Annotated in this window: 82 protein-coding genes (1 of these 82 only partly in view); 49 read left to right on the top strand and 33 right to left on the bottom strand. The window is 72.8% G+C overall.

Annotated elements, in window-relative coordinates; all coding sequences use genetic code 11:
- The 9 genes from LDL48_RS06750 to LDL48_RS06710 form a co-directional block, all read left to right on the top strand.
- On the top strand, window positions 1–359 hold a 359-nt coding region (locus LDL48_RS06750), incomplete at its 5' end, for a replication initiator (protein ID WP_372472056.1).
- 82 nt (window positions 360–441) lie between these two features.
- The gene (locus LDL48_RS06745; RefSeq protein ID WP_225254113.1) at window positions 442–642 is read left to right on the top strand and encodes a hypothetical protein; all 201 of its coding nucleotides are present in this window, start codon (window positions 442–444) and stop codon (window positions 640–642) included.
- Window positions 639–836 (top strand): helix-turn-helix domain-containing protein, encoded by a 198-nt coding sequence (locus LDL48_RS06740; RefSeq protein WP_225254112.1) that lies wholly within the window; start codon window positions 639–641, stop codon window positions 834–836. Before LDL48_RS06745 ends, LDL48_RS06740 begins: the two co-directional genes overlap by 4 nt.
- The gene (locus tag LDL48_RS06735) at window positions 837–2,039 is read left to right on the top strand and encodes a tyrosine-type recombinase/integrase (RefSeq protein WP_225254111.1); all 1,203 of its coding nucleotides are present in this window, start codon (window positions 837–839) and stop codon (window positions 2,037–2,039) included. It begins immediately after the preceding gene.
- A 187-nt stretch (window positions 2,040–2,226) separates the two neighbouring features.
- The gene (locus LDL48_RS06730; RefSeq protein WP_225254110.1) at window positions 2,227–2,622 is read left to right on the top strand and encodes a GntR family transcriptional regulator; all 396 of its coding nucleotides are present in this window, start codon (window positions 2,227–2,229) and stop codon (window positions 2,620–2,622) included.
- A complete protein-coding gene (locus LDL48_RS06725; protein ID WP_225254109.1) occupies window positions 2,619–3,518 on the top strand; it encodes an ABC transporter ATP-binding protein in 900 nt (299 codons plus the stop codon). Before LDL48_RS06730 ends, LDL48_RS06725 begins: the two co-directional genes overlap by 4 nt.
- Window positions 3,515–4,471, top strand: a complete 957-nt coding sequence (locus LDL48_RS06720; RefSeq protein WP_225254108.1) for an ABC-2 membrane transporter-related protein — start codon at window positions 3,515–3,517, stop codon at window positions 4,469–4,471. The genes LDL48_RS06725 and LDL48_RS06720 overlap by 4 nt, the downstream gene beginning before the upstream one ends.
- A gap of 104 nt (window positions 4,472–4,575) precedes the next feature.
- Window positions 4,576–5,574 carry an RNA polymerase subunit sigma-70 gene (locus tag LDL48_RS06715; protein ID WP_225254107.1) on the top strand — a complete coding sequence of 333 codons (999 nt, stop codon included), beginning with the start codon at window positions 4,576–4,578 and terminating at the stop codon, window positions 5,572–5,574.
- An 8-nt stretch (window positions 5,575–5,582) separates the two neighbouring features.
- Complete coding sequence (locus LDL48_RS06710) at window positions 5,583–5,870, top strand: hypothetical protein (RefSeq protein WP_225254106.1); 288 nt, start codon at window positions 5,583–5,585, stop codon at window positions 5,868–5,870.
- Window positions 5,871–5,916: 46 nt separating this feature from the next.
- On the opposite strand, the gene LDL48_RS06705 is transcribed toward LDL48_RS06710, so the two are convergent.
- Window positions 5,917–6,900, bottom strand: coding sequence for a zinc-binding alcohol dehydrogenase family protein (locus LDL48_RS06705; protein ID WP_225254105.1), 984 nt, complete (start codon window positions 6,898–6,900; stop codon window positions 5,917–5,919).
- Between the two features lie 15 nt (window positions 6,901–6,915).
- Window positions 6,916–7,446, bottom strand: a complete 531-nt coding sequence (locus LDL48_RS06700) for a PadR family transcriptional regulator (protein ID WP_225254104.1) — start codon at window positions 7,444–7,446, stop codon at window positions 6,916–6,918.
- Between the two features lie 391 nt (window positions 7,447–7,837).
- Here LDL48_RS06700 and LDL48_RS06695 point away from each other — a divergent pair, with 391 nt between their 5' ends.
- From LDL48_RS06695 to LDL48_RS06685, 3 genes are all read left to right on the top strand, one after another.
- A complete protein-coding gene (locus tag LDL48_RS06695) occupies window positions 7,838–8,908 on the top strand; it encodes a type I glyceraldehyde-3-phosphate dehydrogenase (RefSeq protein ID WP_225254103.1) in 1,071 nt (356 codons plus the stop codon).
- 23 nt (window positions 8,909–8,931) lie between these two features.
- Complete coding sequence (locus LDL48_RS06690) at window positions 8,932–9,843, top strand: threonine/serine dehydratase (protein WP_225254102.1); 912 nt, start codon at window positions 8,932–8,934, stop codon at window positions 9,841–9,843.
- A 79-nt stretch (window positions 9,844–9,922) separates the two neighbouring features.
- Window positions 9,923–10,525 (top strand): M15 family metallopeptidase, encoded by a 603-nt coding sequence (locus LDL48_RS06685; protein WP_225254101.1) that lies wholly within the window; start codon window positions 9,923–9,925, stop codon window positions 10,523–10,525.
- Here the strand turns inward: LDL48_RS06685 and LDL48_RS06680 are convergent.
- Entirely contained in the window at window positions 10,522–11,319 is a 798-nt protein-coding gene (locus tag LDL48_RS06680) for a class I SAM-dependent methyltransferase (RefSeq protein WP_225254100.1), read from the bottom strand. The two genes, LDL48_RS06685 and LDL48_RS06680, sit on opposite strands and share 4 nt — an antisense overlap.
- 112 nt (window positions 11,320–11,431) lie before the next feature.
- On the opposite strand from LDL48_RS06680, the gene LDL48_RS06675 reads away from it, so the two are divergent.
- The 4 genes from LDL48_RS06675 to LDL48_RS06660 all read left to right on the top strand — a co-directional run bounded on the left by LDL48_RS06675 (window position 11,432) and on the right by LDL48_RS06660 (window position 16,639).
- Window positions 11,432–12,457 carry an aspartate-semialdehyde dehydrogenase gene (locus LDL48_RS06675; protein ID WP_225254099.1) on the top strand — a complete coding sequence of 342 codons (1,026 nt, stop codon included), beginning with the start codon at window positions 11,432–11,434 and terminating at the stop codon, window positions 12,455–12,457.
- Window positions 12,458–12,626: 169 nt separating this feature from the next.
- Complete coding sequence (locus LDL48_RS06670) at window positions 12,627–12,833, top strand: hypothetical protein (protein ID WP_225254098.1); 207 nt, start codon at window positions 12,627–12,629, stop codon at window positions 12,831–12,833.
- A 92-nt stretch (window positions 12,834–12,925) separates the two neighbouring features.
- The gene (locus LDL48_RS06665; RefSeq protein ID WP_225254097.1) at window positions 12,926–15,157 is read left to right on the top strand and encodes a hypothetical protein; all 2,232 of its coding nucleotides are present in this window, start codon (window positions 12,926–12,928) and stop codon (window positions 15,155–15,157) included.
- Between the two features lie 72 nt (window positions 15,158–15,229).
- Window positions 15,230–16,639 (top strand): RNB domain-containing ribonuclease, encoded by a 1,410-nt coding sequence (locus LDL48_RS06660; protein ID WP_225254096.1) that lies wholly within the window; start codon window positions 15,230–15,232, stop codon window positions 16,637–16,639.
- Between the two features lie 32 nt (window positions 16,640–16,671).
- Here LDL48_RS06660 and LDL48_RS06655 read toward each other — a convergent pair whose 3' ends face one another.
- The 4 genes from LDL48_RS06655 to LDL48_RS06640 all read right to left on the bottom strand — a co-directional run bounded on the left by LDL48_RS06655 (window position 16,672) and on the right by LDL48_RS06640 (window position 21,343).
- Window positions 16,672–18,075 carry an FAD-dependent oxidoreductase gene (locus LDL48_RS06655; RefSeq protein ID WP_225254095.1) on the bottom strand — a complete coding sequence of 468 codons (1,404 nt, stop codon included), beginning with the start codon at window positions 18,073–18,075 and terminating at the stop codon, window positions 16,672–16,674.
- A 70-nt stretch (window positions 18,076–18,145) separates the two neighbouring features.
- Entirely contained in the window at window positions 18,146–18,577 is a 432-nt protein-coding gene (locus LDL48_RS06650; protein ID WP_225254094.1) for a VOC family protein, read from the bottom strand.
- A gap of 57 nt (window positions 18,578–18,634) precedes the next feature.
- On the bottom strand, window positions 18,635–19,468 hold the full coding sequence (panB, locus tag LDL48_RS06645) for a 3-methyl-2-oxobutanoate hydroxymethyltransferase (RefSeq protein ID WP_225254093.1): 834 nt from the start codon (window positions 19,466–19,468) through the stop codon (window positions 18,635–18,637).
- A 99-nt stretch (window positions 19,469–19,567) separates the two neighbouring features.
- Entirely contained in the window at window positions 19,568–21,343 is a 1,776-nt protein-coding gene (locus tag LDL48_RS06640) for an NAD+ synthase (RefSeq protein ID WP_225254092.1), read from the bottom strand.
- Window positions 21,344–21,514: 171 nt separating this feature from the next.
- Between LDL48_RS06640 and LDL48_RS06635 the strand changes: the two genes are divergently transcribed.
- From LDL48_RS06635 to LDL48_RS06615, 5 genes are all read left to right on the top strand, one after another.
- Window positions 21,515–22,867, top strand: coding sequence for a glutamine synthetase family protein (locus LDL48_RS06635; protein WP_225254091.1), 1,353 nt, complete (start codon window positions 21,515–21,517; stop codon window positions 22,865–22,867).
- A 77-nt stretch (window positions 22,868–22,944) separates the two neighbouring features.
- Window positions 22,945–23,370, top strand: coding sequence for a DUF350 domain-containing protein (locus LDL48_RS06630; RefSeq protein WP_225254090.1), 426 nt, complete (start codon window positions 22,945–22,947; stop codon window positions 23,368–23,370).
- 28 nt (window positions 23,371–23,398) lie between these two features.
- A complete protein-coding gene (locus tag LDL48_RS06625; RefSeq protein WP_225254089.1) occupies window positions 23,399–24,280 on the top strand; it encodes an alpha/beta fold hydrolase in 882 nt (293 codons plus the stop codon).
- 9 nt (window positions 24,281–24,289) lie between these two features.
- Complete coding sequence (locus LDL48_RS06620) at window positions 24,290–25,075, top strand: type 1 glutamine amidotransferase (protein WP_225254088.1); 786 nt, start codon at window positions 24,290–24,292, stop codon at window positions 25,073–25,075.
- 40 nt (window positions 25,076–25,115) lie between these two features.
- On the top strand, window positions 25,116–28,151 hold the full coding sequence (locus LDL48_RS06615; RefSeq protein ID WP_225254087.1) for a bifunctional [glutamine synthetase] adenylyltransferase/[glutamine synthetase]-adenylyl-L-tyrosine phosphorylase: 3,036 nt from the start codon (window positions 25,116–25,118) through the stop codon (window positions 28,149–28,151).
- A gap of 4 nt (window positions 28,152–28,155) precedes the next feature.
- Here LDL48_RS06615 and LDL48_RS06610 read toward each other — a convergent pair whose 3' ends face one another.
- Both LDL48_RS06610 and LDL48_RS06605 read right to left on the bottom strand, forming a co-directional pair.
- Window positions 28,156–28,968: a class I SAM-dependent methyltransferase gene (locus LDL48_RS06610; protein WP_225254086.1), complete on the bottom strand. Its 813-nt coding sequence runs from the start codon at window positions 28,966–28,968 to the stop codon at window positions 28,156–28,158.
- A 9-nt stretch (window positions 28,969–28,977) separates the two neighbouring features.
- Window positions 28,978–30,567, bottom strand: coding sequence for a hypothetical protein (locus LDL48_RS06605; RefSeq protein ID WP_372472054.1), 1,590 nt, complete (start codon window positions 30,565–30,567; stop codon window positions 28,978–28,980).
- Window positions 30,568–30,613: 46 nt separating this feature from the next.
- On the opposite strand from LDL48_RS06605, the gene mptB reads away from it, so the two are divergent.
- From mptB to LDL48_RS06585, 4 genes are read left to right on the top strand one after another with little or no spacing between them, the layout of a single operon-like run.
- Entirely contained in the window at window positions 30,614–32,065 is a 1,452-nt protein-coding gene (gene mptB, locus LDL48_RS06600; RefSeq protein WP_255627468.1) for a polyprenol phosphomannose-dependent alpha 1,6 mannosyltransferase MptB, read from the top strand.
- Window positions 32,062–33,231: a glycosyltransferase 87 family protein gene (locus LDL48_RS06595; RefSeq protein WP_225254084.1), complete on the top strand. Its 1,170-nt coding sequence runs from the start codon at window positions 32,062–32,064 to the stop codon at window positions 33,229–33,231. Before mptB ends, LDL48_RS06595 begins: the two co-directional genes overlap by 4 nt.
- A 23-nt stretch (window positions 33,232–33,254) precedes the next feature.
- Complete coding sequence (locus LDL48_RS06590; RefSeq protein ID WP_225254083.1) at window positions 33,255–34,202, top strand: ATP-binding cassette domain-containing protein; 948 nt, start codon at window positions 33,255–33,257, stop codon at window positions 34,200–34,202.
- Complete coding sequence (locus LDL48_RS06585) at window positions 34,199–34,990, top strand: ABC transporter permease (RefSeq protein WP_225254082.1); 792 nt, start codon at window positions 34,199–34,201, stop codon at window positions 34,988–34,990. Before LDL48_RS06590 ends, LDL48_RS06585 begins: the two co-directional genes overlap by 4 nt.
- Here LDL48_RS06585 and LDL48_RS06580 read toward each other — a convergent pair.
- The 4 genes from LDL48_RS06580 to glnA all read right to left on the bottom strand — a co-directional run bounded on the left by LDL48_RS06580 (window position 34,919) and on the right by glnA (window position 41,561).
- Entirely contained in the window at window positions 34,919–38,038 is a 3,120-nt protein-coding gene (locus tag LDL48_RS06580) for an AfsR/SARP family transcriptional regulator (protein WP_225254081.1), read from the bottom strand. The two genes, LDL48_RS06585 and LDL48_RS06580, sit on opposite strands and share 72 nt — an antisense overlap.
- Before the next feature lie 58 nt (window positions 38,039–38,096).
- Entirely contained in the window at window positions 38,097–38,795 is a 699-nt protein-coding gene (locus LDL48_RS06575) for an AAA family ATPase (RefSeq protein WP_225254080.1), read from the bottom strand.
- A 110-nt stretch (window positions 38,796–38,905) separates the two neighbouring features.
- Window positions 38,906–39,991, bottom strand: coding sequence for a WD40 repeat domain-containing protein (locus LDL48_RS06570; protein ID WP_225254079.1), 1,086 nt, complete (start codon window positions 39,989–39,991; stop codon window positions 38,906–38,908).
- A 145-nt stretch (window positions 39,992–40,136) separates the two neighbouring features.
- Window positions 40,137–41,561, bottom strand: coding sequence for a type I glutamate--ammonia ligase (gene glnA / locus LDL48_RS06565; RefSeq protein ID WP_225254078.1), 1,425 nt, complete (start codon window positions 41,559–41,561; stop codon window positions 40,137–40,139).
- Between the two features lie 177 nt (window positions 41,562–41,738).
- Between glnA and LDL48_RS06560 the strand changes: the two genes are divergently transcribed.
- Entirely contained in the window at window positions 41,739–42,131 is a 393-nt protein-coding gene (locus LDL48_RS06560) for an RDD family protein (protein WP_225254077.1), read from the top strand.
- A gap of 36 nt (window positions 42,132–42,167) precedes the next feature.
- On the opposite strand, the gene LDL48_RS06555 is transcribed toward LDL48_RS06560, so the two are convergent.
- Window positions 42,168–42,860, bottom strand: a complete 693-nt coding sequence (locus LDL48_RS06555; protein ID WP_225254076.1) for a DUF4191 domain-containing protein — start codon at window positions 42,858–42,860, stop codon at window positions 42,168–42,170.
- Between the two features lie 171 nt (window positions 42,861–43,031).
- Between LDL48_RS06555 and LDL48_RS06550 the strand changes: the two genes are divergently transcribed.
- The 4 genes from LDL48_RS06550 to LDL48_RS06535 all read left to right on the top strand — a co-directional run bounded on the left by LDL48_RS06550 (window position 43,032) and on the right by LDL48_RS06535 (window position 47,517).
- Entirely contained in the window at window positions 43,032–43,211 is a 180-nt protein-coding gene (locus LDL48_RS06550) for a hypothetical protein (RefSeq protein ID WP_225254075.1), read from the top strand.
- A 77-nt stretch (window positions 43,212–43,288) separates the two neighbouring features.
- Entirely contained in the window at window positions 43,289–46,153 is a 2,865-nt protein-coding gene (locus tag LDL48_RS44405; protein ID WP_225254074.1) for a helix-turn-helix transcriptional regulator, read from the top strand.
- Between the two features lie 210 nt (window positions 46,154–46,363).
- Window positions 46,364–47,065: a hypothetical protein gene (locus LDL48_RS06540; protein WP_225254073.1), complete on the top strand. Its 702-nt coding sequence runs from the start codon at window positions 46,364–46,366 to the stop codon at window positions 47,063–47,065.
- A gap of 47 nt (window positions 47,066–47,112) precedes the next feature.
- A complete protein-coding gene (locus tag LDL48_RS06535; protein ID WP_372472058.1) occupies window positions 47,113–47,517 on the top strand; it encodes a transcriptional regulator in 405 nt (134 codons plus the stop codon).
- Window positions 47,518–47,623: 106 nt separating this feature from the next.
- On the opposite strand, the gene lipA is transcribed toward LDL48_RS06535, so the two are convergent.
- Window positions 47,624–48,520: a lipoyl synthase gene (gene lipA / locus LDL48_RS06530; RefSeq protein ID WP_225254142.1), complete on the bottom strand. Its 897-nt coding sequence runs from the start codon at window positions 48,518–48,520 to the stop codon at window positions 47,624–47,626.
- Between the two features lie 389 nt (window positions 48,521–48,909).
- Here lipA and aspS point away from each other — a divergent pair, with 389 nt between their 5' ends.
- Both aspS and LDL48_RS06520 read left to right on the top strand, forming a co-directional pair.
- Window positions 48,910–50,154 carry an aspartate--tRNA(Asn) ligase gene (gene aspS, locus LDL48_RS06525; protein WP_225254072.1) on the top strand — a complete coding sequence of 415 codons (1,245 nt, stop codon included), beginning with the start codon at window positions 48,910–48,912 and terminating at the stop codon, window positions 50,152–50,154.
- 213 nt (window positions 50,155–50,367) lie between these two features.
- Complete coding sequence (locus tag LDL48_RS06520) at window positions 50,368–51,945, top strand: methyl-accepting chemotaxis protein (protein WP_225254071.1); 1,578 nt, start codon at window positions 50,368–50,370, stop codon at window positions 51,943–51,945.
- 19 nt (window positions 51,946–51,964) lie between these two features.
- On the opposite strand, the gene lipB is transcribed toward LDL48_RS06520, so the two are convergent.
- The 5 genes from lipB to lpdA all read right to left on the bottom strand — a co-directional run bounded on the left by lipB (window position 51,965) and on the right by lpdA (window position 58,870).
- A complete protein-coding gene (lipB, locus tag LDL48_RS06515; protein ID WP_225254070.1) occupies window positions 51,965–52,603 on the bottom strand; it encodes a lipoyl(octanoyl) transferase LipB in 639 nt (212 codons plus the stop codon).
- A gap of 22 nt (window positions 52,604–52,625) precedes the next feature.
- Window positions 52,626–54,500 (bottom strand): DUF6311 domain-containing protein, encoded by a 1,875-nt coding sequence (locus LDL48_RS06510; RefSeq protein WP_225254069.1) that lies wholly within the window; start codon window positions 54,498–54,500, stop codon window positions 52,626–52,628.
- 32 nt (window positions 54,501–54,532) lie between these two features.
- Window positions 54,533–55,450, bottom strand: coding sequence for a TIGR01777 family oxidoreductase (locus LDL48_RS06505; protein WP_225254068.1), 918 nt, complete (start codon window positions 55,448–55,450; stop codon window positions 54,533–54,535).
- 87 nt (window positions 55,451–55,537) lie between these two features.
- Entirely contained in the window at window positions 55,538–57,442 is a 1,905-nt protein-coding gene (gene sucB / locus LDL48_RS06500) for a 2-oxoglutarate dehydrogenase, E2 component, dihydrolipoamide succinyltransferase (RefSeq protein ID WP_225254067.1), read from the bottom strand.
- Window positions 57,443–57,481: 39 nt separating this feature from the next.
- Window positions 57,482–58,870: a dihydrolipoyl dehydrogenase gene (gene lpdA, locus LDL48_RS06495; RefSeq protein WP_225254066.1), complete on the bottom strand. Its 1,389-nt coding sequence runs from the start codon at window positions 58,868–58,870 to the stop codon at window positions 57,482–57,484.
- Window positions 58,871–58,972: 102 nt separating this feature from the next.
- On the opposite strand from lpdA, the gene LDL48_RS06490 reads away from it, so the two are divergent.
- The gene (locus tag LDL48_RS06490) at window positions 58,973–59,356 is read left to right on the top strand and encodes a hypothetical protein (RefSeq protein ID WP_372472053.1); all 384 of its coding nucleotides are present in this window, start codon (window positions 58,973–58,975) and stop codon (window positions 59,354–59,356) included.
- Here the strand turns inward: LDL48_RS06490 and LDL48_RS06485 are convergent, their stop codons facing one another.
- On the bottom strand, window positions 59,357–60,901 hold the full coding sequence (locus LDL48_RS06485) for a leucyl aminopeptidase (RefSeq protein ID WP_225254064.1): 1,545 nt from the start codon (window positions 60,899–60,901) through the stop codon (window positions 59,357–59,359).
- A gap of 113 nt (window positions 60,902–61,014) precedes the next feature.
- Between LDL48_RS06485 and gcvT the strand changes: the two genes are divergently transcribed.
- Window positions 61,015–62,088, top strand: a complete 1,074-nt coding sequence (gene gcvT, locus LDL48_RS06480) for a glycine cleavage system aminomethyltransferase GcvT (protein WP_225254063.1) — start codon at window positions 61,015–61,017, stop codon at window positions 62,086–62,088.
- Window positions 62,089–62,092: 4 nt separating this feature from the next.
- Complete coding sequence (locus LDL48_RS06475; RefSeq protein ID WP_225254062.1) at window positions 62,093–62,446, top strand: MmcQ/YjbR family DNA-binding protein; 354 nt, start codon at window positions 62,093–62,095, stop codon at window positions 62,444–62,446.
- Here the strand turns inward: LDL48_RS06475 and LDL48_RS06470 are convergent.
- Window positions 62,432–63,196 (bottom strand): adenosylcobinamide-GDP ribazoletransferase, encoded by a 765-nt coding sequence (locus LDL48_RS06470; RefSeq protein ID WP_225254061.1) that lies wholly within the window; start codon window positions 63,194–63,196, stop codon window positions 62,432–62,434. The two genes, LDL48_RS06475 and LDL48_RS06470, sit on opposite strands and share 15 nt — an antisense overlap.
- An 11-nt stretch (window positions 63,197–63,207) precedes the next feature.
- Window positions 63,208–65,253, bottom strand: coding sequence for a bifunctional adenosylcobinamide kinase/adenosylcobinamide-phosphate guanylyltransferase (locus LDL48_RS06465; protein WP_225254060.1), 2,046 nt, complete (start codon window positions 65,251–65,253; stop codon window positions 63,208–63,210).
- Window positions 65,254–65,335: 82 nt separating this feature from the next.
- Here LDL48_RS06465 and LDL48_RS06460 point away from each other — a divergent pair, with 82 nt between their 5' ends.
- The gene (locus LDL48_RS06460; RefSeq protein ID WP_225254059.1) at window positions 65,336–65,533 is read left to right on the top strand and encodes a hypothetical protein; all 198 of its coding nucleotides are present in this window, start codon (window positions 65,336–65,338) and stop codon (window positions 65,531–65,533) included.
- Window positions 65,530–66,357, top strand: a complete 828-nt coding sequence (locus LDL48_RS06455) for a site-2 protease family protein (protein ID WP_225254058.1) — start codon at window positions 65,530–65,532, stop codon at window positions 66,355–66,357. The genes LDL48_RS06460 and LDL48_RS06455 overlap by 4 nt, the downstream gene beginning before the upstream one ends.
- Before the next feature lie 3 nt (window positions 66,358–66,360).
- On the opposite strand, the gene LDL48_RS06450 is transcribed toward LDL48_RS06455, so the two are convergent.
- A complete protein-coding gene (locus LDL48_RS06450) occupies window positions 66,361–67,359 on the bottom strand; it encodes an aldo/keto reductase family protein (protein WP_225254057.1) in 999 nt (332 codons plus the stop codon).
- A gap of 19 nt (window positions 67,360–67,378) precedes the next feature.
- Window positions 67,379–69,916, bottom strand: coding sequence for a WG repeat-containing protein (locus LDL48_RS06445; protein WP_225254141.1), 2,538 nt, complete (start codon window positions 69,914–69,916; stop codon window positions 67,379–67,381).
- 1,968 nt (window positions 69,917–71,884) lie between these two features.
- Between LDL48_RS06445 and LDL48_RS06440 the strand changes: the two genes are divergently transcribed.
- The 4 genes from LDL48_RS06440 to LDL48_RS06425 all read left to right on the top strand — a co-directional run bounded on the left by LDL48_RS06440 (window position 71,885) and on the right by LDL48_RS06425 (window position 75,670).
- A complete protein-coding gene (locus LDL48_RS06440) occupies window positions 71,885–72,226 on the top strand; it encodes a hypothetical protein (RefSeq protein ID WP_225254146.1) in 342 nt (113 codons plus the stop codon).
- Window positions 72,227–73,078: 852 nt separating this feature from the next.
- On the top strand, window positions 73,079–73,879 hold the full coding sequence (locus tag LDL48_RS06435) for an ABC transporter permease (protein WP_225254056.1): 801 nt from the start codon (window positions 73,079–73,081) through the stop codon (window positions 73,877–73,879).
- Window positions 73,872–74,672 carry an ABC transporter permease gene (locus tag LDL48_RS06430; protein ID WP_225254055.1) on the top strand — a complete coding sequence of 267 codons (801 nt, stop codon included), beginning with the start codon at window positions 73,872–73,874 and terminating at the stop codon, window positions 74,670–74,672. The genes LDL48_RS06435 and LDL48_RS06430 overlap by 8 nt, the downstream gene beginning before the upstream one ends.
- A gap of 29 nt (window positions 74,673–74,701) precedes the next feature.
- Window positions 74,702–75,670 (top strand): ABC transporter ATP-binding protein, encoded by a 969-nt coding sequence (locus LDL48_RS06425; RefSeq protein ID WP_225254054.1) that lies wholly within the window; start codon window positions 74,702–74,704, stop codon window positions 75,668–75,670.
- On the opposite strand, the gene LDL48_RS06420 is transcribed toward LDL48_RS06425, so the two are convergent.
- The gene (locus LDL48_RS06420) at window positions 75,654–76,223 is read right to left on the bottom strand and encodes a helix-turn-helix domain-containing protein (protein ID WP_225254053.1); all 570 of its coding nucleotides are present in this window, start codon (window positions 76,221–76,223) and stop codon (window positions 75,654–75,656) included. The two genes, LDL48_RS06425 and LDL48_RS06420, sit on opposite strands and share 17 nt — an antisense overlap.
- A 54-nt stretch (window positions 76,224–76,277) precedes the next feature.
- Between LDL48_RS06420 and LDL48_RS06415 the strand changes: the two genes are divergently transcribed.
- Window positions 76,278–77,024, top strand: coding sequence for an AzlC family ABC transporter permease (locus tag LDL48_RS06415; RefSeq protein WP_225254052.1), 747 nt, complete (start codon window positions 76,278–76,280; stop codon window positions 77,022–77,024).
- Entirely contained in the window at window positions 77,018–77,326 is a 309-nt protein-coding gene (locus LDL48_RS06410) for an AzlD domain-containing protein (RefSeq protein WP_225254051.1), read from the top strand. Before LDL48_RS06415 ends, LDL48_RS06410 begins: the two co-directional genes overlap by 7 nt.
- Window positions 77,327–77,362: 36 nt before the next feature.
- Here the strand turns inward: LDL48_RS06410 and LDL48_RS06405 are convergent, their stop codons facing one another.
- From LDL48_RS06405 to LDL48_RS06390, 4 genes are all read right to left on the bottom strand, one after another.
- A complete protein-coding gene (locus LDL48_RS06405) occupies window positions 77,363–77,989 on the bottom strand; it encodes a DUF3043 domain-containing protein (protein ID WP_225254050.1) in 627 nt (208 codons plus the stop codon).
- Window positions 77,990–78,046: 57 nt separating this feature from the next.
- On the bottom strand, window positions 78,047–79,402 hold the full coding sequence (gene murA, locus LDL48_RS06400; RefSeq protein ID WP_308016434.1) for a UDP-N-acetylglucosamine 1-carboxyvinyltransferase: 1,356 nt from the start codon (window positions 79,400–79,402) through the stop codon (window positions 78,047–78,049).
- A 215-nt stretch (window positions 79,403–79,617) separates the two neighbouring features.
- Entirely contained in the window at window positions 79,618–80,787 is a 1,170-nt protein-coding gene (nadA, locus tag LDL48_RS06395) for a quinolinate synthase NadA (RefSeq protein WP_225254049.1), read from the bottom strand.
- 61 nt (window positions 80,788–80,848) lie between these two features.
- Window positions 80,849–80,998, bottom strand: a complete 150-nt coding sequence (locus LDL48_RS06390) for a hypothetical protein (RefSeq protein ID WP_225254048.1) — start codon at window positions 80,996–80,998, stop codon at window positions 80,849–80,851.
- An 82-nt stretch (window positions 80,999–81,080) separates the two neighbouring features.
- Here LDL48_RS06390 and LDL48_RS06385 point away from each other — a divergent pair, with 82 nt between their 5' ends.
- The 4 genes from LDL48_RS06385 to LDL48_RS06370 all read left to right on the top strand — a co-directional run bounded on the left by LDL48_RS06385 (window position 81,081) and on the right by LDL48_RS06370 (window position 84,266).
- On the top strand, window positions 81,081–82,193 hold the full coding sequence (locus LDL48_RS06385) for a glycerate kinase family protein (RefSeq protein WP_372472052.1): 1,113 nt from the start codon (window positions 81,081–81,083) through the stop codon (window positions 82,191–82,193).
- Between the two features lie 96 nt (window positions 82,194–82,289).
- Window positions 82,290–82,664, top strand: coding sequence for an iron-sulfur cluster insertion protein ErpA (gene erpA / locus LDL48_RS06380; RefSeq protein WP_225254047.1), 375 nt, complete (start codon window positions 82,290–82,292; stop codon window positions 82,662–82,664).
- Between the two features lie 127 nt (window positions 82,665–82,791).
- On the top strand, window positions 82,792–83,766 hold the full coding sequence (locus LDL48_RS06375; protein WP_225254046.1) for a carbohydrate kinase family protein: 975 nt from the start codon (window positions 82,792–82,794) through the stop codon (window positions 83,764–83,766).
- Window positions 83,766–84,266 (top strand): P-loop nucleotide/nucleoside kinase family protein, encoded by a 501-nt coding sequence (locus tag LDL48_RS06370; RefSeq protein ID WP_225254045.1) that lies wholly within the window; start codon window positions 83,766–83,768, stop codon window positions 84,264–84,266. The genes LDL48_RS06375 and LDL48_RS06370 overlap by 1 nt, the downstream gene beginning before the upstream one ends.
- Here the strand turns inward: LDL48_RS06370 and LDL48_RS06365 are convergent.
- Together LDL48_RS06365 and LDL48_RS06360 are read right to left on the bottom strand one after the other, a co-directional pair.
- The gene (locus LDL48_RS06365; protein ID WP_225254044.1) at window positions 84,259–84,468 is read right to left on the bottom strand and encodes a sulfurtransferase TusA family protein; all 210 of its coding nucleotides are present in this window, start codon (window positions 84,466–84,468) and stop codon (window positions 84,259–84,261) included. The genes LDL48_RS06370 and LDL48_RS06365 overlap by 8 nt on opposite strands.
- Window positions 84,465–85,712: a cysteine desulfurase family protein gene (locus LDL48_RS06360; protein ID WP_225254043.1), complete on the bottom strand. Its 1,248-nt coding sequence runs from the start codon at window positions 85,710–85,712 to the stop codon at window positions 84,465–84,467. The genes LDL48_RS06365 and LDL48_RS06360 overlap by 4 nt, the downstream gene beginning before the upstream one ends.
- Before the next feature lie 167 nt (window positions 85,713–85,879).
- Here LDL48_RS06360 and ctaC point away from each other — a divergent pair, with 167 nt between their 5' ends.
- Window positions 85,880–86,812, top strand: a complete 933-nt coding sequence (gene ctaC, locus LDL48_RS06355; protein WP_225254042.1) for an aa3-type cytochrome oxidase subunit II — start codon at window positions 85,880–85,882, stop codon at window positions 86,810–86,812.
- An 8-nt stretch (window positions 86,813–86,820) separates the two neighbouring features.
- A complete protein-coding gene (locus LDL48_RS06350; protein ID WP_225254041.1) occupies window positions 86,821–87,246 on the top strand; it encodes a cytochrome c oxidase subunit 4 in 426 nt (141 codons plus the stop codon).
- An 826-nt stretch (window positions 87,247–88,072) separates the two neighbouring features.
- Here the strand turns inward: LDL48_RS06350 and LDL48_RS06345 are convergent.
- Window positions 88,073–88,240 carry the 3' portion of a hypothetical protein gene (locus LDL48_RS06345; RefSeq protein ID WP_225254040.1) on the bottom strand. The gene runs 39 nt beyond the window's last position, so 168 of the gene's 207 nt are visible here — the last part of the coding sequence; its start codon lies beyond the right edge, outside the window; it ends in the stop codon at window positions 88,073–88,075.

Genomic DNA, 88,240 nt, shown 5'->3' with positions numbered 1-88,240 from the left:
TCCAAGCCTGCTGGGACCTCGGCACCGCCGACGGCTGGCACCGGCTACGCCGCTACGCCCACCAATACGGCTACGGCGGCTACATCAGCACCAAGAGCCGGGGCTTCTCCGTCACCTACACCTTCAAACGCCTCGAGCGCACCATCTGGCGCCGCACCCAAGGCTTCCCGCACCTGTGGGACGAACAACAAGCCGAACTGGTCGTGTACCGCCTCGGCTACCACGCCACCGGCTGGATCACCACCGGCGACGCCCTACTCGCCAACTCCGCCGCCGACGCCGCCCGCCGACGCGCCCACGCCGCCCGCGACCTGGCCGACGACGACCACGCCGACTCGGCCCTCCCACTCGCCGCCTGACACGTACGTGTCAACCGTTCCTTGACAACTCCACAGCGACACGAGCAAACCACCTGCCCCACCCTCCGAGGGAGTACAACCCATGCCAACTCGACCCCGGCCCATCCTCGCCGTCCGGCTCATCGGCCTGGCCGACGTCGTCACCGCCCAACGGGCCGCGCTCGTCGCCCAGCTCACCACCGTCTACGGCGACCGCGTGACCTGCCGCAGCAGCACCCACCACGCCAGCCACACCGGCGAAATCCGCGTCTACATCACCGTCACCGCCAAGGGAGACACATGACCACACCGACAGCGCTCGAAGCGCTCTGGGACATCGACCAGGTCGCCGACTACCTCGGCGTCCCCGTCCAAACGCTCTACGCCTGGCGCAAACGCCACTACGGCCCGCCCGCCGGAAGGGTCGGCCGGCACCTGCGATACGACCCCACCGCCGTCCGGGAATGGTTCGCCGCGCTGACTCGGGAGGCCGCATAGATGGGCCACATCGAGGACCGCTGGTACAAGACCATCGCTCAGCCGGACGGCACGACGGTGAAGGTCAGGACCGATCTGTACGGGAAGTGGATGCGGTACCGCGTCCGCTATCTCGATCCGGATGGTCGGGAGCGGAAGAAGTCGTTCCCCGACCGCGCCAAGAAGAAGGCGGAAGACTTCCTCGTCACGGTGGAGGCTGACAAGTTGCGCGGGACTTACCTCGACCCGGCCGCCGGCCGGATCACCTTCAAGGAGTACGCCGAAGGGTGGCTGCGCACTCGAGTGCTGGACGAATCCTCGCGGGAGGGGGTCGAGATCCGCGTCCGGCGCCACCTGTACCCGTACTTCGCCTCCCGCCACCTGGCCTCGATCAAACCCGGCCACATCCGCGAATGGGATGCCAGCATGGTGGGTGTCATCGCACCGTCGACGCGGGCGGTGACCTTCACTCACCTCCGCACCATCCTCGGCGCGGCTGTCGATGACGAGCGCATCGCCAAGAATCCCTGCTCGGCCCGTTCGGTGACGCCGCCGCGTCCGATCGAACGCAAGGTCATCCCTTGGACGCTGGAGCAGATCACCGCCATTCGAGCGGGACTGCCGCCGCGTTACCGGCCGCTTCTCGACTTGGGGAGCGGGTGCGGCATGCGCCAGGGCGAGATTCTCGGGTTCTCCGTCGATGACCTCAACTTCGACACGGGATGGATTCATATCCGGCGGCAGGTGAAACGCGTACGCTCGCGGCTCGTATTCGGGCTGCCGAAGAACGACAAGGACCGCCGCGTACCTTTACCTGATTCCGTTGCGGAACGGCTCCACGCTCATATCGAGCACCATCCGCCCGTGGAGGTGACTCTTCCGTGGGAGAGCCCCAGCAATGCTGAGCGGGTGACAGCCCGGTTGATGTTCACGACCACTCGCCGGAACGCCATCGACCGGAGTTGGCTCAACGAGCACTGCTGGGTCCCGGCGCTTCTCTCGGCCGGCATCGAGCAGAGCCGGGCAACCGGGATGCATGCGCTGCGGCACTTCTACGCCTCGGCCCTCCTGGACGCGGGGGAGAGCATCAAGGCGTTGGCCGCCTACCTGGGCCACTCCGACCCCGGCTTCACGCTCCGGGTCTACACCCACCTTATGCCCGCCAGCGAGGACCGGACCCGCAAGGCGATCGACCACCTGTTCCGACTCCCGGATGACGAGTGACGCCCTGGCCACGCCCGCAGCGGTCCGACAGCCGGTGTTTCTGCAGCTCAGGGGCGGGTTACGGCCCTCAATCCGGCGTACAGGCCGACTCGTCCGTCGCCCTCCTGCCGAACGGCGTGACGCCGCGCTCCCGTGACCACCGTCTTACTGCTTTACTATGACACTAGTAAAGCAGTAAGGGGCTACCGTGTTCGTCTTCCGGCTCGACACCCACTCCGGCGTGCCGCCGTACCTGCAGCTCGTCCAGCAGGTCCGCCAGGCGGTGCTGCTCGGCTTTCTCCAACCCGGCGACCGCCTCCCGCTCATCCGCGAGGTGGTCGAGGATCTGGCGATCAATCCGAACACCGTCGCCAAGGCGTACCGGCAGATGGAGCAGGAGAACCTGGTCACCGGCCGGCCCGGCCAGGGCACGTTCGTCAACGAACAGCAGTCGGCGGCGATGCCGGCTTCGACGTACACGTCGCTGGGTCGCGGCCTGGCGACCTGGCTGCGCCGCGCCTACGCGGCCGGCCTCGACGAGCAGGCGGTCAACGCGCTCTTCGCGTCCGTCCACCAGCAGACGAGGAATGAGGACGTGGCGTGACGGCACCTGAGTTCGCGCTGCGCACCGACGGTGTGGGCAAGCGGTACCGGAAGGGCTGGGCGCTGCGTGACTGCACCCTGGACCTGCCGGCGGGCGGCGTGATCGCCCTGGTCGGGCCGAACGGCGCGGGTAAGACCACGCTGCTGCGCCTGGTTGTCGGGTTGCTGGCACCGAGCACCGGCACGGTGGAGGTCCTCGGCCATGATGTCACCGTCAGCACCCCGCAGACGCTGGCCCGGGTCGGGTTCCTGGCCCAGGACCACCCGCTGTACAAGCGCTTCACGGTCGCCGAGATGCTCCGCTTCGGCCGGGCCTGCAACCTGCGGTTCGACCAGGGGCTGGCCGAGCGCCGGCTGGCGAAGCTGGGCATCCCGCTGGACCGGCGGGCCGGCACGCTCTCCGGCGGGCAGCAGGCCCAGGTCGCGCTGGCTCTGGCTCTGGCGAAGCGGCCGGACCTGCTTGTTCTCGACGAGCCGGTGGCCAGCCTCGACCCGCTGGCCCGGCACGAGTTCCTGCAGGTTCTGATGGGCGCGGTGGCCGAGGGCGGAGTGACCGTCCTGTTCTCCTCGCACGTCGTGCACGAGCTGGAGCGCGTCTGCGACCACCTGATCGTGCTCAACGACGGCCGGGTCACGCTCACCGGTGACATCGACACCCTCCTGGCCGAGCACCGGCTGCTCGTCGGCCCGCGCACGGCCGCCGACCTGGGCCGGGCCGGCACCGTCGTGGAGGCCGTGCACAGCGACCGGCACACGACCCTGCTGGTACGCGACGGCGGGCTCCCGGCCGCGCCCGGGTGGCAGGCGCGGCCGGTCGCGCTGGAGGACCTGGTGCTGGCGTACCTGCGCCGGCCGTCCGAGCCGAGCGCCGCGGTCACGTCGGGGGTGGCGGAGTGACGTGGTTGATCTGGCGTCAGCACCGGACCGAGGTCTGCGTCCTGGGCCTGCTCGTCGGCTTGTTCGGCATCGCCCTGCTGGTGCTCGGGACGCAGGCCCAGGACCTGTTCCCCGGCGGTCCCGCCCGGTGTGCGGGGGAGGCCGGTCTCGACGAGGGCTGCGTGGCCTCCTTCCGCCGGCTCGACGAGGAGTACGGGTACGTCGAGAACCTCCTGGCGGCCTTCTATCTGGTCCCCGTCCTGGTCGGTGCGTTCCTCGGTGCGCCGCTGCTCGCGCGCGAACTGGAGGACGGCACCTGGCAGCTCGCCTGGACCCAGGCCGTGCCGCGGATGCGCTGGCTGGCGGCCAAGCTCGCGGCACTGGCCGGCGTCACCGTCACGCTGACCGGGATGTTCACCGCGGTGCTCACCTGGTTCCGTCAGCCGTTCGACGCGTGGGAAGGGCGGTTCCAGTACGACGCCTTCGACCTGGAGGGCCTTGTTCCGGTGGCGTACGCGCTGTTCGCGTTCGGCGCCGCCACCGCCGCCGGGGCGATCCTGCGGCGCAGTCTGCCCGCGTTCGGCGTCGCGTTCGGGGCGTTCCTCGCCGCCCGGATGTCGGTGGGGCTGCTGGCCCGTCCGGCGTACGCCACGCCGCTCACCACCATGGAGCCGGTCGGAGCCGGCGGCGCGAAGGACGGGGTGGGGGCTGACTGGACTATCGAACACGGCTACGCGGACGCCACCGGGCGCAGGCTGAGCTCGGCCGAGTACTACGAGCTGGAGGACGCCGCCGACCGGGCCGGCGCCAACCTCAACCAGTTCCTGCACGCGCGCGGCGTCCAGGAGTTCGGGGTCTACCACCCGGCCGACCGGTTCTGGACGTTCCAGCTCATCGAGGCGTCCCTGTTCGTCGCCGTCGCGGCGGTCCTGGTCGGTGTGGTGGTGTGGCGGGTACGGCGCCGCATGATCTAGTGCCCGGACCACCAGCACCCTGGTCGGGCACGCGAGTGATGAGTTGTCGCGTCCGTACCCGTCATATCTGCGAACGGGACACGACGCGACGGGAGTATGACGTGATGAGTGGGGACACGCGGGTGGAGGAGCTGGGCGTGCACGGTCTGGGCGAGGTCGACGAGCCGGCGTTCACCGGGCTGGCGGAGCGGCACCGGCGGGAGCTGCACGTGCACTGCTACCGGATGCTCGGGTCGTTCGAGGACGCCGAGGACACCGTGCAGGAGACGTTCCTGCGGGCCTGGCGGCGGCGGGAGACCTTCGAGGGACGGTCGACGTTCCGGGCCTGGCTGTACCGCATCGCCACCAATGCCTGCCTGGACCTGCTCGCCAAGTGCCGCCCGGAGCCGGCGACCGGCGGTGAGGTGCGCTGGCTGCAGCCGTACCCGGACCGGTTGCTCGACGAGCTGCCCGCGGGCGACGCGGACGCGCCGGAGGCGGTCGCGGTGGCGCGGGAGACGATCGAGCTGGCGTACCTGGTCGCCGTGCAGCATCTGGCGCCGCGCCCGCGGGCCGTGCTGATCCTGCGGGACGTGCTCGGCTGGCCGGCGAAGGACGTCGCGGAGCTGCTGGGCGACTCCGTCAACTCGGTGAACAGCGCGCTGCAGCGGGCCCGCTCCGGGATGCGGGAGCACCTGCCCGCCGAGCGGCAGGACTGGACCGGCGGCGAGCAGGACGCCGGGACGCGCGAGCTGGTGCGCCGTTTCACCGAGGCCAGCGTGGCCACGGACATCGGCGTGCTCGCGGCGATGCTGCGGGACGATGTCCGGGCGTCGATGCCGCCGACGCCGGGCGTCTACTTCGGCCGCGACGCGGTGGTGCACAACTGGGACGAGGACGGCTTCGAGGGCATGGCGGGCCTGCGGGCCGTACCCACCGCGGTGAACCGGCAGCCCGCCGTCGCGTTCTATCTCTGGCGGGAGGAGGAACGTGCGTACCTGCCGTTGACGATCGACGTGCTGCGGATCAGCGGCGGGGCGATCACCGAGGTCACCACGTTCCACGACGACCAGTTCCCGCGGCTCGGGCTGCCGGAGCGTCTGCCGGCCGACGGCACCGAGTAGTCCTCCCGGTGCCGACTCTCACGCTGCGCGGCGGGGAGCGGGTCGCGGTGGTTCCGGCGCAGTGGTGCCGCGCGTTCGCCATCGTCACCTCCGGGCGGGTGCAGCTGGAGCTGCGCGACGGCGCACCGGGACCGGTCCTCGGACGCGGTGCCGGCTTCTGGCTGCGCGGCACCGGCGTCCGCGCCCTGCGGAACCCCGGCCGTCGCACGGCCCGGATGCGCATCGTCACCCCGAACGAGGACGAAACGCCATGCCCGGAAAGCGCCGGTTCCGCGGACTCGCCGGCCCCGGCCTGATCGCCACGCTCGCCGCGACGGCGGCCGTCAGGCGGTTCGACGACGGTCACGGGAGCACGACCAGCTTGCCGCTGGCCTGGCCGGACTCCATCAGCGTGTGGGCCTCGCGAATCTGGTCGAGGCCGAAAACCCGGTCGACGGGTACGCGGGCCCGCCCCGCCGCGACGTCGTCGAGGAACGACTGCAGCACGCCGGCGGGCAGGTTCCCGGCCTCCCCGGAGTACGCGGTCAGGCGTACCCCGTTCGGCAGGTAGTCGATGGGGTAGAAGTCCTTGACGGTCCATTCGTTGGCGAGCATGCCGGTGAAGCAGACCGTGCCGTGCGTTCGGGTGGCGCGCAGGGTGTCGCGCAGCGTGGTGGTGCCGACGAGTTCGATCGCGCCGTGTGCGCCGTCACCGAGCACGCTGCGTACCCGGTCGGCGATCGGGCCGTCGTCGATGAGGACGTGGTCGACGCCGAGCGCGGTGAGCGCGCCGACCTTGCCGGGGGTGCGGGTGGTGGACACCACGGTCATGTTCCGGCTCTTGGCCAGCACGGCGGCGGCCATGCCGACCGACGAGGTGCCGCCGCGGATGAGCAGGCTCTCGCCGGGCCGGGCGTCGACCCCGACGGTCAGCGAGCCGTAGGCGGTCTGCAGCATCTCCGGGATCGCGCCGAGCACGTCCCAGGGCAGCTCGGACCGGAACGGGATGACCTGGTCGGCGGGTACGCAGGTGTACTGGGCGTAGCCGCCGTCGAACCGCCGCCCCATGCCGCCCATCATCGTGGCGACCTGCTGGCCGGGCGCGAACTCGCCGCCGGGTGCCCGGGCGACGAGGCCGGTGGCCTCGATGCCGAGGACGCGCGGGAAGGTGACGTCGGCGCCGGAGAAGCCGAGGCGGGTGTACAGCTCGGAGCGGTTCAGGCCGAACGCCCGGACCTCGATCAGCACCCAGCCGGGGCGGGGCTCGGGCACCGGCACGTCGCGTACCCGCAGGTGGGCGACGGGGCCGGGCTGGTCGAGGACGGCGGCACGCATGGTGCGGTTCATGACGGTCTCCCAGGGTCAGTCGGTGTCGGTGTCGGTGCCGAGGAGTTCGCGCAGCCAGGCGCGTTCGGCGCGGCTGGTCGCGCGGGCGGAGAGCAGAATCCCGCGGCGGTACGGGTCGGCGATGTCGGCGGCGCGCAGCGGGCGGTCGCCGTCGTAGAAGAAGCTCGCGGGTTGTGACAGGAACTCCAGCCGCCGGCGCAGCACCGCGTCGCGGTCCGCCGGACCGGGCAGCTTCGACAGGAACGCCAGTACCACGAAGAACCGGTGTCCGTCGGTGATGTCGTGCCCGGCGGCGTCGCGCAACCGCTGCGTCAGGCGGGCGCGGCCGGCGTCGGTGAGGTGCAGCGTGTGCCGCTGGGCGCCGGCCCGGCCCGGTCCGGTCTCCCGGGTGATCGAGCCGTCGGCGACCAGGCGGGTGATCGCGGGGTAGAGCGTGCCGTCGCTGATCGTGCGGGCGTACCCGTGCAACTGCTCCATGCGGCGGCGCAGCTCGTACCCGTGCAGGGGTCCGTCGGCGAGGAAACCCAGGATCATCAGCTCGATCACGAACTCACGTTATACCTCGATTCGAGGTATAGCACTGAGTGCTCGGTCACCCGCGCCCCTGTGCGGTCGTCATTGCCCTCCGTAATCCCGAGCGCACGTTAAACCGCAAATGGCTCAACAAATCCCCACCATCGAAACGACAAATTCACCATTGTCACTGTGCCGAGCGCGTCACACTCCGGTGGGGTAGTGGCAGCTCAGCGTGGTCACCGGCGCTAACGTGGCCCGGCACTGGCAACTCCCCGGCCAGTCGTGCCGTCCTGTGTGGTGTGTCGTTGACGTGCAAGTTGCACACTCATAGTGTCGGTAAAGTAACTCCGAGTATAAATTGGGCGGTCCCTCGGGGTCGTGCCGCAGGGACACCAGTCAACCGGCCTTTTGAGGAGCCCTGGTGAGCGTCAGGATCGGCATCAACGGCTTCGGCCGGATCGGTCGGAGCATCACCCGCATCGTCGCCACGACGCCGGACTGCGGGGTCACCATTCGCGCCGTCAACGATCTGGCCTCGGTCGACAAGCTCGGGTACGGCCTCCGCCGGGACAGCATCCGCGGATCGTTCCCGGGGACCGTCACCACCCGCCCGGACCACCTGGTCGTGAACGGCCGTCCGATCCGGGCGTTCTGCCAGTCCAACCCGGAGCGCATCCCGTGGGCCGACGCCGGCGTGGACGTGGTCATCGATGCCACCGGCAAGTTCCGGTCCGGCGAGGCGGCCCGGGGGCACATCACCGGCGGCGGCGCCCGCAAGGTGGTGGTCAGCGCGTCGGCTGACGAACCGGACGCGTTCCTGGTGTACGGCGTGAACCACCACACCTACGACCCGGACCGGCACCACGTGGTGTCGCCCGCCTCGTGCGGGGTGAACGCGCTGACCATGATGGCCAAGGTCCTGCTCGACCGCTTCGGGCTGCACTCGGTCACCACGTCGGTGGTGCTGGCCGTGCAGGGGTGGCAGCGGTCGCACGACGCGATGATCGGCACGTCCCGCAACGACCCGCGGCTCGGCCGGGCCGCGAACGAGAGCATCATCCCGCACAACTACGTGGTCGGTGACCTGGTCCGGCGGGCCCTGCCGGGACTCGGCGAGATCATGTTCAGCTACTACTGCGTACCCACGCCGATCGGCTCGCTGGCCGAACTCACCGGCCGGACCGACCGCCCGGTCGGCGTCGAGGAGGTGAACCGGGCGATGGCCGAGGCGGCGGCCGGTCCGCTGCGCGGGCTGCTGGCGTACGACCCGGACCCGACGGTCTCCATCGACGTGAAGAACAGCCCCGCCTCCTGCCTGCTTGACCCGTCCGGGACCCAGACCACCGAGTCCGGCGGCATCCGGGTCCGCGGCTGGTTCGACAACGAGTGGGGCTTCTCGCACCGGCTGCTCGACCTCGCCCGGCTGGTCGGCGCGCGCTCCGACCCGAGCATGGTGCCGTCCACGCCGCTGGCCAGCTGGAGCATCGTCTGACGCCCGGACCTAGAATCGGTTCGATGATCAACCAGGACGAGGTACGCGCGGCGGCCACCCGGATCGCCGGCCGGGTCCGGCGCACCCCGGTGCTGGACGCGGGCGGGTCGTGGTGGTTCAAGCTGGAGTACCTCCAGCACGCCGGCTCGTTCAAGACCCGGGGCATGGTCAACAAGATGCTCGCCGCGGGCCCGCTGCCGCCGGCCGGCGTGGTGGCCGCGTCCGGCGGCAACGCCGGGCTGGCCGCCGCGTACGCGGCCCGCGAGCTGGGTGTGCCGGCCGAGGTGTACGTGCCGGAGACCGCTCCGCCGGTCAAGGTCGCCAAGCTGGCCAAGCTGGGCGCCCGGGTCACCCAGGTCGGCGCGGAGTACGCCGAGGCGTACGCCGCCGCGGTGGTGCACGCCGAGCGGACCGGGGCGCTGTTCTGCCACGCGTACGACGATCCGGACATGGTGGCCGGCAACGGCACGCTCGGGCTGGAACTGCGCGAACAACTGGCCGGTGCCTTCGACACGGTGCTGGTGGCGGTCGGCGGCGGCGGCCTGATCGCCGGGGTGGCCGCCGCGCTGCACGATTCCGCCCGGATCGTCGCGGTGGAACCGGAGACCTGCGCGGCGCTGCATGCCGCGCTCGCCGCCGGTGCGCCGGTCGACGTGCCGGTCTCCGGGGTGGCCGCCGACTCGCTCGGTGCGCGCCGGGTCGGCGAGATCGCGTACCGGACCGCGGTGGCCACCGGGCTCACCTCGGTGCTCGTCGACGACCAGGCGATCGTGGACGCGCGACGGCGGCTGTGGGAGGACTACCGGATCGCGGTGGAGCACGGCACCGCGGCCGGGTACGCGGCCGTACTGTCCGGCGGTTACACCCCCGCGCCGGGCGAGCGGGTCGTGGTGCTGCTCTGCGGCGCCAACACCGACCCGGCCGGCCTCGCCTGATTCCACCCGCTCGCGCTCAGCGGATCGCCGACCCCGCCGATGGGGAGGTGGTCGAGGCGTCGAGCAACCGGGAGGCCCCGTGGGAATCGAGCAGGTCAACAGCCGCATCGCGAGCATCCAGAGCCGCATCATCGCGCTGCAGACACAGCAGGCCGGGCAGGTCACCAAGACCGCGTCCGGCACGTCGACCTCGGGCACCTCGTTCGCCACACACCTCTCCGACGCGGTGGCGAACTCGTCGCAGACCACCGCGGCGTCGGACAAGACCTACAAGCTGAACAGCAAGGGTGTGCCGGTCGAGCTGGCCGCGTACGGCAACGGGAAGGTCCCGCCGAACGCGCTGGGACAGGTCGGCAACACCGGGCACCGGCTCTGGGCGCCGGCCGCCGAGCAGCTGAACTCGATGATCGCCGACGCCAAGCGGGACGGCGTGAAGATCGGCATCACCGACTCGTACCGCTCGTACGACGAGCAGGTCGACGTGGCCCGCCGCAAGGGCCTGTACTCGCAGGGCGGGCTCGCGGCCAAGCCCGGCACCAGCGAACACGGCTGGGGCATGGCCGCCGACCTGGACCTGAACGGCAAGGCGCTGGCGTGGATGCGGGAGAACGCCGGCAAGTACGACTTCGTGGAGAACACGCCCCGGGAGACCTGGCACTGGGCGTACAAGCCGAAGAGCTAGACCCGGCAGAGCAGCTCGCCGTGCAGGATGGAGAACCAGCCGTCCGGGTCGGCGGCCCAGCGCCGCCAGGCGTCCGAGATCCGGTGCAGGTCCGCCTCCGTGGCGGCGCCGGTCCGGACCGCCGTCCGGGCCAGGTCGGACTGCACGATCCGGTCCGCCCACATGCCACCCCACCAGGCACGGTCCTCGTCGTCGGCGAAGCACCAGGTGCTCGACGACACGGTCGCGCCGGTGAGCCCGGCCGCCCGGGCCCAGGACTGCAGCCGCCGCCCGGCGTCCGGCTCGCCACCGTTGCCGCGTGCCACCGTCCGGTACAGGTTCAGCCACTCGTCCAACTCGGGCAGCAGCGGGAACCAGGCGAAGCCGGTGTAGTCGCTGTCGCGTACCGCGATCAGGCCGCCGGGCCGCGTCACCCGCCGCATCTCGCGCAACGCGGCGACCGGGTCGGCGACGTGCTGCAGCACCTGATGGGCGTGCGCCACGTCGAACGTCGCGTCCGGGAAGTCCAGCGCGTGCACGTCGCCGACCGCGAAGTCGACGGTGGTCAGCCCGCGCCGGCCGATCTCGGCGCGGGCCAGGTCGAGGGCCGCGTCGGTGAGTTCCAGCGCGGTGACGCGGCCGGGCGCGACGCGCGTCGCGAGGTCGGCCGTGATGGTGCCCGGGCCGCATCCGATGTCCAGCACCGAAAGTCCGGAAGAAAGGTGGGGGAGCAGGTGGCCGGCCGAATTCTCTGCGGTACGCCACCGGTGCGAGCGCAGGACCGATTCGTGGTGCCCGTGGGTGTACGTCGTCATGTCTCCGACGCTAGCCCCGCAGTCCTGAAATATGGAACGGTACTCTCACTATATGGAAGCAGTGGCGAATCCTGATTTCTTCGGCGGGAGGTCAGGCCGTACTTTTAACGGCATGAGGATCGGCATCGTAGGCGCGACGGGACAGGTCGGCGGCGTCATGCGCCGCATCCTGGCCGAGCGCGACTTCCCCGTGGACCAGCTCCGGCTCTTCGCCTCCGCCCGCTCCGCCGGGCGCACCCTGCCGTGGGGCGACGGCGAGGTGACCGTCGAGGACGCCGAGACGGCCGACTACCGCGGCCTCGACATCGTGCTGTTCTCGGCGGGCAAGGGCAGTTCCAAGGAGTACGCCCCCCGCGTCGCGGACGCCGGTGCCGTGGTCATCGACAACTCGTCGGCGTACCGGATGGACCCCGACGTCCCGCTCGTCGTGGCCGAGGTCAACCCGGACGCCGCCCGGCAACGGCCCAAAGGCATCATCGCCAACCCGAACTGCACCACGATGGCCGCGATGCCGGTGCTGCGCCCGCTGCACGACGAGGCCGAACTGGTCGCGCTGGTCGCCACCACGTACCAGGCGGTCTCCGGTGCCGGCCTGGCCGGCGTCGCCGAGCTGGACGAGCAGATCAAGAAGGTCGCCGACCGGGCCACCGAGCTGGCCCACGACGGCGCCGCGGTGGAGTTCCCGGCGCCCCGGTCGTTCGCCCGGCCGATCGCGTTCAACGTGCTGCCGCTGGCCGGCTCGATCGTCGAGGACGGCAGCGACGAGACCGACGAGGAACAGAAGCTGCGCAACGAGAGCCGCAAGATTCTCGGCATTCCCGGGCTCAAGGTCTCCGGCACCTGCGTACGGGTGCCGGTCTTCACCGGCCACTCGCTGCAGGTGAACGCGCGCTTCGCCCGGCCGGTCACGCCGGCCCGCGCCCGGGAACTGCTCGCCGCCGCGCCCGGCGTCGAGCTGTCCGACGTCCCGACGCCGCTGCAGGCGGCCGGCCGGGACCCGACCTTCGTCGGCCGGATCCGCGTCGACGAGACCGTCGAGAACGGCCTCGCGCTCTTCCTGTCGAACGACAACCTGCGCAAGGGCGCCGCCCTCAACGCCGTGCAGATCGCCGAGCTGGTGGCGGCCGAGCTGCGCTGAATCCCGCCGATCCGACGCCCGCTCCACCAACGAGGTGGGGCGGGCGTCGCCGTTCCACCGGCCGTCCGGGATCGGCTAGCACACCCCATTCCGGCGTTCTACATTGGAAAATGGGGACTTTTTACCCGAATCGGTAGCGCATGGTGGGTTTGAGGTGCACAGTGATGGCATGAACGACAGTGGGCCCGGCACAGGCGCCTATTTCTGGTGCCTGCGCCACAGCCGGGTCGAGTCGGGCGACGACGTCTGTCCCGCCCAGTACCGGCTCGGTCCCTACGCCACGGCTGACGACGCCACGCGGGCACTCGAGACGGTCGAGAAGCGCAATGCGGAGTGGGATGCCGAGGACGCCCGCTGGACCGGGGAGGAACGCTAGCCAGACCGGCGCCGACCCCTGAGTCCACGCCGGAACGTCGCAGTCTCCAGGCGGAGACGAGCCCGCAGTCATTCGCAAGGAGGAACATCCCCATGGCCGCTGCCACAAAGGCCTCGACCAGACCGGCCGGTGCCAAGAGCACCCCGGCAAAATCCACATCCACATCCGGTACGGCGGCCCGCACCGCCAAGCCGGCCTCACCCCGTCCGACCGCGGCCCGGAGCAACGCCAAGCCGGCCGCGGGGGCGTCGTCCACCCGGAGCACGGTTGCGCGCGGGGGCGCTGCCGCGAAGCCGGGTACGACCGCCAGGACCGCTGGTGCCGCCAAGACCGCTGGTGCGGCCAAGGTTGCTGGTGCTGCCAAGACCGGTGGTGCTGCCAAGACCGGTGGTGCTGCCAAGGCTGCTGGTGCGGTCAAGGGCGCTGCTGCGGCGGTGAAGACCGCTGGTGCGGCCGTGACTGGTGGTGCCGGTCGGAAGAGTGGCGCGTCGGCCGGGCGCGCGTCGACGGTGAAGAGCGCGGCGAGTAAGGCGGTGACGGCCGCTAAGTCGGTGGCTGGTAAGGCGGCTGCTGGTAAGGCGGCTCCGGCTCGGACGGCGAGCAGGTCGGCTGCCGTTAAGCCGGCCGCCGCAAAGCCGTCTACCGCCAAGTCAGCTGCCGTTAGGTCGGCTGCTGCCAAGCCGTCCGTTGCCAAGTCGGTCACGGCCAAGTCGGGTGTCGCTAAGTCGGCTGGTGTTGCGTCGGGCACCGCCAAGTCGGCCTCGGCCAAGGCTGGTTCTTCCAGGCCGGCTGCTGCCAAGGCGGCGCCCGCTCGGTCGGCTGCTGCTAAGTCGGCCGCTTCCAAGGCGGCTACTGCCAAGGCGGCTACTGCCAAGGCGGCTACTGCCAAGGCGGCTACTGCCAAGGCGGCTACTGCCAAGGCGGCTACTGCCAAGGCGGCGAAGTCGGCCGCTTCCAAGTCCGGTTCTGCGAAGTCGGCGGTTGCCAAGACCGCGGCGGCGGCCTCCACTCGGGCGGCGGCGAAGGCGGCCGGTAGCGCCTCCGCGTCGACGCGGCCCGGTGCGGCGAAGGCCGGATCACGGACCGGGGCCAAGGCGGTTCCGCCGGCGGGCCGGGCGACGGCTTCGCGGCCCGCGGCCAAGTCGGGATCGTCGCGCACCGGAGCCAAGAAGGTCGCTGCCGCCTCGTCGAACGGCACCAAGCCCATGACGGTGAGCGCGTCTACCGGACAGACCACCGCCGCGAAGCGCACCTCGGCCGCCACCTCGAAGACCAGCGCCGCCAAGACCTCGGCGACCAGGATTGCGGCTGCCAAGTCGCCGGCCACGAAGACGGCCGTGAACCGGGGCCCGGCGACGCAGAAGGTTCCGACGGTGAAGTCGGCGGCGGCCAGGGCGGGGGTCAGCAAGTCAGCGGGCGCGAGGCCGGTGCCGAGCCGGGCGACCGGCGCCACCGCGGCCGCCACGGTCAAGAAGGCGGCGAAGAAGGCGGCGAAGAGCGTGGACACTGCGGCGTCCTCGGTCAGAGGTTCCGCAGCGAAGAATTCAGCCGGCAAGGGTTCTGCGAGCAAGGTCTCTGCCGGCAAGGTCTCTGCCGGCAAGGGGGCCGTGGCCAAGACCGCAGGCAAGGCTGCCGCGGTGGCGAAGTCGGCGGCAGCCAAGGTCACCGGCAAGGCGGCCAAGTCGGCCGCACCGAAGTCGGCCGCACCGAAGTCGGCCCCACCGAAGTCGGCTGCGGCCAAGTCGACCGGCAGCAGAGCGGCGGCCACGAAGGTGACCAGGCCGGGCAGTCCGAAGGCAACCAGCGGCAAGGCGACGGTCGCCAAGGCAACTGCCGGAAATGCAACTGCCGGAAAGGCAACGGTCGCCAAGGCCACGGCGGTCAAGGGGACCGGGACGGCTAAGGCGGTCAAGGGGACTGGGACGGCTAAGGCGGTCAAGGGGACCGGGGCGGCTAAGGCGGTCAAGGGGACCGGGGCGGCCAAGGCGGTCAAGGGGACCGGGGCGGCCAAGGCGGCCACCGGGACCAGCGGGTCGACCGGGACCACGGCGAGGAAGGTGGCCGGAAGTGCGGCGGCCACGGCGCGGAAGGCTCCGGCGAAGTCTGCCCCGGCCCGCGGCGTGACCGCTCGCAATGCCGGTAACAACGCCGCGCGTACCACCACTGCCGGGAAGGCGGGCAACGCGGCCCGGGGCGGCGGTACCGCGAAGAACTCGGCGACCAACGCCGCCCGGATGCCGGCCCCGGCATCGGCGACGGCGGTGCGGAAGGCGGCCGCGGGCAACCGGCGTACCGGAAAGAAGGCCGGCGCCACCACCCGCTGATCGATGGTGCCGACGAAGGGCCACGCCGCACGGCGTGGCCCTTCGCATGCCGCCTGCTGGTAGGAATGACCCGTGCCGATCAAACGGGTGTGGGCTCCGCGCATGGACTTTTCCGTGCTGCGGCGTGAACTGGAACTTCCGGGCGACTTCCCGGCCGACGCGCAGGCCGAGGCGGAGGCCGCCGTGCGGAACCCGATGCCGGTCACGGACCGGACGGCGGTGCCGTTCGTGACGATCGACCCGGCGTCCTCCCGGGACCTGGACCAGGCGATGCACCTCAGCCGGCGGCCGGGTGGCGGCTACCGGGTGGAGTACGCGATCGCGGACGTGGCCTCCTACGTGCGGCCGGGCGGGCCGTTGGAGGCCGAGACGTGGCGGCGCGGGCAGACCATCTACCTGCCGGACGGGCGGATTCCGCTGCACCCGCCGGTGCTCAGCGAGGACTCGGTCAGCCTGTTCCCGGACGTGGACCGGGCCGCGGTGGTGTGGACGCTCGACCTGGACGCGGACGGTGCCGTGACGGCGGTGCGTCTGGAGCGGGCCCGGGTACGCAGCCGGGCGAAGCTGGACTACGCGGGCGTGCAGGCGGCGGTGGATGCGGGGGCGGCGCCGGAGCCGGTCGCGCTGCTGCCCGAGTTGGGTGCGCTGCTGGCGTCCCGGGCGGCGGCGCGGGGCGCGGTCGACCTGCCGCTGCCGGAGCAGGAGATCGAGCCGGACGGTGACGGGTGGCGGCTGGTGCTGCGGGCGCCGCTGGCGGTGGAGGAGCACAACGCGCAGATCTCCCTGCTCACCGGGATGGCCGCGGCCACGCTCATGCTGGACGGTGGCATCGGGCTGCTGCGCACCATGCCGCCGCCGCGCCCGGCGGCGGTGCAGAAGCTGCGGGCCGCGGCGGAGTCGCTCGGTGTGGCCTGGCCCGCGGGTGCCTCGGTGGGCGCCGTGGTCGCCGGGGTGGACCCGGGCAGCCCGCGCGGGGCGGCGTTCCTCGACCAGGCGGCCGAGCTGCTGCGCGGCGCGGGATACACGGCGTTCGACGGGACGGCGCCGGCGGAGACCGGGCACGGCGGGGTGGGCGCGCCGTACGCGCACGTCACCGCGCCGCTGCGCCGGCTCGCCGACCGGTACGCCACCGAGGCGTGCCTGGCGTTGCACGACGGGCGGGCGGTGCCGGACTGGGTGCGCGACGCGCTGCCGCGCCTGCCGAAGACCATGTCCAGCACCGACCGGGTGGCGTCGGCGGCCGACCGGGGCGCGGTGGCCCTGGCCGAGGCGGTGCTGCTGGAGCACCGCGTCGGCGAGGTGTTCGACGTCGGCGTACTGGACGTCGACGACCGCCCGGACCAGCCGGGTGGCACGGTGGCGCTGGACGATCCGGCGGTGGTGGCCCGCTGCCGCGGCGACCTGCCGCTGGGGGAGCGGATCTCCGCCCGGCTCGCGGTGGCCGACCCGGCGACCCGGACCGTCCAGTTCGAGAAGGTCTAGGCGCCCGTCCCGGCGGGCCGGCGGCCGGTCGGCTAGGCGGCGATGTCCGGCAGCAGGGCCTCCGCGCCGGTCCAGATCCGGGTCGAGTTGTGCGAGTGGAACGCCGCGCCGGAGTAGTAGGTGTGCCGGCGGCCCTGCAGCGCGTTGAGCCGGCGGTAGAACCCGGCCGCGATCGCCTCGGGACGGACGTGCAGCTCGAACGGGGTGTGGCTCTTGAACACCTCGAGTTCCTCGAAGCGGAGCGGGTGGGTGCCGGCCGCCGCGACCCGTTCGATGTCGGCCCGGATGTTGCGGCGGACCCGGTCCTCGCTCAACGGGGACGGGCTGCCGTACTTGACGTTGAAGAGGCCGGGGATGCCGGTGGGGCTGGTGCCGTAGAGGCCCGGCAGCGGCGGCAGATGGTACGGCGTTCCGGCGGCCACATTATCCAGGCTGAGGTTGTCGGGCAGCCCGGACAGGCGGACCACGCCGGTGTAGTAGGCGCCGCTGATGAACTGGCCGAACACCGACCGTTCGTGGCCGTCCAGGTCGAAGCCGGTGAAGGTGCGCGGCAGCGGCGGCGCGGTGACCACCAGCTTCTTCGCCAGGATCAGGCACGGCCCGTCGGGCGTGGCGACCAGCACCCGGACCCCGGTGCCGGACCGGTCCACCCGCAGCACCCGGGAGCTCAGCAGCGCGTTCTCGCCGAGGTGGGCGGTGGCCCGTTCGTACAGCAGGCTGTTGTTGCGGGCGGCGGTGGTGAGGAACGAACCGCCGAGGATGTTGCGCACCACGCCCTGGCCGAACGTGTTGATCGGGTAGAGCGCGGGCAGGCCGAGGACGTCGCCCAGGCCCTGGCCGTAGTTGAACACCAGCGGGACGATCGAGCCGAGATCGTACTTCTCGACGAAGTCGCCGAACGGGGCCACCAGGTCGTGCGGGACCGGGTCGGGCAGGTCGAAGACCGTGTCGATCGGGCCGTACTGGCTGATCAGCTCGAGGTACCGGGGCAGGGCGACCGGCGCGGGCGGGGTGTAGTCGACCGGCCGGCCGGTGCGGAAGTCGACGTAGGAGGTGGCTCCGCCGGGGCCGCCGATCGGCGCCAGCTCCACCCCGAAGCGGTCGAAGTGCCGGCGGACCAGCGGGTTGTCCTCGAAGACGACGACGCCGATGTCGACCGTGCCGCCGGTCTCCGGGTCGTGGTAGGTCTCGGCGTGGCCGCCCAGCCGCCCGGTGGACTCCACCACCACGACGCTGCGGTCGAGGTCGCCGAGCCGGACCGCGATGTACGTGCCGGCCGACCCGCCCCCGATCACGCACACGTCCCGGCGGATCACCCGGGGGGTGCCGGCGGCGGGCGCCGCGGCACCGGCCGCGGACGGGGTGAGCGACGCGGCGACGGATCCGGCCGCCGTCGCACCCATCAGCTTGAGCATCTGCTTGCGAGTCAGTTCCACGGCCGTTCCCTCCTGGCGTGAACAGGCGGACCGCACCAGCTTACGGACGATCGTCCACAAGGGAAGGATCTCAGGGCAACCGGGGAATCTCGCGGTCGTCGAGCGGCCAGCCCGGGTTGTAGGTGATCTCCCAGAGATGGCCGTCGGGGTCGGTGAAGTAGCCCAGGTAGCCGCCCCACTCGGCGGAACCGCCGGCCTTCACCAGCGTCGCCCCGGCCCGGACCACGGCCCGCAACGCCTCGTCGACGGCGGCCGGGCTGTCCACGTTGATCGCCAGCATGGTGCCGCGGAAGCCGGCGGGGGCCGGCGGCAGGTTCGTGTCGGCGGCCAGGTGGTCCGCGGCGACCAGCGACAGCAGGCCGCCGGCGGTGTGGAAGAAGCTGACCACGCCGGGTACCGAGGCCGGAGACAGCCGCCAGCCGAGCGATTCGTAGAACTCGGTCGAGCGGGCCACGTCGGCGACCCCGAGGGTGGCGAGGCTGACTCGCGGCGGTACGGACATGGCAGGAAGTCTGCCACTGACCTGATCTTCGCGAACCGGCCCCGCCACGGCGCGGGGTTACTCGAAGGTGTGCTCGGCGGCCGGGAACTCGCCGTGGCGCACCTCGTCGGCGAACCGGCGGGTGGCGTCGCCGAGCACGCCGGCCAGGTCGGCGTACCGCTTGACGAAGCGGGGTGCCTTGCCGGTGCGCAGGCCGGCCATGTCCTGCCAGACCAGCACCTGCGCGTCGGTGTCCGGGCCGGCGCCGATGCCCACGGTCGGGATCGGCAGCTCCTTGGTGACCTGCTTGGCCACCTCGCCGGGCACCATCTCCAGGACCACCGCGAACGCGCCGGCCTCGGCCACCGCGCGGGCGTCCGCGAGCACCTCGGCGCCGTCGTTCTCCCGGCCCTGCACCCGGTAGCCGCCGATCACGTGTTCGCTCTGCGGTGTGAAGCCGATGTGCGCCATCACCGGGATGCCGGCGTTGGTGAGCGCCTCGATCTGCGCGGCGACCCGGCGGCCGCCCTCCAGCTTGACGGCGTGGCAGCCGCCCTCCTTGAGGAACCGGACGGCGGTGCGCAGGGCCTGGGTCGGGCCCTCCTCGTACGACCCGAACGGCAGGTCGCCGACGATCAGCGCGGTCTTGGTGGCGCGCACCACGGCGCGGACCAGGGGCAGCAGGTCGTCGACGGTGACCGGGACGGTCGTCTCGTACCCGAAGACGTTGTTGGCGGCCGAGTCACCGACCAGCAGGACCGGCACGCCGGCGTCGTCGAAGATCGACGCGGTGTACTGGTCGTAGGACGTGAGCATCGGCCAGCGGTCGCCGCGGGTCTTGGCGGCGAGCAGGTCGCGGGTGCGCACCCGGCGGGTCGGTGGGCCGCCGTAGAGCGTGGGCGTCTCGGACATGGTGCACTCCTTCCCTCGAGGCCGCGTGGTGCGGTCCCCGGGTCTGTCTCCGATCGTCGCACCACGATGCCCGCGCTGGTCAGGGGTCAGTGCAATTACTCACACACCTTCGCGAAACCTGTTCGTAATGGGCAGGCGGCGGTCCCGGCCGAAGGCCTTGATGGAGATCTTGGTGCCGGGCGCGGACTGCCGGCGCTTGTACTCGGCCAGGTCGACCATGCGCAGCACCTTGTCCACCAGCTCGGTGTCGTGCCCGGCCGCGATCAGCTGGTCGCGGCCCTGGTCGCCGTCGATGTAGCCGCCCAGGATCGCGTCCAGGACCGCGTAGTCGGGCAGCGAGTCCGTGTCCACCTGGCCCGGGCGCAGCTCCGCGCTGGGCGGCTTGGCGATCGAGTTCTCCGGGATCGGGGGTTCGCCGCCGCGCCGCGCCGCGTCCGCGTTCCGCCAGCGGGCCAGCTTCCACACCATGGTCTTGGGCACGTCCTTGAGCGGGTTGAAGCCGCCCACCGAGTCGCCGTAGAGCGTGGAGTAGCCGACCGCCAGTTCGCTCTTGTTGCCGGTGGTGAGGACCAGGTGGCCCTCCTGGTTCGACAGCGCCATCAGGATGACCGCGCGTACCCGGGCCTGCAGGTTCTCCACCGCCAGCCCGGACAGCGACAGGTTCGCCAGGAACGCGTCGACCATCGCCTGGATCGGCTCGACGCGGTAGTCCAGCCCGGTGCGCTTGGCCAGGTCGGCGGCGTCGTCCCGGGAGTGGCCGGAGGAGAAGCCGCTGGGCATCGAGACGCCGACCACCCGTTCCGGGCCGAGCGCGTCCACCGCGATGGCCGCCACCACCGCCGAGTCGATGCCGCCGGACAGGCCGAACACCACCGAGCGGAAGCCGTTCTTCTCGACGTAGTCGCGCAGGCCCAGGGTGAGCGCGGACCAGATCTCCGCCTCGTCGTTGATCCGGTCGGCGATGCCGCCCACCGCCGGGCCGTCGGCCAGCGGGCGCGGCGGGTGCGTCACCTCGACCCGGCGCACCGGCATGTCGTCGTCCTCGCCGGCCGGGACCTGCTCGGCGCCCGGGTTCGGGGTCGGGTCCACGGCCGGCAGTTCCAGGTCGTGCACCAGCAGGTCCTCGGTGAACTGGCCGGCCCGGGTGAGCAGGTGCCCGTCCGCGGTGACGATCATCGAGTCGCCGTCGAAGACGAGTTCGTCCTGGCCGCCGATCATGTTCACGTACGCCACCGTGGCGCCGGCCTCGGCCGCCCGGCGCTTGACCAGGGGCAGCCGGACGTCGTCCTTGTTCAGCTCGTACGGCGAGGCGTTGATGGTGACGACCAGCCCGACGCCGGCCCGGCGGGCGGCGGCGAACGGGCCGCCGGCCTGCCACAGGTCCTCACAGACGGTGAGCGCGATGTCGACGCCGCCGAACCGCACCACGGTCAGCTCGGCGCCCGGCTCGAAGTAACGGTTCTCGTCGAAGACGCCGTAGTTGGGCAGGTGGTGCTTGAAGTAGGTGGCGACCACCGCGCCGCCGAGCAGTAGCGCGGAGGCGTCCCGGCGGCCGCTGCCGGGCACCGCGTCGGCGCTGGTCGGGGCCGGCCCGTCGGCGTCCACGTAGCCGACCACTACGGCCACGTCGCCCAGGCCGTCGTCGGCCAGGTCCGCGGCGAGCTGTCGCAGCGCCCGCTGTGACGCCGCGACCAGGGAGTCCCGGAAGACCAGGTCCTCGATCGGATAGCCGGTGAGCATCATCTCCGGGAACGCGACCAGCTGGGCACCCGCGCCGGCCGCGGTCCGGGTCCACCGGCGGACGGACGCGGCGTTGCCGGCGATGTCGCCGACGGTCGAGTTCACCTGGGCGAGAGCGATGCGCAGCGTGGGCATGCCCTCATTGTTCCCCAGTGTTGGCCGACGGCATGCGCCTGGCTGCCGTACTGTCGGCTTCTGATCTCGACCACCACCCGGACCGGTTGTCCACCTGGTGGTCGGCGTAATCTCAGCGTAACGGGGCCCAGGAACACTCGGCCCGCCGGAGCGTGAACACGAGGGGTGGACGTGGACCGACAGCAGGAGTTCGTGCTTCGTACGCTCGAGGAGCGCGACATCCGTTTTGTCCGCCTTTGGTTCACCGACGTGCTGGGCACCCTGAAGAGCGTCTCGGTGGCGCCGGCCGAACTGGAGTCGGCGTTCGAGGAGGGCATCGGCATCGACGGCTCGGCGATCGAGGGCTTCGCCCGGGTCTACGAGTCCGACATGGTCGCCATGCCCGACCCCACCACGTTCCAGGTCTTCCCGTTCGAGGGCGGGGCCAGCGGCGAGAGTGCCCGGATGTTCTGCGACATCCTGCTGCCCGACGGCAGCGCCGCCTGGGCCGATCCCCGGCACGTGCTGCGCCGCATGCTGAGCCGGGCCGCGGAGAAGGGCTTCACCTTCTACACCCACCCGGAGATCGAGTTCTTCCTGGTGCAGGACGGCCCGCTGGACGGCTCGCTCCCGATCCCGGTGGACACCGGCGGCTACTTCGACCACACCACCCACTCGGTGGCGCGCGACTTCCGCCGCCAGGCCGTGCTGGCGCTGGAGCGGATCGGCATCTCCGTCGAGTTCAGCCACCACGAGGTCGCGCCCGGCCAGCAGGAGATCGACCTGCGGTACGCGGACGCGCTCACCACCGCGGACAACATCATGACGTTCCGGCACGTGGTCAAGGAGGTGGCGCTGTCCCAGCACGTGCGTGCCACGTTCATGCCGAAGCCGTACACCGACCAGCCGGGCAGCGGCATGCACACGCACCTGTCGCTGTTCGAGGGCGAGCGCAACGCGTTCCACGACGGCGACGACCCGATGAAGCTGTCCAAGACCGCCCGCGCGTTCATCGCCGGCCTGCTGGTGCACGCCCGCGAATACACGGCCGTGACGAACCAGTGGGTCAACTCCTACAAGCGGCTGTTCCCGATGCAGCTGCCGGACCGGATCACCGAGTCGCCGGCGTTCGTCAGCTGGGGCCACCTGAACCGCTCCGCGCTGGTCCGCGTGCCGGCGTTCGGCAAGCCCAACTCGGCCCGGGTGGAGATCCGCTCGATCGATTCGGCCACCAACCCCTACCTGGCCTTCGCGGTGCTGCTCGGTGCCGGCCTGAAGGGCATCGAGGAGGGGTACGAACTCCCGCCGGGCGCCGAGGACGACGTCTGGTCGCTGTCGCCCGCCGAGCGCAAGGCCGCCGGGTACGACGCGCTGCCGGAGAACCTCGCCGAGGCCATCGACGTGATGGAGCAGTCCGAGCTGGTGCCCGAGGTGCTCGGCGAGCACGTGTTCGACTTCTTCCTGCGCAACAAGCGGGCCGAATGGGAGCAGTACCGGCGCGAGGTGACCCCGTACGAGCGCGAGCGGTACCTCGGCGCGCTGTAGATTTTCGTGGCCAGGTGGATCACCTGGGTGTCCGGGTCCGATACCGTGCCCTCTGACGTCGTGACGAGGGAGAAGTCGTGCTGGAAGATCTGCTGAACGGTGCCGGGCGCAGCGTGGTGTTCGGCCTGATCGGTATCGGGCTGATGGCCGTCGGATTCGTCATGGTGGACCTGCTCACGCCGGGCAAGCTGCGCGACCTGATCTGGCGCGACCGCAACCCGAACGCCGCGCTGCTGCTGGCCGCGAACCAGATCGGCATCGCCGCGATCGTGTTCACCGCCATCTTCACCAGCTACGAGTCGTTCACCGAGGGGCTCGCCTCCACGGTGATCTTCGGCATCATCGGCATCGCCATCATGGGCTTCGCGTTCATGGTGCTGGACTGGATGACGCCCGGAAAGCTCGGCGAGGTCATCTGCACCCCGGACCGCCACCCGGGCGCCACGGTCAGCGCCGCGTCCCACTTCGGCGCCGCGCTCATCGTGTGCGCCTGCATCGCCTGAGCCGGTCCCGACCCGCCCGGCCCACGGGATGATCGTCAACGGCATCGACCTGTACGTGCGCCGGCTCGGCGACCCGGCCCTGCCGATGCTCGTGGTGATCCACGGCGGACCCACCTGGGACCACTCCTACCTGCTGCCGGCGGTCGGCGAGCTGGCCGACATCGCCCACGTGGTGCTGTTCGACCTGCGCGGCTGCGGCCGGTCCGCGCGGGTGCCGCCGCTGCCGGAGGCCGCCCTGCAGCCGGACCTGCTGGCCGACGACGTGGCGGCGCTGATCCGGCAGCTCGGCGCGGAGTCGGCGGACGTCCTGGGCTTCTCCTACGGCGGTGGTGTCGCCATGCGCGTCGCCGACCAGCACCCGGACGTGGTGCGCCGGCTGATCCTGGCGTCCACCACCGCGTACGGCGACGTCGAGGCGCGGGTGCCGGCCGAGCGGGCGGCGATGTGCGGCACGGTCGCCCGGGACGACCCGGCGCTGGCCGGCGACGGTGCGCTGAGCCGGGCCATGGCGCACGCCGCGCTCCCGGCGAGCATCTGGCGGCTGGACCGGGCCGACGAGTGGCGGGCCGTCCTCGACCGGGTCCGGTTCTCCAGCGACTGGAACGGCCCGTTCGCGGCCGGCGCGCTGCGGCCGGCCCGGCCGGACGATCCGGCGGCCGTGCTGAACGCCTGGGGCGGGCCGGTGCTGATCCTGCACGGCGAACGGGAGATGACGTTCCCGCCGGCGGTGGCGCGGCGGCTGCACGCCGAGGTACCGGGCAGTGTGCTGGCGATCGTGCCGGAAGCCGCCCACATGGCCCATTTCGACCACCCGGCGGCCTGGCTGGCCGCGATCCGGGACTTCCTGCGCGGCACCGGCCGCCCCGGAGGTGCCGGGGAGGATGGCGGAACTGACGGCCGTACCCGTTAGCCTCGAACCGTGGGGACTGCGCTTGTCATCGAGAACGACCCGTCCGACGATCTGCGCCGGCTGGGTGACTGGCTGGCCGAGGCGGAACTGCCGCTCACCGTGCTGCGGCCGCACGCCGGCGACGCACTGCCGGCCGACCTGGACGGCTACCTGGCGCTGATCGTCCTGGGCGGCGACCAGAGTGCCTACCCGGGCGGTGCCGGTGAGCCGGGTGCGCCGTGGTTCCCGGCGCTGGAAGGGCTGCTGCGCAAGGCGGTGCGCGGGCGCGTACCCACGCTCGGGGTCTGTCTCGGCGGTCAGCTGCTGGCGACCGCCCACGGCGGCCTGGTGGAGCGCAGCACGTCCGGGCCGGAGATCGGGCCGGGCCTGGTGGCGCGCCGGGACGCCGCCGACCAGGACCCACTTTTCAAGTACGTGCCGCTGCTGCCCGACGTGGTGCAGTGGCACCGCGACGAGATCACCGAGTTGCCGCTGAGCGCGGTCCTGCTCGCGGCGTCGACCCGCTACCCCAACCAGGCGTTCCGCATCGGCGACCGGGCGTGGGGGTTGCAGTTCCACATCGAGTGCGACGCCGAGATGATCGCCGGCTGGGCCCGGTCGGACGGCGCCGTCCTCGACGAGCTGGGGTACGACCTGGACACCGTGGTCGCCGCCACCGCCGCCGTGCTGGCCGACGTCGAGGAGGTGTGGCAGCCGTTCGTGGCCCGGTTCGCGGCGCTGGCCCTGGGCACCCTCCCGGACGCCGACATCCCGAACCCGGGCACCGGCCGCACCCTCCCGTTGCTGGGCCAGTGACCGCGGCCGGCGCCTCGGGCGCACCGAACGGTGGCCGGCGATGACCCGGCCGAACCGGCTCGCCCGGTACGGGTTCGCGGACAACGGCGCCAGCGCCGCGGACCTGCTCGGCCCCACCGGGCTGCGGCTGTGGGACCCGGAGACCCGGGAACCGGTGGACGGCGACGCGGCCGAACTGATCCGCTCGCTGTCCCGGGCCGCCGACCCCAACCTGGCGCTGCGGCAGCTGCACCGGCTGATCGAGTCGGCCGGCCGGGCCGCGATCCGGGGCAACGGCGGACCGGTCACCGGCCCGCGCGAGGACATCATGGCGAACCCGGCCACCGACGCGATCCTGGAGTCGCTGTACCGGGACACCGGCCTGCGGCGCCGGGTGATCGCGGTGCTCGGTGCGTCGTCCGCGCTCGGTGATCACCTGGTCGCCAACCCGGAGCAGCTGGGCGTGCTGGCCACCGGCAAGACCGGGCTGCCGCCGAACGCGGAGGGCCGGCTCGCGTCCGGCGACGAGGCCGGCGGCGGGCCGTCGACCGTGCCGGCGCTGCGGCAGGCGTACCGGATGGCTCTGCTGCGCATCGTCGCCGCGGACCTGACCGGCGGCCGCGGCCTGGAACCGACCATGGCCGCGCTGTCCCGGCTGGCCGACGAGACGCTGGCCGCGGCGTACGCGATCGCGGTGGCCGGTCTGCCGGCCGGCACGGCCGAGCCGAAGCTGGCCGTGGTGGCGATGGGCAAGTGCGGCGGCAACGAGCTGAACTACGTCTCCGACGTGGACGTCATCTTCGTCGCGGCCGGCGACGAGGACCTGTCCGCCGGCACCACCGTGGCGGCCGGGCTGATCGAGATCTGTGGGCAGGTCGCCTGGCCGGTGGACGCGGCGCTGCGCCCGGAGGGCAGCCGCGGCCCGCTGGTCCGCACGCTCGCCAGTCATCAGGCGTACTACCGGCGCTGGGCCCGCACCTGGGAGTTCCAGGCGCTGCTCAAGGCCCGTCCGGCGGCCGGTGACCTGGCGCTGGCGCAGGAGTGGATCGACGACGTGGCGCCGCTGGTCTGGCACGCCGCCGAGCGGCCCGAGGCGGTCGACGACGTCCGGGACATGCGCCGCAAGATCATCGAGAACGTGCCGGCGCGGGAACTGGACCGCGAGATCAAGCGCGGGCCGGGCGGGCTGCGGGACATCGAGTTCGCCGTCCAGCTGCTGCAACTCGTGCACGGCCGGGTCGACGAGACGCTGCGCGAACCGGGCACGCTGCCGGCGCTGCGCGCGCTGGTGGCCGGCGGGTACGTGGGCCGGCAGGACGGCGAGACGCTGCTGCGCGGGTACCGCTTCCTGCGTACCGTCGAACACCGCCTGCAGCTGCAGAACCTGCGCCGCACCCACACCGTGCCGGACGAGGAGAAGCTGCTGCGCTGGCTCGCCGCGGCGCTCGGCTACACCCCGGTGGCCGGGCGCGACGCCGTCGAGGCGTTCCGGTCCGACTGGGTGGGTCACGCCGCGCAGGTCCGGCGGCTGCACGTCAAGCTGCTCTATCAGCCGCTGCTGGAGGCGGTGGCCCGGGTGCCGGCCGAGGCGCTGCGGATGACCACCGAGTCGGCCGGCCGCCGGCTGGAGATCCTCGGCTTCTCCGACCCGGACGGCGCGCTGCGGCACCTGCAGGCCCTGACCGGCGGCGTCTCCCGTACCTCGGCCATTCAGCGCACGCTGCTGCCGATGCTGCTGCAGGACTTCGCGGACGCGCCCGAACCCGACCGCGGCCTGCTCAACTACCGGCACGTGTCGGACAAGCTGGGCAGCACGCCGTGGTACCTGCGGCTGCTGCGCGACGGCGGCCCGGTCGCCCGGCGGCTGGCCCGGGTGCTCAGCCTCTCCCGGTACGCCACCGACCTGCTGATCCGCGACCCGGAGGCGTTGCGGCTGCTGGCCAACGACGCGGAACTCCAGCCCCGCCCGCGGGACGTGCTGATCGAAGGGTTCGCCTCGGCCGCCGACCGCCACCTCTCCGGCGACCGCGTCGACCCGGTGCAGGCGATCGTCGCCGTCCGCGCCCTGCGCCGCCGCGAACTGTTCCGGCTGGCCTGCGCGGACATCCTCAGCCGGGCCGGCGACCTGGCGCCCGCGCACCCGCTCGACGTGGACGCCGTCGGGGCCGCGCTGTCCGACGTCACCGACGCCACGCTCAACGCCGCGCTGCGCGCCGCCCGGCGGGCCCATCCCGGCCCGGACGGCCTGCGGTTCGCGATCATCGGGATGGGCCGGCTCGGCGGGTACGAGATGAGCTACCCGTCCGACGCCGACGTGCTGTTCGTGTACTCCCCGCCGGCCGGCACCGCCGACTCGGAGGCCAGCGCCGCCGCCCATCACATCGCCGAGGAACTGCGCCGGCTGCTCGGCGCGCCGGCCCCCGACCCGGCCCTGGGCGTGGACGCCGACCTGCGCCCGGAGGGCCGCCAGGGACCGCTGGTCCGCAGCCTGAACGCGTACCAGCAGTACTACGCCCGCTGGTCGAAGGTGTGGGAGGCGCAGGCGCTGCTGCGGGCCCGGTTCGTCTGCGGCGACGCCGAGCTCGGTGCCCAGTTCGAGGAACTGGCCAACGGCGTGCGCTACCCGCGCGGCGGGCTGACCCGGGAACAGGTGGTGGAGATCCGCCGGCTCAAGGCCCGGGTGGAACGGGAACGGCTGCCCCGCGGCGCCGACCCGCACACCCACACGAAGCTCGGGCGCGGCGGTCTGGCGGACGTCGAGTGGGCGGTGCAGCTGGTGCAGTTGCGGCACGCGTACGCGGTCCCCGATCTGCGTCTGACCTGCACGCTGGAGGTGCTCTCGGCGGCCGGGGACGCCGGGCTGATCGCGAAGGCGGACGTGGCCGCGCTGGCCGCGGGGTGGACCATGGCGGCCCAGGTCCGTAACGCGCTGACGCTGGTCCGGGGCCGGCCGACCGACCAGTTGCCGCCGCACGGGCCGGAACTGGCCGGCACGGTGCAACTGCTCGACGGCGGCGACCCGGGCGAGTTCGTGGACCGGTACCTGCGCACGACCCGGCACTCCCGGGCGGCGATGGAGCGGGTGCTGGAGGCCTGACCCGTCAGGGGCGCCAGATCACCAGGTCGATGTCGCGCAGCCGCTCGCTGAACCGCCCGTCCGGCGCCACCTCGCCCAGCAGCCCGCGCAGATCCGCCGCGAACCGGTCCACCTCCGCGCCGAACAGATGCGGCGCCGCGTACGACAGCGAGAACACCGCGGACACCACCTCCTCGGCGGACCGGGTGACCACCTCGCTGCGGGACACCTCGATCCGTTCCGGGCCGGCGTACCCGGCCGCGCGCATCACGTCCTCCTCGCCGCCGCGGGTGCCGTCCGGCAGGGCGGACCGCCCGGCCCGGCGTACCGGCCCGAGGTGGCGGGCGACGAGCGCGTCGATGTCGTCCCACGGCGGCCGGGGATGCGGTAGCGGGTCGTCGCCGTCCACGCCGCGATGGGTGGACGCGAAGACGTGCACCCATCGGCCGCCCGGCGCGATCATGTCGCGGACCCGGTCGGCGACCAGCGGCTGATCCATCCAGTGGAACGACTGCGCGAACGTCACCACCCGGAACGTGCCCAGACCGGCCGGCAGGTCCTCGGCCCGCAGTTGTCGCCAGGTGACCCGGCCGTCCCGCCGCCGCGCCTCGCCGATCATGCCGGGGTCGGCGTCCACCCCCACGGCGTCCGCGAACAGCGGGGCGAGCAGCAGCGTCAGCGAACCCGGCCCGCAGCCGACGTCCAGCAGGCGGCCGGTGCCGTCCAGGCCGAGATGGTCGCGGAGCGCGTCGGCGAGACGCTGTGGGTACGGCACCCGCCCGACGCCGTAGTGCGGGGCGCTGCCCGCGTACAGCGTCTCGTCCCATTCCCAGCCCATGGTGGCGTCCTAACTGGTCAGCGTGTAACGGCCGGCGGCGGGCACCCGGACCACGGTCCACGTGCCGGACGCCGCGACGACCGCCCCCGGCGTCCGCAGCCACCGGTGGTACCGCACCCGGATCGCGACGTTGCCGCCGGCCGGGGCGTCGAACGTCAGGCTCGCGGCGGTGTGCGCGACCAGCGTCGCGGGCGGGGCGACGATCGGCTGCGGATCGGCGACCGCGTACAGCCGCCAGTGCCGATCCGACCAGATCGGCCGCAGGTAGGGCTGACCGCGCCCGACCAACTGCGCCTCGGCCCGGCCCACCCAGGACAGTTCGGCGTCCGGCACGGCGACGTACTGTACCGAATGGTCGGCCAGCCAGGCGCGGTAATTCTCGGCGGTCAGCGGCACCCCGGTGCCGGCGGCGCCCGGCACGGTGGCGAAGAACAGCGGGTTGCGGTCGATGTCGGCCTGCCGGAGCCAGCCGCGGGCCAGCGGCACCTCCCCGAGGTACGCCGACTCCCAGTACGCCCGGGTCGGCGGAATCTCCACCCGGCCGGCCAGCGGGAGGGCGGCGAGCCGGTCCCGCAGCGGCGCGAAGTACTCCGGTTCGGCGGTGGGGTTGCCGAGGTCGGCGACGTCGGCGACCACCACCGGCGGCTGCCACCAGCACACCGCGGCCAGCACCGGCACCAGCACCCAGACCGGCACCCGGCGATCGGTGTGGCCGGCGGGCGGCGGGTCCTCTGCCGCGGCGGCCGGGCGGCGCAGCGCCGGCACCGCGGCGTAGGCGGCCAGCACCGGCAGCGCGAACATCGTCACCAGCCGGGTCGCGTTCAGCCCGACCGGCGTGTGCACCAGCGCCGCGGCGAGCACCCCGCCCGCGGACAGCAGGCCGGCGATCCGGACCGGGCGCAGCGGCACCAGCGCGGCGACGAGCAGGCTGGTGACCACGGCGCGCAGCGCGTCGGTGCGGCCGATGTTCATCCAGCCGCCGTCGCCGAACAGCCCGGCCATCAGCGTCAGCGGCACCGCGGCCGGCACCGCGACGACCAGCCCGCGGCGGATCCGGCCGGACCCGATCAGCGCCACGCCGGCCAGGCCGAGGAACAGGCCGGCGACCGGGCTGGCCGCGGACGCCAGCAGGCTGGACACGGCGGCGGCCCAGCGCAGCCGGGGATACGTCAGCAGGAGCAGCGCGAGCACGCCGAAGAGCACACCGATCGCGTACGTCACCCGGCCGGAGACCAGGTTCCCGGCGATGCACAGCGTGCCGAGCACCGCCCCGGCGAGGGGTCGCGCCGCGCCGGTGCGGCGGAGCAGGGTGGCGAACGCCAGCGACGTCAGCACCAGGGTGAGCGCGCCGGTGACCCGGACACCGAGCGTGGCCATCACGGGCTGCGACACCAGGCTGTAGCCGAGCTGGTTGACGCCGCCGTACCACCGCAGGTCCACCGGGGTCCAGCCGTGCTCGGCGAAGAACCCGGCGCGGGCGACCTGGGCGGACAGGTCCGAGCCCATCCGGGGGAGCAGGAGGTACGCGACCGCGAGCGCCGCCGGCAGCCCGGCGACGACCCACCGCTCCCCGCGCCGGCTCCACACGCCGCCGACCATACCGGGCTGCCCGATGGTCGCTGCGCGTCACGGTAGGGTGGCCGCCATGTCCCGGCCCGCGCTCGTCCGATCCGCGGGCCTGGCGGGAAGTGTGCTGCTGGCGGTGGCGGCGTACGCGGGCGGCGCGGACCGGCCGTGGCAGCCGACCATGACCCCCGGCACCGTCCTGGCCGGACAGAGCGGCCTGCTGGCGCCGCTGACCTGGCTGCTCGGCACGGTCCTGTTGACCGGCGCGTGGTGGTACGGCCGGACCGTCGTGCCGTCGGCGCGGTGGGCGTACCTGACGGCCGCCCTCTGGGTGCTGCCGCTGCTGCCGGTGCTGCCGCTGGGTAGTTACGACGTGTATTCGTACGCCTGTCAGGGGCATGCGCTCGCGGCCGGGCTGGACCCGTACGCGGCCGGGGTCCAGGCGCTGGGGTGCCCGTGGCTGGACGCGGTGTCGCCGACCTGGCGGGACGCGCCGGCGCCGTACGGGCCGGTGTTCCTGCTGATCGCCGCGGCGGCGTCGGCGCTGGGCGGCTCGCTGGCCGGGGTGCTGGCCGCGCTGCGGGTGGTGTCCGTGCTGGGCGTGGTGCTGATCGCGGTGAGCCTGCCGGCGCTGACCCGCCGCACCGGAGTGGATCTCAAGCGGGCGGTGTGGCTGGCGCTGGCCTGCCCGCTGGTCGCCGTGCACCTGGTCTCCGGCGCGCACAACGACGCCGTGATGGTCGGCCTGCTGGTGGCGGGCCTCGCGGTGGCGGCCCGGGGGCGCGCGGCCGGGCCGCTGCTGGCCGCCGGCGCGTTGCTCGGCCTGGCGGTCGGGGTGAAGGCGACCGCCCTGGTGGTCCTCCCGTTCGCGGTCCTGGCGGCGGCCCGGGCCGGTCGCCCCGACCCGGCGGTGCGAGACCCGGCGGTGCGAGACCCGGCGGTGCGAGAGCCCGCGGTGCGAGAGCCGGCGGTAGTGCGCTGGGGGACGCTGGTGCGGCCCGCGGTGCTGGTCGGTGGCGGGGCGCTCGCCGTGCTGGCCGGGGTGTCGCTCGCCTCGGGGCTGGGCTTCGGCTGGATCCGCGGGCTCACCGGCAGCGGCGCCTCGGTGCAGTGGACGTCGCCGTCGACCGCGGTCGGCATGACGGTGAACCTGGCCGGGCAGGCGTTCGGGGCCGGCTGGGAGGCCGTACCCGTGACCCGGGTTCTGGGCATCGCCGTCCTGGTCGCGGTGCTGATCGCGCTCTGCTGGCGGGCCCGGCGCAGCGACGCGCTGCTCGGCGCGGGCCTGGCGCTGGCCGCGACGGTCGCGCTGGCCCCGGTCTTCCACCCGTGGTATCTCACCTGGCCGCTGGCCGTGCTGGCCGCGACGCAGCGCCGGGACACCCGGTGGCTGGTGCTGCCGTGCGCGGTCGCCGGTGTGCTGTGCCTGCCGGACGGGTACAACCTGGCGCTCGCGGTCAAGACGCAGGGCGCGGTGGCGATGACCGCCCTGGTCGTGGTGCTGCTGGTCCGGCGAGGGCGACGGCCATGATCAAAAAAGTGTCGATCGTCGCCGGGCTCGTGCTGCTCACCGTGGGCATCGTGTGGCTGGCCGAGACGCGCAACGGGTTCTTCGACTCCAAGGTCTACTACGGCGCGATCCGGTACTGGTACGACGACGCCGGCATGGTCTACGACTGGTTGCGCCCCGGCACGCCGTACGGGTTCACCTATCCGCCGTTCGCCGGGTTGCTGATGGCGCCGATGGCGGTGCTGCCGTTCGCGGCCGTCGTGGTGCTGGCCACCGTGGCCACCGTGGGCACCACCGGGCTGCTCGTGTGGTGGCTGGCGCCGCGCCCCGGACGGTCGGCCTGGTTCGCGTTCGCCGTCGCCCTGTGCCTCGCGGTCGCGTTCGAGCCGGTCCGCGAGACGATCACGTTCGGGCAGGTCAACACGCTGCTGCTGGCTCTGGTGGCGGCCGATGTGCTGTTCGGGGTGGGCCGCGGCCGGCGCTGGGCGGGCGTGGGCATCGGGCTGGCCACCGCGATCAAGCTGACGCCGGGCGTGTTCATCCTGTACCTGCTGGTCACCGGCCGATGGCGGGCGGCCCTGACCGCCATGGGCACGGCGGCGGGGGCCACGCTGGTCGCCGCCGCGGTGTTCCCGGACGAGTCGCGGGAGTTCTGGACGTCGGCGCTTTGGGACACGAACCGGGTCGGCGTGCTGTCGTACGTCTCCAACCAGAGCCTGCGCGGCTATCTCGCCCGGCTGCCGATCGACGCCGTCGCGCCGTACGTGTGGGTGGTCCTGGTCCTGGCGGTTCTGGCCCTGTGGGCCTGGCGGGTGCGCCGGGCCGGGGCCGACGTGGTCGGCGGCCTCGCGCTGACCGGCGTGCTGGGCTGCCTGATCAGCCCGGTCAGCTGGGTGCACCACTGCGTGTGGCTGCTGCCCGCGCTGATCCGGTGCGTGGACACCGGGCTGACGTCGCGCGACCGCCGACCGCTGTACCTGGGCGCGGTCGCCTATCTGCTGATGACGTCGCGGCTGCTGTGGGTGTGGGAGAAACGGCCGCGGCCGCCGCTGGAACTGCTCGGCGGCAACATCTACGTCTACGTCGGCCTGGCGCTGCTGATCTGGATGCCGCTGACACGCGCTGACACCGACGCCGGCGCGGACGTCAGGGAGATGTCAGGGGAGCGGCGCAGTCTTCCGTCGTAACCACCACGACGGGAGACACCACCATGACGAACGCGATCGTCGCCGAGGGGCTGGTGCAACGCTTCGGCGACACCACCGCCCTGGCCGGCGTCGACCTCGCCGTCCGCACCGGTACCGTGCTGGGCCTGCTGGGGCCGAACGGTGCGGGCAAGACCACCGCGGTGCGGGTGCTGGCCACCCTGCTCCGCCCCGACCAGGGCCACGCCACGGTGGGCGGCTACGACGTCGTCCGCGAGGCCCACCAGGTGCGCCGGCTGATCGGCCTCACCGGCCAGTACGCGTCGGTCGACGAGACGCTGACCGGCGCGGAGAACCTGATCCTCATCGGCCGGCTGCTCGGCCTGCCCCGCCGTGACGCCAAGGCGCGCGCCCGGGAACTGCTCGCCGAGTTCCGCCTGGACGACGCGGCGGACCGGGCGGCCGGCAAGTTCTCCGGCGGCATGCGCCGCCGGCTGGACCTGGCCGCCAGCCTGGTCGGCCGCCCCCGGCTGCTGTTCCTGGACGAGCCGACCACCGGCCTGGACCCGCGCAGCCGCAACGAGATGTGGGACATCGTCCGCGGCCTGGTCGCGGACGGCGTCACCGTGCTGCTCACCACGCAGTACCTGGACGAGGCGGACCAGCTGGCCGACGAGATCGTGGTGATCGACCACGGCCGGGTCGTCGCCACCGGCACGTCGGACCAGCTCAAGGCCCGGACCGGACGGCAGACCGTGACGGTACGCCCGTCCGCCGAGGCGGACCTGGACATGATCGTCGCTTTGGTACGCCTGGTCGCCGCCGGACCGGTGGACGCCACCGGCGGCGTGGTGACCGCCCCGGTCACCGACCCCGGCGCGCTCGCCCACCTGGTCCGTCGGCTCGACGACGGCGGCCTGGCCGTCGCGGAACTCGCGCTGCGCAGTCCCAGCCTGGACGAGGTCTTCCTGAGCCTCACCGGCCGGCCCGCACCGGAAGGGGTGCCCGCATGACGGTCCTTGCCGCCGAACCCCGGGTGCGCATCGCCGACGGCCTCCGGCACACCGGCACGCTGGCCTGGCGCACGCTGGTCCAGATCAAGCACAACCCGTTCGAACTGCTCGACTTCAGCGTGCAGCCGGTGATGTTCCTGCTGCTGTTCACGTACGTCTTCGGCGGTGCCATCGCCGGGTCGCCGGGCGACTACCTGGCGTTCGGCCTGTCCGGCATCATCGTGCAGAACCTGCTGTTCGCCACGCTGAACACCGGCGTCGGACTGAACACCGACCTGTCCAAGGGCGTGTTCGACCGGCTCCGCTCGCTGCCGATCGCCCGCTGGTCACCGCTGGCCGGCCGGATCGTCGCCGACATGATCAAGCAGGCGTGGGCGGTGGCGCTCCTGCTCGGCGTCGGCATGATCCTCGGCTTCCGGGTCGCCACCGGCCCGCTCGAGGTGCTCGGCACGTTCGGGCTGCTGCTGGTCTTCGGGATGGCCGCGTCCTGGATGTCGGTGCTGGTGGCGATGCTGGTCAGCGCGCCGGAGAAGGTGCAGATCTTCGGGTTCGTGCTGCTGTTCCCGCTGACCTTCGCCAGCAACGCGTTCGCGCCCACCGACTCCATGCCGGGCTGGCTGCAGGCCTGGGTGAAGGTGAACCCGGTGTCCGTCCTCGCCGACGCGATCCGCGGGCTGCTCAACGGCGGCCCGGTCGCCGGGCCGGTCACCCAGGCTCTACTGTGGGCAGCCGCGCTGCTCGCGGTGTTCGCGCCGCTCTCCGTCTGGGCGTTCCGCCGGCGGGTGTAGGCCGGTGGCCGCCATCGCGGTCGCCACCGTCACCGACTGCCCCTCGGCGTAGCAGGTGTCGAAGCCCGGGTCGCCCAGGGCGGCCCGGGCGGTCCGCTCCACCCGGTCCACGTCGGGCAGCGTACGGTCCACCGATCCGCGCACCGCCACCGCGGCGCCGAGCAGCCGGGCCGCCCGCGCCGGATCCCCGTCGCGCAGCGCCAGGTCCGCCGCGCCGGCCAGCGTCATCGCCACCACGGGGGAATCCTTCGAGGACACCGCCAGCTCCACCGCCTCGGCGTGCAGCCGCCGGGCCGTCGCCAGATCACCCGCGGCGGCCTCGATCAGGCCGAGCGTGGACTGCACCATGCCGCGCCACTGCGGCGCCATGTGCGACTCCTCGAAGAGCGCCCGGGCGGCCGTCATCCGGGCCCGCGCCTCGTCCAGGTCGCCGTCCTCCCGGGCGATGGTGGCCTGCCCGTACAGCACCGACGCGGTCACCTCGGGCACGCCGACCTCGTCCGCACCCGCCATCGCCTCGCGCAGCAGACGCCGCGCCTCGGCCCGGTCACCGGCCATCCACAGCTGGTGCGCGGCCTTCGCCTGCATCTGCGGCACGTCCTCGCGGACGCCGACCTCGCGGACCAGCGCGATCGCCTCCCGCTGCCAGGCCACCGCCTGGGCGAAGTCGCCGCGGGCCGCCGCCAGGTCGCCCAGCGCGCTCAGCGAGAACCCGATGCCCCAGCGTTCGCCGAGCCCCCGGAAACCCGCCAGCGCGGTACGCATCTCCGCCTCCGCGATCTCCGTAGGCTGCCCGAAGTTGATCCGGATCAAGGCCGTCATCAGGTACGCCGCGGCGCGCAGCCACGGGTCCGGATCCTCCCGCAGCACGGTCAGCCCGGCCGGGTTCACGCCGTCCCACCCGCCCTGCAGCATCCCGGCCGCCGGCCCGATCAGCCGCAGCGCCGGGTGCGGCCGGGTACCCTCCGCGGCGAGCCGCTCGGCCTGCCGGAACCAGCCCGTCACCACGTCCATGCCGACGTTGCCCTCGACACCGTGCAGGGCACCGAAGAGGTACGCCAGCGCCCGTTCGTCGGTGTCCGCCGGCCCGGTCATCGCCAGCACGTCCCGGGCCAGCGCGAGCGCCTCCGAGCGGTGCCCACTCAGCCACCAGTACCAGCCCAGCCACGCCACCAGGGCGGTCGCGGTCGCGGTGTCACCGGCCGCGACGGCGGAACGGACCGCGGCGTGCAGGTTGTCGTGTTCAGCGGTGAGGCGCCGCAGCCACACCAGTTGGTCCGGTCCGCGCAGCGCCGGCTCCGCCGTCCGGGCCAGCGCGAGCAGGTGACCGGCCAGGGCGCGGCGCATCGACTCCGCCTCGCCGGCCTCGGCCAGCCGCTCCAGGCCGTACTCCCGGATCGTCTCCAACATCCGGTACCGGTCGCCGGACCGGGTCAGCAGCGACTTGTCCACCAGCGCACCCAGCAGGTCCAGGTCGGCCGCGCAGACCGTCTCCACCGCCGCCACGTCCGCGCCGCCGTGGAACACCGCGAACCGCCGCCACAGCTGCCGTTCCGGCTCGGTCAGCAGATCCCAGCTCCAGTCCACCACCGCGCGCAACGTCTGGTGCCGCGGCAGCGCGGTGCGGCTGCCGCCGGTCAGCAGCCGGAACCGGTCGGCCAGGCGGTCCGCCAGCACGTTCACCGGGAGCGTCCGCAACCGGGCCGCGGCCAGCTCCAGGGCCAGCGGCATCCCGTCCAGCGCCCGGCAGATCCGCACCACCGGCCCGGCGGTCGCGCCGTCCAGCGTCAGGCCCGCACCGGCCCGCTCCACCAGCAGCCGCACCGCCGGATAGCCGGCCGCCACCCGCGGCGTCGCGTCCACCGGCGGCAACGCCAGCGGTTCCACCGGGTACAGCCGCTCACCCGGCAGGCCCAGCGGTTCCCGGCTGGTGGCCAGCAGGCGCAACCCCGGCGCGGCCCGCAGCACCTGGTCCGCCACCCGGGCCGCGGCGCCGATCAGGTGCTCGCAGTTGTCCAGGATCAGCACCATCTCCCGGCCCGCGACCGCCTCGCACAGCCGGGTCAGCGGCTCCATGCCCTCGGACGCCGCGCCCCGGCCCGGCCGGTCCACCAGCACCCGGCTGCGCAGCCGCAACGCGGTCAGGATCGCCGCCGGAATCTCCGCCGGATCGGTGACCGGCGCCAGCTCCACCCGCCACACGTCGCCGGGGACCCGGGCACCCACCTCCACGGACAGCCGGGTCTTGCCGCTGCCGCCCGGGCCGGTGAGCGTGACCAGCCGGTGCGCGCCGATCAGCTCGGCGACCGTGCGGACCTCGGCGTCCCGCCCCACGAACGAACTCAGCTCGGCCGGCAGGTTCCCGCGCGCCGCCTTCGGCGACCGCAGCAGCTCCAGGTGCAGGGCGGCGAGTTCGGCGCTGGGGTCGGTGCCGAGCGTGTCGGCCAGCCGCCGCCGGGTCGTCTCGTACACCTGCAACGCCCGGCCCGGGCTGCCGGTGTCCCGCAGCGCCCGGATCAGCAGCGCCGCGAACGGCTCGTCCAGCGGGTGCGCCGCCACCAGCTCCGTCAGCTCGGCCACCACCTCGACGGCCCGCCCGGCGCGCAGGTCGGCGGCGATCCGCCCGCGCAGCGCGGCCAGCCGCAGCCCGTCCAGCCGGGCCGCGGAGGCGCGGGCCGCGTCCGGGAACTCCAGCGGCCCCCGCCACAGCCGCAACGCCGTCGCCGGATCCTCGGCGGCCAGCCGGGCGAACCGGTGCGCGTCCACCCGGTCCGGCTCGATGACCAGCCGGTAGCCGGCCGGCGCGGCCTCCACCACCAGGCCCGGCGCGACCCGCCGGAGCCGGGACACCAGGGCCTGCAGGGCGTTGCCCGCCCCGGCCGGCGGGTCGTCGCCCCAGACCCCGTCGATCAGGCGGTCCGCGGACACGATCCGGTTGGCGTCCAGAGCCAGAAGCGTCAGGAGGGTACGCAGGCGGGCGCCCGCGACCGGCACCGGGTCCCCGGTGTCGGTGCGCACCTCGACCGGCCCGAGCACCGCCACATCCACGGGTCGATTCTGCCCTAGGCGTGCTCGACGACGAGGCCGGTGACCCGTCGGCGACCGGTCAGCCGTGGCGACCGACCGCCTGCCCGGGATCTGCCTGTCCGGGACCCGGCCGGCCGGTCAGGCGTAACGCCGCGGCCACCCGCGCCGTCAGGTCGTCCTCGGTCATCGCCGGGTGGACCTCGACGGCGTGGAGGCCGAGGTCGTGCACCTCCACGGCCAGGCGTTCGGTGAACGCGGCGTCGCGGGCCAGCAGGTTCCGAAGGGCCCGTTCCGGGTCGCTGGTCCGGCCGGCGATCCGCCACAGCGACCCCCGGCTCTCGAACGCGTCCCGCCGGAACGCGGGCGTCGGCAGGAGCCACACGGCCCGGCCGGTCCCGCCGAGCAACGGCCGCACCAGGCGCGGCAACAGCCGGAAGCCCTCGACGACCACGCGGGTGCCGGCAGGCAGGCCGAGCAGGTCGTCCACGATTAGGCCGAACCCCTCACCCCGGAACCAGTGGAAGGTGTCCAGCATGACCTCCGGCGACCGGTCCAGCCAGCGCTCGTCCATGTCCATGGCCATGAACTCGTGCAGGAACGGGCAGTCACCGGCAGTGCTCCGCCGGGCGTGGTCGGACATCACGTCATCGGTGGCGTACAGGTGGAGGCCGTACCGGGCGGCCAGGCGGCGCGCCACGGTGGACTTGCCGGCTCCGCTGCCGCCACCGATCCAGAACACGTCCCGCAGCCGGCTGCGCAGAGCACAGACTGCGTCCATGGTCGCGCCTACGATCGCCTGGGTGCGGGCGCTGCGCCGCGGGACGCCCGGGTGGGGGTGGATCCGCGTGCCGTTCCGGCCGCTGACCGATCGGTGTCCTCTGATTACCGTCAGCCGCGATGGAGGCCGGGACCGGGGTCGTGCAGGTCCCAGAAGCGGATGCCTCCGACATCGGCGGAGGCGACCACGGTGCGTCCGCCCACCTCGGCCGCGGCCACACTGCACAGGTCCGTGCTGTGCCAGGTGTACCGGGACTCCTCGACGTCGCCGGGCCGGTCGACGCCACCCACGGCCACGACCGCGATGTGCATCGACTCCATCGCGACCAGCACGACGTCACCGCGGGGCGAGCGGGCAACGGTCGCTTCCAGCGGGCCACCCTCGTGCTCGAGCAGGAACAGCTCCTCGTCCCCGGCGACGTCGACCACCCGGAAGTCGCCGATGTGGTCCAGGAAGTATTCGGACTGGTAGGGGTCGTCGCCGTACTGCTCGGCGGGGTCGAATCCGAGGACGGCGACGAGCCGGTCGTTCGCCGTTGCGAGGATCCCGAAGTATTCGCTCTCGTTTGGCACCTTCCCGGGTTCCTGCCGCGGGGCGCCGGAAGCCACGTCCCACAGGGTCACCGTCGCCAGATACGCCCCGCAGTCCACGGCGGGGTCGTGCGCGACCGTCAACGCCACCAGCTGCCCGTCCAGCACGCCCACGTCCGAGCGGGTCATCTTCAGGCCCGCACCGATGTGCAGGTCGGCGTGGAGCGCTCCGGTGCCGGCGTCGAAGATCCGCACCAGCCCGTCCTCGGTGCCCACACCCACCAGGGCGTGACCGTCCACCACGGCCTCGCCGACCCCCGCGATCGTGTGCTCCGACCGCAGCAGCGGCTCGGCATGCGGGGTGCCGTCGCGCAGGTCCCAGCGCAACACCACGTTGCGGTCGTCGGCCGTGACGAGAATGTCGTGTTCCGGCCCGGCGAACGCGGCATACCTGACCGCGTCCGCATGCCCGGTGAGTGCCGGGCCGAGGGGTTGTCCCGTGGCGGCGTCCCACAGCCGCACCAGGCGGTCCTTGCCGCCCGAGGCGAACACCGGCCGACCCGCCCACCTGCCGCCGGCCAGGGCAAAAGTGATGCCGATGTGCTCGGTGTCCGTGACGTTCTCGGAGCTGCCGGGCGCCACGAGGATCTGCTTCGATTCAGCCATGCCCGGCAACGTAGTGCGTCCGTACGACAATCTGTCCGGCCCACCGTCCCATGTGCCCGGACAGCCTCGCCGGCGCCGCGCTCCGGACACGCGAAACGGCGGCCACGCCGGCCGGTAGCCGATCGTGACCGCCGCTCGTCACGGGTCAGACGTTGTAGTACATCTCGAACTCGTGCGGGGTCGGGCGCAGCCGGACCGGGTCGATCTCGTTCTCGCGCTTCCAGTCGATCCACGTCTCGATCAGGTCGGGGGTGAAGACACCACCGGCGGTGAGGAAGTCGTGGTCGGCCTCGAGCGAGTTCAGCACGGCGTCGAGCGAACCCGGCACCTGCTTCACGTCACCCCACTCCTCCGGCGGGAGGTCGTACAGGTCCTTGTCGATCGGCGCCGGCGGCTCGATCTTGTTCTTGATGCCGTCCAGGCCGGCCATCATCTGGGCCGAGAAGGACAGGTACGGGTTGCTCGACGGGTCCGGCACGCGGAACTCGACGCGCTTCGCCTTCGGGTTGCTGCCGGTCACCGGGATACGGGTGCAGGCGGAGCGGTTGCGCTGCGAGTAGACCAGGTTGACCGGGGCCTCGTAGCCGGGCACCAGACGACGGTACGAGTTGACCGTCGGGTTGGTGAACGCCAGCAGGCTCGGGGCGTGGTGCAGCAGACCGCCGATGTACCAGCGGGCGGTGTCGGACAGGCCGGCGTACCCGGTCTCGTCGTAGAACAGCGGCTCCCCGCCGAGCCAGAGGCTCTGGTGGGTGTGCATTCCGGAGCCGTTGTCGCCGAAGAGCGGCTTCGGCATGAACGTCGCGGTCTTGCCGTGCTCCCAGGCGGTGTTCTTGATGATGTACTTGAACATCTGCATCTGGTCGCCGGCGTGCAGCAGGGTCGAGAACTTGTAGTTGATCTCGGCCTGGCCCGCGGTGCCGACCTCGTGGTGCGAACGCTCCACGGTGAAGCCGACGTCGATCAGCCGGCGCACCATGGCGTCGCGCAGGTCGGAGTAGTGGTCCAGCGGGGCCACCGGGAAGTAGCCGCCCTTGTACGCGGTCTTGTAGCCGCGGTTGCCGCCCTCCTCCTCCTTGCCGGAGTTCCAGGCGCCCTCGACCGAGTCGATGTAGTAGAACGACTCGTTCGCCGAGGTGGAGTGGCGGATCGAGTCGAAGATGTAGAACTCCGCCTCGGCGCCGAAGTACGCGGTGTCGGCGATGCCGCTGGAGGCCAGGTACGTCTCCGCCTTCTTCGCCACGTTCCGCGGGTCACGCGAGTAGGCCTCGCGGGTGAACGGGTCGTGGATGAAGAAGTTCAGCGCCAGCGTCTTCTGGATCCGGAACGGGTCCACGAACGCGGTGGTGACGTCGGGCAGGAGCATCATGTCGGACTCGTGGATGGCCTGGAACCCGCGGATCGAGGATCCGTCAAAGGCGAGGCCGTCGGTCACAACGCTGTCGTCGAAGGACTCCACCGGAATGTTGAAGTGCTGCATCACACCGGGCAGGTCACAGAATCGTACGTCGACGAACTTGACGTCCTCGTCTTTGAGGTATCGCAGGAGTTCCTCGGGATTGGCGAACACTCGTCCTCCTGGCACAGGATTTTCGAACCGGGGCGGCGCGTGGCCGCCGTGTGGCTAGGCTGGTCGCGACGCTATGGGTACGGAGTTGCCCAGGCGTATCCCTATTGTTTCCGCCATGTTACGGAGGCCCTGAGCGGGTCGCGACTGGTGCAGGTTAACCCGTTAGCCTTGGCTCTCGTGGCAGCTCGTGCAAATGACACCCCGCCGGCGTACGACCCGGCGCAGGTCCGCCTCGCCGGCTTCGGGCGCCGGTTCGCCGCGCTGCTCATCGACTGGGCGATCTGCCTCGTGGTGGCCGCGTTCTACGCCAACCCGCAGGCCGTGCCGTGGCCGCCGGTGCTGGTGCTGATCGTGCTCAACACCGTCCTGATCGGCCTGTTCGGCCAGACCCCGGGCATGGCGCTGGCCGGCCTCCGCTGCATCGCGATTCGGGACGGCGGGGCGATCGGCCTGGGGCGGGCGTTCGTCCGGGCGATCCTGCTGGCCCTGCTGATCCCGGCGGTCGTGACGGACGCGAGCCGGCGCGGATGGCACGACCGAGCGGCCGGCTCCGTCGTGGTCCTGCGCTAGCCCACCACCCGTGAGCCCCGGAGTGTCGGGGAGTGGTCAGCGCGGCCGTTGCTGGCGGAACTGGCCCTTGGACGGCCGCATGCTCTTGGGGATGGCGCCCTTCGGCATCTGGGGCCGTGCCATCAGCGCGCCCAGCCGCTTGTCCAGCGCGTTCACGTCCTTGCCGGTGAGGTTGCGGGGCAGCTTCATCACCGTGGTGCGCAGTTTGCGGATCGACAGCTCGCCCTCGCCGGAGCCGATCATGTAGTCGTACAGCGGGGCGTTGCCGATCACCTTGGCGAGGCGGCGCTTCTCCTGGCCCATCAGCGTGCGTACCCGCTGGGTCTGTCCCTCGCCGAGCAGGATCACGCCGGGCCGGCCGATCACGACGTGCACCATGTCGAACTGGGTGGTCGAGCTGGCCGCGGGACGGACCCGCCAGTCGCCGCGCATGTTCTCCATGATCTGGGCGGCCGCTCCGGGCTGGCCCTCGGCGACGTTCATCATCGCCGAGTTGGACCGCAGATTGAGCACGATCAGCACGGCCAGCAGGGTGACCATGATGCCGATCGGGATCCACACCCAGCCCAGCCCCAGGAGCACCACCAGCACCGTGAGCGACAGCGGGATCAGGACCGCGGCGGCGAGCAGCGGCAAGAACCACTTGTCCTGCTTGGCGGTGAACGCGAACACCTGGCCGATCTGCTTCAGCCGCTCGCGGAACGACACCTTCTCCTGGGGTTTTGCCATACCCGGAAGTGTAGTGGTCACGGGTAAGTGCCTTACGTCGGCTCGGCACCGGCCGTCCGGCCGGTAAGGTAGCCGGCCCTCGCGATATCAGGCTGCGTCCCCATGTGTGCCCGGCACCTTCGGCCGAAGAGTGGACCTCAGCGGAAACGACCGATCGCGAGGAGACATGCGATGTTCCCCTACACCGACCCGCAAACCCGGCTCGACCTGTACCACCAGCGCAACGACGAACTGCGCCGCGAGGCCGCCGCCTACCGGCTGGCACACGGTTCCGCCCGGGCCGGACGGCACCGCCGGTTCGGGCGGGCGGCCCGGAAGGCGCCGGCCGTACGAGCGCCGTCGGCCTCGTGAACGGGGCCGCCGAGCGTCTCGTGAACGGGGCCGCCGAGCGGGGATTTCCGTCGTACCCCCGTGGCATTCTCGACACCGTGACGGCGTACTCCAGCAGTGAGGTCCTCGTCGGCCGGGAGGCCGACCTGGCGGCGCTGAAGGATGCCCTGAAGCGCACCCGCAGCGCCGAGCCGTCGACCGTGCTGGTTGGCGGCGAGGCGGGGGTCGGCAAGACCCGCCTGGTGGAGGAGTTCCGCCGGGCCGCCGAGGCCGACGGCGCCCGGGTGCTCACCGGGCAGGCGCTGGAGCTGGGCGAGGAGGGGCTGCCGTTCGCACCCTTCGCGGCCGCCCTGCGCGAGCTGGTGCAGGCCGACGGCCCGGCCGTGCTACGGGGCCGGGAGCGTGACTTCGCCCGGCTGCTGCCCGAGCTGGGCGCCCCGCCGGACGCCGTCGAGGCGCATCGGGGTTACCTGTTCGACCTGGTCGCGGCGCTGTTCGCCCGGCTGTCCGAGGACCGGTCGGTGGTGCTGGTGCTGGAGGACCTGCACTGGGCCGACCGGTCCACTCGCGACCTGATCGGGTTCCTGGTGCGGTCGGCCCGGCTGCCGCACGTCCTGCTGCTGATCACCTATCGCACCGACGAGTTGCACCGCGGCCATCCGCTGCGGCCGTTCCTCGCCGAGCTCGACCGGGTCCGCGGGGTGCAGCGGCTGGAGCTCGACCGGCTCGACCGCGACGGCACCGCCGCGATGCTCACCCACCTGCTCGGCGCGGAGCCGGAGCCGCGGACCGCCGACTCGGTGCACGAGCGCGCCCAGGGCAACCCGTTCTTCATCGAGCAGTTCGCGCTGTCCGGCGACCCGGACTGCAGCGACATCCCGCACAGCCTGCGCGACCTGCTGCTGTCCCGGGTCGACCAGCTGTCCGAGGTGGCCCAGCGGGTGCTGCGGGTGGCCGCGGTGGGTGGCACCCGCTTCGGCCACGAGTTGCTCGCCCGGGTGGCCGGCCTCGCCGATGCCGAACTGGAGTCGGCCCTGCGGGCCGTGGTGGCGGCCCAGCTGATCGTGGTGGACACCGACGGGGGGTACGAGTTCCGCCACGCCCTGGTCCGCGAGGCGGTGCACGACGACCTGCTGCCCGGTGAGCACGCCCGGATGCACTCGCGGTACGCGGGGGCGATCGAGGCCGGGCCCGAGCTGGTGGCGATGGGCCGGGCGCCCGCCGAGATCGCCCACCACTGGTATGCCGCGCACGACCGCCCGCGCGCCCTGGTGGCCGCCAAGCAGGCCGCCGACCACGCCTGCCGGCGTTATGCCTACGCGGAACAGGCCCGCCTGCTGGAACGTGTCCTGGAGTTGTGGGAGCAGGTACCGGACGCCGGTGGCCGGCTCGGCGTCGACCATCTCGACCTGCTGGAGGAGACCGCGCTGTCGGCGATCCAGGCGGGGGATCACAAGCGGGCGCTGAAGCTCACCCGGGCCGCGCTGGCCGATCTGGACGCGGATGCCGAGCCGTTGCGGGCGGCGCGGCTGCTGGTCCGCCGCGGCAAGCTGCTCAGCAACAAGGGTGCCAGCAACGGCGAGGCGGAGGCGCGCGAGGCCCACCGCCTGCTCAAGACCGTGCCCAATTCGTCGGAGCGGGTGATGCTGCTGGCCGACGTGGCGCAGGCGTACTGCGCGGTGGACCTGGACGAGGCCGGCCGCATCGCGGAGGAGGCGATGGGCCTCGCCGTGGAGCTGGGCGACGTCGCCACCGAGGTCTCCACCATGATCACGTATGGGCGCATCTGCGCCGGGCGGATTCCCACGGAGGAGAGCCTGGAGGCGATGTTCCGGGCCGCCGAGCGGGCCCGCGCCGCCGACGATCTGCCCAACCTGGCCCGGGCCCTGGTGAACGCGTCCGACGGCCTGTTCCGCCTGGGCCGTTACGAGGAGTCCGCGGCCGGTGCCGCCGAGGGCGTCCCGCACGCCGACCGGGTCGGGGTCAGCCGCACCACCGGCGTGTTCCTGATGGCCAACCACGCCGAGGCGCTGATCGCGCTGGGCCGGTGGGACGCGGCCGACGCCCGGCTCGCCGAGGCGGCCCGCAAGGACCCGCCCGGCACGCTGGCCCTGCCGTGGATGCGACTGCGCGCCCGGCTGCGGCTGGCCCGCGGTCACGAGGGCGCGCAGGCGCTGGCCGAGCGGGCGGTGGCCTTCCTCGGCCGGCCCTACCTCAACCAGGACAACCGTCTGTCGCTGCACGAGCTGCGGATTCTCGCCGCGCTGCACGCCGGTGACCATCCGGCCGCGGTGGCGGCGGCCGGGGCCGGCCTGGCCGAGCCGGACCTCGACGCCCTGCCGCGATATGCCTGGCCGCTGCTCGCGGCCGCGGCCGAGGCGGCGGACCGGGCCGGCGATCCCGAGCTGACCGCACGGGTACGCGAGTCGGCGGCGACCGTGCCGGTGCGGCGTCCGGCCGACCGGGCGTATGAGGCGCACGTCCGCGCCTGCCTGGACCGTGACCCGGACGCCTGGCGCGCGGCGGTGACGGCGTGGCGGGCGGACGGCCAGCGTTATCCGCTCGCGGTGGCCCTCCGCGGGCTGGCCGAGACGGCGGCCGGTGCCGGCGACCGGGCGACCGCGGCCGGGGCGGTCGAGGAGGCGGCGGCGATCGCGGGGGCGCTCGGCGCGGCGCCCCTCGTCGCGCAGATGGACACGCTGGCGCAGCGGCTCGGGCTGCGCTCCGCCGCCGCGGCGGTCGCGGCGGCGCCGGACGGCACCGAGGTGCTGACCGCGCGGGAGCGTGAGGTGCTGCGGCTGGTGGCCGAGGGGCACAGCAACGGGCGGATCGCCGAGCGGCTCTACATCTCCCCGAAGACGGCGAGCGTGCACGTCTCCCGGATCATCGCCAAGCTCGGCGTGGCCAACCGGGTGGAGGCCGCCGCGGTGGCGCACCGCCTGGGCCTGCTCGACGAGAGCTGAGCGATCCGCGGGCGCCGGCCGGGCTGAGCCTGGGCCGGGAAGCCCGCGCGCTCGCCAAGCAGGGACGACCGCGAGCCAAGCAGGGACGACCGCGAGCCAAGCAGGGACGACCGCGAGCCCCGGCGGCCACGGTCCGGTTGGGCGCACTCCGTTCCATCTCGTTCGCGATTGTTGCTGGCGCCAATCGGTTTGCTGTGCAAACCTATTGGCATGACTTCTGATGCGGTACCCGCCGACGGGGACCCCCGCCGGCTTCTCGCAGACACGCGCCGCCTCGCGCGCCAGGTCCGCCTGGCCCAACGCGTGACGTGGCTGCCCCTACTGGTGCTGGGCCTGGTGACCCTCGGCGCGATTCCCGCCTACGCCTACGGCCGCGAGGTCCTCAGCGACTGCCGTCCGTCGGGCGACGGCGAGGTGTGCCAGGTGTGGTTCCAGACCGCGTCCATCTACTGGTGGACGGCGCTGGTGCTGGCCTATCTGGTGATCGCCGGGGGATACCTGCGGGTCGCCCGGGCGCGCGGGCTGGGCACCCGGGTGGCGCCGTACGCCATCGTGGGTGTCGTGCTCGTCGCCCTGTTCACCGCCTTGCACGTGGTCGCGGCGGATGCCCTGGTGCCGTCGGACCCCGGGCGCCCGCTGCCCTGGGTCGTCCTCGCGCTGTTGCGCCTGACCGACTTCAGCGGCTCGATCGGGCTGGCGCTGCTGGTGCTGGCCTGGCTGGAACGGCACCCCGCGTTGCTGGTGTTCGCCCTCGGCTACCTGGCCGTGGTGCTGGTGCCGATCAACTTCGGCTGGGGAGTCCACTGGGGAGGCCGGTGGGAGTTCGCGCCGATGCTGGCCATCAGCGGCGGCGTGCTGCTGCTCGGCAGCGCCGGATTCGCGCTGGCGCAACGCCTGCGGCGGCCCGGGTGACCGGCCCGGCCGGCCCTCCGGCACCGGACGGAAGCGGCCCGGTCGACATTCCGGGACCGGGCGGGAGTGGCCCGGTCGGTGCGCCGGACGGGAACGACTCGCCGCATCCGGTCACCGGGCTCGACGACGTGGTGCACCAGCGGGTCCGGCTCGGCATCCTCACCATCGCGCACGAGGCGCGCCGGGTGGAGTTCGGGTTCCTGCGTACCCAGTTGGCGTTGACCGCCGGCAACCTTTCCCAGCACGTCGCGGTGCTGGAGACGGCCGGCCTGGTCGAGGTCGAGAAGGGCTACGCCGGGAAGCGCGGCCGGACCTGGATCACGCTCACCGAGGCGGGCCAAACGGCACTCGCCGCGGAGGTCGCGCGGCTCAAACAGCTCATCGCCCGCATCGAGACACCCGACGGGGGAGCGGGAAACGCGCTGCCCCGGACGCCGGAGGAGACGCCATGACCACCGCACGCGTGTCCCGCCGCGGCCTCCTCCCGGCCGCGCCGGCCGCCGGCCGCACCGTGGGCCGGGTCCGGCCTTCCCCGAGGTGCGCCACCTGCCGTAGGCGTCAGGCGCGAGCGGCCAGGGCCTGCTGGTAGAGCCGGCCCGCGCGGTACGACGAGCGCACCAGCGGCCCGCTCATCACTCCGGCGAAGCCGATCTGCTCGGCCTCCTGGCCCAGCTCGATGAACTCCTCCGGCTTCACCCAGCGCTCCACCGGGTGGTGCCGGGGGGTGGGCCGCAGGTACTGCGTGATGGTGATCAGCTCGCAGCCGGCCGCGTGCAGGTCCCGCAGCGCCTGGGACACCTCGGCCCGCTCCTCGCCCATGCCGAGGATCAGGTTGCTCTTGGTGACCAGCCCGGCCGCGCGGGCCTGGGTCAGCACGTCGAGGGACCGGTCGTAGCGGAATCCGGGGCGGATCCGCTTGAAGATCCGCGGGACCGTCTCGACGTTGTGCGCCAGCACCTCGGGCGCGGCACCGAACACCTCGGCCAGCTGGGCCGGGTCCGCGTTGAAGTCGGGGATGAGCAGCTCCACGCCGCAGCCGGGCTGCAGCTTGTGGATCTGCCGGACGGTCTCGGCGTACAGCCAGGCGCCGCCGTCGGGCAGGTCGTCGCGGGCCACCCCGGTGACCGTGGCGTACTTCAGGCCCATGGTGGCCACCGACTCGCCGACCCGGCGCGGCTCGTCGGCGTCGAACTCGGCCGGCTTGCCGGTGTCGATCTGGCAGAAGTCGCACCGGCGGGTGCATTGGTCGCCGCCGATGAGGAATGTCGCCTCCCGGTCCTCCCAACATTCGTAGATGTTGGGGCAGCCGGCCTCCTGGCAGACGGTGTGCAGGCCCTCCCGCTGGACCAGTCCGCGCAGGTGGGTGTACTCCGGGCCCATCTTGGCTTTGACTTTGATCCAGGGCGGCTTCCGCTCGATGGGAGTTTCGGCGTTGCGCGCTTCGATGCGCAGCATGCGGCGGCCCTCGGGAGCAATAGTCACATCCCCGAGATTACGCCGGAACGTGCCGTTCACGGTGCGGAGGCGACGAGGCTCACGTGGCGGGTGATGTGAGCGCCCTCACGCCGGTACGGGAAATCCGGTTCGCCCGCGCGAAGCGTGCTGTTAAGGTCCCGGGCACGGCGATGACGGAACCGAGTAACGTCCCGATCCACGTCGGCGGAGAGAGCCACCGGAAGCTGAGAAGGTGGCCCGGCGCCGGGGCGCGAAGACACTCCGGAGCCACGGCACGACCAATGAGGCGCCCGGGAAACCGGGCGCGAAGGTGTGGTGGCACCGCGAGGATCCCGCTCGCCCACACCTCCCTGGGGCCGCGTTGCAGACACCAGAGGAGGTACACCCGCATGCAACGCATCCTCTCCACCGAACTGACCGGGCACCTCGGCGAGACCGTGACGGTCGCCGGGTGGGTCCACCGTCGCCGGCTGCTCAAGTCGGTGGCGTTCCTGATCGTCCGCGACGCCGCCGGGTTCACCCAGGTGGTCGCGGGCGACGACACCCGCGGGCCGATCGAGACGCTCGCCGAGGAGAGCGTCGTCGAGATCACCGCCACGGTCACCGCCAACCCGGCGGCTCCGGCGGGGGTCGAGCTGACCCGGCCGGCGGTACGGGTACTCAGCGCGGTCACCGTACCCCTGCCCCTGGAACTGCACCGGCCCGCGCTGACCGCGACGCTGCCCACCCAGCTCGACCATGCCGCCCTGGCCCTCCGGCACCCGACGCGGGTCACCGCGCTCCGGGTGGCGGCGACCGTGACCGCCGCCTTCCGGGAGGCCCTGCGGGAGCAGCGGTTCGTCGAGATCCACACGCCGAAGATCGTGGCGTCCGCGACCGAGTCCGGCGCCGACGTGTTCCGGCTGGACTACTTCGGCCGGCCCGGCTACCTGGCGCAGTCCCCGCAGTTCTACAAGCAGCTGATGGTCGGGGTGTTCGAGCGGGTGTACGAGGTGGGACCGGTGTTCCGCGCCGAGCCGCACGACACCGGCCGGCACCTGGCGCAGTACACGTCCCTGGACGCCGAGCTCGGCTTCGTCGCCGACCACCGGGACGTGATGGCCGTGCTGACCCGGACGCTGACCGCGATGGCCGCGGCGGTGGCGGAGTACGCGCCGCTGGACGTGCCGGCCGAGATCCCGGCCGTGCACTTCCGCGAGGCGCTGCGGATCGTCGGTGCGCCGGACGACGAGCCGGACCTGGCGCCCGCACACGAACGCGCGCTGGGGGAGTGGGCACGCCGCGAACACGGATCCGAGTTCCTCTACGTCACCGGGTACCCGATGGCGAAACGTCCGTTCTACACCCACCCGGACCCCGCGGACCCGCGCTGGTCGAACGGCTTCGACCTGCTGTTCCGCGGCGTCGAGCTGGTCACCGGCGGCCAGCGGCTGCACCACTACGACGACTACGTGCGGGCGCTCGGCGGTGACCTGGCCCCGTACGCCGGCTACCTGGACGGCTTCCGGTACGGCATGCCGCCGCACGGCGGGTTCGCCATCGGGCTGGAGCGGTTCGTGTCCCGGCTGCTCGGGGTGGCGAACGTGCGGGCGGTGACCGCCTTCCCGCGCGACCTGCACCGGCTGACACCCTGACGGTCCCCCGGGCCGTGCGTCGGCACGGGCTGGGCACGCGGAGCGCTGGTGTACCAGTGGAGCGCTCCACTGGTACACCAGCGTCGTTTCCCGGGACCCAGAACGACACTGGTGTACCGGTGGCGGTGATCAAGAGCAGGTACGTCATCGGGGCCTTGTCGCTCAGCCGCGTACTCCCCGCGCCGATCGGGGGAGAAGGGGACGGAGGCGGACATGGTGTACGCGTGGCTGGGCCGACGACGGGTGCGGACCAAACTGATGCTGTTGGTCGGCATGGCGTTGATCGGCGTGCTGGTCAGCGCCGCGGTGGGGGTCCGTGGCCTGACCGCCGCCGAGCGGGACGCCCGGGACCTGCAGACGTCGGCGCACCTGACCCGGACCGCGCTCGAGGCGGACATGGCGCACGACGCGATCCGCGGCGACGTGCTGCGCGTGTTCGTGGCGACCACCAGCGCGGAACGCGCCGAGGCCGCCGCGGATCTCACCGAGCACACCGCCATCATGCAGGACCGGCTCGCCGTGTTCCGGACGGACCAGGCACCACCCGCGGTACGGGAGGCGGCCAGCCGGGTCGAGCCGACCGTGGCGGAGTACCTGCGCCTGGCCGGTGCCGTCGTGGCGAACTCCGGCGCGGGACCGGACGACGGCGTGTACCCCCAGTTCACCACGGCCTTCAGCGCCGTGGAGGACGAGCTGCCGGCGGTCGGCGACGCGCTGGACCAGCACTCCGACGAGGTGGCCGCCGGGGTCGCCGCGCAACGGCGTGCGGCCACGGTGAGCGTCGCGCTGGGCGCCGCGGTGGCCGCGCTGCTGCTGCTGGTGATCGCGGCGCTGGTGGCGGGCAGCATTCTCACGCCGCTACGGGCGGTGGCCGGCGCGCTGGACGGCGTCCGCGACGGCGACCTGTCCCGCCGGGCCCAGGTGCCCGGGTCGGACGAACTCGCCGCCATGGCGTCGCAGCTCAACGGCGTCATCGAGGGTCTGGACGAGACCATCGGGGAGGTGACCGCGTCGGCCGCGGCGGTGTCCGGGGCGACGGCCCGGATGGCCGGCGTCTCGCAGCGGATCTCGCAGGCCGCGGAGCGCACCACCGCCCAGGCCGGAGTCACCGCGGAGGCGGCGGAGTCGGTGCGGCAGAACGTCGACACCACGGCCGTCGGCAACGAGGAGATGGGCGCGTCGATCAACGAGATCGCGCGCAGCACCACCGAGGCCGTGCAGGTCGTCGGCGACGCGGTCGACATGGCCCGGCGGACGAACACCACGATGGCCGAGCTGGGCTCGTCGTCGGCGGAGATCGGCGACGTGGTCAAGGTGATCACGTCGATCGCCGAGCAGACGAACCTGCTGGCGCTGAACGCGACCATCGAGGCGGCCCGGGCCGGGGACGCCGGCAAGGGATTCGCGGTGGTCGCCGGCGAGGTCAAGGATCTGGCTCAGGAGACCGCGAAGGCCACCCAGGACATCTCGCTCCGGGTGGAGGCGATCCAGGCCGGCACCGCCGGCGCGGTCGAGGCGATCACCGAGATCACCGCGGTGATCAGCCGGATCGACGAGATCCAGACCACCATCGCGTCGGCGGTGGAGGAACAGAGCGCCACCGCGAGCGAGATGGCCCGCAGCATGGGCGAGGTCAGCGGGCGGACCGGCGACATCACCGACGCCATCGGGGCGATCGCCGCGGCGGCGTCGGAGACCTCGCGGGACGCCGAGTCCGCACTCGCCGACGCGACCGAGGTCTCCGGCATGGCGGAGCGGCTGCACACGCTGACGGCGCGGTTCCGCGTCTGAGCGCCGCCGCCCCGCCCGGCTAGGCCAGCAGGGTCGGCAGGTGACGCTCCACGACCGGCAGGACCTCGGCCACCGGCACCGGACGGCCCACCTCGGCGGACAGCGACGTCACGCCGGAGTCGCGGATGCCGCACGGCACGAACCGGTCGTAGTTGCTCAGGTCGCAGTCGCAGTTGATGGCGAACCCGTGCTGGGTCACGCCCCGGGACACGCGGATGCCGATGGCAGCGATCTTGCGGTCCGGGCCGCGGTCGTCGGCCAGCACCCAGGCGCCGCTGCGGCCGTCGATCGGATTGCGCTGGGCGGTCACGCCGAACTCGGCACAGACGTCGATCAGCAGCTGCTCGGTGCGGCGTACGTACGCCACCACGTCGATCGGGTCGGGCAGCGTGAGGATCGGGTAGCCGACGAGCTGGCCGGGGCCGTGCCAGGTGATCTTCCCGCCGCGGTCCACGTCGACCACCGGCGTGCCGTCGAACGGCCGGTCGGCGGGCTCGGTGCGTTTGCCGGCGGTGAACACGCTGGGGTGTTCCAGCAGCAGGATGGTGTCCGGCTGGTCGCCGGCCACCACGGCGTCATGGATGCGCCGCTGCTCGTCCCACGCCTGCACGTAGTCGACCAGGCCGGGACGGAGCACGGTGAGCGTTGAGCTGGTCACCCCGCCAGCGTAGTCCGGCGGATCAGCGCCCCGAAGTGACCGGGTCCACACCCGGGCGGATGCGCCACACCAGCACGTCGTCCACCCGTTCCGGCTGGCCCAGCAACCCGATCGCGGTCATCTCCACGGCGTTGCGGAACTGCACGCCGTGTTCGCCGGTGATCTGCGGCGCCAGGAACACCGCCTCGATCTTCCAGTACGCGAAGTCGGCCCGCGCCTGCGCGCGTTCGAAGTCGGTGATCGGCGGGACGTAGCCCTCGAGCGCGGCGCGGATGAACATCCAGTCGGTCTGATGCCACGCCGGGCCGATCTGACCGGTGCCGTCCTTGCCGCCCGGCCCGAGGAAGTACCCGTTCGGAATGCGGAACTGCGGACCACCCCGGGCCATCGTGTACGCCTGCCAGCGCTGGCCGTCCGGCGAGGTGTTGGTGGGCAGCGGCAGCGAGCTGAGCACGCCGTCCTCCGAGACGTACCGCTGCCAGGTGCCGGTGGAGATGAACGCGGGCTCGGCCGAACGTACCCCGGTGACCAGCGGCAACGGGAAGATCGGCACGAGCGCCAGGACGAACCCGGCGGCATACGCGGTGCGAACCCCGCTGGACAGGTACGGCTTGGTCAGCAGCCGGTCGCCGATCATCGCCAGCAGGACGCCGAACACGCCGACCAGCACCAGCGCGAACCGGCCGGGCAGCGCCGAGTCGAACAGCGGCAGATGGGTCAGGGCGGCGTACGGCAGCACCACGTTCGTCTCGTGCTCCAGGAACTGCAGGCGCGGCCCCCAGGACAGCACCGCGAACACGACCGCGGTCACGGCCAGCGCCAGCAGCGTGGCCCGCCGGCCGCGGTCCGCCTCGCCCCACATCCGCATCAGGCCGGCACCCACCAGCAGCAGCAGCGGTGAACCGAAGAACGACGTCTGCTCGGTCGGGTTGGGCGCCAGGTCGCCGCTGTTCAGCCCGGCCAGGGTGGCCAGCGACCGGTCCGCGTAGGCCACGTACGCGGCCACGTCCTCGACGAAGTGCCGCTGGCTGAACCCGGTGCCGGAGAACGACTGCGGTCCGGCGAAGTGCATGTACAACGGGTACGCCAGCAGCGCACCGGCGACCAGCGCGGTGACGCCCAGTCCGCGTAGGACGGTGGGCAGCGCGGCGCGCGCCTCCGCCCGGGTCGGCGCGGACGCCAGCGTCCACGTGCCGAGGAAGAGGCCGGCGGCCAGGGCGGTGAAGAACAGTCCCTCGGCGGCGATGGAGAACCCGATCGTCACCAGTACGCCCAGCACCAGGCCGTTCCGCAGCCACCGTCCAGGCTCACGCAGCTTGAGCACCCACCACAGCACGACCGGCGCGACCCAGCCCGCCGACCAGTTCAGGTGTCCGTTGGCGTGCGAGATGAAGCCCGGCGCGAAGCCGCAGAACAGTCCCGCGACGCCAGCCGCGACCGCCCGCGTGGTGACGTACCGGCGGAAGAACAGGTACCACGCGAAGGCGGCACCGGCCAGGTTCAGCGTCAGGATCGTCACGAAGCTGATCTGCGGCCCGAGCAGGTGGGTGAGCGGCGAGAACAGGACGATGTAGACGGTGATGGAGGTGTTCGCGGCGAGGTTGACCCCGGCCGGCGTGTTCAGCAGGTCGGTGAAGAACGGGTCGCCGCCGTTGCCGAGCAGGTAGACGCCGTACCCCAGGAGCCATTCGAAGAACGCCTGGTCACCCGCGTTGGCGGCGATCACGTGCCGGTACGGGTCGGACCACAGGTGCTGGGTGACGTACACCGCGAGGGCGAGCGCGGCCACCGCCATCAGCAGGTGCGCGCGCCAGGGCCGGCGCACGCCGGAGCCGGCCGAGGGGGCGGCCGGGGGGTCGGCGGGCAGGGGCGCGGGGTCGGTGGCGGTCGCGGACATCAGCCGCAGGTTAGCAAGAGACTGCGGATTTGTTACCGCACAGCGCTCGGTTCCCGATCTATGGCGGCCCGGAGAGCGGACTCGACGGTCGGGTGGTCCCAGGTGAACCCGGCCCGGCTGAGCACGCCGGGCAGCACCCGCTGGCTGCGCAACGCCTCTCCGGCGAACTCGCCGAGCGCCACCTGCAGCGCCACGGCGGGGATCGGCATCACGGTGGGCCGGTGCAGCACCCGCCCGAACGCCTCGGTGAACGTGGCGTTGGTGACCGGCGCCGGGCCGACGACGTTGACCGGGCCGGTGACGTCGTCGCGGTCCAGCAGGAAGTCGACGGCACGCAGCCAGTCCGCCAGCGAGATCCACGGCACCCACTGGCGGCCGTTGCCGAGCTTGCCGCCGACGCCCATCCGGAACGGCAGCATCTGCGGCTTGAGCAGGCCGGCGTCGGCGTCCAGGGGCAGGCCGGTACGCAGCAGCGCGACCCGCGTGCCGGCGTTCTCGGCGGGACTGGCGGCGGCCTCCCACACCCGGCACACATCGGCCAGGAAGCCGCGGCCGGCCGGGGACTCCTCGGTGACCTGGCGGTCGCCGGTGTCGCCGTACCACCCGACGGCGGAGCCCTGCAGCAGCACCGTGGGGCGGTCCTCGGCGGGCAGGTTGGCGATGGCCCGGGCGATGGTGCCGGTGGTGTCCACCCGGCTGGACCGGATCAGGTTCTTGTACGCGCCGGTCCAGCGCTTGTCACCGACGCCCGCACCGGCCAGGTTGACCACCGCGTCGGCGGCCGCCACCAGCGTCGGGTCGAGCTGGTCGGCGGACGGCTGCCAGCGGGCCTCGTCCGGTCGCTGTGGGGCGCGGCGGACCAGCCGGGTGACGTCGTGCCCGGCGTCGCGCCAGCGCTGCGCGAGGTGGGTGCCGAGGAAGCCGGACGCGCCGGCCATGAGAATCCGCATGGTTCCCAGTGTTCCCGAACTCGAACCCGTTCAAAACTGTTCGGGTGCCGGGACGTGCGGCGAACCGCACGCCCCGGCACCCGACGGTCAGCTCAGGCCGAGGTCGCCCTCGAAGTGCCCGGCCTCCAGGCGCTCCTTGATGGTGACCAGGAAGCGGGCCGCGTCGGCGCCGTCCACGATCCGGTGGTCGTAGCTCAGCGCCAGGTAGACCATCGAGCGGGGCACGATGACCTCGCCCAGGTCCGGGTCGTCGACCACGACGGCGCGCTTGACCACCGCGCCGGTGCCGAGGATGCCGACCTGCGGCTGGTTGATGATCGGTGTGTCGAACAGCGCGCCGCGGCTGCCGGTGTTGGTCAGCGTGAACGTGCCGCCGGAGATCTCGTCCGGGCCGATCTTGTTGTTCCGGGTGCGGTCCGCCACGTCGGCGATCCGCTTGGCCAGCCCCGCCAGGTTGAGGTCGCCGGCGTCCTTGATCACCGGGACGATCAGGCCCTTGGGGGTGTCCACCGCGATACCCAGGTGCTCGGTGTCGTGGTAGGTGACCGTGCCGGCCTCCTGGTCGATGGAGGAGTTCACCACCGGGTGCTGGCGCAGCGCCTCGACCGAGGCGAGCGCGAAGAACGGCAGGAAGGACAGCTTGACGCCGTTCTTGGCCAGGAAGTCGGCCTTGGCGCGGTTGCGCAGCTGGGCGATCTTCGTGACGTCCACCTCGACGACCGTGGTGAGCTGCGCCGAGACCTGCAGCGACTCGACCATGCGCCGGGCGATGGTGGCGCGGGTGCGGGTCAGCTTCTCGGTGCGGCCGCGCAGCGGGCTCGGTGCGGGCTTCGGCGTGGGCGCGGCGGACTTGGCCGCCGGTGCCGCGGCCGGAGCCGGTGCCGCCTTGGCCGCGGCGGCCTTGTCGGCGGCCTCGATGACGTCCTGCTTGCGGATCCGGCCGCCGACGCCGGTGCCGGTCAGCGTGGACAGGTCCACGCCCTTCTCCGCGGCCAGCTTGCGGACCAGCGGCGTGACGTAGCCGGCGTCGCCGGCGCCGTTGGCCTTGACCGCGTCGCGGGCCGGGCTGGGCGCGGACGGCTCGGCGGCGCGTTCGGCGGCCGCCGGGTCCTTCGCGGTCTCGGCCTCCGGGGACGGTGCCGCGTACGAGGCCCCGGCCGGGGACAGGTCGGGCGCCGGCGCGGACTCGATCGTGGGCGCCTCGGCCTGCTGCGGCGCCTCCTGCTTCGGGGACTCCTGCTTCGGGGCCTCCTGCTTGGGAGCTTCCGGCTCGGGAGATTCCTGCTTCGGCTCCGGCTTGGGCTGCTCGGGGGCGGCCGACGGCGCGGCGTCCGCGGAACCGATGATGGCCAGCTCGGCGCCGACGTCGGCGGTCTCGTCCTCGGGCACCTTGATTTCCAGGACCGTGCCGGCGACCGGCGACGGGATCTCGGTGTCCACCTTGTCGGTGGAGACCTCGAGCAGCGGCTCGTCCACCTCGATGGTGTCGCCGACCTGCTTGAGCCAGCGGGTGACCGTACCCTCGGTGACGCTCTCGCCCAGCGCGGGCATCGTGACCGCGGTGCCCTCGCCGCCGCCGGTCGGGGCGGCGGTCTGCGGGGCCGGCGCCTCCTCCTCGACGTCCTTCTCGGTGGACGGCTCGTTCGGCGCGGCCGGCTCCGGCTCGGCCTCCTGCTCCTCCTGCTGGGGAGCGGCCGGAGCGGACTGCTGCTCGGGCGCGGCCGGCGCCGGGGCGGACGATCCGGCGTCGTCGTCGTCACCGGCGATGACCGCCAGCTCGCTGCCGACGTCCGCGGTCTCGTCCTCGCCGACGACGATGCGCGACAGCACACCGGCGGCCGGGGACGGGATCTCGGTGTCGACCTTGTCGGTGGAGACCTCGAGCAGCGGCTCGTCGGCCTCGACCCGCTCGCCCTCCTGCTTCAGCCAGCGCGTGACCGTACCCTCGGTGACGCTCTCACCCAGCCGCGGCATGGTGACCGATACCGGCATGTTCTCGAACTCCTTGTCGCAGACGTGCGGACGGATGGATCAGGCGTGGGCGTGGAGCGGTTTGCCCGCGAGCGCGAGGAACGCCTCGCCGAGCGCCTCGTTCTGGGTGGGGTGCGCGTGCACGAGCTGGGCGACCTCCTCCGGGAACGCCTCCCAGTTGTAGATCAGCTGCGCCTCGCCCACCAGCTCGCCCATGCGGGCGCCCACCATGTGCACGCCGACGACCGGGCCGTCGGCGACCCGGACCAGCTTGATGAAGCCCTGGGTCTTGAGGATCTGGCTCTTGCCGTTGCCGCCCAGGTTGTAGTTGTACGTGGAGATCTTGTCCGCACCGTACTGTTCCTTGGCCTTCGCCTCGGTGAGACCCACGGAGGCGACCTCCGGGTCGGAGTACGTGACGCGCGGGATGCCGTTCTCGTCGATCACCGCGGGGTTCCGGCCGGCGATCTCCTCGGCCACGAAGATGCCTTGCTGGAAGCCGCGGTGCGCGAGCTGCAGGCCGGGCACGATGTCGCCGACCGCGTAGATGTTGCCGACGCCGGTGTGCAGCCGCTCGTTGGTGATCACGAAGCCGCGGTCCAGCGTGACGCCCTGCTCCTCGTACCCCAGGTCCTTGGTGGTCGGGCCGCGGCCGACCGCGACCAGCAGCACCTCGGCCTCGATCGTCTCGCCGCCGGAGATGGTGGCGCGCACGCCGTTCTCGGTGTGCTCGACCTTCTCGAACGGCTTGCCGACCTTGAAGTTGATCTTCCGCTTGCGGAACGCGCGCTCGACCGCCTTGGAGACCTCCTCGTCCTCCGCGGCGACCAGCCGGGGCAGCGCCTCCAGGATGGTCACGTCCGCGCCGAACGACTTCCACACGCTGGCGAACTCGACGCCGATCACGCCGCCGCCGAGCACGATCGCGGAGCTCGGCACCCGGTCCAGCCGGAGGGCGTGCTCGCTGGTCAGCACGCGCTTGCCGTCGACCTCGAGGCCGGGCAGCGAGCGCGAGTACGACCCGGTGGCCAGGATGACGTTGCGGCCGGTGTAGCGCTTGCCGTCCACCTCGACGGTGTCCTTGGCGACCAGCTTGCCGGCGCCCTGCACCACGGTGATCTTGTCCTGCTTGAGCAGACCCTGCAGGCCCTTGTAGAGGCGGGAGACGACACCGTCCTTGTACGCGTTCACCCCGGCCATGTCGATGCCGACCAGATCGGCCTTGACGCCGAACTGCTCGCTCTCCCGGGTCTGGTCGGCGATCTCGGCAGCATGCAGCAGCGCCTTGGTCGGAATGCAGCCGCGGTGCAGGCAGGTGCCGCCCAGCTCGGCCTTGTCGATCAGCGCGACCGACAGGTCCAGCTCGGCCGCGCGCAGCGCCGCGGCGTACCCCCCGCTGCCGGCGCCGAGGATCACGATGTCGAAGGTTCCGCCGTTCGGCTGGCTCACGGTCAACTCCCTAAGCGTCGTTTCCCCTGTGGGTCACACACCGGAAACGGTCACAGTCGTCCACGCCATCTTGTCACTTGGAGAACCGGTAGATGCAGTCAGGTGCCCAACGACACGGGGTATCGAAGTACCCTTGCCGCAACAAAACCTGGGGAGGGCTCGGTGGCCTGGTTCCGTCGGCGTAGGGAGCCGGGTCGGACGACCGATCGGGCGGCGGATCGTGCCGGTTTGGAGCACCTTGCGGAGTTTGTCCGCTCGAGGCGTGGTGTGGAGGGTTTCATCGAGCCCCGCACCACCGTGACCGAGACCACCTTGCTGCTGGTCGCGCACGACGGCGAATGGACCCGGCGGCGCATCGACTCCCCGGAGAACGCCCGGCGGTTCGCCCACCAGCTCTCCATGCCGATCTACGACATCAAGCTGATGGGCTACCCGCAGCGCATGCGCGACTACAACGAACGCCAGAAGCGGCGCCCCGCCGGCTAGTCAGCCGTTCGCGGCCACGTCCTCGACCAGGGCCAGCAGGGTACGGACCGGGACCCCGGTGCCGCCCTTCGTCCAGTAACCGGTGGGCTCCCCGGTGTGGTAGGCGGGCCCGGCGACGTCGATGTGCGCCCAGTCCACGCCGTCCGCCACGAACTCGCGGAGGAACACGCCGCCCTGCAGCATGTGTCCGGCCCGGTCCATGCTCGCGTTCGTCTGGCTGATGTCCGCCACGTCCGAGTCCATGCCCTTGCGGACCTCGTCCGGCAGCGGCATCGGCCACGCCGGCTCGCCGACCGACTCGCCGGCCTTCCTGACCCGCTCGCACACCTCGGGCGTACCCATCACCCCGGCGATCCGCTTGCCCAGCGACACCACCTGGCCACCGGTCAGGGTGGACGTCTCGAACAGGTAGTCGGTGCCGTCCGCGCAGGCGCGGGCGATCGCGTCGCCCAGCACCATCCGGCCCTCCGCGTCGGTGTTCAGCACCTCGACCCGCTTGCCGTCGAACATGGTGACCACGTCGCCCGGCCGGTACGCGGTCCCGGACGGCATGTTCTCCGCCATCGCCAGGTAGCCGGTCACCGCGACCGACGGCTTCAGCGCCGCGACCGCCAGCATCGTCGCGCCCACCGCGGCCGCGCCGGCCATGTCCGACTTCATCTCCCACATGCCGGCCGCCGGCTTGATGCTGATGCCGCCGGTGTCGAACGTGATGCCCTTGCCGACCAGCGCCACCCGCTTCGGGTCGGACACACCCGCGGGCGTGTAGCTGAGCCGGACCAGCCGCGGCGGCGCCGCCGAACCCAGCCCGACGGCCAGGATGCCGCCGTACCCGCCGGCCTCCAGCTCGGGCACGCCGAGCACCTCGACCTCCAGCCCGCTGCCGTCCACGGCGGCCAGCACGGCGTCCGCGAACTGCGGCGGCCGGAGCTCGTTCGGGGCGGTGTTCACCCAGTCCCGGGTCAGCCGGACCACCCGCGACACCACCTCGGCGCGGGCCACCTCCGCCCGCGCCGCGTCGTCCGCGGCGTCCGGCACGTGCACCTGCAGCGCGGTCACCGGGTCACGCCGGGCCGGCTGCGGCTTGGTCTTGTAGCCGGCGAACCGGTACGACCCGAGCAGCGCGCCCTCCAGCACGGCCCGCAGCACCGCCGGGGCGTCCGCGTCGTCCGGCAGCGGCAGCGCCAGCGCCACCGTCGCGCTCCCGGCCAGCGCGCGGACCGCGGCGCCGGTGCCCCGCCGCAACGTCTCCGGCGTCGGCGCGGAACCGGACGGCTCGTCACCGAGGCCGACCGCGACGATCAGCGGGGCGGTCACCGTGCCCAGCGTGGCGAGCTTGGTCACCTCACCCGGGGCACCGGTGGCGCCGAGCAGCGCCAGCGTCGACGTCAGCCGCCCCTCGAACGCGGCGGCGATACTCTCCGCCCCGGCCGCGGGCAGCAGCGCGCCGTCCTCGTCGGGCTGGCTGTGCAGGCCGATCACGATCGCATCGACGGCCAGTTCGGCGGGGTCGGTGTCGACCAAAGTCAGGCTGGGCTGGATCACTCGTGGCTCTCCGCGGGACTCGGGGGCCGGATCGGGGGTTTTCTCCGGCGGGGGCGGGTCATGGTGTCCCGCCGACTCTAACCACAGACAAGGTCACGGGTAAGTTGACACCCATGCTGCTGCGCTCGCCGATCCACGACCGCCACGAAGCGCTGGGGGCCAAGTTCGCCTCCTTCGGGGGCTGGGAGATGCCGCTGGAGTACGCCGGCGGCGGGGTGCTGAAGGAGCACACCGCGGTGCGTACCGACGCCGGCGTGTTCGACGTGTCGCACCTGGGCAAGGCAACCGTGACCGGGCCGGGCGCGGCCGACTTCGTCAACTCCTGCCTCACCAACGACCTGGGCCGGATCGCCCCCGGCGCGGCGCAGTACACGCTGTGCTGCGACGACGCCACCGGCGGCGTGGTGGACGACCTGATCGCCTACCTGAACTCCCCGGACGACGTTTTCCTGGTGCCGAACGCGGCCAACACCGCCGAGGTGGTGCGCCGGCTGACCGCGGCGGCGCCGGCCGGGGTGACCGTGCGGGACGCACACCAGGCGTACGCGATCCTCGCGGTCCAGGGCCCACGCTCCGCCGAGGTGATCCGGCAGCTCGGCCTGCCCGCCGAGCACAACTACATGTCGTTCACCGCCACCGAGGACGCGGTGGTCTGCCGCACCGGCTACACCGGCGAACTCGGCTTCGAACTGGTGCTCCCGTGGGACGACGCGGCCAAGACCTGGGACGCGCTGGTCGCGGCCGGGGTCCGGCCCTGCGGCCTGGGCGCCCGGGACACGCTGCGCACCGAGATGGGCTACCCGCTGCACGGCCAGGACCTGTCGCTGGAGATCTCGCCGGTCCAGGCCCGCACCGGCTGGGCGGTGGGCTGGTCCAAGCCGGCGTTCTGGGGCCGCGACGCCCTGCTCGCGGAGAAGGCGGCCGGCCCCCGCCGGTCACTGCGCGGTCTGGAGCTGACCGGCCGCGGCGTTCCCCGCGGACACATGCCGGTGTACGCCGGCGGCACCGCGGTCGGTGAGACCACCAGCGGTACGTTCTCGCCCACCCGCAAGATCGGCATCGCGCTCGCGCTGCTCGACACGTCCGCCGGGCTCGCCGACGGTGACCTGGTGGAGATCGACATCCGTGGCCGGCGCACCGAGGCCCGCCTGGTCAAGCCGCCGTTCGTGCAGACGTCGGTGCGGTGACCCGGTGGCCGTGACCTACGAGCAGGTCCGCGACTGGGTGCTCGCCCTGCCCGGCGGGTGCGAGGTCATGGTCGAGTCCTGGGGGCACCCGACGCTGCGGGTCGGCGACAAGATGATCGCCGGGGGCGCGCCGGGACAGGCCACCCTGTCGGTCAAAGCCACCCGCGAGGAGCAGGCCGAGCTGATCGCGTCGGCGCCGGAGACGTACGCGATCGCCGACTACACCGGACGGTACGGCTGGGTCCGGGTCACGCTGGCCACCGCGGACGCCGCGGAACTGCACCGGATCGTGGTGGACGCGTGGCGCCGTACCGCACCGAAGAAGGCCGTCCGGGCGTACGACTCAGCCCAGGGTTGACGCCACCAGCGCCACCGTGGTGCCGGCCTCCACCGCGGCACCGAGAACGTCACCGGTGATCCCGCCGAACCGGCGTACCGCATGACGCACCAGCGGAAGCACCACCAGCAGCGCGGCGGCCACCGCGGCCGGACCCTGCCACGGACGGCCCGGCACCGCGGGCACCGCGGCGACCGCGACGAGCACCGCGACCACGGCCGGTACGGCGCGTGGCACCGTCCCGGCGACCAGCGCACCCAGCCCGTCCGGGCGGGCCGCCGGCACCCCGCGACGGCAGGCCAGCGGCACGGCCAGGCGCCCCGCCGCCCAGGCCACCGGCACCGTCCAGATCGGCACGGCGGTCAGCGCCGCGGCCTGCACCAGCAGCACCAGCACGAGCGCGGCCACCCCGAACGGGCCGATGTCCGGCTGCTTCATCACCGCGAGCGCGGCGTCACCCCGGCGGTACGACCCCAGCGCGTCCACCGTGTCGGCCAGCCCGTCCAGGTGCAGGCCGCGGGTGAGTAGGACGCCGGTGCCGACGGCCAGCCCGGCCGCGACCAGCGGGGGAGCGCCGGCCCACTGGAACCCGGCCAGCACCGCGGCGACCGCCAGGCCGAGCAGCGCGCCGGGCAGCGGGGCCACGCTCATCGCCACGGCCGCGGCCGGGCGGTCCACCCGGCCGGCGCGCAACGGCAGCACGGTCAGGGTGGTGAACGCCAGCCGCAATCCGGCGGACAGGGTGCCGCCGCCGCGGGCCGGTTCGGGCACGGCAGCGGCGGTCAGCCGGCGGCCGGGCCGGTGGTGGCCGGGCCAGGACCGGCCGGCGTCGGCTCCCGGAAGTCTGTCCCGTCGTCGTCGTGGTCGTCGGTGCCGTCGTCGGTGTCGGCCCCGGTCTCGGTGGCGGCCCCGGTCTCGGTGTCGGCCCCGGTCTCGGTGTCGGCATCGGGAGCGGTCAGGCCGCCGTCGCCCGGGGTGGTCAGCAGCGCCGGATGCACCGGCAGCGTCGCGCCCAGCCCGATCGCGGTCCGCAGCAGCGGCAGCGCCGCCAGCGCGTTCACGCCCTCGCCGAGGTCCAGCCCCAGCTCCACCACCGGCGTCAGGCCGAGCACGTCGGCGCCCTGCCGGACCAGCGCGGTGGTGCCCGCCTCCGGGATCAGGTACCAGTGCCGGGCCTGGCTCGCCAGGTCGCGGGCCACCAGGGCGGCCGCGACCCCGACCGGGCCGTCCAGCAGCACCGGCATCCGGCGGGCCGCGGCGCCGAGCAGCACGCCGGTGGCCACCGCGAGGTCCGCGCCGCCGATCTGCGCCAGGATGTCCTGCGCGCCGCGCGACTCGTGCCGGATCCGGTGCAACGCGTCCCGCACCGCCGCGCAGCGCAGCATCCAGGCCGCGTCGTCGAACCGCCCGCCGGCCGTCAGCACCCGGGGCAGCACCGCGGAGGGCTCGGCGCCGGTGGTCGCGGCCAGCACGGCGGTGGCGGCCGCGTCCGTGCCGACGCCGCAGGAACCGAGGATCAGCACGTCCCGTCCGGCCTCGCCGGCCGCGTCGGCGAGCTGCCAGCCCCGCCGCAGGGCCGCGTCGACGGCCTCGGCGTCCAGCACCGGGTCGTCCTCCATGGCGCCGGAGTCCGGTACCCGGACCACGGCCACGTCCGCGCCGGCCTCCGCGGCCAGCCGGATCAGCGCGCCCTCGCCGGCCTCCACCTGGGCCACCCGGCGCTCGGCGTCGTCGCCGGCCCCGGCCGCCGCGCCGCCGGCATGCGAGCCGGACAGCAGCAGCACCCGCGGCGCGGTCCACGGCCGGGGTACCACCGTGCCCTGCACGGCCGCGGCGAACTCGACCACCTCGCTGAGCGTGCCGATGCCGGCGCCCGGCAGGTCCAGCGTGACGAGGCGGTCCCGGGCGTCCGGCCCGGCGTCGGGGTCCGGCAGCGGCAGGTCCATGCCCGGCTCGATCACCGGGTCCGACCCGCCCGGCGTGCCGGTCGTGGCCTCGGCCAGCACGCCGGCGGTGTCCACCGGCGCCGCCGCCGGCCCGGCCGGCGTGACGATCACCGGCGCCGCCGCCGGCGATCCGGCGGACGTCCCCGGCTCCGCGACCGGCACAGCCGACCCCGGCACGGTCATCCCGGCCGGATCGGCGAGCCCCATCCCGGCCGGTTCGGCGGACCCCGGCCCGGTAATCCCGGCCGGTGCGGCGAGCCCCGGCCCGGACATCCCGGCTGGCCCCGGCTCAGCGGCCGGTTCGGTCGTCCCGGCCGGTTCGGTCGTCCCGGCCGGTTGGGTTGCCTTCAACCAGGTGGCCTGGCCGGCGACCACCAGCGCCACCCGGTCACAGGCCGCGGCCAGTGCCTGGTTGGCGGTACCCAGGGCATCCGCGAACGCCCGGCCCACCGGCGTGGTCGGTACCAGTGACAGGCCCACCTCGGGGCTCACCACCACCAGGCGCGCGGCGCAGTTTCGGACCGCCGCGGCCAGGGCGTCCACGCTCGCCACGTCGTCGTTCGGCTGGTGGGCCGGATCCAGCAGCGCGGCCACCCAGCCGCCCAGGTCGTCGACCAGCAGCGTGTCGTCCGGCTTGGCGTCGGCCAGTACCGCGGCCAGGCGCGCCGGGTCGGCGCCGGTCTCCTCGCTGCTCCAGGACTGCGGGCGGCGCCGCTGGTGCGCCTCGATCCGGTTCAACCACTCCGGATCGTCCTCGCCGCCCACCGCCGTGGCGATGTAGCGCACCGACGGCGCGTCGGACACCAGCGACTCGGCGAACACCGACTTGCCGGACCGGATCCCGCCGAGCACCAGGACCGAGTTCCACCGATCAACCGACATGCCCCGTACCTTAAGGCCGGGTCGCACCCGCCGACGCCGTAGGGTGGAACGGCACCGACGAACAGACTTGAGGGGGCGGCGCATGCCGTGGAGTTGGCGGTACGAGGGCGTCGACGGGAAGCCGGTCGCCGGCCCGGCCGAGACGTTCAGCAGCCAGGCCGACGCCGAGTCGTGGATCGGCCAGGCGTGGCGTGAACTGGCGGCCGCCGGGGTCACCCAGGTCAGCCTCGTCGAGGACGACCGGGTGGACTACAAGATGAGTCTGCTGCCGGCCGAGTGACCAGCTTCGACGTCTCGCGGCAGACGCCGCGCCACGCGTTCGTACCGAGCCCGGTCTTCATCGGGATCGTCGCGCTCACCGTGGTGAGCGGCTTCATGACCTGGACCGGGTACGGCAACGTCCGGGTCGACGTCTTCCTGTTCATCATCTCCGGGTGGCTGCTCTCGCTCTGCCTGCACGAGTACGCCCACGCGGTGATCGCGTACTTCGCCGGCGACCGGGGCGTGGCGGAACGCGGCTACCTGCGCCTCAACCCGCTGAAGTACACCAGCCCGCTGCTGTCCATCGTGCTGCCGGTGATCGTGGTGATCCTGGGCGGCATCGGCCTGCCCGGCGGCGCGGTCTGGGTGGACCACACGCACATCGGCAGCAAGTTGAAGAAGTCGCTGATCAGCGCCGCCGGTCCGCTCACCAACGTGCTGTTCGCGCTGCTGCTGGCGATCCCGTTCGTCCTCGGCCTGGCCCCCGACCTGGTCGCCCAGGACCCGGCCAGCGGGCGATACTTCCTGGCCGGCGACGCACACACCGAATTCTGGGCGGCCCTCGGCGCGCTGGCGTTCCTGCAGGTCACCGCGAGCGTGCTCAACCTGCTGCCGGTGCCCGGGCTGGACGGCGGCAACCTGCTCCAGCCCTGGCTGAGCCCGCCCTACCAGCGCGCCTACAACCTGTTCGCGCCGTACGGTTTCATCCTGCTGTTCATCCTGCTCTGGCAGTCCGAGATCAACCGCTGGTTCTTCACCGCGGTCTACTGGCTGGCCGAGCTGATCGGCGTCCCGCAGGAAACCGCCCAGCTCGGCATGGCCCTCATGCGTTTCTGGAATTGAGTCCTACGGGCGCTTGGCCGGGCTTTCCGTCTTGGCCGGGTCGCGCTCGGTGATCGGGTCCAGCACCTGGTCGATCGCCTTCATCAGGTCGGCCTCGAGCTTGACGCCGGACGCCTTGGCGTTGTCGTGGACCTGCTCCGGCCGGGACGCGCCGATGATCGCCGCGGACACGTTGTCGTTCTGCAGCACCCACGCCACCGCCAGCTGGGCCGGCGACAGACCGGCCTGCTCGGCCAGCGGCTTGAGCTGCTGCACCGTGCTCAGCACCTCGTCGCTCATCCAGCGCGAGATGAAGTTCGCGCCGGACTTGTCGTCGGTGGCCCGGGAACCGGCCGGCGGCTGCTTGCCCGGCTCGTACTTACCGGTCAGCACGCCCTGCGCGATCGGCGAGAAGACCACCTGACCCACGCCCAGCTCGATCGAGGTCGGCACCACCTCGGCCTCGATGACCCGCCACAGCATCGAGTACTGCGGCTGGTTGGACACGAACGGGATCTTCAGGTCCTGGGCCAGCTCCCAGCCGGCCCGGATCTGCGACGCGGTCCACTCGGACACGCCGATGTAGTGCGCCTTGCCGGAGTGCACGATGTCGGCGAACGCCTGCATCGTCTCCTCGAGCGGGGTCTCGTAGTCGTACCGGTGGGCCTGGTACAGGTCGACGTACTCGGTCTGCAGCCGGCGCAGCGAGCCGTTGATCGACTCCATGATGTGCTTGCGGGACAGGCCGCGGTCGTTGCGACCCGGCCCGGTCGCCCAGTAGACCTTCGTGAAGATCTCCAGGCCCTCCCGGCGCTCGCCCTTCAGCGCGCGGCCGAGCACCGCCTCCGCGCGGGTGCCCGCGTACACGTCGGCGGTGTCGAAGGTGGTGATGCCCACGTCCAGCGCGGCCCGGACGCACGCGGCGGCGGCGTCCTCCTCCACCTGGGAGCCGTGGGTGATCCAGTTGCCGTAAGCGAGCTCGCTTACCATGAGGCCGGAACGGCCGAGGTGACGGAATTCCATACGGGTCAACCTACCCAGCTCACAGCACCGGACGCGTGTCGGCCAGCAATCCGTCTATCGCGTCGGCCACATCGCCCTCGGTGCGGTGCACCACGTCGATGAGCGGTTCGCCGTCCCGGTCCAGCGCGCCCCACCGCCCGTTCCGGTCACCGATCAGGAACGCCACCGGGTGGATCACCAGCCGCGCGTGCACCGGCGCCACCAGCAGATGCCCGGCGCGGTCCACCACGCCGAGCCGGTCGCCCGCGTCCACCACGGCGAGCCCCTCGTCGGTGAACCCGTCCACCCGGCGGCCCCCGGTCAGCGCGGTGGCGAACCCGCGGTACTTGGGCGCCACCACGATCCGCCCGTGCCGGTCGATCGCACCCCAGCCGGCCCGCCGCACCGCCGCCACGCCGCGCCGGAACGGGCGTACCTCGTCGAACCCACCCGGCACCACCACCCGGCCGCCGCGGTCGACGCCGAACCAGCCGCCCGCCTGGTCCCGCGACACCCAGGCCAGGCCGTCACTGAACGCCTGCACCAGCAGGTAGCCGGCCGACGCGTCCACCACCGGGCGGCCACCGACGTCGACCAGGTCCCAGGCCCGGCTGTCCGGTCGCCGTACCCAGGCCAGCCCTTCCCGGAACGGCTGCACCTCGGCGAACTGCGGGGCCAGCGCCCCCACGTACCCCCAGAGCCCGGTCCGTTCGTCCCGCAGCGGGCGCGGCGCGGGCCGCTCCTGCAGAATCTCCGCAACACCGCGCGGGTACGGACCCCAGCCGTCCTTCCGGGCCCGCGCCTGCACCGCGTCCAGCGCCGTCTCGACCCGCGCCACCAGCTCCGGGTCCTCACCCCGCCGCGCGGACAGCGCCTGCTCGAAGCGGTTCATCGCCTCCAGATGCCGCCCCTGCTCGAACGCCGACCGCCCGGCCAGCTCGAACATCTCGGCGCGCAACCGGTCCGGCAGTTCCTCCGAGTTGGCCTGCTCGTAGAGCCGGTCCGCCTCCTCGAACTCGCCCGCCCAGTGCAGCACGTGCGCCAGCCGGGCCTGCACGATCGCGGTGCGCCGCAGCTCACCGGTGGCCTCCGCGTGCCCGAGCGCCTCCCGGCCGTCGGCCAGCGCCAGGTCCAGGTCGCCAAGCACGCGGGAGACCACCGCGCGCAGGCTCAGCAGCCGGGCGCGGACCGCGTCGCGTTCCGCGTACTCCAGCTTGTCGGTCAGCCGGTCCCGGACGATCAGCAGTTCCTCCGGGTCGTCGATCTGCTCCCGCAGGGTGTCCGGCGAGAACCTCCAGGGGTACGCCGAAAGCACCTGCTCCGGGTCGGTGAGCCGGCGCGCACCCCGGTCCGGGCCGGAGCCCGGCTGCCGGGCCGCCGGGCGGTCGGGCCGGGACGCGGTCCCGGCGTCCGGCGGCGGCGTGCGCCGGCCGGTGGTCGGTGCCGCCGTCTCCGGTTCCGGGGCGGCGTCGTTCCGGTGTTCCGCCTTCGCCGGGGACTGGTCCGGGGTGGAATCCCGCAGTTCTGGTTCCGGTTCCGGTTCCGGTTCCGGTTCCGGTTCCGGTTCCGGCTCCGGCTCCGGGTCGGTGGTTGGTTCCGGGTCGGCGGGTGCCACCGGGCCCGGCGCAGGAGCGGCTGCGCGCTCGGCCGGCTCGCGGTCCTCCACCGGTTCGGCCCGGTCCGGTGTTTCGTCTGCCGATTCGACGGACGCCGGTGTCTCGTTCGCCGGTGCGGCCGGGTCTGGGGTCTCGTTCGCCGGTGCGGCCGGGTCCGGTGTCTCGTTCGCCGGTGCGGCCGGGTCTGAGGTCTCGTCAACCGGTGCCGCCGGGTCCGGTGGTGCGGTCGCCGCCGGTTCGGTCGGGCGGGGTGTCTCGTCCACCGGGTCCGTCGCTGGTCCGGCCGGGTCCGGGTCCTCCGCTGCCGCCGCGTCCGTGGGGTCCGCCGTGGCGGACGGCGGCTCCTCGGTGTCGCCCGTCGCCTCCTCGGTGTCGCCCGTCGCCTCCTCGGTGTCGCCCGTCGCCTCCTCGGTGTCGCCGATCGGCGCGAACCAGTTCTGCTTCTTCGGCGCACCACTGACCGGAGTCGCCGCCGACGGTTCGACGGCCACGGACGACGCGGACTCCGGTTCGGCCTCCTCGGGCGCGGGGGTGACCGCACCCAGGCCACTCAGGTTCAGCAGCCAGCCGAGGCCGTGCCCCTCGCCGTCCGGAGGCGCGGGTGCGTCGGCCGAGAGTTCCTCGAACCGCGCGGACGGCGACACCGGCACCGACGACGTCGGCCCGGCCGGCGAGCCTCCGCTGACCGGTTCGGATCCGGACCGCGCCGCTGTCGTGGTCGCGGCGGGTTCGATCGAACGGTGCTCGGCCGGGGCGGCCGCCGCCGGTTCGATCGCCAGATCCGGGCCGGTCCCGGCTTCCGGCACCTCGTCGTCCGGTTCCCCGTCCTCGAACGGTGACGCCGCGACCGGGTCCACGGCCGGCGGCCCGGTGACCGGGGCGTCGGCCCGGTCCAGCGCCGTGCCGTCCCAGCCGTCGCGGTCCGGCGGACCGGACTCGGCGTCGGAGACGGGCAGGAGCACCCGCTGGGTGTCCTCGATCTCCGCAGCCGACTCCGACGCGGCCGGAAGGCCCGAGCTGGGCGCCGTCGAGGTGTTCTCCGGTGACGCATCCGGCCACGGTTCCGGTGTCGGATTCGACCAGGGCGCCTCCGGCCACGAGGGAGCGGGCGCTTCGGCGGGCGGCGCCGGCGCGGGGTCCGCGACGGCCGCCGTCTCCGGGCGAGCCGGGATGTCGATCGGTGACGGCGGGGCCTCCCACGGCAGCGGAGTCCACTCAGGCGCGGGCGCGGGTGCCGGTGGCAGTGCCGCCGAGGGCGCGGGTGGCGGAGGAGGCGTCACCGGAGGTGCCGGTGACGGAGACGGTGCCGCCGGCGATGCTGGTACCTCTGGCGGTGCCGGCGGGCGTTCGGACCAGGGCGGCGCCGGTGACTGGGGTGCGGGCCGGTGCGATGCCGACGGCTGAGGCACTGCCGACTCGGGCGCGACCCGCTGGGGCGGAACCGGCGGCGGCACGGCGGGCTGCTGCCACGGCGCCACTTCCTGGGCTGCGGCTTGCTGGGCTGCCGGCCGCTGAGGCGCTGGCTGCTGTGGTGCTGGCTGCTGAGGCGCTGGCTGCTGAGGTGCTGCCTGCTGTGGTGCCGGCCGCGGGGACGCCGGAAGCTGCGCTGCCGGCTGACGGGACGCCGGTAGCTGCGCTGCCGGCTGACGGGATGCCGGCAGCTGCGGAGCTGGTTGCGGTGACGCCGGTTGCTGGGGTGCGGGCTGCGGGCGTGCCGTCGGCGGGGCGGCCGGGGAGGCGGCCGATCGGGCGGCCTTCCACGGCGGCGCGGGCGGCTGCGGGCGCGGTGCCTCCGGCGCGGGCGGCTGCGGGCGCGGTGCCTCCAGCGCGGGCTGCCCGGCGGTGTTCGGCCGGCGGTCCCAGGTGACCGGGGTGCCGTCGGCGCGGCGTGGCACCGCCATCGTGGGATCGGTCGGCGGTTCGAACGGTGTCGGACGCGACTCTCGTGGCGCCGGATGGGCGACCGGGCCGGGCCGGGTATCCCGCAACGTCGGTTCCTGCGCCCCGTAGAACGGTGGCGGCATCTCCTGCCGGGACGGCGGCAGGTCCCGGAACTGCGGGCGCACGTCCTGCGGCACCGGCGGCGTCGCCTGGAACGGCGCGGCCGGCTGGGGGCGCGCGGCATCGCCCGACGGGCGTTGCGGGGCACCGGGCACCGGGGGCCGCGCACCGGACCGCGGTGGCGCAGGCTGGTCGGTACCCGGGACGGGCCGGGGCGGCGGTACGGCGGCTCGCGGCACGGCCGGCGACCCGTAGACACCGGCATCGCGCGCCGGCGGGGCGGCCGGACGCCCGTAGTAGGGCCCGGGCGAGACCGGCGGCGCCGACACACCGCGCGGATCGTCATGCGTCGGGTCGGCCGGCCGTCCCGACACCCGGCGCGTGTCGTCGTAGCCGGACCACTGCGATGCGGGCGGCGCCGATACGCCGCCCGGGTCGTCGTATCGGGTTGGTCCCGGCGGCGCGGAGACGCCACGTGGGTCGTCGTACCGAATGGGGTCCGGCGGCGCGGAGACGCCACGTGGGTCGTCGTACCGAATGGGGCCCGGCGGTGCGGAGACGCCGCGCGGGTCGTCGTAGTAGCCGGATCGGTGCGATCCCGGCGGCGCGCCCGGGTCATGCTGGGGTGGCCGGGCGGCGGCGGGCGAAGCGGGCGTGTCCCGGGGATCGTAGTGCGGCGGCCGGGCCGATCCGGGCGGGCCCGACACACCGCGTGGGTCGTCGGCCCAACCCTGGCGGTAGGGCGACGCCGGAGAGACGGGCGGGACCGGCGCACCGTGCGCGTCTTGCCGCCGGCTGGTGCGTTGCGGCAGCCCGGGCGGACCGTCCGGATCCGTCTCCGGCCACCGCTGGCCGGGCACCACCCATCCCTGTCCAGACGGCCCGTGCCCAGACTGCCCGTGGCCGGGTTGGGCGTGTCCAGACTGCCCGTGCTCAGACTGCCCGTGGCCGGGTTGCGCGTGGCCAGCCTGTCCGTGGCCGGGCTGGGCGTGGCCGGGCTGGCCATAGCCAGGCTGGCCGGGGCCGGTTTGGCCGTAGCCGGATTGGTCGTAGCCGTGCTGGCCAGGACCGTGCTGGCCAGGACCGTGCTGGCCAGGACCGTGCTGGCCAGGACCGTGCTGGCCAGGACCGTGCTGGCCAGGACCGTGCTGGCCAGGACCGTGCTGGCCAGGACCGTGCTGGCCAGGACCGTGCCGGCCAGGACCGTGCTGCCCAGGACCGTGCTGGCCAGCGCCGGGATACCCGGAAGCCGACCGCTCAGGCGCTGGTGAATGCGGCGTTGCCTGAACAGCCCCGCCCGTACCCCAAGAATCGGCCGGAGGCCGGGGCGGTGACGGCCGCTGCTCGCTGCTGTTCCACCCGGACCCGCCGTGCGGCTCCGGCCCGGACCACTGCTGATCGGCCCGGTACCGGTCCGGCCGGCCTTCGCGCTGAGCCCCGGCACCCTCGCGCTGGGCCCCGGCACTCCCAGGCTGGCGCCGGGCCGCCCACGCGTCCGGCAGCCGCTCCGGCAGCGGTACCGCGCGGTTCCAGGACGGTACGTCGCGGGCCGGCGCGGACGGCTCGGGGTACGCGGGCCGGTCCCACTCCGGCGGCGTTGCGGAACGTGACGCCGGTGCGGCGGAGCGCGACGGAGGCGCGGCGGAGCGTGACGGTGGGATCGGGGCCGGCGACGGGACCGCGGGCGGGGGAGCGACGTACGGAACGGGGGCGCGGGACGGCAACTCCGGTGGCGGGTCGGCCGGGTCGATGCCGTGGGAGGCCTCGTAGACGGGAGTGTGCACGACCCGGCGCCGGTGGCCGGGATCGCCGGGATAGCGCTGGTCACCGACCGGTTCCCACTCCCAGGTGATCTCGTAGATCCAGGCCGGCTCGTCGTCCCAGCGGTCCGCGCCCAGGTGGGAGCTCCAGCCGTTCATCGGGCACCCGTCAGGGCGCCGGATGGCTGGTGACGCTCCGTCACGCGGGTCCCACCTTGTCAGAAATGGCGCGGTGGCAGGCCGGGCCACCGGGTAAAGTCGCCCGGCTCCACTGCGGGGGGTTCTGGGAAGGAGATTAGCGGCGTGGACCGGCTCGACGCCAGGGTGCTCACGATCTCTCCAAGCAGTCCGTTCCGGGAGTCGGTGACTACGTTCGGTGCGCTCGCATGGTCGGGTTTCCGGCGGTACGCGACCTACCGGCAGGCGACCATAGCCGGATCGTTCACCAATGTCGTTTTCGGGTTCCTGCGCTGCTATGTCCTGTTGGCGGTGGCTGCGGCGGTGGCGGGCGGCCGCCCGGGCGGGTACGACGCGACGCAGCTGGCCACGTACGTCTGGGTGGGTCAGGGGTTGCTCAGCGTGGTGGCGCTGTGGGGGTGGACCGAGCTTGCCGACCGGATCCGCACCGGTGACGTGGCCGCCGACCTGTTGCGCCCGGTCCCGCCGGTGACCAGCTATCTTGCCGCGGACCTGGGCCGCGCGGGGCACGGCATGCTCACCCGGTTCGGTCCGCCGCTGGTGGTGGGCCTGATCTTCTTCCCGCTGTACGTGCCGGCGCGCTGGTACACGGTGCCGCTGTTCGCGGTGTCCGTGGTGCTCGCCGTGGTGGCCAGTTTCGCCTGCCGGTTCCTGGTCAACGCGACCGCGTACTGGCTGCACGACGCGCGCGGTCCGATCATGCTCTGGATGCTGTCCGCGGGTGTGCTGGCCGGCCTGTACTTCCCGCTGCGCCTGCTGCCGGACTGGCTGACCGTGACGTTGTGGGTGGCGACGCCGTTCCCGGGGCTGCTGCAGACCCCGCTGGACGTGCTGGTGGAACGGGACGGGCCGGCGCTGCAGGTGGCGCTGGTGGCGCTGCAGGCGGTGCACTGCGCGGTGCTGCTGGCGGTGTGCGCGGCGGTGCAGCGGCGGGCGGAGCGCAAGCTGGTGGTGCAGGGTGGCTGAGCTGCGGGCGTACGCCGCGTTGGCCGGTGGGCAGTTGCGTTCGGTGGTGTCGTACCGGGCGTCGTTCGTGGTGGAGATGGTGACCAACCTGGGGAGTACGGCGCTCGACGTGCTCACCGTGCTGGTGCTGTTCAGCACGACGAACGCGGTCGCCGGGTTCACGCTGCCCGAGGCGATCCTGATCGCGGCGCTGTCGTCGTGTGCGTTCACGCTGGCCGACTTCGCGGTCGGCAACATCGACCGGCTGAAGACGTACGTGCGGGCCGGCACGATGGACGCGGTCCTGGTCCGGCCGCTCAGCGCGATGGGCCAGCTGCTGCTGATGGATCTGCCGTTCCGCAAGCTGCTGCGCCTGGCGGTGAGCGCATCGGTGCTGGTGGTCGCGCTGGTCGTCAACGACCTGGACTGGACGCCGGCCCGGGTGGCGCTGCTGGTGGTGACGCCGGTGGCGGGGGCGGTGTTCTTCGGGTCGATCTTCGTGCTCAGTGCCAGCCTGGCGTTCTGGTGGGTGGACTCCGGCGATCTGGGCAGCGCGTTCACCTACGGCGGGCGGGACTTCACGTCGTATCCGGTGCCGGTGTATTCGGGCTGGTTCCGCGCCGTCTTCGCGTACGCGCTGGGCTTCGGTTTCGTGGCCTATCAGCCGGCGCTGGCGCTGCTCGGCCGGGCCGATCCGCTCGGCCTGCCCGCCTGGGCGGGCTATGTCACGCCGCTGGTCGCGGTGGTAGCCGCGGCGGCGGCCGCCGCGATGTGGCGGGCCGGCATCCGGCAGTACCGAAGCACCGGCTCCTGACCGGCGCACCTCATCGAGGCGGGGGAAGCATGAGCATGATCGAGATGCGCGGGCTGCGCAAAGATTTCACGGTACGGGTGAAAGCGGGCCGGCTGCGGCGGGAGAAACGCATCGTGCCGGCCGTGGACGGCGTCGACCTGACCGTGGACGGCGGCGAGATGATCGGGTACATCGGGCCGAACGGCGCCGGCAAGTCGACCACGCTGAAGATGCTGACCGGCATCCTGTCCCCGTCCGCGGGCACGGTGTCGGTGTGCGGGCTGACGCCGGTGCCGCAGCGCACCAGGCTGGCGCTGCAGATCGGCGTGGTGTTCGGGCAGCGCTCCCAGCTGTGGTGGGACCTGCCCCTGCGGGAGTCGTTCGCGCTGCTGCGGCACATCTACCGGGTGCCGCCGGCCGAGCACGCCGCCCGGCTGACCCGGTGCCGGTCGCTGCTGGACCTGGACGGTTTCCTGGACACCCCGGTGCGGCAGTTGTCGCTCGGTCAGCGGATGCGCGGCGAGCTGACCGCGGCGCTGCTGCACGGCCCGCGGGTGCTGTTCCTGGACGAGCCGACCATCGGGCTGGACGTGGTCAGCAAGCAGGCCGTGCGGTCGTTCCTGGCCGAGCTGGGTGCCCGGGGCGACGTGACGCTGGTGCTGACCACCCACGACCTGGCCGACATCGAGCGGCTCTGCCGGCGGCTGGTGGTGATCGACCACGGCCGGGTGGTGCATGACGGCACGATCGACGCGCTGCACGACCGGTACGGTTCCCGCCGCCGCCTGGTGGTCGACCTGGAGTCGCCGCTGCCGGACGGGTTCACGCTGCCCGGCGCGTCGGTCACCGCGGTGGAGGCGGACCGGCACCGGGTGTCGTTCGCGCTGGACACGGTGTCCGCCGGTGCGGCCGTGGCGGCCCTGATGGCGTCCGCGCCGGTGCGCGACCTGTCGCTGGTGGAACCGGACATCGAGGACGTGGTGGCGCGGTTGTACACCTCGGTCAGCGGTGGTCCATGACGAGCACCGCCCAGGTGCCCGGCTCCAGCGCCTGGTAGTGGTGCGGCACGTCGCCCGGGAACGAGATGTAGTCGCCCGGACCCACCTCGACCGGTTCGCCCGCCGGACCGGTCAGGAGCCGCCCGGCGCACACCACGACGTGCTCCATGCTGCCCGGGATGTGCGCGTCGGCCTGCCGTGGCTTCCCCGGCTCCAGCTCCATCACGTAGATGTCCCGCCGCGCGTGCGGGGAGCCCGCGGACAGCAGCGTGCCCAGGAAGTCGGCCTGTTCGGAGGCGAGGCGCGGCCCTTCGCCGGCGCGGATCACCCGTACCGGCGGCACCGGCGGCTCGACCAGCCGGCTGAACGGGACGCCGAGCGCGACGCCCAGCGACCACAGCGTCTCGATGCTGGGATTGCCGGTGCCGGCCTCGAGTTGGGAGAGCGTGGACTTCGCCACACCGGCACGCCGGGCCAGCTCCGCGATGGAGACGCCGACGCGTTCGCGTTCGCGCCGCAGAGCTGCGGCGATGGTCGCCAGCGGAGGCGCGGGTTCGTGCAACGTTCGCTCCATCGGTCGAAACGTTCGGTTTGACGAACGGCGGACGGCCGTTCAATATTTCAATCTATGCGTACGGCAGGCCGAACGAAAGCCACGGACCGGGCACTGCTCCGGGACGCCGGCGCCATCGCGCTCGCCATGATCGCGGTGGGCGCGTCGTTCGGCGCCATCACCATCGCGTACGGGCTGCCCACCTGGATCCCGTTCGCCATGTCCACGGTGGTGTTCGCGGGCGGCGCCCAGTTCCTCGCGGTCGGCCTGATCGCCGCCGGGAACCCGATCGCCGCCGTGTTCGCCGGGCTGTTGCTGAACGCCCGCCACCTGCCGTTCGGCCTGGCCGTGTCGGACACCGTCGGCACCCGCTGGCGGGACCGCCTGATCGGCAGCCACCTGATGACCGACGAGGTGGTCGCGTTCACGCTGGCCGAGAAGGACCCGCTGCGGCGGCGCCGGGTCTACTGGCTGATCGGCATCACGTTGTTCACCAGCTGGAACGCCGGCACCGCGCTGGGGGTCCTGCTCGGCGGGGCCACCGGCGATCCGGCCGCGCTGGGCCTGGACGCGGCCTTCCCGGCCGGGTTGATCGCGCTGATCCTGCCGTCGCTGCGGGACCGGCAGGTGCGGCTGGTGGCGCTCGCCGGGGCGGGCATCGCGGTCCTGGCCACGCCGGTCCTGCCGGCCGGGTTGCCGGTGTTGTGCGCGCTGCTCGGGCTCGGTGTGCTGCTCCTGCCCCGGCGGTGGGGTGGCGGAACGCCCGAGGGCGCGGAGACCGCCGGTGACAACCCGGTGGGGGAGCGGGAGGCGGCATGGTGATCGCGGCGGTTCTGGCGCTGGCCGTCGGGACGTACACGATGCGGCTGGCCGGGGTGGTCCTCGCCGACCGGCTGGAACTGTCCGGCTCGCTGCAGCGGCTGCTGCCGATGGCCGCGGCGGCACTGCTGGCGGCGCTCGCGCTCACCGCGGCCCTGATGGAGGGCTCCAGGTTCGCCGGTGTGGCGCGCCCGGCGGGAGTGGCGGTGGGCGCCCTGCTGGCCTGGCGCCGGGCGCCGTTCGTGGTGGTGGTCGTCGCGGCGGCGGCCACCACGGCGCTGCTCCGCCTCGCCGGCGTCCCGTGACGGGGGTCGTGACCCGTCACCGGGTCCGATCGTGGCTCAGACCTTGGTGCCCAGTTCGATCTTCGGCTTCGGCACGCGCATGCGGCGGAACGTCAGGCCGCGCATGATCCCGTACAGGTACAGCGACCCCATCCGCTGCGTGGTGTTCGGGAAACGCTCCTTGACCAGGCGCCGGGTGCGCCGCGCGATCAGCCAGCTGTCCAGGATGACGCCGACCGCGAGCAGCGCCCACAGCAGGTTCGACGCGATCTGGACCGGCATCGGCATCCGGGTCGAGGAACCCAGCAGCACGATGATCGCGCCGGCGAAGAACCAGGTGCCGACGGTGCGGCGGGAGTCGACGATGTTGCGGACCAGGGCCCGCTCCGGACCGCGGTCCCGGGCCAGCAGGTACCGCTCGTCGCCGGCCCGCATGCCCTCGGCGGCCTCGGCGCGCTCCGCGCGCTGGCGGGCCCGCATCTGCTTGTAGGCCTCGCGCCGGTTGGACGGGGCGGGCTCGGCCGCCCGGCGCTGGTTGCTGTTCCGCTTCGGGGTGGCCACCCCGAGTTCCTTCTTGCTGGGCGTGTAGCCCTTCGGCCGGGGCGCAGACGGCTCCGCCGGCTCGGTGGTGGTCACGGAGTCGGCGACGTCGGCGGACTTGCTGCGGCGAAAAAGCGAGGACACCCCAGAAGCGTAGCCAAGCCCGGCGACGCGGCCTACACCGCGCCGCCGGGGGCTCGATCAGAGCCGCTCGACGTGGGCGCCGAGCGCCGCCAGTTTGCCTTCGAAGTCCTCGTACCCGCGGTTGATCAGGTCGACTCCGTACACCCGGGAGGTGCCCTCCGCGGCCAGCGCCGCGATCAGGTGGCTGAAGCCGGCCCGCAGGTCGGGAATCACCAGGTCGGCGGCGTGCAGCTTGGACGGGCCGGCGATCACCGCGGAGTGCTTGAAGTTGCGCCGGCCGAACCGGCACGGGGTGCCGCCCAGACAGTCGCGGTAGACCTGGATGGTGGCGCCCATCTGGTTCAGCGCCTCGGTGTAGCCGAGCCGCTGCTCGTACACCGTCTCGTGGACGATCGACAGGCCGCGGGCCTGGGTCAGCGCGACCACCAGCGGCTGCTGCCAGTCGGTCATGAAGCCCGGGTGTACGTCCGTCTCCAGCGCCACCGCCTGCAGCTCGCCGCCGGGGTGCCAGAACCGGATGCCGCCCTCGTGGCCGGTCACCCCGGGCCGCCCGACCCGTTCGTCGGCGATCTCGAGTTCGCCGCCGATGGAGCGGTACACGTTCAGGAACGTCATCATGTCGGCCTGCCGGGCGCCGAGCACCTCGACGTTGCCGCGGGTGGCCAGCGCGGCGGCGGCCCAGCTGGCGGCCTCGATCCGGTCCGGGATCGGGCGGTGGGTGTAGCCGTGCAGCCGCGGTACGCCCTGGATCTCGATGACCCGGTCGGTGTGCACCGTGATGATCGCGCCCATCTTCTGCAGGACGCAGATCAGGTCGACGATCTCCGGCTCCACCGCGGCGTTGCGCAGCTCGGTGACGCCCTCCGCGCGGACCGCGGTGAGCAGCACCTGCTCGGTGGCGCCCACGCTCGGGTACGGCAGCTCCAGCTTGGTGCCGTGCAGCCCGTTCGGCGCGGTGAGGTGCATGCCCTCAGGGGTCTTGTCGACGACCGCGCCGAACTGCCGCAGCGCCTGGATGTGGAAGTCGATCGGGCGCGGGCCGATGTGGCAGCCGCCCAGGTCGGGGATGAACGCGTGCCCGAGCCGGTGCAGCAGCGGGCCGCAGAGCAGGATGGGGATCCGGCTCGACCCGGCGTGCACGTTGATCTCATCGGTGCTGGCGGTCTCCACGTGGCTGGGGTCCATCACCAGCTCACCGTCGTCGGCGCCGTCGCTGACCTTGACGCCGTGCAGTTCGAGCAGGCCGCTGACGACCTCCACGTCACGGATGCGGGGTACGTCGAACAACCGGCTCGGTGTCTCGCCCAGCAGGGCGGCCACCATGGCCTTGGAAACCAGGTTCTTGGCGCCACGGACCCGGATCTGTCCGTGCAGCGGCGCTCCGCCGTGCACGACCAGGACGTCGTCGCTCAAAGCAACCTCCAGAAGGGGCGGGAAGACCGCCCGGCGAGTACGAGGGGGTGCGCCGGCGGGTGGGGGACCCACGGCAGCCGCCCGGGCAGCATAGCCCTGCGTGACCAGAGCAGAAATCACCAGAAGGCTCAGGGAGGCAGGAATTGCTGATGTTTAAGACAACAGAAAGACAGGCCCGTGCGTACGGGCAACTGCCGGTTACGTACCGTGACGAATTAGGGAAGCGCGAGCATCTGATCCAGCGCGACCCGCGCATGGTGTGCGGTGTCCGGGTCGACCGTGATCTGGTTCGGCACGCGGCCGGCCACCAGCTCCTCCAGCGACCAGACGAGGTGCGGCAGATCGATGCGGTTCATCGTGGAGCAGTAGCAGACCGCCCGGTCCAGGAACATGATCTGCTTGTCCGGGTGGGCCAGCGCCATCCGGCGTACCAGATTGAGCTCCGTGCCCACCGCCCACGCCGAGCCGGCCGGGGCCGCGTCCAGGGCCTTGATGATGTATTCGGTCGAGCCGACCTGGTCGGCCGCCCGCACCACCTCGTGCCGGCACTCCGGGTGCACCAGCACGTTCACGCCGGGCACCCGCTCGCGTACCTCACGGACGCTGTCCAGGGTGAACCGGCCGTGCACCGAGCAGTGCCCGCGCCAGAGGATCATCTTCGCCGCGCGCAGCTGCTCGGCGGTGAGGCCGCCGTTCGGCTTGTGCGGGTCGTAGAGCACGCAGTCGTCCAGCGTCAGCCCCATCTCCAGCACCGCGGTGTTGCGTCCCAGGTGCTGGTCGGGCAGGAAGAAGACCTTCGAGCCGCTCTCGAAGGCCCAGGTCAACGCGCGCTCGGCGTTGGACGAGGTGCAGACCGTGCCGCCGTTGCGGCCGACGAAGCCCTTGATGTCGGCCGATGAGTTCATGTACGTCACCGGGACGATGTCGTCCGCGATGCCCAGGTCGGTGAACTGCTCCCAGGCCGTCTCCACCTGCCCCAGCACCGCCATGTCGGCCATCGAGCAGCCGGCCGCCAGGTCGGGCAGCACCACCCGCTGGTCCGGGCCGGTCAGGATGTCGGCGCTCTCCGCCATGAAGTGCACGCCGCAGAACACGATGAACTCGGCCGCGGGCCGGGCGGCGGCCTCCCGAGCCAGCTTGAACGAGTCCCCGGTGACGTCGGCGAACTGGATGACCTCGTCGCGCTGGTAGTGGTGCCCGAGCACGAACACCCGGTCGCCGAGCGCGGCCTTGGCGGCGGTGGCCCGGGCCACCAGGTCGGGGTCGCTGGGCGCGGGCAGGTCACCGGGGCAGTCGACGCCGCGCTCGCTGGCGGGGTCGGTGTCGCGGCCCAGCAACAGCAGGGACAACGCGGTGTTGGCGGGTTCGGTCCAGGTCGACGTCACGAGCCCATGGTTCCACAGCGCCGGGCCCGGAGATCCGGGCTCCGGCGGTGGTCTGTGACACTCAGCGGCGGCGCCCCTGCAGCTTGGCCAGGATGCTCCGGGCCCGGGCCTGGTTCTCCGGCTTGGCGAGCTGCTGCCGGCCCTGCTGGAGAAGGCGCTGACCCTTCGGGGTACGCAGGAACATCTGAATGCGCTGTACCAGTGATGCCATGGTGTCTCCTCGCAGAGTGGTGCCGGGTTCCACGGTCGCATCCGAACCTGGGTGATCCCTGTGGTCCGCTACGTTCGCAGTCGTGCGCGTACTCATATGCCCCGACAAGTTCGCCGGAACACTTACCGCCTCGGAAGCGGCACGATCGCTCGCGGCGGGGTGGCACGAGTCCGCACCCGGCGACGAGACGGTGCTGCGGCCCCTCGCCGACGGCGGCCCCGGTTTCGTCGAGGTGCTGGCCGAGGCGCTGGGCGGGCGGCGGCTTCCGGTCACGACCGTGGACCCGCTCGGCCGACCGGTCACCGGCGAGATCCTGCTGGTCGGCGCCACCGCATACGTGGAGAGTGCCCAGTCCTGCGGCCTGCACCTGCTCGACCAGACCGAGCGCGACCCCAACGTCACCACCTCGTACGGCCTGGGCCTGCTGCTCGCCGCCGCGGTGGAGGCCGGCGCCACCGAGGTGGTGGTCGGGCTGGGCGGTTCCGCGGTGAACGACGCCGGCGCCGGGATGCTGGCCGCGCTCGGCGCCGGGCCGGTGGACGTGGGCGGGTACGCGCTGCCGTACGGGGGAGCGGTGCTCGGTGCGGCCGAGGCGCTGGCCGGGCGGCCCCAGCTGCGGCAGGTCCGGCTGGTCGCCGCGACCGACGTGGACAACCCGCTGGTCGGCCTGCACGGCGCCAGCAACGTGTACGGGCCGCAGAAGGGCGCGAGCCGGGAGGACGTGCTGCGGCTGGACGCGGCACTGGAGCACTTCGCGGGCGTGCTCGGAACCGCGTTCGGCGTACCCGGGCTGGCCACCCTCCCCGGCGGCGGCGCGGCCGGCGGCATCGGGGCGGCGCTACTGGCCCTCGGCGGCCGGGTGGTTTCCGGGATTTCCCTGGTCACCGGCCTGATCGGGCTGGAAGCCGAGCTGGACGCCGCGGACCTGGTGATCACCGGAGAGGGCTCCTTCGACCATCAGAGCCTGCGCGGGAAGGTGGCCGCGGGCGTGGCCGGCGGTGCCCGGGACCGCGGCCTGCCCTGCGTGGTGGTGGCCGGGCGGGTGGAGACCGGGTACCGGGAGGCCGCCGCGGCCGGCGTCACCGAGCTGCATTCGCTGGTCGAGCACTTCGGGTCCGAGGAGCGGGCGATGGCGGAGGCGGCCCGCGGACTGGGTGAGATCGGCGCCCGGCTGGCCCGCCAATGGAGCCGGTAGTGGGTGACGTCATCGCGCTACCGATTGGGAATCATCCGCGGTAGGGCTAGCGTTGTCGATTACGGAAGACCATCCGCACCGGCAGGAGAAACGCACGTGACCACTGAAGCGCACACCGAGTCGACCGAGGCCGTCACCGCCGCGCCGACCGGCGTCATCTTGACCGATGTCGCGGCCGTGAAGGTCAAGGCCCTGATCGAGCAGGAAGGGCGCGACGATCTGCGCCTGCGCATTGCCGTGCAGCCGGGCGGCTGCTCCGGCCTGCGGTACCAGCTGTTCTTCGACGAGCGGTCGCTGGACGGCGACGTCGTCGCCGACTTCGACGGCGTGGAGGTCGTGGTCGACCGGATGAGTTCGCCTTATCTGGCCGGCGCCACGATCGACTTCGCGGACCGGATCGACGCACAGGGCTTCACCATCGACAACCCGAACGCGCAGAACTCGTGCGCGTGCGGCGACTCGTTCCACTGATCAGTCGCTGATCCGACCCGAAGGCCGCCCCCCGGGGCGGCCTTCGGCATGTCCGCGGGATGTCCGGCAGGCATCGTCCCGGTAGGCTCTCGGCGTACGCCCCCCGTTCCCGACCTCGAGGGCCACCATGAAGATCGCGGTCACCGGCTCGATCGCCACCGACCACCTGATGCACTTCCCGGGCAAGTTCGCCGACCAGCTCATCGCCGACCAGCTGCACAAGGTGTCGCTGTCCTTCCTCGTCGACGACCTGGTGGTCCGCCGGGGCGGCGTGGCGTCGAACATCGCCTTCGGCCTGGGCCAGCTCGGCCTCCGGCCGATCCTGGTGGGTGCCGTCGGTGCCGACTTCGCCGACTACCGGTCCTGGCTGGAACGGCACGGCGTCGACTGCGACTCCGTGCACGTCAGCGAGGTCGCACACACCGCCCGGTTCGTCTGCACCACCGACGACGACCTCAACCAGATCGCCTCCTTCTACGCCGGCGCCATGGCCGAGGCCCGCAACATCGAGCTGGCCCCGGTGGCCGCCCGGGCCGGCGGCCTCGACCTCGTGCTGATCAGCGCGAACGACCCGGCCGCGATGATCCGCCACTCGCAGGAGTGCCGGGCCCGGGGCCTGCGGTTCGCCGCCGACCCGTCACAGCAGCTCGCCCGCATGGAGGGCAGCGACGTGATGACGCTGATCGACGGCGCGGAATACCTGCTGACCAACGACTACGAGCGCTCGCTGCTCGAGACGAAGGCCGGCCTGAGCAGCGACCAGGTGCTGGAACACGTCAAGATCCGGGTCACCACCCAGGGCCGGGACGGCGTCGAGATCACCGGCCGCGGCATCGAGCGGATCCACGTGCCGGTCGCCCGCGACGTCATCCCGGACGACCCGACCGGCGTCGGCGACGGCTTCCGGGCCGGTTTCTTCGCCGCCATCGGCTGGGGCGTCGGACTGGAACGGGCCGCCCAGGTGGGCTCGCTGATCGCGGCCCTGGTGCTGGAGACGGTCGGCCCCCAGGAATACGAGGTGCGCAGCGACTTCTTCGTGAAGCGCTTCGCCGACTCGTACGGCGACGCCGCCGCCGCCGAGATCCAGCCGCACCTGCCCTGATGGTGCTGGCGGTCTTCGCTGGGCTGCCCGGGGTCGGCAAGAGCACACTCGCCGCCCGGGTGGCCGCGGAGCTGCCCGCCGCCGTGCTCCCGGTGGACACGGTCGACTTCACGCTGCAGCGGTACGACGTCGCCGAGGCCCGTCCCGGCTACGCGGCGTACGGCGTGGTCGCCGCGCTCGCCGAGGTCCAGTTGCGGATCGGCCACCACGTGATCATCGACGCGGTCAATCCGGTCCGGTCGGCCCGGGACCTCTGGGTCGACCTGGCCGACCGGCTCCGGGTGCCGCTGCGCGTCGTCGAGGTGGTCTGCGGCGACGACGCCGAACACCGCCGCCGGGTCGAGGCCCGGTACGCGGCCCGCGACCACGACGGCGTCCCGGACTGGGTGCGCGTACTGGAACGCCGCAGCGAGTACGAGCCGTACCTCGGGCCGCGGCTGGTGGTCGACACCCACCTGGCGACGGAGCCGGTGCCGCCCGTGGTGGCGTACCTCAGCTGATCCGGCGCACCTCGAACGCGGTGTCCGCGGCGCTGACCAGTTCCTGGCCCTTCATCCGGCACCACGCGGCGATGTCGTTGGCCGCGGCCGGGTCGTCGGCCAGCACCCGCACCACGTCACCCACCTCCACCGTCCGGACCGCCTTCGCCAGCTCGATGATCGGCAGCGGACACCGCCGCCCCAGACAGTCCAGCTCGATCACAGCCCAACCTCCGTCCGCAGGTCCGCCACCACGCCCGGCAGCACCGCGAGGAACCGGTCCACGTCCGCCTCCGTGGTGCCGGCGTGCAGCGACACCCGCACGTTGCCGTGGCTGAGCACGCCCATCGCCTCCAGCACGTGACTGGGCCGCAGCGTCGACGCCGTGCACGACGAGCCGGACGAGACCGCGAACCCGTGCCGGTCCAGGGCGTGCAGCAGGGCCTCGCCGTCGACGTACAGGCAGGAGAACGTCACCAGGTGCGGCAGCCGGTCCACCGGGTCGCCCACCACCTCCACGTCCGGCACGGTCCGCGACACCGTGTCCCGGATGCGGTCCACCAGCGCGGACAGGCGTACCGCCTCGGCCGCGGCCGCGTCGAGCACCGCCCGCAGCGACGCCGCCGCCGCCACGATCGCCGGCAGGTCCGGCGCACCGGCCGCGCGCGGCCGATAAAGGTCGTCACCGGGGTACGGCGACCGCCAGCGCGTCCCCTTCCGCACCACCAGCAGGCCGACCCCGGGCGGCCCGCCCCACTTGTGCGCGCTCGCGGTCAGCAGTGACCACTGCGGCGGCACCGGGACCCGCCCCACCGACTGCGCGGCGTCGACGTACAGCGGCACCCCGGCCTCCGCGCAGGCCTCCGCGGCCGCCGCCACCGGTTGCACCGTGCCGACTTCGTGGCTCGCGCTGATCAGGCTGGCCAGCGCCACCCCGGGCGCGGCCACCGCGGCCCGCCAGGCGTCCAGGTCCAGCCGTCCGCGCAGATCCACCCCGACCGGGACGGAGGGGCGGTTGTGCGGTGGTGTGCCACTGGAGCGCTCCAGTGGCACACCAGCGTCGTCATCGGGCCCGGATGACGACCGTGGTGTTCCACCGACGCGGGCTGTGGCGTGCCGGGCCGCGGCGTGCAGTACCGCGGAGTGTTCGATCGCCGAGTGCACCAGCGTGTGCCCGGCCCGCTCCCGGCCCGCCAGCCCGCCCAGGATCGCGGCGTGCACCGCGGCGGTGCCGGAGGGCCAGAAGGACAGCTCGTCCGGGCGTACCCCCAGACTCTCCGCGGTCGCGGCCTGTGCCGCCTCCAGCAGCCGGCGTGCCCGGCGACCGCTCGCGTAGAGCCGGTCCGGGTCGGGCCAGCCGTCGTCGAGTGCCGCCAGCAGCGCCTGCCGTGCCACCGGATGCAGCGGCGCGGCCGTGGCCGCGTCCAGGTATGCCGCCGCACCGGCGGGAACGCCCGTGTCTTCCACGCCAGGAACGGTATCGTCCGGTAATCCGGGGGTATGCACGAGCGCACGAAGATCGGACCCCCGACCCGGACGGTAGGGCCAGGTCGAGTAATGTGCGACCGTCGGTGACGCCTTGGCGCCGGTGTCCGGATCGGCACTCCGGCGTGCTGCATAGGAGGCAGGAGCAGGTGGGCGTAAAGAGTACGGCCGCACGGCCACGGGCAACCCGGCTCGCCGGGTTCGGTGTCGTCGTGGCGACGCTGCTGCCCCTGCTGGCGGGCTGTTCCGTGGACGGCGTCGGCAAGGCCTTCGGCCACTTCGGCTGGCCGGGCAGAGGCATCACGCTGCAGGCCCACAGCATGTACGACCTGTGGATCGCCTCGACCATCGCCGCGCTCGCCGTCGGTGTCCTCGTCTGGGGCCTGATCTTCTGGTGCGTGATCCGGTACCGCAAGCGCAGCGACGAACTGCCTGTGCAGACCCGGTTCAACATGCCGATGGAGACGCTCTACACGGTCACCCCGATCCTGATCGTCGCGGTGCTCTTCTACTACACCGCGATCGTGCAGACCGACGTCGACAAGATGTCGCGCAACCCCGACCAGGTGGTCGAGGTGGTCGCGTTCAAGTGGAACTGGCAGTTCAACTACCGCGACGGCGTCGGGCCCGAGGCCGACACGGTCGCCTCCACGCTCGGCACCGACGACGTGATTCCGCTGCTGGTGCTGCCGACCGGTAAGAAGGTCCGGTTCGAGGAGACCAGCCGGGACGTCATCCACTCGTTCTGGGTGCCCGAGATGCTGTTCAAGCGGGACGTGTTCCCCGGCAACGTGCGCAACTCGTTCGAGGTGACCCTCGACAAGGAGGGCCGGTACGTCGGCCGCTGCGCCGAACTCTGTGGCACGTACCACGCGTTCATGCAGTTCGAGCTGGTCGTGGTCTCCCCGGAGCGGTTCGACCAGTACCTCGCCGCCAAGCGTGGGGGTGCCTCCACCGCCGACGCGATGGCTGCCATCGGCTTCACCGGTGACGACCGGTTCGCGGTCACCACCCGGCCGTTCGACACCCGCCGGCAGACGCAGAGCTGGAACAAGTCCGGCGAAGTCACCGCAGGGAAGTAGGGGACAACGTGAAGACCGAGTACAAGATCTTCTCCGGCGTCGCCGTCTTCCTGTTCGGATGCGCGATCGTCTACGGCCTCTACACCAAGGGCGAGGTCGGCCAGACCGAGTGGGTGGGCACCGTGGCGCTCATCCTGTCCGGCCTGCTCTGCCTCATGTGCGGCGGCTTCTTCTGGTTCGTCGCCCGGCGCATCGACCTGCGCCCCGAGGACCGGGCGGACGGCGAGATCGCCGAGGGTGCGGGCGAGATCGGTTTCTTCAGCCCGGGCAGCTACTGGCCCTTCGGCCTGGCGCTGGCCGCGTCGGTGGCCGGCCTGGGCCTGGTGTACTGGCAGTGGTGGCTGATCACCCTGGGTCTGGTCATGGTGATCTTCGCGGCCTGCGGGCTGCTGTTCGAGTACTACAGCGGCACCCGCCACACGGCGGAACACTGACGCTTTCGCACGACGAGCGGCCCGGATCCCCTGGTGGGGGTCCGGGCCCTTGCGTATGTATCGCCGCGGACCAGTGCCGTCACGCGGCAGCCGAGCTGTCACGCGGTAGCCGAGCTGTCACGCGGCAGCCGAGCTGTCACGCGGCAGCGGTGCCGCCACGCGGTAGCCGTGCTGCCACGCGGCAGCGGTGCCGCCACCCGGTAGCCGTGCTGCCACGCGGTAGCTGTGCCACACGCGCGCAGTCGTGCCGGTCACTCGGGCAGCCGTGTCACTACGCGGGCAGCCGTGTCACTACGCGGGCAGCCGTGCCACCACGCGGGCAGCCGTGCCACCACGCGCGCAGCCGTGTCATCAAGCGGCAGCCTGCCGCTACGCGGGCAGCCGTGCCACCACGCGGGCAGCCGTGCCACCACGCGGGCAGCCGTGCCACCACGCGCGCAGCCGTGCCACCACGCGCGCAGCCGTGCCACCACGCGCGCAGCCTGCCGCTACGCGGGGAGATCTTGGAGACTGGGCCGAATCTTGGAGCGAAATGGCCCCTGGAGGGGCGTTCCCGCGCCAAGATCTGCCTCAGCCTCCAAGATCTACCGCTCGAATGACGCATAACGGTCACGAGCGCCGCCGATCCGACGCCGCACCCGGTGGCATTCGAGCAACGAGACCCGGTTAGTGACGGTTCGACCGTGCCAACGGCCTCGTCCCAGCAACCGCGAGCTGGCCTCGGCTGCCCGGCTTCCGCCGATCTTGGAGTTGTGGTGGTCGCACAATGCCAATGGGACGTAGCTCTCCGTCCACAACTCCAAGATCGAAGCAGGGCGGTGGGGGATCAGGCGGCGCGCCGTTGTTGCGGGGCGACCTGCCCCTTCCGCCGGGTCTGCAGCAGGTGCACCGTGACGGGGACGAGCAGTTCGGCCGCACCGCACCGGGTGCAGACCAACTCGGGGCACTCGTCGTCGTGCCCGTCGCCGCACGGCGGCACCTCGAAGAGCATGTC

It is taken from the genome of Jidongwangia harbinensis, assembly GCF_020216025.1.
GTDB classification, from domain to species: Bacteria; Actinomycetota; Actinomycetes; order Mycobacteriales; family Micromonosporaceae; genus Actinoplanes; species Actinoplanes harbinensis.
Note: the sequence above shows the minus strand (reverse complement) of the source record. Positions and strands in the feature narration are given on the sequence as shown.

What these genes read in the sequence shown, in the direction of transcription:
- LDL48_RS06745 (WP_225254113.1), top strand. Translation starts at nt 442, where the DNA reads ATGCCAACTCGACCCCGGCCCATCCTCGCCGTCCGGCTCATCGGCCTG.
- LDL48_RS06740 (WP_225254112.1), top strand. Translation starts at nt 639, where the DNA reads ATGACCACACCGACAGCGCTCGAAGCGCTCTGGGACATCGACCAGGTC.
- LDL48_RS06735 (WP_225254111.1), top strand. Translation starts at nt 837, where the DNA reads ATGGGCCACATCGAGGACCGCTGGTACAAGACCATCGCTCAGCCGGAC.
- LDL48_RS06715 (WP_225254107.1), top strand. Translation starts at nt 4,576, where the DNA reads ATGAGTGGGGACACGCGGGTGGAGGAGCTGGGCGTGCACGGTCTGGGC.
- LDL48_RS06705 (WP_225254105.1), bottom strand. Translation starts at nt 6,900, where the DNA reads ATGAACCGCACCATGCGTGCCGCCGTCCTCGACCAGCCCGGCCCCGTC.
- LDL48_RS06690 (WP_225254102.1), top strand. Translation starts at nt 8,932, where the DNA reads ATGATCAACCAGGACGAGGTACGCGCGGCGGCCACCCGGATCGCCGGC.
- LDL48_RS06680 (WP_225254100.1), bottom strand. Translation starts at nt 11,319, where the DNA reads ATGACGACGTACACCCACGGGCACCACGAATCGGTCCTGCGCTCGCAC.
- LDL48_RS06675 (WP_225254099.1), top strand. Translation starts at nt 11,432, where the DNA reads ATGAGGATCGGCATCGTAGGCGCGACGGGACAGGTCGGCGGCGTCATG.
- LDL48_RS06670 (WP_225254098.1), top strand. Translation starts at nt 12,627, where the DNA reads ATGAACGACAGTGGGCCCGGCACAGGCGCCTATTTCTGGTGCCTGCGC.
- LDL48_RS06665 (WP_225254097.1), top strand. Translation starts at nt 12,926, where the DNA reads ATGGCCGCTGCCACAAAGGCCTCGACCAGACCGGCCGGTGCCAAGAGC.
- LDL48_RS06650 (WP_225254094.1), bottom strand. Translation starts at nt 18,577, where the DNA reads ATGTCCGTACCGCCGCGAGTCAGCCTCGCCACCCTCGGGGTCGCCGAC.
- panB (WP_225254093.1), bottom strand. Translation starts at nt 19,468, where the DNA reads ATGTCCGAGACGCCCACGCTCTACGGCGGCCCACCGACCCGCCGGGTG.
- LDL48_RS06640 (WP_225254092.1), bottom strand. Translation starts at nt 21,343, where the DNA reads ATGCCCACGCTGCGCATCGCTCTCGCCCAGGTGAACTCGACCGTCGGC.
- LDL48_RS06625 (WP_225254089.1), top strand. Translation starts at nt 23,399, where the DNA reads ATGATCGTCAACGGCATCGACCTGTACGTGCGCCGGCTCGGCGACCCG.
- LDL48_RS06615 (WP_225254087.1), top strand. Translation starts at nt 25,116, where the DNA reads ATGACCCGGCCGAACCGGCTCGCCCGGTACGGGTTCGCGGACAACGGC.
- LDL48_RS06610 (WP_225254086.1), bottom strand. Translation starts at nt 28,968, where the DNA reads ATGGGCTGGGAATGGGACGAGACGCTGTACGCGGGCAGCGCCCCGCAC.
- LDL48_RS06605 (WP_372472054.1), bottom strand. Translation starts at nt 30,567, where the DNA reads ATGGTCGGCGGCGTGTGGAGCCGGCGCGGGGAGCGGTGGGTCGTCGCC.
- mptB (WP_255627468.1), top strand. Translation starts at nt 30,614, where the DNA reads ATGTCCCGGCCCGCGCTCGTCCGATCCGCGGGCCTGGCGGGAAGTGTG.
- LDL48_RS06595 (WP_225254084.1), top strand. Translation starts at nt 32,062, where the DNA reads ATGATCAAAAAAGTGTCGATCGTCGCCGGGCTCGTGCTGCTCACCGTG.
- LDL48_RS06590 (WP_225254083.1), top strand. Translation starts at nt 33,255, where the DNA reads ATGACGAACGCGATCGTCGCCGAGGGGCTGGTGCAACGCTTCGGCGAC.
- LDL48_RS06585 (WP_225254082.1), top strand. Translation starts at nt 34,199, where the DNA reads ATGACGGTCCTTGCCGCCGAACCCCGGGTGCGCATCGCCGACGGCCTC.
- LDL48_RS06575 (WP_225254080.1), bottom strand. Translation starts at nt 38,795, where the DNA reads ATGGACGCAGTCTGTGCTCTGCGCAGCCGGCTGCGGGACGTGTTCTGG.
- LDL48_RS06570 (WP_225254079.1), bottom strand. Translation starts at nt 39,991, where the DNA reads ATGGCTGAATCGAAGCAGATCCTCGTGGCGCCCGGCAGCTCCGAGAAC.
- LDL48_RS06555 (WP_225254076.1), bottom strand. Translation starts at nt 42,860, where the DNA reads ATGGCAAAACCCCAGGAGAAGGTGTCGTTCCGCGAGCGGCTGAAGCAG.
- LDL48_RS06550 (WP_225254075.1), top strand. Translation starts at nt 43,032, where the DNA reads ATGTTCCCCTACACCGACCCGCAAACCCGGCTCGACCTGTACCACCAG.
- LDL48_RS06540 (WP_225254073.1), top strand. Translation starts at nt 46,364, where the DNA reads ATGACTTCTGATGCGGTACCCGCCGACGGGGACCCCCGCCGGCTTCTC.
- lipA (WP_225254142.1), bottom strand. Translation starts at nt 48,520, where the DNA reads ATGCTGCGCATCGAAGCGCGCAACGCCGAAACTCCCATCGAGCGGAAG.
- aspS (WP_225254072.1), top strand. Translation starts at nt 48,910, where the DNA reads ATGCAACGCATCCTCTCCACCGAACTGACCGGGCACCTCGGCGAGACC.
- LDL48_RS06520 (WP_225254071.1), top strand. Translation starts at nt 50,368, where the DNA reads ATGGTGTACGCGTGGCTGGGCCGACGACGGGTGCGGACCAAACTGATG.
- LDL48_RS06510 (WP_225254069.1), bottom strand. Translation starts at nt 54,500, where the DNA reads ATGTCCGCGACCGCCACCGACCCCGCGCCCCTGCCCGCCGACCCCCCG.
- LDL48_RS06505 (WP_225254068.1), bottom strand. Translation starts at nt 55,450, where the DNA reads ATGCGGATTCTCATGGCCGGCGCGTCCGGCTTCCTCGGCACCCACCTC.
- sucB (WP_225254067.1), bottom strand. Translation starts at nt 57,442, where the DNA reads ATGCCGGTATCGGTCACCATGCCGCGGCTGGGTGAGAGCGTCACCGAG.
- gcvT (WP_225254063.1), top strand. Translation starts at nt 61,015, where the DNA reads ATGCTGCTGCGCTCGCCGATCCACGACCGCCACGAAGCGCTGGGGGCC.
- LDL48_RS06465 (WP_225254060.1), bottom strand. Translation starts at nt 65,253, where the DNA reads ATGTCGGTTGATCGGTGGAACTCGGTCCTGGTGCTCGGCGGGATCCGG.
- LDL48_RS06460 (WP_225254059.1), top strand. Translation starts at nt 65,336, where the DNA reads ATGCCGTGGAGTTGGCGGTACGAGGGCGTCGACGGGAAGCCGGTCGCC.
- LDL48_RS06450 (WP_225254057.1), bottom strand. Translation starts at nt 67,359, where the DNA reads ATGGAATTCCGTCACCTCGGCCGTTCCGGCCTCATGGTAAGCGAGCTC.
- LDL48_RS06425 (WP_225254054.1), top strand. Translation starts at nt 74,702, where the DNA reads ATGAGCATGATCGAGATGCGCGGGCTGCGCAAAGATTTCACGGTACGG.
- LDL48_RS06420 (WP_225254053.1), bottom strand. Translation starts at nt 76,223, where the DNA reads ATGGAGCGAACGTTGCACGAACCCGCGCCTCCGCTGGCGACCATCGCC.
- LDL48_RS06415 (WP_225254052.1), top strand. Translation starts at nt 76,278, where the DNA reads ATGCGTACGGCAGGCCGAACGAAAGCCACGGACCGGGCACTGCTCCGG.
- LDL48_RS06410 (WP_225254051.1), top strand. Translation starts at nt 77,018, where the DNA reads ATGGTGATCGCGGCGGTTCTGGCGCTGGCCGTCGGGACGTACACGATG.
- LDL48_RS06390 (WP_225254048.1), bottom strand. Translation starts at nt 80,998, where the DNA reads ATGGCATCACTGGTACAGCGCATTCAGATGTTCCTGCGTACCCCGAAG.
- LDL48_RS06375 (WP_225254046.1), top strand. Translation starts at nt 82,792, where the DNA reads ATGAAGATCGCGGTCACCGGCTCGATCGCCACCGACCACCTGATGCAC.
- LDL48_RS06370 (WP_225254045.1), top strand. Translation starts at nt 83,766, where the DNA reads ATGGTGCTGGCGGTCTTCGCTGGGCTGCCCGGGGTCGGCAAGAGCACA.